The organism is Caulobacter sp. GW821-FHT09B08 (assembly GCF_059418225.1).
Map to the genome: position 1 here is coordinate 1 of NZ_JBWKPL010000010.1, position 109,775 is coordinate 109,775.

Genomic DNA, 109,775 nt, shown 5'->3' on the forward strand with positions numbered 1-109,775 from the left:
CGCCACCGGTCCCGGCGCCCAGGCCTCGTCCCGGGCCGAGGGGCCGCGCGGCGACCTGCGCGCGGCCCTGCGCGGCAGCGCGGCGGGCTGCGCCAACGCCCAGGCCGTCGGCCTCAACCGGCGTGAGCAGGAGCATTGCGACGAGAAGTTCGGGGCCGTGGCCCGCAACGCGCCCGACTATTCGGCGCCCATGGACGCGGCCAAGCGGCGGGACTTCGACGCCCAGGCGCTACGCCAGCAGGCCGACCGGGCCTATCGCGAGGCCAATGTCGGTCCGGGCGTCAATCACCGCGATCGGGACGACCCGGGCAAGGGCAAGGACATTCCCTGGGTGCTGGGCGCCGAGCAGGACGGGCTGGGCCGCCAGATGTCGGCGACCCAGCAGGCCCTCAAGCGGCTCGATGATGCGAAGAAGGCCGAGGCGCGGCGGAAGAAGGCCGAGCGCCAGGACGGCCAGCGCTGACGCCGCCCACCTTGAAGTGACCGACCAGTTCGGCCAGGCCCTCGACCTCGCGCACCAGGGTCATGCTGTCGGCGGCCGAGCGGTTGACCATGGCGGCGTTCTTCTGGGTGGCCTGGTCCATCTGGTTGACGGCGGAATTGACCTCCGAGAGGCCGGCGGCCTGTTCGGCGGCCGAGGCGGCGATCTGGCCGATCACCCCGTCGATGGCGCCCACCTGGCCGGCGATCTTCTGCAGGGCCTCGCCCGTGCGGCCCACCAGCACCACCCCGGACTCGACCTGGCGGGCGGAGTCGGCGATGTGAATCTTGATCTCCTTGGCCGCCTCGGCCGAGCGCTGGGCCAGAGCCCGCACTTCCTGGGCGACGACCGCGAAGCCGCGACCGGCGTCCCCGGCGCGAGCCGCTTCGACGCCCGCGTTCAGGGCCAGCAGGTTGGTCTGGAAGGCGATCTCGTCGATGACGCCGATGATCTGGGCCACCTGGCGCGAGGAGGTCTCGATGCCGCCGATGGCGTCGATGGTCTCCTGGACCACGGTGCGCGAGCGGCCGGCCTCGGCCTGGGCCTCGCTGACCGCCTCGCGGGCGCCGCGCGCCCCATCGGCGGCGACGCGGACGGCGCCGGTGATCTCGGTCAGGGCGGCGGCGGCCTCTTCCAGGCTGGCGGCCTGCTGCTCGCTGCGCGCCGACAGGTCGCCCGCGGCGCCGGCGATGCCGTTGGCCCCGGCGGTCAGGCCGCCCACGGCCGAGACCACGGCGCCCATGGCCTGCTCAAGACGTTCGACGGCCTGGTTGAAGTCCGAACGCAGGCGCTCGTATTCCGGCGCGAAGGCTTCGTTCAGGCGCACGGTCAGGTCGCCGGCGTGCAGCCGGTCCAGACCCTGGGCCAGGCGCGAGACGACCTGGGCCTGGGCCTCGGCCTGCTGCTGGTCGCGGTCGGCCGACAGGCGGCGCTCGGCCTCGGCGGACTGGCGGTGGCGCTCGGCCTCGCCCTCGATGCGGCTCTTCTCGCGGGCCTCGTCGCGGAAGGCGTGGACCGCGTCGGCCATCAGGCCGATGTCGTCGCGGCGGCCGGCGAACGGCAGGGCCACGGAAAGATCGCCGCCCATCACCCGCTTCATGGCGTCGCGCAGGTCGCGCAGCGGCGACAGCTGGCGACGCACCATCGACACCGAGACGGCCACGCCCAGGCCGGCCAGCACCACGCCGGCCACGGCCAGCCAGATCAGCTGGCGATAGACCGGCTGGAAGTAGTCGGCCTTGGCCACGCCCACGAACATGATGCCGATCACCTCCCCCGAGGCGTTCTTGATCGGGTCGTAGGCGGCGAAATAGGGCTTGCCCAGGATCTTGGTCTCGCCGCGATAGGCCTCGCCGCGACCCAGCACGGCGTCATAGACCGGCCCCTTGGCCAGGGGCGTGCCGACCGCGCGGCTGCCGTCCGGCTTGGCCACGTTGGTGGCCACCCGAGTGTCACCCATGAAGATGGTGGCCACGCCGCCGACCAGATCCTTGACGTGGTCGACCGTGGCGACGTCGCCGTTCAGCGGCTTGCCGCCGACCGTCAGCTTGTCGCCTTCCCGCGCGAAGCTGGCGCCCTGGCCGCCGACCGCGTCCCAGGCCACGCGCATGCTGGCTTCCTGCTGGCTCACCGCCTGGGCCTTGGCGAAATCGAGCGAGTTCTTGCCCACGATGGCCAGAAGGGCCAGCAGCAGGGTCATGAACGCGGCGACGACGGTCAGGCTGACCTTCGTGGAGATGTCGGAACGCATTGGGCGCCATGTTTTTGTGGGATTTGATCCACATCAATGCGGCGCAAAGTTTGAAACAAGGCTTAACCGTATAAGTCACTACGGTGAAAGAGGAACTCCGCGACATTGCGCCGCAGCATGGCGCACGGCGTTCGCCGAACGCCACACATGGTACCGATACCTTCATCACGACGCCGCGCATCGCGCCACCTCCCCGCCTCGCGGGCCAGGCGCCAAAACAAAACGGCCCGGGATCGCTCCCGGGCCGTCTCGTTTTTCAGTCCTCGAAGGAAGCCTAGGCTTCTTCGGCGATGATGGCCGGCAGCGGCTCCATCGCTTCTTCGCGCTGCTGGGCCAGCTGCTCGTCGCGCTTGGCGGCGACGCGCTGCAGGCTGCGCAGGTAGGAACCCGTGCCGGCGGGGATCAGGCGACCCACGATCACGTTTTCCTTCAGGCCTTCCAGGGTGTCGGTCTTGCCGTGCACCGAGGCTTCGGTCAGGACGCGGGTCGTTTCTTGGAACGACGCGGCCGAGATGAAGCTCTTGGTCTGCAGCGAGGCCTTGGTGATGCCGAGCAGCACCGGCTGGGTGGTCGCCGGACGGCCGCCGCGAGCGATGGCCTTGTCCTGCTCGTGGTAGAACTCGGGCTTGTCCAGGTGATCGCCCTTGATCAGACCCGTATCGCCCGGCTCCAGGATCTCGACCTTCTGCAGCATCTGACGAACGATCGTCTCGATGTGCTTGTCGTTGATCGGCACGCCCTGCAGTCGGTAGACCTCCTGGATTTCGTCCACGAGGAAGTTGGCCAGGGCCTCGACGCCCAGGATGCGCAGGATGTCGTGCGGATCCGGGTTGCCGTCGATGATGTACTCGCCGCGCGCGATGAAGTCGCCATCGTGCACCGCGATGTGCTTGCCCTTCGGGATCAGGAACTCGACCGCTTCGGGCTGGTTGCCGTCGGCGTCGATGTCCGGAGTGATCTTGATCCGGCGCTTGTTCTTGTAGTCCTTGCCGAATTCGACACGGCCGTCCATTTCCGCGATGACCGCGCAGTCCTTCGGACGGCGGGCTTCGAAGAGTTCGGCGACGCGCGGCAGACCACCGGTGATGTCCCGGGTCTTGGCGCCTTCGGTCGGGATACGCGCGATGACCTCGCCCGGCTTGACCATGTCCCCGTCGGCGACGGAGAGAATGGCGCCGACCGACATCAGGTAGCGAGCCTCGCCGCCGTTGGCCAGACGGACGTACGAGCCGTCCTCGCCCAGCACGCCCATGGCCGGACGCAGGTCCGAGGCGCGGGCCGAGGTCCGCCAGTCGGCGATCACGCGCTGCGCGATGCCGGTGGCTTCGTCGGTTTCCTCGCGGACGGAGAAGCCGTCCACCAGGTCTTCGGCGCGGATGCGGCCGGCGACTTCGGTGATGATCGGGGTGGTGTAGGGGTCCCAATCGGCCAGGCGCTGGCCGCGCTTGACCTTCTCGCCGTCCTTGACCTTCAGGCGCGAGCCGTAAGGCGGCTTGTAGTTTTCGCGTTCCTTGCCGTCGACCAGCACGCTCACCGAGGTGTTGCGGCTCATCACGACCAGGGCGCCGTCCGAAGCGGTGACGGTGGCGCCGGTCACGCGGACCACGCCGTCGTTGCTGCTTTCGAAGAACGACTGCTCGGCCACCTGGGCGGTGCCGCCGATGTGGAAGGTCCGCATCGTCAGCTGGGTGCCGGGCTCGCCGATCGACTGGGCGGCGATGACGCCGACGGCTTCACCGATGTTCACCGGCGTGCCGCGAGCCAGGTCGCGACCGTAGCAGGCGCCGCAGACGCCGATCTTGGCTTCGCAGGTCAGGACCGAACGGACCTTCACCGACTGAACGGCGGCGGCCTCGATGAGGTCGGCCATGTTTTCGTTCAGATAGGTGTCGGCCGGCACGATGATCTCGCCGGTCGCCGGGTCCTTGATGTCCTCGGCCGAGAAGCGGCCCAGGACGCGGGCGCCCAGCGAGACCAGCACGTCGCCGCCTTCGACCACGGCGCGCAGGGTGATGCCCCGCGTGGTGCCGCAGTCTTCCTCGACGATGATGCAGTCCTGCGCGACGTCGACCAGGCGACGGGTCAGGTAGCCCGAGTTGGCGGTCTTCAGCGCGGTGTCCGCCAGGCCCTTACGAGCGCCGTGGGTCGAGTTGAAGTACTCCTGAACGGTCAGGCCTTCCTTGAAGTTCGAGACGATCGGGGTCTCGATGATCTCGCCGGAGGGCTTGGCCATCAGGCCGCGCATGCCGCCCAGCTGCTTCATCTGGGCCTGCGAACCACGGGCGCCGGAGTGGGCCATCATGTAGATGGCGTTGATCTCGCGCTCGCGGCCGTTCTCGTCCTTATGCTTCATCTGAAGCTCGGCCATCATCTCGTCGGCGACGCGGTCCGTCGCCTTGGCCCAGGCGTCGACGACCTTGTTGTACTTCTCGCCCTTGGTGATCAGGCCGTCGGCGTACTGTTGCTCGTACTCTTCGGCCAGGGTGCGGGTCTCGGCGACGATCGCCTCCTTCCGCTTGGGGATGATGATGTCGTCCTTGCCGAAGGAGATGCCGGCCTTGGCCGCTTCCTTGAAGCCCAGACCCATGATCTGGTCGGCGAAGATGACCGTCGCCTTCTGACCGCAGTGGCGGTAGACGACGTCGATCAGATTGCCGATTTCCTTCTTGGTCAGCGCCTTCTCGATCAGTCGGTGACCGATCGCGGGGTGGCGCGGCAGCAGGGCGGCGATCTTCATGCGGCCCGGGGTGGTGTCGATCACGCGGCGACGGGCCACGCCATCGGCTTCCACTTCGGTGAAGCGCGACTTGATCTTGGCGTGCAGCGACACGACGCCGGCGTCCATGGCGGCTTCGATCTCGCCCAGGTCGGCGAAGATCTTGCCTTCACCCGGCTCGCCGTCGCGAGCGACCGACAGGTAGTACAGACCCAGGACGATGTCCTGCGACGGCACGATGATCGGGCGACCGTTGGCGGGCGACAGGATGTTGTTGGTCGACATCATCAGGACGCGCGCTTCCAGCTGGGCCTCGAGGCTCAGCGGGACGTGCACGGCCATCTGGTCGCCGTCGAAGTCGGCGTTGAACGCGGCGCAGACCAGCGGGTGCAGCTGGATGGCCTTGCCCTCGATCAGCTTGGGCTCGAACGCCTGGATGCCCAGACGGTGAAGCGTCGGCGCGCGGTTCAGCATCACCGGGTGCTCGCGGATCACCTCTTCGAGGATGTCCCACACCTGGGGCTGTTCGCGCTCGACCATGCGCTTGGACTGCTTGACGGTGCCCGACAGGCCCTTGGCGTCCAGGCGCGCGTAGATGAACGGCTTGAACAGCTCCAGGGCCATCTTCTTGGGCAGGCCGCACTCGTGCAGCTTCAGGTCCGGACCCACGACGATGACCGAACGGCCCGAATAGTCGACGCGCTTGCCCAGCAGGTTCTGACGGAAGCGGCCTTGCTTGCCCTTCAGCATGTCGGCCAGCGACTTCAGCGGACGCTTGTTGGCGCCGGTGATGACGCGACCGCGGCGGCCGTTGTCGAACAGGGCGTCGACCGACTCCTGCAGCATCCGCTTTTCGTTGCGGATGATGATGTCGGGGGCGCGCAGCTCGATCAGGCGCTTGAGGCGGTTGTTACGGTTGATGACCCGGCGATACAGGTCGTTCAGGTCCGAGGTCGCGAAGCGGCCGCCGTCCAGCGGCACCAGCGGGCGCAGTTCCGGCGGGATCACCGGCACGACCGTCAGCACCATCCATTCCGGACGGTTGCCCGACTCCTGGAAGGCTTCCAGGATCTTCAGGCGCTTCGAAAACTTCTTCTGCTTCATGTCCGACGGGTTGCCCGCCAGCTCTTCGCGCAGCTTCTCGGCTTCCTTCTCGAGGTCGATCGCCTTGAGCAGGTTCTGGACGGCCTCGGCGCCGATCTCGGCGGTGAAGCTGTCGTCGCCGTATTCGTCCTGGGCGCGCATGAAGTCGTCCTCGCTGAGCAGTTGGTGCTGCTTCAGCGGGGTCAGGCCCGGCTCGGTGACGATGTAGTATTCGAAGTACAGGACGCGCTCGATGTCCTTCAGCGGCATGTCCAGCATCATGGCGATGCGCGAGGGCAGCGACTTCAGGAACCAGATGTGGGCGACCGGCGAGGCCAGCTCGATGTGGCCCATGCGCTCGCGACGGACGCGGGCGAGGGTGACTTCGACGCCGCACTTCTCGCAGATGATGCCCTTGTACTTCATGCGCTTGTACTTGCCGCACAGGCATTCGTAGTCCTTGGTCGGGCCAAAGATACGGGCGCAGAACAGGCCGTCACGCTCGGGCTTGAACGTGCGGTAGTTGATGGTTTCCGGCTTCTTGATCTCGCCGAACGACCACGAGCGGATCTTTTCCGGCGAGGCCAGCGAGATGCGGATCTGGTCGAAGGTCGGAGCGGCCTGGACCGGATTGAAGATGTTCAGGACTTCCTGGTTCATCTTGGTTCCTTCTGCGGGACTACCCGCGAAAATTCAAAGTTGGAGAGCGGGCTGAGAGGAGGCCCCTCCCCTGCCGAGGCAGAGGAGGGAGATCCGGATCAGCTGTTCTCCAGCTCGACGTTCAGGCCGAGCGAGCGCATTTCCTTGACCAGCACGTTGAAGCTTTCCGGGATACCGGCTTCGAACGTGTCGTCGCCGCGGACGATCGACTCGTAGACCTTGGTCCGGCCGGCCACGTCGTCGGACTTCACCGTCAGCATTTCCTGCAGGGTGTAGGCCGCGCCGTAGGCTTCCAGAGCCCACACTTCCATTTCCCCGAAGCGCTGACCGCCGAACTGGGCCTTACCACCCAGCGGCTGTTGCGTGACGAGCGAGTACGGACCGATCGAACGGGCGTGGATCTTGTCGTCGACCAGGTGGTGCAGCTTCAGCATGTAGATGTAGCCGACCGTGACCGGACGCTTGAACTGGTCGCCCGTCTGGCCGTCGTACAGGATCGACTGGCCCGACTTGTTGACGCCGGCCATTTCGAGGTGGTCCTCGATGTCGTCCATGCGCGCGCCGTCGAACACCGGGGTGGCGATCGGAACGCCCTTGCCGAGGTTGCGGGCCAGTTCGACCAGCTCTTCCTCGGTTTCCGGCAGTTCCTCGTCGGGGCCGTAGATGTCGCGCAGGCGCGTCACCAGGGCGTCCTTCTGGCCACCGTGCTGCCAGTCTTCCAGCAGCGTGGTGATCTGCTTGCCGAGGTTGGCGCAGGCCCAGCCCAGGTGGGTTTCGAAGATCTGGCCGACGTTCATGCGCGAAGGCACGCCCAGCGGGTTCAGAACGACGTCCACGTGCGTCCCGTCGGCGAGGAACGGCATGTCCTCGATCGGCAGGATGCGCGAGATGACGCCCTTGTTGCCGTGACGGCCGGCCATCTTGTCGCCCGGCTGAAGCTTGCGCTTCACGGCCACGAAGACCTTGACCATCTTCATCACGCCCGGGGGCAGTTCGTCGCCGCGCTGCAGCTTGTCGACCTTGTCCTCGAAGCGACGGTCCAGACGCTTGCGGTTCTCGTCGAACAGACGACGCAGGCTTTCCAGTTCGCCCATCGCCTTCTCGTCCTCGAGCGCGATCTGCCACCACAGACCCGGCTGGACTTCAGCCAGGCCTTCGGCGGTGATCTCGCCGCGCGACAGGCCCTTGGGACCCGACAGGGCGACGTTGCCGATCAGCAGCTCGCGCAGACGGCCCGAGATGTTGCGGTTCAGGATCGCGAACTCGTCGTCGCGGTCCTTGCCCAGGCGGTCGATCTCGGCGCGCTCGATGGCCAGGGCGCGTTCGTCCTTGTCGACGCCGTGACGGTTGAACACGCGCACGTCGACGATGGTGCCGGCGACGCCCGGGGGCAGGCGCAGGCTGGTGTCGCGGACGTCCGAGGCCTTTTCGCCGAAGATGGCGCGCAGCAGCTTTTCTTCCGGCGTCATCGGGCTTTCGCCCTTCGGCGTGACCTTGCCGACCAGGATGTCGCCCGGCTGGACTTCGGCGCCGATCGCCACGATGCCCGCTTCGTCGAGGTTGCGCAGGGCTTCCTCGCCGACGTTGGGGATGTCGCGGGTGATTTCTTCCGGACCCAGCTTCGTGTCGCGGGCCATGACTTCGAATTCCTCGATGTGGATCGAGGTGAAGACGTCGTCACGGACGATGCGTTCGGAGATCAGGATCGAGTCTTCGAAGTTGTAGCCGTTCCAGGGCATGAACGCGACGAGCGCGTTGCGGCCCAGGGCCAGTTCGCCCAGCTCGGTCGACGGACCGTCGGCGATGATGTCGCCAGCGCTGATCTTGTCGCCCACCTTCACCAGCGGGCGCTGGTTGATGCAGGTCGACTGGTTCGAACGCTGGAACTTCGACAGGCGGTAGATGTCGACGCCCGAACGGGCGCTGTCGGTCTCTTCCGTGGCGCGCACGACGATACGGGTGCCGTCGATCTGCTCGACCACGCCGGTGCGCTTGGCGATGACCACGGCGCCCGAGTCACGGGCGACCACGGCTTCCATGCCCGTTCCCACGAGAGGGGCATCGGATTGCACGAGGGGCACGGCCTGACGTTGCATGTTCGAGCCCATGAGGGCGCGGTTGGCGTCGTCGTTTTCCAGGAACGGGATCAGGGCCGCGGCCACCGACACGACTTGGCGCGGCGACACGTCCATCAGGTCCACCTGTTCCTTTTGGAGCAGGGTGGGTTCGCCGTTGATCCGGCCGGGGACCAGGTCGTCGACGATCTCGCCGTTCGACACAGCGATGTTCGACTGCGCGATGACGTGCTTCGACTCTTCCATGGCCGACATGTAGACGACCTCTTCGAGCGGCTTGCCGTCGGCGACGCGACGGTAGGGGCTCTCGATGAAGCCGTACTTGTTCACGCGGGCGTGGGTGGCCAGCGAGTTGATCAGACCGATGTTCGGGCCTTCCGGCGTTTCGATCGGGCAGATGCGGCCGTAGTGGGTCGGGTGAACGTCGCGGACTTCGAAGCCGGCGCGCTCGCGGGTCAGACCGCCCGGGCCAAGCGCCGAGAGACGACGCTTGTGGGTGATCTCCGACAGCGGGTTGGTCTGGTCCATGAACTGCGACAGCTGCGAGGAGCCGAAGAATTCACGCACCGAGGCCGCGGCCGGCTTGGCGTTGATCAGGTCGTGCGGCATCACGGTGTCGATGTCGACCGACGACATGCGTTCCTTGATGGCGCGCTCCATGCGCAGCAGGCCGACGCGGTACTGGTTTTCCAGCAGCTCGCCCACCGAACGCACCCGGCGGTTGCCCAGGTTGTCGATGTCGTCGATTTCGCCGCGGCCGTCGCGCAGGCCGACCAGCAGCTGCAGGACCGCCAGCACGTCTTCCTTGCGCAGGACGCGCATCTCGTCCGAAGCGTCCAGCTCCAGGCGCATGTTCATCTTCACGCGGCCCACGGCCGACAGGTCGTAGCGCTCGGCGTCGAAGAACAGCGACTTGAACATCGCTTCGGCGGCTTCGACGGTCGGCGGCTCGCCCGGACGCATCACGCGGTAGATGTCGAACAGGGCGTCCTCGCGGACGGCGTTCTTGTCCACGCGCAGGGTGTTGCGCATGTAGGCGCCGACCGTGACGTGGTCGATGTCCAGCACGTCGATGGTGCTGAAGCCTTGGTCGGCCAGGGCCTGGATCGAGGTGACGTCCAGCTCGTCGCCGGCCTCGGCGTAGATTTCGCCGTTCTCGAAGTTGACGGCGTCGCGGGCCAGGTAGCGGCCGGTCAGGGCTTCCGGACCCAGCAGCAGGGTCTTCAGGCCGTTGTCGGCCAGCTTCTTGGCCTGGCGGGCGGTGATCTTGGTGCCGGCCGGGGCGACTTCCTCGCCGGTGTCGGCGTCGACCAGAGCGAACTCCGGCTTCACGCCGCGCCAACGCTCGGGCTTGTAGGGCGTGGCCCAGCCTTCAGCGCCGGCGGCGGTGCGCTTCTCGAACGGGACGACGTCATAGAACGTCGTCAGGATCTCTTCGCCGTCCATGCCCAGGGCATAGAGGAAGGTGGTGGCGGGCAGCTTGCGGCGACGGTCGATGCGGACATAGACCACGTCCTTGGCGTCGAACTCGAAGTCCAGCCACGAGCCGCGGTACGGGATCACGCGGGCGGCGAACAGCAGCTTGCCCGAGGCGTGGGTCTTGCCCTTGTCGTGGTCGAAGAACACGCCAGGCGAACGGTGCATCTGCGAGACGATGACGCGCTCGGTGCCGTTGACGATGAAGGTGCCCTTGTCGGTCATGAGCGGGATGTCGCCCATGTAGACGTCCTGCTCCTTGATGTCCTTGACGGACCGGGCGCCGGTTTCTTCTTCCGTTTCGAACACGATCAGGCGCAGCTTGACCTTCAGCGGGGCCGCGAAGGTCATGTCGCGCTGGATGCACTCTTCAACGTCGTACTTGGGCTCTTCGAATTCGTACGAGACGTATTCGAGCACCGCGCGCTCGTTGAAGTCCTTGATCGGGAACACCGACTTGAAGACCGCCTCGATGCCTTCGTCGCGGCGTTGGCCCGGACGGACCTCGCGCTGAAGGAACTGCTCGTAGGAGGAGCGCTGAACCTCGATGAGGTTCGGCATCTGCACAGCTTCGGGGATGCGGCCGAAAGACTTCCGGATCCGCTTCTTGCCGGTGAAGGATTGCGCCATGTTTTTTCCCTGCGGCGCGGAACGGAGTCCGCGCGTGAATTCGAATGCCTCGGCGTCCACCCTCGCCGCCCTCCTTGTAAGGAGAGCTGCGGACGCTGGAATTCCCCTATCGAGCGACCGGGACCGGAAGCTCGAGGGCGCCCCTTCGCGCTGGTCGGAGGGCGGCTGACCGCGCCTCGGGGCGTAATACGGACGCGCCAAAGCGCTCCGCCGATATCATCGTGAACGCGGGGATATAGGGGATGCGACGACGGAAGAAAAGGGGAATTCGTAAAACGTCGTGAATGCGCGCGTCGCGACCGGCAGGCCGCTCTCGTCTGCGCCTCCGCTCCCGTCGATGGCGAAGCAGGACGCCACCGAGCTTCAGCATGCGGGAGACCAGATCCCCCATCCGCAGCTATTGTCGCGAATCCGACAATGGACTCGAGAAGGCATGCAGGCAGAAATGACGCCTTATACGCATATATACTTACGTTATGACTCGATATTCCCTTTGGCTAAACTCGTCGAATGCGTTCATCAAAGACCTGCGACCACCGGACGCACCTCCATGACTGCCCTTATACTCGCCATTTAACTGGCCGTTCACCACGGCCGCGAAAACTAGCAATGGTTGCTCTTCCCGACCGGCGCACGCAGTGCTGGTGGAGCTTCCCGGACCGCCGCCATGCAAGCCTTCGATCACTGGAAGATCTCGACCAAAATTCTGACGGCCCTGCTGGTGCTGGCCACGGCCTTCGTCATCTGCTCGGGCTATACGAGCTTTCAGCTGCGGTCGATCGCCGGCGAGTACAAGACGCTGACCGAGCGCAGCGCGCCCGCCGCCGTCGAGGTGGCCCGCGCCACCCGCCAGATCAATCAGATCGGCTACGCGGCCTACCGCACCATGGCCTATGACGGCGCCAGCGCCGAGGCGGCCGCGGCCGAGAAGGCTTTCGAAGACGCCGTCGCCAAGGCCTTCAAGAACCTCGACAACGCCATCCGCCTCGAGCCGCAGAACGCCCAGACCCTGGGCGTCTATCGCCAGCGGATCGAGACTCTGGTCCACCCTGCCCGCTCGGCGGTCCGCGCCGGCCGCGCCGATCAGGATGATCACGCTCGCGAAGTCCTTGCCGGCCTGGATCCCAAGATCGCCGACCTGACCGCCGACCTGCGCGCCTATAACGAGGCCAACACCGCCTCGGACGGCGCCAAGAGCAGCGCCCTGGCCGCCAACGCCGACCGCACCGTCATGATCAGCGTGGTCGGGGCCCTGGTCGCCGGCTGCGCCGCCCTGGGCTTTGGCCTGTGGGTCTCGCGCGCCAAGATCAGCCGCCCGCTGAACGCCCTGGCCCAGCGCATGCGCCGCCTGGCCGACGGCGACCTGGAGGTCATGATCGACGGCCAGGACCGCCGCGACGAGGTCGGCGACATGGCCAAGGCCGTGCAGGTCTTCAAGGACAACGGCCTGAAGGCCCGCTCCGTCGAACAGGAAGCCGAGGCCGTGCGCGCCCAGGCCGAGAGCGAGCGCGGCCGCGCCGAGGCCGAGCGCCTGCGGGCCGAGGCCGAACTGGCCCAGGTGGTCCAGAGCCTGGCCGCCAGCCTCTCGCGGATGGCCCAGGGCGACCTGACGGCCCGCATCGACGTGGCCTTCGCCGGCCAGTACGCCCAGATCAAGACCGACTTCAACGCCGCCATCGACAGCCTGCGCGACACCATGACCACGATCAGCGGCGCGGTCGGCGGCATCCAGGGCGGCTCGCAGGAGATTTCCACGGCCTCCGACGACCTGTCGCGCCGCACCGAACAGCAGGCCGCCAGCCTGGAAGAAACCGCCGCCGCTCTCGACGAGATCACCGCCACGGTCAAGCGCAGCGCCGAGGGCGCCAAGCGCGCCTCCTCCAGCGCCAGCGGGGCCCGCGCCGACGCCGAGCGTTCGGGCCAGATCGTCGGCGAGGCCGTCACCGCCATGGGCGAGATCGAGGACGGCTCCGCCCAGATCGGCCAGATCATCGGGGTGATCGACGAGATCGCCTTCCAGACCAACCTGCTGGCCCTGAACGCGGGCGTGGAAGCCGCCCGCGCCGGCGACGCCGGCAAGGGCTTCGCGGTCGTGGCCCAGGAAGTCCGCGCCCTGGCTCAGCGCTCGGCCGAGGCCGCCAAGGAGATCAAGCAGCTGATCGCCGGCTCTTCGGCCCAGGTCGAGAAAGGCGTGCGCCTGGTCGGCGAGACCGGCCGCGCCCTCAGCGAGATCGTCGGCAAGGTCGCCGAGATCGACGCCCTGATCGGCGAGATCGCCATGTCGGCCCAGGAGCAGTCGGTGGGCCTGGCCCAGGTCAATACCGCCATCAACCAGATGGACCAGGTCACCCAGCAGAACGCCGCCATGGTCGAGCAGGCCACCGCCGCCGCGGCCGGCCTCAAGGGCGAGGCGGGCGAGCTGAACCGGCTGGTTTCGCGCTTCCGCGTCGCCGGCGCGGCGACCGTATCCCGGGCGGCGGCCTGAGGCTCACCCTCGCCAGAGGCCGACCGCGCCCTTGGGCCCGGCCAGCACGCCCGCCTTGGGACCGGCCAGCCGCGCGACGTTGAAGGGCTGGGTGGTCAGGCGCTCGAAATGGCCGCCGTCGCGGCTGACGATCGTACCCGCCAGGCCCGTGGCCAGCACCGTCGCCCCCGTGGTGGCGATCCCCGACAGATAGCCGCCCGGCGCCCCGACCGCCTGGAAGGCCGCCCCGTCGGACGCCAGCCAGGCCAGGTTCACGCCTTCGGTCTTGGGCTTCTCGAAGTCGCCGCCGCAGACCCACAGCTCGCCGTGGGGCCCGAACGCCAGGGCGAAGGCCCCGCGCGAGGAGGCGTCGGCCGGGATCGGCGTCTCCAGCACGTCGAACTTCTGGCCGCGACCGTCGCGCGACAGATAGACCCGCGCCTTGCCGGCCCCGCCGGTGCAGAAGGCGATGCGTCCGCGCGGCCCCAGGGCCAGGCAGCCGTTGCTGGCGGCGAAGGCCGCCTCGTCCTTGGCGGCCGGCGGCAGCACGCCTTCGGGCGTCCGCGTCCAGGTGGCGCCACCGTCCAGGGTGACCAGCAGGGTGAAGACCCCGCCGGTCGGATCGCCCAGGATGAAACCCGTCTTCTTGTCGGGCGCGAAGACCATGGCGTCCCAGAAGCCCTCGGGGTCCTGGTTGACGGCGACCGTCTCCCACTGGCGCCCGCCGTCCCGCGTGCGCCACAGCTGCGAGGCCTGGCCTGGACCGGCGCTCATGGCCAGCACATGGTCCTCGTCGAAGGCATGCAGGCCCCGGAAATCCAGGGCTTCGGCCCCGGTGGGCCGAACCACCGTCACCGCGTGTCCCTTGCCTTTATAGAGCACGCCCTTGGAGCCCGAGGCCCAGTAGCCGTCCTTGACCAGGGACAGGCCGCGCAGTTCGCTGACGGCGCCAGGCTCGGGCAGCTCGATATGGCCGGCGCCCAGCTTGTCGGCCGCCAAAACCGGGCTCGCCACCAGGGCGGCCGCGCCCAGCACCAGGTCGCGGCGGCGAAGGCGAAGCGGATGGTTCATCTGGAAAGGCCCCGGCGCTGACTCTCGTAAGGCCAGGGTTGCCACGCTTCCGGGGCGATGTCTCGCCCGCTAGCTCTTGCGGATCGCCTTGGACGCCAGGGACAGCCCCGCGCCCACCAGGCAGACGAAGAAGGCGATCTTGGTCAGGGCCACCGCGACGTCGAACACGAAGCCGAGCAGGCCGAACACGATCATCAGGACGAACAGGATTCCGGCGAGCTTGAGCATGACCGGATAACGCGGCGGGGCTCGCCGCCGTTCCACGTCAGGCGGTGATGTCGACGAAGTTGGGCACCGAGACCCCGTCCTTGCCCTGAGCCTTGGCGTTTTCCATGGTCTCGCGGATTTTCTGCTGGATCATCTCGTTGATCTTCTGCAGCGCCGCCGAGCGCTGCTCGGCCGGCATGGCGTCCAGCCGATCCTGGGTCAGCCCCATGCTCTTCATGGCCTCTTCGCGCCACTGCTTGAGCTTCTCTTCCCAGGCGCTCTTCTTGGCGTCTCGGGCGAAGGCGACCAGGCCCTTCTCCCGCACCGAGTCCAGGTCGCTCTGGGACTCGATCTTCAGTCCGCCGACGGCCGAGCCGCTGGCGACGTTCATGCCCCAGCCCGAATAGCCTCCCGAAACGCCCGAAATCGCCATGCCTGCCCCCTCTTGCGGTTCGCCTGAGGGTTGCAAGTCCTGTGCCAAAGCGGGACCGTGGCGGCCTTGCGCGCAAAGAAAACGGCCCCGGAGGTTTCCCTCCGGGGCCGTCAACTTCAGCGTCAGAGAACTGACGCCGGCAGGTCCCCCGCGCGCCCCCTCTTTTGTAAGGAGGGCGCGGGGACGTGAATTACTTCACGGTGACCTTGGCGCCGGCTTCGGTCAGCTTCTTGGCGACTTCTTCGGCGACTTGCTTCGAAACGTTTTCGACGACGTTCTGCGGAGCGCCTTCGACCAGGTCCTTGGCTTCCTTCAGGCCCAGGTCCGGACGGACGCCGCGGACTTCCTTGATCACGTTGATCTTCTTGTCGCCGCCGTCGGTCAGGACAACGGTGAACTCGGTTTGCTCTTCGGCGGCTTCGGCCGGAGCGGCGGCAGCGCCACCAACGGCGGCGACGGCGACCGGAGCGGCGGCCGAGACGCCCCACTTTTCTTCCAGCAGCTTGGACAGCTCAGCGGCTTCCAGGACCGACAGGGTGGACAGTTCTTCAACCAGCTTTTCGAGCTTGGACATGTGTGTATTCCTTGATGGGATTAGGGATAGATGCGGTGATGACCGTTACGCGGCGTCTTTGGTCGCGTAGGCGTTGAAAACGCGAGCGAGCTGGCCAGCCGGAGCCTGCAGGACGCCAGCGATCTTGGTCGCCGGAGCCTGGATGAGGCCGATAAGCTTGCCACGCAGTTCGTCCAGCGACGGCAGGGTCGCCAGAGCGCGCACGCCGGCTTCGTCCAGCACATTGGTCTGGTCCAGGACGCCACCGACAAGCTTGAGCTTCTCGTTTTCCTTGGCGAACTGAACGGCGACCTTGGCGGCCGAAACAGCGTCCGGGCCGAAGGCGATGGCGACCGGACCGGTGAAGAGCTTTTCGCCCTTGTCACCGAGCTTGCCGTCCAGAGCCTTGAGGGCCAGGGTGTTCTTCACAACCTTGATCGCGGCGCCTTCCTTGCGGAGGCGGAGACGAAGGTCGGTCATTTCCGCAACGGTCAGACCCATGTAGTGGGTCACGACGACAGCGCCGGCATCGGCGAAGACGCTTTTCAGCGACTCGATCGATTCCTGCTTTTGAGCGCGGTCCATTGCGGTCTCCTACTCAATAACAGCGGCCGGACCATTCCGGCAGCCAAATGCTCGTCCCACGCGGGATCGCTCCCGCACGCGAGTCGCATCAGCCTGTTCCAAGGAAAGTCGGCCGCGTGCCCGTCTCGGACAGAAGTCACGAGTCAGGAGAGCGTCGGCGTCTCTATCCCTGTCTCCCGACGGCGAGGAAGGGCTCTTCCTCGATTACGGCGTTGGTGACCCCACGCCCCGTAGTTCTCAAACAGGATCTCCATCGGGCGAGCCCGTCGGAGAAGGGGCGGCGTATAGACGGTTTGGGGAAGGAATTCAACACCCGCCGGCGCGGGCGGCGCTTCGGACCGAATTTCGGGCCTCGAAGACGTGCTTCCATGGTATTCTTGGCGGCGAGCATGGAGGCAAGACGATGCCTATGGGTTTGGGCCTGGCGTTCGGCGCCGTCCTCGGCGTTCTCACCGGCAATCTGTCCATCGGCGTCGCGCTGGGGACGGGCCTGGGCCTTGCGGCGGGAGCCGTCGTCATGGCCATGACGACGAAGAACAAGACGCCAGGCGCCTGAGAAAGCGCGCTTCCCTCTCGTGAGGGAAACCCTGGCGCCGCCTCGGATTTCGTCGATAAAGGGAAGATCGACAATCGGGGATCCGTTCATGCAGCGCATGCTCGCCGCCGGCCTGGCCGTCTTGCTCCTGGCCTCGGCCGCCACACCGGCCCTCGCCGGTCCGAAGGCCCAGCCGCTGCCCAAGGCGGTCTTCGTCGATCCGCCCCGCGACCCGGTCCATCCGGCCGACATGGCGGCCTTCACCGTCCCGACCGGCGGGGTGCGGGTCAACGCCGTGATGTACCTGGCCTCGGGCGACCAGCCGCATCCGACGATGCTGTTCCTGCACGGCTTCCCGGGCAATGAGACCAATATCGACCTGATGCAGGCGGTGCGCCGGGCCGGCTGGAACGTGCTGAAGATCAATTATCGCGGCTCGTGGGGCAGCCCCGGGAAGTTCAGCTTCGCCAACGCCCGCCTCGACGGCGAGGCGGCCGTGGCCTTCCTGTTCGACCCCGCCAACGTCGCCAAGTACCGCATCGACACCAGCCGGATCGTGGTGGCCGGCCACAGCATGGGCGGCTTCATGGCCGCCGACGCCATGGCCGCCGAACCCCGCGTGGCCGGCACGGTGCTGATCGACGCCTGGGACATCGGCAAGGAGAAGGCCGGGATCACGGACGCCGCCGCCCGCAAGGCCGCGATCGAGGGCATGCGGCCCGACACCGCGCCCCTGGCCGGGACCAGCGCCGAACTGCTGGTCAAGGAGATCGAGACCGACTCCGCCAAGCTGGACCTGGAAGCCCTGAGCGCCCGGATCGCCGCTCGCCCCCTGCTGCTGATCGGCGCCGAGCACGCCGGCGCGCCGACCACGCGCAAGCTGGCGGCGGCGGCGAACGCGACCCCGGGCGCGGTCCTGACCGAAACCTACATGGACACCGACCACAGCTTCTCCGACAGCCGCATCGCGCTGGAGGCCGAGGTGCTGCGGTGGCTGGCCCGCTTCGACCCGGCCTCGGCCAAGGTGGGCACGCCGCAGATCCCGCTGCAGGCGCCCTATGACGAGAACAACCCGTTCGCCAAGATCCTGCGCGGCGAGATCGTGGTGCCCAAGGTCTACGAGGACGACCAGGTGTTGGCCTTCATGGACCATGCCCCGGCCGAGCCCGGCCACGTGCTGGTGATCTCCAAGACCTCCAAGGCCCGCAACATCCTGGAGATCTCGCCCCAGGACCTGTCGCGGATCATGACCGTGGCCGCCAAGGTGGGCCAGGCCGAGGTCGACGGCCTGGGCGTCGGCGGCTTCACGATCGTCCAGAACAACGGCGTGGGCCAGAGCGTGCCGCACCTGCACATCCACGTGATCCCCCGCACGGCCGGCAAGCCGCTGCTGTTCGTCGAGAACGAGAAAGGCGATCCCAAGGACATCGAGGCCCAGGCGGCGAAGATCCGAGCGGCGATGAAGCCATAGATTCCGCTCATCCCGGCGAATGCCGGGACCCAGATCCCAAACGGCGGCGCTGATTGGAAGAGCTCCGAGCCTTTGGCGTCAGCCTCAAAGCCATTCCATCTGGGTCCCGGCATTCGCCGGGATGAGCGGATTTAAGTGAGTTTGGCGATCACCGCCCGCGCCGCCGCCACGCCGGTGGCGAAGCAGGCCTGCAGCAGGTAGCCGCCGGTCGGGGCCTCCCAGTCCAGCATCTCGCCGGCCACGAAGACGCCGGGCGCGGCCTTCAGCTCCAGGCCGTTCAGCGCCTCGAACGACAGCCCGCCGGCCGACGAGATCGCCCGCTCCAGACCTTGCGTCCCGGTCAGGGTCAGCGGCGCGGTCTTGATCGCCGCGGCCAGGGCGTCGGGGGCGACCGGCAGGGCCAGGCCGTGGGCCTCGCGCAGCAGGCCGATCTCGACCGGCGACAGGTGGGCGGCCTTGCGCAGCCAGCTCGACAGCGACTGCCCGCCGCGCGGCTTGGAGAGACGCGCGGTCAGCTGCTCCAGCGGCACGTCGGGCCGCAGGTCGATCTCCAGCGTCGCCGAGCCCCGCGCCTGCACCGCATCCCGCAGCGCCGCCGACAGCGCGTAGACCGCCCCGCCCTCCAGGCCGTAGCCCGCCGCCAGGGCGTCGCCCCGCGCCGTCCGCCCCTCGAAGCTCAGGGCGAGGTTCTTGAGCGGCGCACCGGCGAAACGCTCCTTGAACACCGGCGTCCAGTCGACCGTGAAGCCCACATTGGCCGGCCGGAACGGCGCGATCTCGGCGCCGCGCGCGGCCAGCCAGGACGCCCAGGCGCCGTCCGAACCCAGCCGCGCCCAGCTGGCGCCGCCCAGGGCCAGGATCGTCGCGCGCGGCCGCACGACGCTCTCCCCGTCGGGCGTGTCGAAGGTCAGGTCGCCGACCGCGTTCCAGCCGGTCCAGGCGGCGCGGAGGTTCAGGGCCACACCCTGCTCTTCCAGTCGCGCGATCCAAGCCCGCAGCAGGGGCGAGGCCTTCAGCGCCTTGGGGAACACCCGCCCGCTGGTGCCCACGAAGGTCGCCTGCCCCAGCCCTTCGGCCCAGGCCACGAGGTCGGCGGGCGAGAACGCCTCCAGCATCGGCCGCAGCACCGGCGCGGCCCCGCCATAGCGGGCGGCGAACCGCTCGAAGTCCTCCGAATGGGTCAGGTTCAGCCCGCCCCGCCCGGCCATCAGGAACTTCCGCCCCAGGGTCGGCATACGCTCGTACACGGCCACCGACAGCCCGGCGCCGCTCAGCGTCTCGGCCGCCATCAGCCCGGCGGGTCCGCCGCCGATCACGGCGACGTCTGGAGTCTGGAGTTCGGTCACGCGGGCTCGATGTCGGTCACCGAAAGCCCTGCTTTCTCATTCGCGTCACGCTCATCGGCTGCTCGCGCTTCCCGGACCGCGATTTTGATGGCCTCGCTCAGGCTTACGCCCCGCTCTTTGGCAAACGACTTCACCATCGCGCAGGCTTCGGGATTTGCGACATGAAGAGCCACGGGGATTTGCCTCTACGGAAGATCGAGATCGCTGCTTCCGAACCTATCATCAGCAAACACCTCAACAAGCACCCAAGCCCCCAAACGCAAAGCGGGCGCTGGATCGCTCCAGCGCCCGCTCGCTTAACTTAAGTCCGAAGTGCTTAGGCGTTGACCGAAGCGACGTCGACCTTGAAGCCCGGACCCATCGTCGAGGACAGGCCGATGCGCTTCACATAGACGCCCTTGGCGCCCGACGGCTTGGCGCGGTTCAGCGCTTCGACCAGGGCCTTGACGTTGACCAGCAGGGCTTCGTCGGTGAACGAGATCTTGCCGATGCCGGCGTGGACGATGCCCGCCTTCTCGACGCGGAACTCGACGGCGCCGCCCTTGGCGTCCTTCACGGCTTGGCCGACGTTCGGGGTCACGGTGCCGACCTTCGGGTTCGGCATCAGGCCGCGCGGGCCCAGCACCTTACCGAGGCGACCGACCAGGGCCATCATGTCCGGGGTCGCGATGACGCGATCGAAGTCCATGAAGCCGCCGGCGATCTTTTCGTACAGGTCTTCGGCGCCGACGTGCTCGGCGCCCGCCGCGGTGGCTTCGGCCGCCTTGGCGTCCTTGGCGAAGACGGCGACGCGGACGTCGCGGCCGGTGCCCGACGGCAGGTTCACGACGCCACGGACCTGTTGGTCGGCGTGACGCGGGTCGACGCCGAGGTTGACCGAGATTTCGACCGACTCGTCGAACTTGGCCTTGGCGTTGGCCTTCACCAGCTTGATGGCTTCGGCGACGGCGTGGGTGGCGTCACGATCGCCGGTCCAGGCCTGGATGCGCTTGGGTTGCTTGGCCATGATCTTAGGCCTCCACGATCTTCAGGCCCATGGCCTTGGCGGAGCCTTCGATGATCTTGGCCGCGGCCTCGATGTCGTTGGCGTTCAGGTCCTTCATCTTCTTTTCGGCGATCTCGCGCAGCTGGGTGCGCGTGACTTCGCCGACGGTCTCGCGACCGGTCAGCTTCGCGCCCGACTTCAGGCCGGTGGCCTGCTTCAGGTAGTGCGTCGCCGGGGGGGTCTTGGTGACGAAGGTGAACGACTTGTCCTGATAGACCGTGATGACGGTCGGCAGGGGAGTGCCCTTTTCGACGTTCTCGGTGCGCGCGTTGAACTCCTTACAGAAGCCCATGATGTTGACGCCGCGCTGACCCAGAGCCGGGCCGATGGGGGGCGAAGGCGTGGCGGAGCCGGCCTTCACCTGGAGCTTGATATAGCCCAGGATCTTCTTAGCCATATTATCCTCTCGTGAGGGCCGGAGCCCTCGCTGGTGAGCCGTGGTGCGGGCTTGGCGTCCCTCCCACGGATTTGATCCCGCCATATGGCGAGCACGCCCCGGAACGAGGTCCCGGCGCGAAGGCGCGGCATGTAGCAGGTGAGCGGCGGCGAGTCTAGGGCGGGGGCTGATCGATGAACATCGTGTTCGACGGCCCGCAGCCGGTGACATACAGCACCACCGGTCCATCCTTGGCCGTGCCGAAGTGGGCGTCCAGCTTGGGTTCGCTGTAGAGGCTGCCCGCCGGCAGGTCCTTGGTCTGGGCCGGGTCGAACTTGCGGCCATAGCCGATGGACCAGGTCCCGGAGACCACCGTGGTCGTGCGGGTGTCCTCGTGGGTATGGGCGGCCAGCACGAAGCCGGCCGGAATGGCTAGCCTTTCGGTATAGAGGCCCGTCTTTTTCGGATTGCCGTAGAGCACCGTGGCCTGGATTTCGCCCGGCTTGCCCATGCTGGGCAGGGCGGCGATCTCGGCTGGGGTCAGCCGGATCTGCGGCGGCGTGGCCGCGCCTCCGCATTGATCCGCATCGACCGCCGCGACCTTGGGGGCCTCGGCGGCGGGCGGCGGCGCGCAGGCCGAACCGGCCAGGCACAGGACCGCGAGGGTCCAGGGACGAAGGAGGCGCATGGCGAAATCCCGTTTGGAGAGCACGCTCGCACACTCTTCCTATTGTTGAGCTTGCGCCAGGACAAACCGTGAAGCTTGCCCGGCTATTTTCCGCGCTCGCGCCGCACCGCCGTCTCGGTCAGGTCGAAGACCAGCTTGGAGGCCCCGGCCGCGACCAGCCACAGGAAGGCCAGGATGCGCAGCAGCGGCGCGGCGTGCGGATGCTGGGCGGCCAGCGCCAGCAACAGGACGAAGCCCCCGACGGCGGCCAGGGCCAGGGCGAGGGAGGCGAGCTTGCAATGGAAGGCGGACATCGGACGGCTCCAGCAGAAGCGTCCTTGTCGCGCCGCCTGCCGTAAAGGCGCCATGCGGCCCTGGCCCGCCGGCGTAAGCGGGCCGTAAAGGCGGCTACATCGCCAGCATCCAGATCGCCATGGCCACCATCATCACGTTCTCCAACAGCGAGACGAAGCCCAGCGGCACATTGCTGTCGCCGCCCACGCAGGCGCATTTCAACTCGCGCTTGTCGATATAGACCGCCTTGAACACCGACACCGCCCCCACCCCGCCGATGAACAGGGCCACGGGCGCCGACAGCCAGGTCAGGGCGCCGGCGATCATCAGCACCCCCGCCCCGACCTCGGCGAACGGATAGATGCGGCCATAGGGCAGCCAGCGCTGGGCCAAGAGGTCGTAGCCCAGGAACATGGTCGAGAAGGTCTCGACGTCGCGCAGCTTCAGCATGCCCAGGGCGCACATCGAAAAAGCGACGAACCACTGCAGCGCATGGACCGTCAGGACCTGGCCGCTGGTGGCGTAGCTGACGGCAAGGGCCATCAGGGCGGTGACGGCGAACACCGCGATCACCGGCGTGTAGGTCAGGGCCTTGGGGTCGCGCACCTTCAGGCCGAAGTGACGTCGCAGATCGTCGTAGCCGCCGATCCGCTGGCCGTCGATGAAGGCCTGGGGCGTGGTCTTGACCCCGTGGGCGGCCTTGAAGACGTCGATCTCCTCGCGGGTGGTCAGCAGGTGATCCTCGACCGCATAGCCCTTGCGGCGCAGCAGGTCCCTGGCCCGCAGGCCCCAGGGGCAGACGTGCTGGGCGGTGACCATCCGGTAGAGGACGGCGGTGGGCGGGGCGGTCATGGCGGGTCTCCGACTTGTCCAAGAACAGGACCCGGCTCATATGGGTTCCGTACCATGGTACGGAGTCAAGACATGAAGATCGGAGACCTGGCCCAGGCGGGCGGCGTCGGGGTGGAGACCGTGCGCTACTACCAGCGGCGGGGCCTGTTGGACCAGCCGGCCCGGCCCGACGGCGGCGGCGCGGCCGGCGGCGTGCGCCGCTACGGCGAGGCCGACGCGCGCCGGCTGCGCTTCATCCGCGCGGCCCAGGCGGCCGGCTTCACCCTGGAGCAGATCGCCGAGCTGCTGGCCCTCGACGCCAGCGACGACCACGCCAAGGCCCGCGGCCTGGCCCTGGAGCGCATCGCCGCCCTGGACGAGAAGATCGCCGAACTCCAGGCCGCCCGCGACGCCCTCAAGCGCCTGGCCCGCACCTGCAGCGAGACCACCTCGGGCCCCTGCCCCATCCTGTCGGCGTTCGAGGGGGCGTGAGGCGTGGAGGGGATAATCGCGACGTCCGGGAAGGGTGGTTTGCTGACCCTCGATCATGGCGCGCTTAGGGTCCGAGATCTGCCGTAGCCCGAGGCCGTCTTCTTCTGCCGCCGGAAAACGATAAGAGCAGCGCCGCTTTCAAATCACCAGGGGATGCTCTGATTTTCCCAACGGGTGAAGGTCCCGGACGGGGCGTCGGGGCCGAGTCTGGCGACCCGCACGACTTCTCTCGCGCCATCCTCGAGCGTGGCGGTTCCCTGATGGTTGTTGAGCGCCGTGCTCGTGAACTCGGGCGACACGAGGTTCACCTTGATGCCGTCGTTCTCGTGCTCGATCATCATCGACAGCCCGATGATGTTGAGAGCGCTCTTGGAGCCCGCATAGGCGGGACTGAACATCTTTCGATAGGGAAACGCCGGATCCGCATTGAGCGTCAGCGATCCCGCGCCGCTGGTAACATTGACGATCCGCGCATCCGACGACAGGCGCAGCAGCGGCAACATCGCCTGATAGACGGCAAGGGCGCCGAAGACATTGGTTTCCCAGATCGCCCGCACCTCATCGAGCGACACGACGCTGGTGGCGTTGGAGGCCATGTAGTCCTCAAGCGCGACGTCGTTCCGTTCCGACCGCGAGATGGCGGCGTTGTTGACGAGCAGGTCGAGGCGGCCGAACTGGGACCGGATGTGTTCGGCGGCGGCGGCGATCGAGGCCGGGTCGGTGACATCGAGCTGCACCGCAGCGGCGTTGGCGCCGATGGCCTTGGCGGCGACCTGTCCGCGCTCCAGGTTGCGAGACCCGACCAGAACGGTCACGCCGTCCGACGCCAGCTCCTTGGCGACCTGAAAGCCAACGCCCTGATTGGCTCCGGTGATCAACGCGATGCGCTTGTGCGGCATGTCAGTCTCCTGGTAATGAATTAAACGGAACGTGTTCCACATGCATAAGCGGAACATGTTCCGAATAGCAATGAGATTGTTTTGAGCAAGCCCACTCCTGATCCCGAGCCAACGCCCGTGAAGCCCGAGGGGCGACGCGTGCGCGCCGATGCGGAGCGAAACCTGCGCAGCCTGTTGCAGGCCGCCAAGGCGGTGTTCGCCGAGGCCGGCGTCGAGGCGCCCGTGCGCGACATCGCCGACCGGGCCGGCGTGGGGATCGGCACGGTCTATCGACACTTCCCGCAGCGCGCGGATCTGATCGCGGCGGTGTTTTCGCAGGAGATCGAAGCCTGCGCCGACGCCGCCGACCGACTGGCCGCCGAGCGCCCGCCCTTCGCGGCCTTGGCGTCCTGGATGCAGGCGTTCGTTCAATTGGCGTCGACGAAGAGCGGCTTAGCCCAGGCCTTGCATTCCGGTGACCCGGCGTTCGATTTCCTGCCCACGCGCCGGGATCAGCGACTTCGTCCCGCTTTCCGAAAGTTGTTCACCGCCGCCTTGGACGCGGGCGAAATCCGGAAGGGCGTCGAGGCGGACGACTTCCTCGACGCCGCTGCGACCCTTTGCATGTCGATCAACAAGTCCAGACCTGATCAAGCCGAGCGGCTGGTTATGCTGCTTGTCGATGGGCTACGATTTAACCCAGAAATTCAGGACACAAGGTGAAGGTCCGACGAGGGTCGACAGCGGACCCCATGGGTCGGTGCAAACCTTATATCTCCTGGAGGCTGCAGCGTGCCGGGCTGGACAGGTCAGTCAAGGACCGCCCTCCGGGCGGCCGCGGCGCGGCGACGCGGCGCGTCGTCCTTGAGTGACCTGCCCAACCCGGCGATCGTCTCGCCGTGAGATGTAAGGATGGCTCCCCTTCGTGGGCGAAGGCGGGCTCGGCTCTCCTCACGCCGGAAACGGGGCGATGGGGACGACGGCCGGGGACACACGCATGCGTGTGTCCCCATCAGCGGGCTCTATCCCTAGCGGATAGCAAACAGACTTCAGCAATTTCAATCGCTTGAACTTTCTCGAGCTAACTTATCCCCATCGCCTGGACCTCCCGTATCCTGATCTCACCTGAAAGCACGGGAAGGGCGTCCGGCCGGCGACCGAACGGCTTTCAGGGGTGGTCGAGCGGGAAGCGCTCGCCGGTGGTCCTTCAGTGGACGCCAGGGACGGCTTGAGGCAGGCGCTCCGATGCAAGGGGCCGAAGCCTCGGCGCCTCGGTGGTCGGCGGGTTCAACAGGCAGGGGCTGAAATCGCCTCTGCGGTCCGGGACATGCCAATGTCCCGCCCGTCGGGGGCCTCCATCGGAGCGGGTTAAAAATCCGCGATCCGAAGGCTTCCGGATAACGGTCCACGCGAAGCGCTCGAACTTCGTCGAAACGGTATTCAAACCTGCAAATCATCCGGGCGAGGCCCGGGCGCTTCGCACCCTTCCCACCCGCTCATGACCTTTGGCGTGAGAGCGCACCCACTTGCCCCCACCTGACCGCTTCGCGGTCTGTCCGCCCCCGTAGGGGGCGGAGGACGCCTGAAACAGCAAAAACCCCGCGCTTTGCGAGCGCGGGGTTTTCGAAAGCTTCGGCGATCAGGCCGCCCTTAGGCGATCTTTTCGACCTGGCTGTATTCCAGTTCCACCGGGGTGGCGCGGCCGAAGATCGAGACGGTGACGCGCAGGCGGGCCCGCTCCTCGTCGACCTGCTCGACCGAGCCGTTGAAGCTGGCGAACGGACCGTCGGTGACGCGGACGTTCTCGCCGACCTCGAACAGCACCACGGTCTTGGGACGCTCGACGCCCTCTTCGATCGTGCCGATGATGCGCTGGACTTCCTTTTCGGAGACCGGCTGCGGCTTGGAAGCGCTGCCCAGGAAGCCCGTGACCTTCGGGGTGTTCTTGATCAGGTGGTAGGCTTCGTCCGAGAGGTTCATCTTCACCAGGACGTAGCCCGGGAAGAACTTGCGCTCGGCGTTGACCTTGCGGCCGCGACGGATCTCGACGACGTCCTCGGTCGGAACCAGGATCTCGGAGAAGCTGTCTTCCAGACCGTGGCTCTTGGCCTGCTCGCGGATGCTCTCGGCCACCTTCTTCTCGAAGTTCGAGTAGGCGTGGACGATGTACCACTTGTGGTTCGGATTGGACGCGGTTTCGTTGCTCATGAGGTTTCTTATCCCGCCGCGATCTTGAGGAGCAATTGCGAGCCCATGCCCAGGATCCAGTCGGCCAAGGTGAAGAACAGCGAGGCCATGACCACCATGATGAAGACCATCACCGAGGTGATCCAAGTCTCCTTGCGGGTGGTCCAGGTGATCTTGCGGGCCTCGGCGCGGACTTCCTGCGCGAACCGCATCGGATTGAACGGCTTCTTCGGCGCGGCCGGAGCCTTGGCCGCAGCGGCGGTCGCTTGACCGGCGGGCGCGAGCGCCGCGGCCGTCTTCGCGGCGCGGTTCTTGATCGCTGACGGGCTGGAACCCGGTTTCCTGGCCATGACTTAAGAGGCTCGCGACTTTCGATGGTCGACCCGAAAACCGGGCGACCGATGACATATAGTGGCAGGAGTGGAGGGACTCGAACCCACGACCCTCGGTTTTGGAGACCGATGCTCTACCAGCTGAGCTACACTCCTGCGGAACCGCGATCCCCTTAGCGGAGATTCCGGCTTTCCGGCAATGAACATCGCGCCGGTAGGCTCTTTGAAGCCCGCCGGCGCGTTGGTCTCATCGCCAGAGCCGCGTCGTGTAGCAGGGTCGTTCGAGCCCGGCAAGCGGCCCGGGGCGGTTCTCGTATTGAAAGACGGGGATCGGGCCCGCGTCCGGCGCGTTAGGTCTGGTCCAGCGCCGAACGGCCAGAAGGAGGACGCGCCATGCCGACCGCCCACAGCCTGACCCCGGACCGCCCGTCCAACCACGAGGTCGAGAACGAGAACCAGCGCCCGTCCAAGGGGCTGGACGCCAGCCATCACGACGGCAAGGCGCCGCGTCCCGCCACCGAACCCGTCGGGGCGGAGAAGAGCTCGGACTCGCCGAAGACCCGGACCGATCCGGGCTCCGGCGAGGCCTGAAGGCCGATCAGCCGGCCTTTTCCGGCGCGGGCGCCGGGGTGAGCGCGGCGCACTGGATGTTCAGATACGACCACTTCACGTCGGTCAGCTTGCGACCGCACTGGGTGTTCTCACCCTGGTCGCGTCCTTGCAGCGAGATCGCCACGCCCTTGGCGGGATCGGGCGCCGGCGTGGCCCCCGAAAGGTCGTAGTACCCGCCGCCGGGACCGCGAACCACCATGCACGAAGTGTTCTCGACCGGCCGCACGCAGCCCGAGGCGGAGACCGCCTTGCCTTCGAGAGAGACTTGCTGCGCCTGGGACTGGCCGGTGTTCCCGGTCTCGTTTCCACAGGCCGTCAAGCCGAACGCCAACACACTGACCGCCGCGGCGGCCATCACAAACCTTACCCGCATCCGTTCCTCCGTATCGTTGGCTCCAACACCCGGTCAGGTGGTGGGGCAAGAGGAAGAGTGCGCCCGGTTTCAGGGGGCGGCAATCACAATTTTGACACGGTTCAAAAATCGCTCTTCGCCGGTTTTGACGGTTTTGCGGAAGATTTTCTCAAAGCCCTTTCAGACCGCGAAAGTTGACATCCAGCCGGGTCTGCTCACATGACACCTTGCCGCCTCAGGGCCGTGGCGGCGTTCCATCTAGAATCCCGCGGTGCGCCGCGCGTCCAGGACTTGAAACGCACATTATGACGGCCACCGAAACCGCCGCCCCGCCCGCCGCTCCCGCCAAGGAAGCCGCCTGGAACACCGAGACGGTGCTGTGGGTGAAGCACTGGACCGACCGCCTGTTCAGCTTCGCCATCACCCGCCCGGCCAGCTTCCGCTTCCGCTCGGGCGAGTTCGTGATGATCGGCCTGCCGCCCCGCGAGGAGCTGGGCGAGAAGAAGCCGATCCTGCGCGCCTATTCGATCGGCTCGCCGCACTTCGCCGAGGAACTGGAATTCTTCTCGATCAAGGTGCCCGACGGCCCCCTGACCTCGCGCCTGCAGCAGATCAAGGAAGGCGACCAGGTCCTGCTGGGCAAGAAGCCGACCGGCACCCTGGTGCTGGACGCCGTGCGTCCCGGCAAGCGCCTGTTCCTGTTCGGCACCGGCACGGGCCTGGCGCCCTGGCTGTCGGTGGCCCGCGACCCCGACGCCTATGCCCGCTTCGAGCAGGTGATCGTCGCCCACGGCGTGCGCGAAGTGCAGGAACTGGCCTATCGCGACCTGTTCACGTCCGAGATTCACGACGACCCGCTGGTCGGCGACGAGGCCAAGGCCCAGCTCGTTTACTACCCCACCGTCACCCGCGAACCGTTCGAGCGCCAGGGCCGGTTCACCGACCTGATCGAGAGCGGCAAGCTGTTCGCCGACCTTGGCCTGGAGCAGGTGAAGTTCGATCCCGAGCACGACCGCGCCATGCTGTGCGGCTCGATGGCCATGATCAAGGACACCGCCCACCTGCTGGAAGCCCACGGGCTGACGGAAGGCTCCAACGCCGAGCCGGGCGACTTCGTGATCGAGCGGGCGTTCGTCGGCTAGCAGGGTTTCCGCTCGTCCGACCTGGCAAGGAGTGTTCGGCGCGTGAGCGAAGACCGGCCGCAACTGAAGAACCTCTCCGTCGAGGAAGCGCGCGGCCGCATGCTGGCCGACGCCGTTCGGCTGGGCGTGGAATCGGTCGCCCTGCCCCAGGCCCTGGGCCGGGTGCTGGCCGCTCCGGTCACCGCCGACCGCGACCAGCCGCCCTTCGACGCCTCGGCCATGGACGGCTGGGCGATCCGCCGCGCCGACCTCGCGCCCGGCGCCCTGTTCCAGATCGCCGGCGAGAGCGCGGCCGGCCGCGCCCATGACCGCCCGGTCGAGCCGGGCCAGGCGGTGCGGATCTTCACCGGCGCCCCCGTGCCGCCCGGCGCCGACCTGGTGGTGATCCAGGAGAACGCCACCCGCGACGGAGACACGGTCGGCTTTTCGATCGACCGCGAGCCGCCGCCCAGCAACATCCGGCCGGCCGGCGGCGACTTCCGTTCCGGCGACGGCCTGCTGGCCGAGGGGGTTCGGATCGACGCCTGGCGGCTGTCCCTGGCCGCCGCCGCGGGACGGGCCGAGCTCGCCGTGGCCCGACGGCCGCGCGTCGCCATCCTGGCCACCGGCGACGAGCTGGTCCCGCCCGGCGCCACACCGGCCCCCGACCAGATCTTCGAATCCGGCTCGTTCAGCCTGGCGGCCCTGGTCCAGGCCTGGGGCGGCGAGGCGATCAAGCTGCAAGCCCAGGCCGACGACCTCAACGCCATCGCCCACGCCGTGGAGGGCGCCCAGGCCGACCTGATCGTCACCGTGGGCGGGGCCTCGGTCGGCGATCACGACCTGGTCAAGCCGGCCCTGGTGGTCCTGGGCCTGACGCTGCGGGTCGAGACCATCGCCGTGCGCCCCGGCAAGCCGACCTGGTTCGGAACGCTTGGAGACGGCCGCCGCGTGCTGGGCCTGCCGGGCAATCCGGCGTCGGCCCTGGTCTGCGCCGAGCTGTTCCTGCGTCCGCTGCTGGCCGCCCTGACCGGCGCCGATCCCGCCCTGGCCATGAGCGCCGGCGTGCTGGAGACGCCCCTGTCGGCCGGCGGCCCCCGCGAGCACTGGATGCGCGCGGCCCGGACCATCGACGCCGAAGGCCGGGTGCGGGTCACCCCCTTCCCCGACCAGGACTCCTCGCTGATCGGGGTGTTCTCGCGCGCCGACTGCCTGGTGGTCCGCCCGGCCGGCGCCCCGCCGGCGGCGGTCGGCGAGGCGGTGAGCCTGCTGCCCCTGGCGCGAGGCTGAGCTTTGACGCGTGGGCGAAGTTTTTCGTCCGGTTGACGAAAGCGCGCCAGCTTCACCGATGTTAGGGTTCAGGCTTCCTCAGGAGGCCTGACATGCCCGCCCAGCTTCGCCACTTCGCCATCAACGCCGACGACGTCCAGCGCGCCAAGACGTTCTACGAAACCGTGTTCGACTGGCGCTTCGATCCGTGGGGCCCGCCGAACTTCTACCAGGTCAAGAACGCCGGCCAGGGCGTGCAGGGCGCCCTGCACGAACGCCGCGACCTGGTTCCGGGCGTGCGGATGACCGGCTACGAGAACACCCTGGGCGTGGCCGACCTGAAGGCCACCATCGCCGCCATCGAGGCCGGCGGCGGCAAGATCGTCATGCCGCCCTACCGCATCGAGGGCGTGGGCGAGCTGATCTATTTCGAGGACACCGAGGGCAATCTGGCCGGGGCCATGCAGTACGAGCCGGGCGTCTTCGATTGAGCCCCAAGGGCGCGCAGCAGGTCGGCGACGGGTTCGACGTCCGCTCCCTGGCCCTGACCTTCCGGCCCGGCGCCGTCCTGGGCCGGCACGCCCACGCCTGGGGCCAGCTGGTGTTCGCCAGCACCGGCGTCATGCGGGTGGCCACCGACACGGCGACCTGGCTGGTTCCGCCCACCAAGGCCATCTGGATCCCCGCGGGCCTCTCCCACCAGATCCTGTTCGGGAGCGAGGTGGCCATGCGCACCCTCTACATCGCCCCCGAACGCGCCGCCGCCTTGCCGCCCGACCTCCGGGCCCTGGAGGTGGCGCCGCTGCTGCGCGAGCTGATCCTGCACATCCTGAAGATCGGCATGCTGTCGCCCGACCGGCCCGAGCACGACCGGCTGGCCGGACTGCTGATCGACCTGCTGGCCGACGCTCGGCCGCAGGACCTGTCCCTGCCCCTGCCCAGCGACCGGCGCGCCCTCGCCCTGGCGGCGCTGCTGCGGGACCGCCCCGAGGACGACCGCGACCTGGCCGACCTGGCGCGCGAGGCCGGCGCCGGCTTGCGCACCCTGCAGCGGGTCTTCGTCCGCGAGACCGGCCTGACCCCGGAGGCCTGGCGCCAGAAGGCGCGGCTGATCCACTCGGTGGCCTGCCTGACCGCCGGCGCCAGCGTCACCGAGGCGGCCCTGCGCAGCGGCTATCGCAGCGTCGGCGCCTTCATCGGGGCCTTCTCGCGCCAGTTCGAGGTCACGCCTGGCCGCTACCTGTCGCGCTGACCCGACTGGCGACAGAGGCGACGACGCACGCGCAGCGTGCTAAGCCCGCTTCGAAGCGGCTTCGCGACGGCCGCGGCGGGAGTTTCGTCGATGGGTCGAGCGGGCAAGATCGGAGCGCACGTGGCGCTGGCCTTCGTGGCCATGCTCCTGGCCCAGCTGCTGACCGCCGGTCTCGAAACCTTCTCCGCCCAGGCCCTGTCGTTCGCGGCCCACGCGGCCCTGTTCGCCGGCTCGGCCCTGCTGGTCGAGATCCTGTTCCAGGTCGAGCGCTCGCCCTGGCGGTTCTTCGCGGCCAGCGACGGCCTGCGCCTGGCCCGCTCGGCCCTGCTGTCGGTCCTGACCTTCGCCCTGGTCGCCCGCCTGCTGGACGTGCGACAGCCGGGCGGCCTGCGCACCCTGGCCGCCGCCTTCCTGCTGCAGCTGATCCTGCTGGCGGGTCTGCGGATCGTGCGGCGCACCCTGCACGACGACATTCTGGTGGAGTCCCTGACCCGCCTGCGCCCGGCGCCCGCCTCGCCGGCCCTGCCGCGCCTGCTGATCGTCGGCTCGGCCGTCGAGGCCGAGGCCTTCCTGCGCGCGCCCGCCGCCCTGGGCGAGCGCTACGCCCCGGTCGGCGTGCTGACCCCCGACGCCCGCGAGACCGGCGACGAGCTGGGCGGCGTGTGCGTGCTCGGCGTGGTCGACGACTTCGACACGGTGATGGCCCAGCTGCGCGACGGCGGCCTGCAGCCGGCCGCCCTGCTGTTCCTGGCCGACGGCCCGCCCAGCGCCTTCGGCGCCGAGCGCCTGGGCCGGCTGAAGACCGAAGGCGTGCGCCTGCTGCGCCGCCAGGGCGGCCTGGTCGACATGGCTGGCGGCGCCGCCCTGCGCGAGATCAGCCTGGAAGAGCTGCTCAGCCGCGCCCCGGTCCGCCTGGACCCTGCCCCGGTCCACGCCCTGATCGCCGGCAAGCGGGTGCTGGTCACCGGCGCGGGCGGCAGCATCGGCTCGGAGCTGGCCCGCCAGATCGCCGCCGCCGGCCCCGCCCAGCTGACCCTGCTGGACGCGGCCGAGGCCAACCTCTTCCACATCGACCGCGAGCTGGGCGAGGCCTGGCCCACGCTGCCCCGACGCGAGGTGCTGTGCGACGTGCGCGACGCCGCCCGCCTGAACCTGGTGTTCGCCGCCGAGAAGCCCGACCTGGTCTTCCACGCCGCCGCCCTCAAGCACGTGACCCTCGTCGAGAACCACCCCTGCGAGGGCGTGCGCACCAATGTGCTGGGCAGCCGCAACGTGGCCGCCGCCGCCCAGGCCTGCGGCGCGGCCCACCTGGCCCTGATCTCCACCGACAAGGCCGTGGCCCCCGCCAGCGTCATGGGCGCCACCAAGCGGGTGGCCGAGGCCGTGGTCCGGCAGTTCGGCGGCGATACCCGGGTCAGCGTCGTGCGGTTCGGCAACGTGCTGGGCTCGGCCGGCTCGGTGGTGCCGATTTTCCAGCACCAGATCGCCCGCGGCGGCCCGGTCACCCTGACCGACGCCGAGGTCGAACGCTATTTCATGACCATCCCCGAGGCCGTGCAGCTGGTGCTGCGCGCGGTGGCCCTGTCGGCCGGCGATATCGAGCCCCCCACCGGCGTCTTGACGCTAGAAATGGGCGAGCCGGTCAAGATCATCGACCTGGCCCGGCGGATGATCGAGCTGCAGGGCCTGGTCCCCGACAAGGACATCGAGATCCGGATCACCGGCCTGCGCCCCGGCGAGAAGCTGACCGAGGCCCTGGTCGATATCAACGAGACCGCCCGGCCCAAGGCCCAGGGCGTCACCGAGGCCGCGCCCGTCTCGCCCCTGGCCCCGATCGCCCCCGCCGCCCTGGCCGCCCTAGAGGCCGCCGCCCTGGCCGGCGACGAGTTCGGCGTGCGCACCCAGTTGTTCGCCATGGTCGAAGGCCTGCGCGGCGTCTCTCCCGCTCCGCTTTCTGCCCCACCGACCTCCGGCAAGCCCGCCCGGGCCCGAACAGCCAAGGCCGCGACCAAGGCCTGAGCTGTCGCGCGACAGGCGAGCGGAAAAGCCAGAATCAGAGTCCCATGCTTTGGCTCGCCGCGCTTTCAAAGGGCGGGCAAGGCCGAGCGTCTCGATGTCGGGACGGTCGGCGGGCCGATGGGAACCTGAATGTTCGATCAGACGGTGGACGTCACCCGCCTGGACGGGTTCGTACGCTACACCCGAGGCATCGTCCGGGCGCGCCTGATCCTGGTCGGCGGCCTGTCGATCCTGCTGGCCCTGCACGGCACGCCCGACATGATTCTGTTCGGCGTCGTGGAAGCGGCGCTCTACGCATTGCTGTTCCTGGCCACCGAGCTGGCCCTGCGCCATCCCGAGCCCCTGGTGGCCCTGCCCCGCCTGCACCGGCGCTCGATCGTCCTGGTCTGCCTGCTGTCGGTCAATGTCTGCGCCCTGGCGGTGAAGATCCGCCTGCTGGACGGGGCGATCATGCGGGTGGAGTCGGCCCTGCTGGCCACGTGCGTGCTGCTGTTCGCCGCCCTGCGCGTGCACACCGGCAAGGTCAGCTATGTCACCGCCGTGGCCCCGCCGGTCGCCACCCTGATCTGGATCACCCTGGACCCGGCCCTCCCCTTGGCGGCCAATCACTACTTCATGGCCATGACGCTGTTCGTGGTCGCGGTCCTCGCCGCCACCGGCCGCCAGCAGGCCACCGACCGCGCCCTGGCCCAGGCGATGCGGGACCTGGCCCGCAAGAACGCCGACCTGACCCAGGCCATCGCCGAGGCCAAGGCCGCCGCCCGCGCCAAGTCCGACCTCCTGGCCGTGGCCAGTCATGAAATCCGCACCCCGCTGAACGCCGTGCTGGGCTTTGCCCACGCCCTGCGGCGCGACACCTTCCTGACCCCCACCCAGGCCGAGCTGTCCCAGGGGGTGATCGACGGCGGCGCCCAGCTGACCCGGCTGCTGGACACCGTGCTGGACCTGACCAAGGTCGAGGCCGGCAAGGCCAGCCTGGCCCTGGCGCCCGTAGACCTGCGCCGCCTGGCGCGCGGCGTGGTGCGGGTCTGGAGCGCCCACGCCCAGGCGGTGGGCGTATCGCTGGCCTTCGAGGACGCCGACCCGACCCTGGCCTACGGCGTACTGGCCGACGAGGCCAAGCTGGAGCAGACCCTGGCCAACCTGGTCTCCAACGCCCTGAAAGCCACGCCCTCGGGCGGCTGGGTGACCGTGCGCCTGGCCGGCGTCGCCAAGGGCCTGACCCTGGCCGCCCTGGTCGAGGTGCGCGACACCGGCCCCGCCGTGCCGGCCGAGGATCGGGCCCACATGTTCCACGCCTTCGACCAGACCGAGCGCGGCCGCACCCTGGGCGGCAGTGGCCTGGGCCTGTCGATCTGCGCGGCCAATCTGGCCCTGATGGGCGGCGAGATCGGCGTCGACGACGCCCCTGACCCCACGCCGCGCGGCAAGGGGATCCAGGCCAAGGGCGGCGCGGTCTTCTGGTTCGCCTTCGAGGTCGCCGTCCAGGTCGCCCCGCCCGCCATCGCCCCCGCCGAGCCCCGCGTCGCCGGGCCGGTCCGGGTGCTGGCCGCCGAGGACAACGCCGCCAACCGCCGGGTGCTGGCCGCCCTGCTGGCCGCCTCGCCGGTGGAACTGGTCTTCGCCGAGGACGGCGCCCAGGCCCTGGACGCCTGGCGGACCGAGGCCTTCGACCTGGTGCTGATGGACGTCAACATGCCGGTGCTGGACGGCCTGGCCGCCCTGGCCGAGATGCGCCGCATCGAGGCCGCCTCGCCCCGCCCGCGCGTGCCGGTCTGGATGCTGACCGCCAACGTCTTCGACGACGACGTCGCCCGCTACCGCGCCGACGGCGCCGACGGGGTGCTGCGCAAGCCGATCGACACCGTGGCCCTGTTCTCGCTGCTGGCGGCGGTGGCCGAAGCGAAGGCCAAGATCGAGGAAGAGCGACGGCTCATCGCCTGAGGCGATTTCCGGAACTCAATGTTTTGCGGCTCGTTCGCATCCCGGACAGACCGTCGCGGGCGCCTGGCCTGGGAGCCTCGGTCTGCCAGAGAAACGACGCGGAAATGACGGCCGTCCCAGTCCATGGTCTTGTGACCTGCGCGCTCGCCCTCGCGCTGATCGCTGCGGCCGCCCCTCGGGCGATCGGAACGATGTCGGCATTGGCGGAAAGGCCCCGACAGGTTCGGCGGAGGCCCGGGCCTATGTCGCCCAGTTCACGAAGAAGGATCCCGAGGCCTGCTTCAAGGATGTGGCGCTGAAACAGCCGGAGCTGAAGGGACCTGCCCATGACATCGGCCCACGGGTTCCGCCGACGCGCGTGATCGTGATGATCGACGGGTCCGGTTCAATGGCCGGACGCATGGGCGGCCGAACCAAGCTCGAACTGGCGCGCGAGGCGGCGCTCGGCTTTGTCGACGCACTGCCGGCATCGGTGCAGACGTCCCTGCTGGTCTTCGGCCAACAGGGAAACAACAGCCAGTCCGGCAAGGCGAAATCCTGTTCCGCCATCGACGTGCTCGCGCCGATGTCGACGGACCGGGGACAACTGCGAACGGCGCTGGGACAGGTCGGCGCGGTCGGCTGGACGCCGCTCGCCGCCGGGCTCGATCGCGCCGAGGCGCTGCTGGCCGCCTCCGCCACGCCTGGGGAACAGGTCATCTATGTCGTGTCGGACGGGGAAGAGACGTGCGGCGGCGATCCCGTGGCCGTCGCCCGCCGGATCAACGGCGGCCGCACGCGGGCGATCGTCAACGTCATCGGCTTCAACCTGCCGTTGGCCGAAGCGGCGAAACTGACCGCGGTCGCGCGGGCGGGCGGCGGCGGGTTCGTCAATCTGTCCAACCAGGCGGAGCTTGAGCGATACACGGCGCAGGTGCGGGAATCGATCCGGCGGACGGACAACGAAGTCGCGACCAGCATCGCCACGACCGACAATAACGTGGCGACCAGCATCGCCATCACCGACGCCGAGACCTGCATCTCTATTCTCGCCACCGACGAGGACACGGCCATGTCCATCGACCTCACGGACCGCGAAACGGCCGGCCGGCCGGTAGCCTTCCGGGAGGAAGCCAAGGCCCTGTTGAAGGCGCGCCACGATGCGCTGCGGGCGAGGGTCGAGGCCTATCGGGCCAGACTGACCGACGCGGAGGCCGGGGCGAGACGGCGCATCGATTCAGCGGCGAACGCGGCCCACTGAGCGTCCGCCATCCCTTGCCAAGCACCGCATGGGCGTTAAAGCCGAGTTCGATCGTCGGACTGGGGTGGTTAGGAGACGTTAGAGCAGAGCGCTCAACCAACCCCTAAAAGCCCGCCAAGCCCCGACCACCTTACGGGTGAACAATGCATCTTTGGGTTTCCCCAAAGAGACGGTTCTCTGGAACCAATACACATTCATCGCACCCAGGAAGTCCGCCGCCATCACCGGGAAGCCTGATGCGTCGCCGATGACAGAGTCGATGCCGCAGCGCGGACAGAGGGCCGTTCTGGGTTCATCATCGACCCAGTCCTCGATATCGGCGGGCGGGAAAACAGCCAAGCAATAGAAGCAGCCACAGGAGGTACTTCTCGCGATCTCTTCGTCGTGACGTGCGCAGTGTTTATGCGCGGCAACGAGAGTGCTTTCCGCCGGTCCAGCCGACCGCAGTTGAGCGAGCGCGGCGTCAATTTCCGCTTTGGTTGGCGCGCGGCTGTCGTCCTCAAGAAAGAAGATCGCCTCGCTGACTGCCTCATCCTCAAACTCGAAGTCGTCGCTCATAATGAGCGCGTCAGCGATATAGTTGGCCAACTCGAAATCGAGCGTCCCTTCCGAGACCGCTTGTAGGAGCCTTGAAGCATGCTCACGCGTCACGCGGGTTTCGGGCGCATCCGTCAGGATGATCGAGCCGACGCCGCCGGAAGCGAGAGCTTCATTACACGCCCGCACTTCGCCACGAATTTCTGCGCTGAACACGTCCGCGCTAAGCGACCCGGTGAGGAAGGCGATCAATGAGCGTTGGTCCATGCCGCCATCGTACACAGGGACCGAGAGACCGCTAAGGGTCGTAAGCGGACCTTCGCTCCGTCCGCCTGAAGCTCCTCAGTGGAAATCCCGGCTCCGCTGCAGTCGTCCGGACGTGCGCATGCGCACCGTCGGGGCCGGGGCCTCGGGGGCCTCCTTCATCCGGGCCAGCTCGGCGGAGAGGTCGGTAAAGCCCTCGGCCACCACGTGGATCACGCCCTCGGCGGCCTGGACCTTGCCGTGGACCACCAGGAACGAGGCGCTCATCACCGTGCGACGATGGGTGTCGAAGCAGTCCTTCCAGACCACCGCATTGGCCACGCCCGTCTCGTCCTCCAGGGTCAGGAACACCACGCCCTTGGCCGTGCCCGGCCGCTGGCGGATCAACACCAGCCCGCCGACGCTGACCTTGCGGCCATTGGGGATGTCCTTCAGCCGCTCGGCCGGGATCACGCCCTGGCGCTCCAGCCCCGGCCGGAAGAACCGCAGGGGGTGGGATTTCAGCGACAGGCTGGTGGTGCGGTAGTCCTCGGCCACCTGCTGGGGCATGGCCATGGCCGGCAGGGCGACGGCGGTCTCGAACAGCGGCAGGCCGGCCAGCAGCGGTGCCTGGACGCCCGTCCTGGCCTCGCCCTTCAGCCCCTTGACCGCCCACAGGGCGTCGCGCCGGGCCAGACCCGTCGAGGCGAAGGCGTCGGCCTCGGCCAGCAGCTCCAGCGCCCGCTGCGAGACCCCGGCCCGGGCGAAGTCGGCGGGCGTGCGAGCGCCAGCGTCGCGGGCCGCCATGATCAGGTCGGCGTCGAGATCGGCGTCCTTCTCGTGCTTCTTCTTCTGCAACCCTTTGATCTGCCGCAGCCCCAGGCGAACGGCCTTCCAGAACGGCCGTGTCTCGGAATTGAAGATCTTGTCCTCGGCGACCCGCCGCTCCCGCCCGGTCAAGGGCGCGGCTTCTTCCAGCGTGCAGTCCCAGTCGCTCATCAGGATATCCGGCGCCCGCACCTCCACCCCATGCTCGCGCGCGTCCCTCACCAGCTGCGCCGGCTGGTAGAAGCCCATCGGCTGGGAGTTGATCAGCGCCGCGCAGAACACGTCGGGCCAGGCCCATTTGATCCAGGCGGAGACATAGACCAGCTTGGCGAAGCTGGCCGCATGGCTTTCCGGAAAGCCGTAGGAACCGAAACCCTCGATCTGCTTGAAGCAGCGCGTGGCGAAGTCGCGCTCGTAGCCGCGCCGCACCATGCCCTCGACGAACTTGTCGCGGTACTGGGCCGGGTCGCCGAGGTTCTTGAAAGTGGCCATGGCCTTGCGCAGGCCGTCGGCCTCGTCGGGCGTGAACTTGGCCGCCTCGATGGCCAGGCTCATGGCCTGCTCCTGGAACAGCGGCACGCCATAGGTCTCGCCCAGGATTTCCCGCAGCTCGTTCTTGCAGTCGGGCTCGTTCAAAGGCTCGGGGAAGTCCACGGGCTCAAGGTTGTTCCGCCGTCTCAGGTACGGATGGACCATGTCACCTTGGATCGGGCCGGGACGGACAATCGCCACCTCGATCACCAGGTCGTAGAATTTCGCCGGCCTCAGCCTGGGCAGCATCGACATCTGCGCCCGGCTCTCGACCTGGAACACACCCACGCTGTCGGCCTTGGACAGCATGTCGTAGACGCCTTTCACTTCCTTGGGCACATCGGCCAGATCCTGAAGCCAGTCGAGCGCGTGGTCGTCGCGCAGCATCGTCATCGCCCGCTGGATCGCGGTCAGCATCCCTAGCGCCAGCACGTCGACCTTCATCAGCTGAAGGCTGTCGATGTCGTCCTTGTCCCACTCGATGAAGGTGCGGTCGGCCATGGCCGCGTTGCCGATCGGCACGGTCTCGTCCAGCCGCCGCTTGGTCAGGACGAAGCCGCCCACGTGCTGCGACAGGTGGCGAGGGAACTGCAGGAGCTCGGTGGCCAGGGCGATGGCGCGGGCGATCTGGGGGTTCTGCGGATCGATGCCGGTCTGCCGGACGTGCTCGTCCGGGAGGCCGTCGCCCCAGCTGCCCCAGACGGTGTTGGCCAGGATGGCGGTGACGTCCTCGGTCAGGCCCAGGGCCTTGCCCACGTCGCGGATGGCGCTGCGCGGCCGGTAATGGATCACCGTGCCGCAGATGGCCGCGTAGTCCCGACCGTAGCGCTCGTAGACGTACTGCATCACCTCCTCGCGCCGCTCGTGCTCGAAGTCGACGTCGATGTCGGGCGGCTCGCCCCGGTTTTCGGAGATGAAGCGCGTGAACAGCAGGCGATGCTCGGTAGGGTCGATCGCCGTCACGCCCAGGCAGAAACAGACCGAGGAATTGGCCGCCGAGCCGCGCCCCTGGCAAAGGATGCCCCGGCTTCGCGCCTCCTGGACGATGTCGTGCACGGTGATGAAGTAGTTGGGATAATCCATCTTGGCGATCAACCGCAGCTCCTCGCGCAGTTGGTCGGCGACCTTGTCCTCGACCCCGTTCGGATAGCGCCAGGCCGCGCCCTTCCAGGTCAGGTCGGTCAGGTGCTCCATCGCCGTCTTGCCCGGCGGCACCGGCTCGTCGGGATAGACCTCCTTCAAGTGGCTCATGTCGAAGTCGATGCGCTCGGCGATCTCGACCGTGCGCTCCACCGCCCCTGGCCAGCGCTCGAACAGGCGCGCCATCTCGGCGGGCGTCTTGAGGTGTCGCTCGGCGTTGGCCTCCAGTCGGAAGCCCGCCTCGGTGATCGTGCAGCCTTCGCGGATGCAGGTCAGCACGTCCTGCAGCGGACGACGGCGGGGATCGTGATAGAGCACGTCGTTGGTGGCCACCATGGGCGCGCGGGCGTCACGGGCCAGGCTCGAAAGTCGCGACAGGCGCTTGAGATCCTGGGCGGCATAGGCCCGGCTGGCGGCCAGCCAGACGTGACCGCGCAGTTCGCCGGCCATGCGCGCCAGGTCGCCTTCGAAGGCTTCGTCCAGCTTGGCGGGCGGCACGATCAGGGCCAGCTGGCCGTCGGCGTGATCCAGGAAATCCTTCCAGGTGAGGTGGCACTCGCCCTTCTCCGCCCGGCGCTGGCCCACGGTCAGCAATCGGGTCAGACGGGCGAAGGCCTCGCGGTCGGAGGGATAGCAGAGCAGGCTCGGCGTCCCGTCCATGAAATCCAGCCGGCAACCGGTCAGGGCGCGGATCTTCGCCCCCTCGGTCTTAAGCGTCTTGGCCTCGGTCCAGGCCCGCACGACCCCGGCCAGGCTGTTGCGGTCGGTGACCCCCACGGCGGTGAGGCCCAGGGCCTCGCCGGTCAGCATCAGCTCCTGGGCGTGGGAGGCCCCGCGCAGGAAGGAGAAGTTGGTGGTGGCCTGGAGCTCGGCATAGGCATGGGTCTTCATGACGGGTCACCCGAACAGGCCATGCAACCACCACTTCGGGGCCTTCTCCCCGTCCATGTAGAGCCCCGCCCGGAAGATCCAGAACCGCTCGCCCGTCTCGTCCTCCACGCGGTAGTAGTCCCGCACCTTGCCTGGCCCGGCCTCGTCGAAGGCCTTGCGCCACCATTCCTGACCGATCCGCTCGGGCCCTTCGGCCAGGCGCACGCGGCGCGACTTGCCGCGCCAGCGGAACTGGATCGGCGGGTCGTCGGGCAGCATGGCGGTGGCTTCTATCGGCTCGGGTCGGCGCAGCAGGCGGGACGGCCGGGGACGCTCCGGATCCCACGTGGCCGCAGGCGCCGGGTCCAGCGGCGCGACCCGCTTCACCGCACGGGACGGCATGTGACTTTCGTAAGGATCGGCCCGCCACACCCGGTCCTCGCCCAGACGATTGACCAGCCGGTCGACCAGCGGCGCCAGCCCTTCCTCCAGGCTGATCCCGCCATTGGCGTCCAGACCCCGTTGCGCGATCGACAGCGGCTCGACGTCGGCCGCCCACAGGGTGACGATCTCGATGCCGAAACCGGGGTCCACCTTGTCCAGTTTCGGCTTGAGCAGCTTGGCGATGCGGACGGCGTCGCGCCCCGGACGCGACAGGCCCACGCGCACCGGCTGGTCCTTGCCGTCCAGGCGGTGGAAAACCAGTTCGAACCGTCGCGCCCCCTGCCCCTCGGCCTCCAGGCGCGCGCACAGCAGGGCGCAGACGTCCCCCGTCACCCGCTCCAGGTCCTCCAGGGCGCTGATGGGTTCGAAGAAGGCCAGGCGGTCGAACCAGGGGGTGGCGGGGCGGCGGAAGGCCAGGGCCTCGGCGGCCGCGCCCAGGGCCTGGTCGATGCGCAGCACGGCGGCGAGGCCGAAGCGCTTGGCCAGCTGGGCGCGCGGCAGGGCCAGCAGTTGACCGACATGGAACAGCCCCAGGCGCGGCAGCTGGGCCTGGGCGGCGTCGTCCAGGCGCAGGGCGGCCACCGGCAGCGGGGCCAGCAGCGGGCCCTGGGCACCGGGCGGGGCGATGGTGCGATCGGCGCCGTAGCGGGCCAGGGCCCAGGCCGCGCCGGGGGTGTCTGCGACCGCCCCCCGGGCCGGGGCGCCCCAGCGGGCGAGACGGGCCAGGAGATCGTCGAGCATGGCCGCTTCCCCGCCCCACAGGTGCGAGACGCCCTCGATGTCGAGGAACAGGCCGTCCAGGCCGTCGATGGCCACGGCCGGCGAGAAGCGCACGCACCAGTCGCAGAGGATCTCCAGCGCCGCGCGGTCGCCGATGGGGTCGTGGTCGGCGGTGTGGAGGTCGGGGACCAGGGCCGCGGCGTCAGCGGCCTTCTGGCCGACGTGGAGGCCCAGCGCGGCGGCCGCCTCGTCGACGGCGGCCAGGCGGCGGGTTCCGCCCTCGGTGGCGATCAGGGCGACGGGCGGGGGTGGAGCCCCCTCCGTCGGCTTCGCCGACACCTCCCCCATAAAGGGGGAGGATCTATCCGGCTCGCCGAAGCTCGGGTTCGCCCGCCGCCACGTCGTGATCGGCCAGTTGCGACACCAGACGGAAAGGATGCGGGCCATCGGCGGCCTCCGCTCGTTCGAGGATCCAGGCGCCGGGACGTCCGCCCCGGCAGCGTTCGAGTTCGACCCGCCAGCATGGCGGTCCCAGGCCCGGCTCGTCGGGCGGCGGCCGGCTGGGGGCGGCAGCGATCCGCCAGCGGGTCTGGGCGGCCGCGCCGGAGACTTCCCGCCTCGCGCCCGCCGGCCCGCCGTAAGGCCGTCTTCGCAGCAGCACCCCGGTGGCCCCGCGCCGCTCGCAGGCCAGTTGCAGGCGGCGGCCGGCCTTGAGGTCGGGGCTCTCGGCCTCGCCGATGGCGGCGACGACGCCCACGGTGGCCAGGGCGTCCTCCAGCACCGCCAGCACCTCGGCCTCGTCGCGGGCCTTCACCTGGATCAGGCGCCGAGCCGGAAAACCCAGATGGACCAGGCCGGGCACGTGCAGGTCATCGCGCCGCATCACCCAGACCACCGCGCCCTGCGACGCCAGGGGCCGCAGCATCAGGGCGGTGAAGGCGGCGGCGGGCGCAGCGCCGGTCTCTTCCTCCAGCCCCGATCCGCCCACCTCGTGCCAACCGCCGCGCGGCAGGCCGCCGGCCGGGAAGCAGCCGTCGATGCGCGGATCGCCGAACGGCAGGACAGGCGGCGGAGTCCGAGTCCCCGCTTCCAGGGCGGCGATCTGGGCTCTCAAAGCCGAAAGGGCGGGTTTCGCCCCGGGCATGCTGCGCACTCCATGTTCCACTTTTGTTCTGATCTTCCGGGGTTGGAGAGTCAAGCGCGGCCCTGCATGGTGCGGCAAACGGCCGTATGAAGCCGCCGGGAGTCCACATGCCCTTCGCCTTGCCTTTCAAGCGCGTCCTGATCGCCAATCGCGGCGAGATCGCGATCCGCATCGCCCGCGCGGCGGCCGAGCTGGGGATCGCCGGCGTGGCGGCCTTCGCCCAGGACGAGGCCGAGGCGCCGCACGTGGCGGCGGCGGATGACCGCGTCGCCCTGCCGGGCTCGGGTCCCCGCGCCTATCTCGACATCGCCGCCGTGATCGCCGCCGCGCGGGAGAGCGGCTGCGACGCCCTGCACCCCGGCTACGGCTTCCTGTCGGAGAACCCGGCCCTGGCCCGGGCGTGCGCGGCGGCGGGGATCGCCTTCGTCGGCCCGCGTCCGGAACACCTGGAGACCTTCGGCGACAAGGCCCTGGCGCGGTCCCTGGCCCTGGCCAAGGGCGTGCCGCTGCTGGAGGGCACCGGCGCCCTGGACCTGGCCGGCGCCCAGCGGTTCTTCGCCAGGAACGGCCCGATGATGCTGAAGGCCTCGGCCGGCGGCGGCGGGCGGGGGATGCGGCCGGTGCGCGAGGCGGAAGCCGTCGAGGCCGCCTTCGAGACCTGCCGGCGCGAAGCCGAGGCCGCGTTCGGCGACGGCGCGCTCTATGCCGAACAGCTGGTGGAGAACGCCCGCCACATCGAGGTGCAGATCGTCGGCGACGGGACCCAGGTCACGGCCGTCGGCGACCGCGACTGCTCGCTGCAGCGACGGCGCCAGAAGCTGGTCGAGATCGCCCCCGCGCCGAATCTTTCCGACGAGACCCGCGCGGCCCTGTTCGACGCCGCCGCCCGCCTGACCGCCGGCTATCGCACCCTGGCGACGGTGGAGTTCCTGGTCGAATCCGACGGGACCTTCGCCTTCATCGAGGTCAACGCCCGGCTCCAGGTGGAGCACACGGTCACCGAGGAAGTCACGGGCGTCGACCTGGTCCGCGCCCAGTTCGAGCTGGCCGGCGGGGCGACCCTGGCCGAGGTCGGGCTGGCCACGACGCCGCCCGCCCAGGGCCATGCGGTCCAGGCCCGGGTCAATCTGGAGACCCTGGCGGCCGACGGGACGCCCCAGGCCTCGACGGGCACGATCAGCCTCTACCAGCCGCCGGGCGGTCCCGGCGTGCGGGTCGACGGCGCGGGCGCAACGGGGCTGGTGGTCACCGGGGCCTATGACAGTCTGCTGGCCAAGGTCGTGGGCCGGGGCCGCACCGTGATCGAGGCGGCGGGTCGCGCCGACCGCGCCCTGGCCGAGTTCCGCATCGAGGGCGTCGACACCGCTATCCCCCTGCTGCGCGCCCTGCTGGCCGAGCCGGCGGTCACGGACGGGACGGCCACCACCGACTTCCTCGACCGGGAGGTGGGGCGGATTCTGGAGGCCATCGGCGCGCCGCCTCCGAGCGCCGCTCCTATCGAGGAGGGCGCGGTCACGGCGCCGCTCCAGGCCCTGGTCGGCTCCATCGAAGTGGCCGAAGGCGACCTGGTGCGGCCGGGCCAGGCGGTGGCGGTGCTGGAGGCCATGAAGATGGAGCACCTGGTCCATGCCAAAAGCGGCGGCCGGGTGACGCGGATCGCGGTGGCGTCGGGCGACCCGGTCCGTCCGGGCCAAGCCCTGCTCTATCTGGAGCCCGCCGAGGTCGAGGGCGGCGAGGTCCTGGCGGCCGAGGAGATCGACCCCGACGCCATCCGCCTCGACCACGCCGAGATCATCGCCCGCCACCGCTTCACCCTGGACGAGGCCCGGCCCGAGGCCGTGGCCAAGCGCCGCAAGACCGGCCATCGCACGGCGCGCGAGAACATCGACGACCTGGTCGATCCGGGCAGCTTCCTGGAATACGGCGCCCTGGCCATCGCCGCCCAGAAGCGCCGGCGCACGGTCGAGGACCTGATCGCCGCCACCCCGGCCGACGGGCTGATCACCGGGATCGGCAGCGTCAACGGCGCCCTGTTCCCGCCGGAGAAGGCGCGGGTGGCGGCCCTGGCCTACGACTTCACGGTGCTGGCGGGTACGCAAGGCGCGATGAACCACCGCAAGTCCGACCGCTTGCTGGCCGTGGTGGCCGAGCAGCGCCTGCCGGTGGTGTGGTTCGCCGAGGGCGGCGGCGGGCGGCCGGGCGACACCGACACCACGGCGGTGGCGGGGCTGGACGTGCCGACGTTCCGGAGCATGGCCGCCCTGTCGGGCCTGGTCCCCAAGATCGCCATCGTCGCCGGCCGCTGCTTCGCGGGCAACGCCGCCATCGCGGGATTGTCGGAGATCATCGTCGCCACCAAGGACAGCAATCTCGGCATGGGCGGACCGGCCATGATCGAGGGCGGCGGCTTGGGCGTCTTCAGGCCCGAGCAGATCGGCCCGGCGGCGCATCAGTGGGCCAATGGGGTGATCGACCTCCTGGCCGAGGACGAGGCCCACGCCACGCGGCTGGCCAAGCAGGCCCTGTCCTATTTCCAGGGCGCCGTGAAGGACTGGACCTGTCCGGATCAGAGGCTGTTGCGCCAGGCGGTGCCGGAGAACCGGCTGCGGGTCTATGACGTGCGCGCCTTGATCGAGGGGCTAGTCGACACCGGTTCGTTCCTCGAACTGCGCGGCGGCTTCGCGGCCGGGATGATCACCGGCCTGGTCCGCATCGAAGGCCGGCCGCTGGGGCTGATCGCCAACGACCCGCGCCACCTGGGCGGGGCCATCGACGGCGACGGGGCCGAGAAGGCCGCGCGGTTCCTGCAGCTCTGCGACGCCTTCGGCCTGCCGGTGCTGTCGCTATGCGACACCCCCGGCTTCATGGTGGGCCCCGCCAGCGAGGACGCCGGGGCCGTGCGCCGGGTCAGCCGGCAGTTCATCGCCGGGGCCAAGCTGCGCACGCCCCTGCTGACCGTGGTGACCCGCAAGGGCTACGGCCTGGGCGCCCAGGCCATGGCCGGCGGCAGCTTCCACTCGCCGCTGGTCATCGCTGCCTGGCCCACCGGCGAGTTCGGCGGCATGGGCCTGGAGGGCGCGGTGCGACTAGGCTACCGCAAGGAGCTGGAGGCCGAGACCGATCCCGTGGCCCAGAAGGCGCTCTACGACCAGCTGGTGGCCCGGCTCTACGCCGCCGGCAAGGCGACCAGCATGGCCGCCGCCCTGGAGATCGACGCGGTGATCGACCCGGCCGACACCCGCCGCTGGATCCTGGGCGGCCTCGACGCGGCGGCGGGAACGACGCGGCCCTGGGAAGTGCGGGTGGACAGTTGGTGACCACGCCCCTTGCCCGGGAGGAACTGCCGGTCGACACCGCCGCCCTGGCCCGCTTCCTGATCGGCAAGATCGTGGTGCGGCAGACGCCCGAGGGCGTGATCAGCGGCCGGATCGTCGAGACCGAGGCCTATGTGCTGGGCGACGCGGCCAGCCACGCCTTCCGGGGCATGACGCCCCGCACACGGCCGATGTTCCTGGAGCGCGGCCATGCCTATGTCTATCTGAACTACGGCACGTCCTGGATGCTGAACGTCTCCGGCGAGGCGGCCGGGATCGGCGCCGGCGTCCTGATCCGGGCGCTGGAGCCGCTGGAGGGGATCGCCCTGATGCAGACCCATCGCGGGACCGACAAGTTGCGCGACCTGACGCGCGGCCCGGGGCGGCTGTGCAAGGCGCTGCAGATCGGCCCCTGGGCCGACGGCCTGGACCTCTGCGCGGAAGGCCTGCTCTGGCTGGGGCGCGACGACCACCAGCCCGGCGAGGTCGGCGCGAGCGTGCGGATCGGCATCACCAAGGCCGCCGACCTGCCGCTGCGGTTCTATGTGCGCGGCAGTCCGTTCGTCAGCGGGACGAGGGCGCTGAATGTCTAAGCCGCTGCCCGACATCGTCGCGCCGGGCCTGTCGGTCGTGTTCTGCGGGCTGAACCCGGGGCTGTCGGCGGCCGTCGAGGGGCATCACTTCGTCGGGCGCAGCAACCGGTTCTGGCGGGTGCTGCACTTGGCCGGGTTCACGCCGACGCTGGTCGCGGCGGAAGACGACGCCAGCCTGCTCGCCTATGGCCTGGGGATCACCAGCGTGGTCGAGCGGCCGACGGCCGGGGTCGACGACTTGGCCCGGTCGGAGTTCGTGGACGCCGCCGCCGGGTTCGAGGCCTGGGTCCGGCGCTGGTCTCCGCGCTACGTCGCCTTCCTGGGCAAGGCGGCCTACGGCGCCATGCTGGGTCGCCGGGACGTGTCGTGGGGCCGGCAGAACGAACCGTTCGGCGGAGCCGTGGCCTGGGTCCTGCCCAATCCCAGCGGCCGCAACCTGGCTTTCGGCCTGGACGCCCTGGTCGAGGCCTATCGTGAGCTGCGGATGGCGGCTGAAGGAGCCTCAAGATGAGCGAAGTCGATGTCGAGATCGACGGCCCCGTCTGGACCGTCACGATCAATCGGCCGGAGAAGCGCAACGCGGTGAACCCCGAGACGGCCCTGCAGCTGCGCGCGGCCTTCGACGCCTTCGAGGCCGACGAGGTCGCCGCCGTGGCGGTGCTGACCGGCGCGGGCGGGACGTTCTGCGCCGGCTTCGAGCTGGCCGTGGCTGCTTCGGGCGAGGGCGAGCGCTACGATCCGGTCGGCGAGGGCCCGATGGGGCCGACGCGGCGGCTGCTCTCCAAGCCGGTGATCGCCGCCGTCGAGGGCCACGCGGTGGCCGGCGGGCTGGAACTGGCCCTGTGGTGCGACCTGCGGGTGGCCTCGGAAGCCGCGATCTTCGGGGTGTTCTGCCGGCGCTGGGGCGTGCCGCTGATCGACGGCGGCACGGTGCGCCTGCCCCGGATCGTCGGCCAGGGCCGGGCGCTGGACATGATCCTGACCGGCCGCCCCGTCGAGGCCCCCGAGGCCCTGGCCTGGGGCCTGGCCGACCGCGTGGTCCCGGCGGGGCAGGCCCGGGCGGCGGCCCAGGCCCTGGCCGCCCAGATCGCCGCCTTCCCCCAGATCTGCCTGCGCGCCGACCGCGCCTCGGCCTTCGCCCAATGGGACGTGTCGCTGGAGGAGGCTCTGAAGGTCGAGGGGATCGGCGGGCTGGAGCCGCTGCGCCGCGAGGCCCGGGCCGGGGCGGCGCGGTTCAAGGACGGCGAAGGGCGCGGGGGTTCCTTTTAATCCGCTCATCCCGGCGAATGCCGGGACCCAGATGGAATGGCTCTGGGTCTGACGCCATAAGCGCCGAACGCTTCCAATCATCCACCACGCTATGGGATCTGGGTCCCGGCATTCGCCGGGATGAGCGGGTTTTTGACTAGAACCGCGCCTCTTCGCGCCACCACTTCGAAACCAGCATCGGCCCGAAGGCCGCGCTGATGCCGCAGGCGTCGGCGAAGAGGTCGAACCACGAGGCGTCGCGGCCGACGAAGCCCTGCAACACCTCGATGGCCCCGCCGAACGCCAGGATCACCAGGCCGATGCGGTGCAGCCGGCTCTGCGGCAGGGCCAGGCTGGCCAGAACGCTCAGCACATAGAAGACGATGAAGTGCTTGGCCTTGTCCCACGGGATCAGGCCCGTGGTGTCGTCGCCCGGCAGCAGGGCCTTGGCCAGGGCGTAGGCCGAAGCGGCCAGGAAGGCGATGAAGACCAGGCGGTTGATCTTGCGGGCGCGGACGGACATCGGGTCTCCTGGCTGGACGATCCGCACCTAGCCGTTCCGGTGAGGCTTGAAAATGGCGGGACGGCGCCTCGGCCGGATCGCCTCGCAGACTGCATGGGTTCTGCACGCTGAAATCCCTCTCCCCTTGCGGGAGAGGGTGGCCTCCGAAGGAGGTCGGGTGAGGGGTCGCCCAAACGGAAACCGCCGCGAACGGCCCTTCGGCTGATCGCGGCGGTCAGGTCTGAGAGACCCCTCATCCGTCAGCTTCGCTGACACCTTCTCCCGCAAGGGGAGAAGGATCACGAAGGATCAGAACGTCAGCGCGCGGGCTTCCTTGACGTGCGGCAGGGCCTGGATCTTGGCCAGCAGGGCCTCGTCCGGGGCCTGGTCGACGCCGACCAGGGCGATGGCGTCCTCGTCGGCCGAGACGCGGCCCAGGTTGAAGGTGGCGATGTTGACGCCCGCCTCGCCCAGCAGCATGCCCAGGGCGCCGATGAAGCCCGGCTTGTCCAGGTTGTTGATGTAGAGCATGGCCGGCGAGAAGCCCGCGTCCAGCTCCATGCCCTTGACCTCGACGATGCGCGGGGCGCCGGCGATCACCGTGCCGGCGAAGGCGCGCTTGCCCTTCTCGGTGGTGATGGTGACGCGCATCAGGCTGTCATAGGTGGGGCTGACTTCCTGGCGGCTCTCCGAAACGGTGATGCCGCGCTCCTTGGCCACGGCCGGGGCCGAAACCATGTTGATCTCGGCCAGCATCGGCTTGAGCACGCCGGCCAGGGCGGCCGAGGTCATCGGCTTGACGTTCAGCTTGGAGACCTCGCCCTCGAAGGCGATGTCGATGGCGCTGATGCCGAAGTCGACCATCTGGCCGGCCAGGGCGCCGATCTTCTCGGCCAGGGCCACGAACGGCTTCAGCTTGGGGGCTTCTTCCGCGCTGACCGACGGGCTGTTCAGCGCGTTGGTGACCGCGCCGGTCAGCAGGTAGTCGCTGACCTGCTCGGCGACCTGCAGGGCGACGTTCTCCTGGGCTTCGTTGGTGCTGGCGCCCAGGTGCGGGGTGGCCACCACCTTGTCCGAACCGAACAGCGGGTTTTCCTTGGCCGGCTCGGTGACGAACACGTCGAAGGCCGCGCCGCCCACGTGGCCGTCGTCCAGCAGCTTGCGCAGGGCCACCTCGTCGACCAGGCCGCCGCGGGCGCAGTTGACGATCATCACGCCCTTCTTGGTCTTGGCCAGGTTCTCGGCCGACAGGATGTTGCGGGTCTTGTCGGTCAGCGGGGTGTGCAGGGTGATGACGTCGGCGCGGGCCAAGAGGTCTTCCAGCTCGACCTTCTCAACGCCCATTTCCACGGCGCGCTCGGGCGACAGGAAGGGGTCGTAGGCCACGACCTTCATCTTCAGGCCCAGGGCGCGGTCGGCGACGATGCCGCCGATGTTGCCGGCGCCGATCAGGCCCAGGGTCTTGGCGTAGAGCTCCACGCCCATGAAGCGGTTCTTCTCCCACTTGCCGGCCTGGGTGGAGGCGTCGGCGGCGGGCAGCTGGCGAGCCAGGGCGAACATCATGGCGATGGCGTGCTCGGCCGTGGTGATCGAGTTGCCGAACGGGGTGTTCATCACCACCACGCCCTTGGCGGTGGCGGCGGGGATGTCGACATTGTCGACGCCGATGCCGGCGCGGGCGATGACCTGCAGCTTGTGGGCGGCGGCGATCACGTCCTTGTCGAGCTTGGCGCCCGAGCGGATGGCGATGCCGTCATAGTCGCCGATCACGGCGATCAGCTCGTCCTTGGACAGGCCGGTCTTGATGTCGAAATCGACGCCGCGGTTCTTGAAGATGTCGACGGCGGCGGGGGAAAGCTTGTCGGCGATGAGGACGCGGGGAGCGGTCATGGAGGTCTTCTCCGAATTCGAGCCCTTCCCCCTTGATGGGGGAAGGGTTGGGATGGGGGTGCTTGCTGAGGTGGCGGGGTTCACCCCCACCCCTGCCCCTCCCCCATCAAGGGGGGAGGGAGGGCGCATTGCGGATTTAAGCGGCGGCCAGTTCGGCCGAGACGGTGGCGAAGGCCCAGTCCAGCCAGGGCGTCAGGGCTTCCAGATCGGAAGCCTCGACGGTGGCCCCGCACCAGATGCGCAGGCCGGCCGGGGCGTCGCGATAGCCGCCGATGTCGAGGGCCGCGCCCTCCTTCTCGAGCAGGCTGGCCAGCTTCTTGGCGAAGTCGGCCTGGGCGTCTTCCGGCAGGGCGGCGATCGTGGGATCGACGACCTTGAGGCACACCGAGGTGTTGGAGCGGATGTCCGGCGTCGCGGCCAGGAAATCGACCCACGGTGTCTTGGCCACCCAGTCGGCCAGCACCGCCAGGTTCTGGTCGGCGCGGGCCTGCATGGCTTCCAGACCACCGATCGAGGCGGCCCACTTCAGGGCGTCCAGGGCGTCTTCCACGCAGAGCATCGACGGCGTGTTGATGGTCGCGCCCTCGAAGATGTCGGCCGCGATCTTGCCGCCCTTGGTCATGCGGAACAGTTTCGGCATCGGCCAGGCCGGGGTGTAGCTTTCCAGGCGGGCCACGGCGCGGGGCGACAGGATCAGCACGCCGTGCGCGCCTTCGCCGCCCAGGGCCTTCTGCCAGGAGAAGGTCACGACATCCAGCTTGGTCCAGTCCAGGTCCTGGGCGAAGGCGGCGCTGGTGGCGTCGCAGATGGTGATGCCTTCACGGTCGGCGCTGATGAAGTCGGCGTTCGGAACGCGGACGCCCGAGGTGGTGCCGTTCCAGGTGAAGACCAGGTCCTTGGCCGGATCGACCTTGGAGGTGTCGGGCAGCTGGCCGTAGGGCGCGTCGAGCACCTGCACGTCGGGCAGCTTCAGTTGCTTGGTGACGTCCGTGACCCAGTCCTTGCCGAAGGATTCGAAGGCCAGCAGTTGCACGGGCTTGGCGCCCAGCATCGACCACATGGCCATCTCGACGGCGCCGGTGTCGGAACCGGCGACGATGCCGATCAGGAAGTCGGCGGGGACTTCCAGGACTTCGCGCGTCTGATCGATGGCGGCCTTCAGGCGGCCCTTGCCCAGCTTGGAGCGGTGCGACCGGCCCAGCACGGCATTTCTGAGATTTTCGGGGGTCCAGCCGGGCCGTTTGGCGCAGGGGCCGGAAGAGAACTCGGGGCGAGCCGGGCGGATCGCCGGCTTGGCGAGGGTCGTGGTCATAGCGATGTCTCCCATCCTTACAGATGGACTGCACCCCGTTGGGGGGGTGTGGCCCGCCGGCGAGAAACCCGGTTTCGTCGGCGAAAGCAAGGAGAGATTTTGCCGCGGATCAGGCGAATCATCCGCGCGCGGCAATTATTTTGCGGCGTTAGCCCGTCTGCGAACGGCCGCGAAGATGCCGAACAGGATGCACAGCAACACGCCGATCGAGTTGAGATTGTTGACCAGGCCGTAGGTCATGTCGTGCCGGCGCTCGGCCACGATGTAGAAGGCATGGAGCCCGAATTGCAGGGCTTGCAGCAGCATGGCCGCGCCCAGCCAGGGGCTGGTGTAGCGCAGGGCCAGCATCAGGAAGGCCAGGCTGTAGAGGCCCTCGGAAAGCAGCAGCGCGATGGCCTCTGGTTTCGCCGGCAGCAGGATCTGAATCAACGCGGCGGCGATGGATCCCGCCAGGACGATCCCGGCCCCCCAGCGCTCGGCGGCGGAGCCCTTGGCCCATGCCAAAGCGCACACCAGCAAGGTGGCGCTCCATCCCAGGAAAGGTGCGAACTGAAGGTGCATCCCTAGAGTCTCTAACGCGAATTAGCGACCCTAGGGATTAAACTCTTGCAATATTGCTTAGCTCGCGACGGCGATCCGCTCTTCTTCAACCTGGACCTGAGCGGAACCTTCCATCTTGTCCCAGCCGATCATCTTCGTGCGGACGCCGAGACGCAGGCGGACCTCGTCCAGACCGGCGTGAGCGCCGACCAGGGCGGTGCGCGCTTCCGACATGGCGGCCATGGCGGCCATGACCTTGGCGGTCGCGTCGGCGCCGACGGTGGCGGCCAGACCCAGTTCCTTACGGGCTTGGACCAGGTCCGCCATCAGCTCGGCGGCTTGGACCATGGCCGCGTCGATAGCGGCTTCGCTTCCATGCAGCTTCGAGGCCACACGCTTGACGACAAAAACCTTTTCCACGCCCCATCTCCTTAATGAAAGACTAAGAATAGAGGTAAACGAAAAGTTAAGAGAAGTGCAATGAGAAATGCGCGTTAACGTTGTTTTGTCGCGGCTTCGTCGTATCTTGGAAGCGAAGCGTTAGGGAGATTGCGAGAAGCTGGACCTCTAGGATTCTCCTGGGACGGGAAATGACCGACGACAGCCGCAGCTCTGGAGCCGCGACGCACGCCCCCTTGCAGGCGCGAATCGCGGCGGTCGCGCTGACCACCACGGTGGCGGCGCTCCTGGCCGCGTGCCTGTGCTTCATGCTCCAGCAGTGGAGCGTCGCCCGCCAAGAATCCCAATCAAATCATGAGATTCTGGCCCAGATGGTCGCCGCCGGCGCCGCCGCGCCGATGGCCGATCACAACACCGTCGGCGCCTATCGCGCCCTGGAGGCGGTGACCAAGGCCCCCAATGTCGTCTCCGTCCGCCTGACAGATATGAACGGCCAGGTCGTCGCCCAGGTCGGCGGCGGTCGCGAGGACGAGGTCGACACCCTGATCCGGCCGATCAAGCTGGGCGCCCAAACCGTGGGCACCTTGGCCCTGACGGCCCGCCGTCCCAGCCTGACCGACATCATGGCCCGCGACCTGGCCCTGACCGGCACCCTGTTCTTCGGCTCGGCGGGTCTTGCGATCCTGCTGGCCAACGGCCTGGCGCGCCGCATGACCAAGCCGATGGAGCGGCTGTCCCAGGCCATGCGCGAGGTGGCCGCCGACGGCCGCTTCAAGACCGTGGAGCAGGCCGCCGACGACGACGTCTTCCACAGCCTGACCGCCAGCTTCAACCACCTGGTCTCGCGGCTGGAGATCAACGACCACGACCTGCGCGGCGCCATGGCCGAACTAGTCAAGGCGCGCGACGACGCCAACGCCGCCAACGTGCTGAAGTCGCACTTCCTGGCCAATATGAGCCACGAGATCCGCACCCCGCTGAACGGCGTGCTGGCCATGACCGAGGTGATGGCCATGGGCGAGCTTTCCGCCGCCCAGCGCGAGCGCCTGTCGGTGATCCGCGAATCGGGAACCCTGCTGCTGTCGGTGCTGAACGACGTGCTGGATCTGTCGAAGATCGAGGCCGGGCGCCTGGACCTGGTCGAGCGCGACTTCGACCTGGCCAGCCTGGCCCTGTCGATCCGCGAATCCTACGCCACCCAGGCCCGCGCCAAGAACCTGGAGTTCGGCGTCTTCGTGGCCCCCGAGGCCCTGGGCTCGTGGCGCGGCGACGCCGATCGCCTGCGCCAGATCCTGGGCAACCTGGTGTCCAACGCCCTGAAGTTCACCATGGAGGGCAGCGTCTCGGTGCGCTTCGCCTCGGCCGACGACGGCTCGGGCCTGCGGGTCGACGTGGTCGACACGGGCATCGGCATCGATGCGGAGACCCTGCCGCGCCTGTTCGACAAGTTCGTCCAGGCCGACACCTCCACCACCCGCCGCTTCGGCGGCTCGGGCCTGGGCCTGTCGATCTGCAACGAGCTGGCGGCCCTGATGGGCGGCGGCGTGCACGTGCAGAGCCGCGAGGGCCAGGGCTCGACCTTCACCGTCGTGGTGGCCATGCCGCGCGGCGAGGCCGCCCTGCAGGCCCCCGCCCCTGTCGCCCCGCCGCCGATCGAGTCCGAGCGCCGCCTGCGCGTGCTGGCCGCCGACGACAATCCCACCAACCAGAAGGTCATCGCCGCCGTCCTGGCCCCGCTGGGCGCCGAGGTCGAGATGGTCTCGGACGGCGCGGCCTGCGTCGAGGCCTGGAAGCGCGGCGGGCACGACATCGTGCTGATGGACATCCACATGCCGATCATGGACGGCGTCGAGGCCGCCCGCACGATCCGCTCGCTGGAGGTCAGCGAGGGCCGCAAGCGCATCCCCATCGTGGCGGTCACCGCCAACGCCCTGGTCCACCAGGTCGAGGGCTACATGGCCGCCGGCATGGACGGCCACGTGGCCAAGCCGATCGAGGTCACCAAGCTCTACGACGCCATCGAAACCGCCGTGGCGGCCGCCCGGCGCGACGGGTCGAAGGTGGCGGCCGCTTAGGCCCACTCCGGCCCCCCACGGCTCAGTTCATCTACCTGAACCCAACATAACGAGCGGCTCAGAACCGTTTCAGGTTGGCTGTGGTCTCTTGAGGTCAACGTCGTCCCCGTCGGGCGTCGGAAACATTCAAGAGGAACCGTACCGATGAAAAAGATTCTGCTTTCGATCGCCGCGGTCTCGGCCGTCGCCGCCGCTACCGTCCCCGCCGTCGCTTCGGCCCAGTCGTATGATCGTGGCTATGGCTACGGCCAAGGCGACCGCGTCGCCCGCCTCGACCAGCGGATCGACATGGGCATCCGCAACGGCAGCCTGACCCGCAACGAAGCCTGGCGCCTGAAGGGCGACCTGCGCGAGACCGCCCGCCTGCAGGCCCGCTACAGCCGCAACGGCCTGAGCGGCTGGGAGCGCCAGGACCTGGACCGCCGCTTCGACCGCATCAGCGCCCAGATCCGCTACGAGCGTCACGACGGCGACCGTCGCGGCTACGATTACGACTACGGTCGCCGCTACTAAGCGCCTGACGGCCTAGACATGGACTAGTCGAGGGCCGGCCCCACCCTCAGCCGGCTCTCGATCATCGTGAAGCCGCGGCCACGCAACAGAACGCGTGCGCCGCGGCTTTCGCATTCCAGGTCCCCGCCCCGGCCGGGATAGGCTTGGTAGAAGCGCAGCACGCTGGCCCCCAGCTTGTCGCCGTAGAGCGGCGCCAGGATGCAGTGGGCTGAGCCGGTGGTCGGGTCCTCGGGGATGCCGGCCGTCGGGGCGAAGAAACGGCTGACCACGGCGTAGGGCCTGCCGGCGTCGGCCTGGGCCACCGCGATCACCTGGCCTGGCCCGCCGGTGGCCTCGCCGCCCACCTTCCGCAGGGCCGCCAGGTCGGGCGAGAGGCCCCGGACCGCGGCCTCGTCCTTTAGCACCGCCACCAGGTACATGCCCGCCCAGACCTCGACGGGCTCGGCGCCCAGGGCCTCGGCGAGGCCCTCGCTGCCGGCCAGGCGGCGCGGCGGATCGGACGGGAAGTTCATCTCCAGCCCCTCCCCGGCGCGACGCACGGTCAGTTCGCCCGACAGGGTCTCGAAGGTCAGCAGCGGCACGTCCACCCCCATCTCGGCGAACAGGGCGTGGGCGGCGGCCAGGGTGGCATGGCCGCAGAGCGGGGCCTCGATGGCCGGGGTGAACCAGCGCAGGCCGAACCGCGCCGGGTCGGCGGTGCGCAGCAGGAAGGCCGTCTCGGCCTGGTTGTTCTCGGCCGCCAGGGCCTGCATCCAGGTCGCGTCGGGCCACGCATCGAACGGCTCGACCACGCAGGCCGGATTGCCCTTGAACGGGCCCGAGGCGAAGGCGTCGACAGACCACTGGCGCATGGCGGATCTCCTGTTTCGCAACGCCTAGCCAGCGCCCCGTCACGGATCAATTCGAACATTGTCACGCGGGACAATGTTCTCCCGCCGCCCTACTCGCCTTCGACCGTGATCTCCGGCCAGCGCGCCTTGGCCGAGCCTGTCGTGCGGGCCCAGCCGCCCGCCCCCTTCACCCGCAGGGGATTGGGCCGCAAGTGCAGGGAAAACAGGTCCTCCAGACCGAACGGCGCGAAGACCGACAGGCTGTCGTCGGCCTCCAGCCGCACCCCCACGCAGAAGGCCGTGGCCACGAAGCGCTTGAGGGCGTCGGCGCTGGAGACCAGCGGCGGATAGGGCTCGTCGGCCCCGAACTTCTGCTCGAACCACAGGTGGACGCGGGCCTGGTTGCGCACCTCGACCAGCTCGCGCAGCGGCGGCGCGAACGCGGCGGCCACGCGCTGGATCACCACGTCCTCGGCCTCGTACGAGGTGTCCGAGGCGTCGTGATAGGCCACGTCGTAGTCCTTGATCCCATAGTCGGGCGCTCGGCCGGTCAGGTGGTTCCAGACCGGCTGATAGACCGCGCCGGAGAAGATCATGCCGTCGGGCAGGTCAAGCTCGCGGACCACGCGCAGCACCTGCATCGTGGTGGGCGTGGCGCGGACGATGTCGACCAGGCGGGCTTCCAGGTCGCTCATTTCCGAACCACCCAGGCATGGTCCAGCGGCCCGTGCCCCTTGCCGAAGCCCGGCGCGCGCAGCATGGCCTCGTGGACGTAGTTCCAGGCCCGGGCGACGGCGTCGGTCAGGGTAAGCCCCTGGGCCAGGCCCGTGGCGCAGGCGCTGGCCAGGGTGCAGCCGGTGCCGTGGGTGTGGCGGGTCTGGATTCGCTCGCCCTCGAAGGCCGTCTCGCCCTGGCGGGTGATCAGCAGGTCCACGACCCGCTCTCCGGCAACGTGGCCGCCCTTCATCAACACCGCATGGGCGCCCAGCTCCAGGAACGCATCACCGGCCCGGCGCAGGTCGTCCGTGGTCTCCACGCTCAGGCCCGTCAGGGCGGCGGCCTCGGGGGCGTTGGGGGTCAGCAGGGCCGCGCGGGGGATCAGCAGGGTCTTCAGCGCCCCGATGGCCTGCTGCGCCAGCAGCGAGGCCCCGCCCTTGGCGATCATCACGGGATCGATAACGGCCGGCGTCCCCTTGGCGCTGTCCAGCACCCGGGCCACGACCTCGACCGTGGCCGCGTCGCCCAGCATGCCGGTCTTGATGGCGTCGGCCCCGATGTCGTCGAGCACGGCGCGGGCCTGGGCCTCGACGATGTCCAGCGGGATCGGATGGACGCCGGTGACGCCCAGGGTGTTCTGCACGGTGATCGCCGTGATCGCCGTGGCCGCGTAGCCGCCCAGGGCGGTGATGGTCTTGATGTCGGCCTGGATCCCCGCCCCGCCGCCGGAATCCGATCCGGCCAGGACGAGCACGCGACCTTGGTGCGTCTGTGTCATGGGGCCTTTCTAGCGGGGAGTCGGGGGTGGACGGTAGGCGTCTTGCTCGGCGCGACGCACTTGCCCCCTACGGACCGCTTCGCGGTCGTCTTCCCCCGTAGGGGGAAGAGGTGCGATAGCGCGGCGTCCTCCGCCCCCTACGGGGGCGGACAGACCGCGAAGCGGTCAGGTGGGGGCAAGTGGGTGCGCTCCCACGCCAGCGGCTGTGAGAAGTGGGAAGGGTGCGAAGCGCCCGGGCCTCGCCCGGATGATTTGCAGTATGTGTACCGTTTCGACGAAGTCCGTGCGCTTCGCGCGGCCGTTATCCGGAAGCCTTCGGATCGCGGATTTTTAACCCGCTCCGATGGAGGCCCCCGACGGGCGGGATGCTGGCACATCCCGGACCGCAGAGGCGATTTCAGCCCCTGCCTGTTGCGCATCGTCTTTCGGCCCCGTGGGGATGCTCCCCTCGTCCGGCCCGACCCGCCGCGAGCCCAATCCAAGGCTCCGACACGCCGACCGACCCGAAAGGCCCCACCAGACCGGCCGACGGACGCTCCCCGCTCGACCACCCCCGAAAGCCGCAACGGTCGCCGTACGTGCGCCCTTCCCGTGCTTTCAGGTGAGACAAGGATACGGCGGGTTTGGAGGGTGGGGATAAGTTTGGGTCGAGAAAGTTCAAGCGATTGAAATCACTGGAATTCATCGGCTATCCGCTAGGGATAGATCTTCCTTCCTCCTCACCCGCGCAGCGGGGGAGGTGGCGCGATGCGAATACGCATCGTGACGGAGGGGGCGTCCAGCCGACACGGTGCGGTGGCCCGACGCCCCCTCCGTCTCGTCGCTGCGCGCCGAGCCACCTCCCCCGTTTCACGGGTGAGGAGGATGCCCAGCCTTGACCGATCCGCCTTGCTACTCCCCCTCGCCCTTCAACCGCGCGCTCTCTTCCTTCAGCGGCTTGGAGACCGGGCAGACCTCCTGGACGAAGTCGTTGAGGGTGTTGACCAGGCTGTCGCGCACCAGGCTGTAGTGCACGAACTGGCCGCGCTTCTCGCTGCGCACCAGGCCCGCCGCCTCCAGGATCGACAGGTGTTGCGACACCGCCGGCTTGGAGATCTCGAACCGCGAGGCGATGTCCCCCGCCGTCAGTTCGGCATGGGCCAGATAGGCCAGGATCTTCCGGCGGACCGTCGAGGAGAGGGCTTCGAACACGCGCTGCATGCGTCGACATTTAAGCGCTTCGCTAAACGCTTGCAAATTAGCAGTGAGGTATTTAAGGAATAGCTTATCCTTTGGGGGGAAGCCATGTCCCAGATAACGCCCCGCCGCCCCCTCACGTTTGAGCATGCCTTCGCCAGCCTGGGCGCCGGCGCCGCTTGCGGTGGGGTCATGACCGACCTTGCCCTGACCGCGTATCTCATCGTCGAAGCCGCCACTAATCGTAGCCCTTGGGCAGCCGCCTTGCCGATCGAGATTGCCAGGGCTCTTGGTTTTTCACTGCTCGTGGCTGTGCCCGTCATCCTAGTGGCCTTCATCGTCTGGCTTCTCGGCTTGCTGGTCCTGGGCGCGCCGGTCTGGTGGGTGACACACCATGTGGGCTTGCGCTCGGCTCGGCTCGCGGCGCTGTTCGGGGCCATCATCCCCTCTGCCCTCTACCTCGCTTGCAGCCTCCACAGCCGCCCCGGCTCGGTCATTCAGGCCCTCAGGGATGAATGGAGGCTCTATCTGACATTGGCGGCCATCGGCGCCGTCGTGGGTTGGATGGTGACCAGGGTCGCGTACGGCCCTCGTTCAACCTCCACGGCTGCCTTCCGAAAGCTCGTGCAATGACCTCCCATCCCCTCCACCACGACCCCTACGCCGTCCATTCCATCGCCAAGGACGCCGGCGGTGACGCCGTGGACGGCCGCGTGGTCTGGGCGCCGGCGACCTCGCTCTGGCAGGCGGTCATGCTGGCCGGAGCCCTGGCCGCGCCGTTCGTCTTCAGTTGGAGCAGTCTGGCCGTCTTCGTGGTCCTGACCGGCGCGACCCTGCTGGTCGGCCATTCGGTCGGTTTCCACCGGCGGCTGATCCACGGCAGCTTCCAGAGCCCGCTGTGGCTGGACCACCTGATGATGTGGCTGGGCACGCTGGTGGGCATGAGCGGGCCGCTGGCGATGATCGCCGCCCACGACCTGCGCGACTGGGGCCAGAGGCAGCCGGCCTGCCATCCCTACCTCGCCAATCGCGCGGGCTTCTGGACCGACTATGCCTGGAACCTGCACGGCCGACTGGTGCTGGCCCGGCCGCCGCGCCAGGCGATCCCGGCGCGGATCGCGGGCGACCGGTTCTACCGTTTCCTGGAGCGCACCTGGATGCTGCAACAGCTGCCGGTGGCGCTCGTGCTGTTCGCCCTAGGCGGCTGGTCGTGGCTGCTGTGGGGCGTGTGCGCGCGGGTCTGCGTGTCGGTGAGCGGCCACTGGTACGTCGGACGGCTGGCCCATACGACCGGACCGCAGAGCTGGCTGGTGACCGCCTCGGGCGTCCAGGCCCACGACGTGCCCTGGGCGGCGATCCCGACCATGGGCGAGGCCTGGCACAACAACCACCACGCCTGGCCGGGCTCGGCGAAGCTGGGCCTCTATCCGGGCCAGGCCGACTGGGGCTTCGCCTTCATCCGCCTGCTGGAACGGCTGGGGCTGGCGTGGGATGTGCGGACGCCGGACACCTTGCCGGAGCGGGCGGGGTTGGCGCGGGTCTAGGACGTCTCCCTCTCCCAGAGGGAGAGGGCCGGGGTGAGGGGTTTGGGCGTTCGACGGCGCGCCGGCAGAGCGCGTAACCCCTCACCCTCCCAAGCTCCGCTTGGGCCCCTCCCTCTCCCTCTGGGAGAGGGTTCAAAGTCCGCCGATCGCCCCCCACACCGCCAGCGCTTGGCTCATCTCCCGCACGTCGTGGACGCGCACCGCCGCCACGCCCGCCGCCGCGCCGCGCAGATGGGCGGCCAGGGAGCCGCCGAGGCGGGCCGTGGGCTCGGCGCCCAGCGGGTCGAGCGCGGCGATGAAGCGCTTGCGGCTGGCGCCCAGCAGGATCGGATAGCCCAGGGCCACCAGGCGCGGCAGGGCGGCCAGCAGGGCGACATTGTGGGCCGGCGTCTTGCCGAAGCCGATGCCGGGGTCCAGCCAGATCTTCTCGCGCGCCACCCCGGCGGCCATGGCCGTGAGGGCGCGGGCCAGGAGGAAGGCCTCGACCTCGGCCACGACGTCGTCGTAGCGCGGGTCGTCCTGCATGGTCCCCGGCTCGCCCAGCATGTGCATCAGCACCACTTCGCAGCCCAATTCGGCGGCGACCTCCGGAGCGTCGGGAGCGAAGCGCAGGGCGGCCACGTCGTTCCAGATGCTGGCCCCGGCGGCGACGGCGGCGCGGGCCACGGCGGGCTTCATGGTGTCGATGGAGATGGCCACGTCGCTCGTCGCGCGGATCGCCTGGATCAGCGGCACGACGCGGGCGATCTCCTCGTCGGCGGGCACGGGCGCGGCGCCGGGGCGGGTGCTCTCGCCGCCGATGTCGAGGATGTCGGCCCCGTCCTCGATCAGCTTCAGGGCCTGGGCCAGGGCCGCCTCGGCCTCCAGGAACCGCCCGCCGTCCGAGAAGCTGTCGGGCGTGACATTGACGATCCCCATGACGCGGGGGCGGGAGTGGGGGGAAGTCATGGGGGCGTTTCTAGCGCCGCGACGCCCCCTCCGTCACGATGCGTATTCGCATCGCGCCACCTCCCCCGTTTCACGGGTGAGGAGGAAGCAACGTTGCTCTTCTCCTCCCCTGCGTAGCGGGGGAGGTGGCGGGCGAAGCCCGACGGAGGGGGCGTCCGACCGCCCTACCAGTCGATGAAGGTGGCGAAGTCGTCGAGCATGCCGGTCCAGACGGCGAAGTCGTCGTCCAGGCCCGAGAAGGTCCGGCCGGCGTTCACATTGACGTCGTACTGGACGTAGGGGTCCAGGTCGTCGTCCAGATAGACCTTCAGATAGCGGTTCTTGCGGTTCCACTCGTTGGCCTTGGCCAGGGTCAGGCCGTCCTTGAGGTCGAAGCCGGCCGAGAACTGCAGGGCCTTGCAGCGCTTGGTGGCGGCGCTGTCGCAATCGTAGAAATAGACGTTGAAGCTATGGCCGTCGGCGGCGCTCTTGATCAGCGGATCGCCGCCGTCGTCCTTGGAAAGCTCGGCCTTGTAGCCGGCCTTCTGCAGCCAGGCGACGCCTTCGGCGCCGGTCAGGCCGTCCGAATGGATCGCCTGGGCCTGGGCCGCGCCGGCGCCCAGGCTCGCGGACAGGGCCGTCGCGGCCGCCAGGGCGATGATCGCCGTCTTCATCGTGAGCACTCCCCCACGCCGCACGCTCGCGGCCCAACGGCGATCAAGCTAGTCCGTGGCGCGGCAAAGAAAAAGCCGGATCGGGCGGACCGATCCGGCTTCTTCGAAGTCTTGGAAGAGAAGGCCTAGGCGGTGACGTCCGCCGTGGGCGAGACCGGCACCGAGGCCACCGGCCCGGTCGGCTTCTTTTCTTCCTCTTCCTCGCGGACGGGCTGGACGCCCTTCATCACGTTGATGATCTCGTCGCCCGACAGGGTCTCGAACTCCAGCAGCGCCTTGGCCACCAGGTGCAGGCCTTCCAGCTTCTCGGTCAGGATCTGGCGGGCCTCGTCCTCGCCGCCCTTGACCAGGCGACGCACTTCGCTGTCGATCTTGACCATGGTCTCGGGCGAGACGTTCTGGGTGCGGGCCACCGAGTGGCCCAGGAACACCTCGTCCTGGTTGTCGCCATAGGCCACGGTGCCCAGTTCATCGGAGAAGCCCCAGCGGGTGACCATGTTGCGGGCCAGGCTGGTGGCGGCGCTGATGTCGCTGGACGCGCCCGAGGTGATCTTGTGCTTGCCGAAGATCAGTTCCTCGGCCACGCGGCCGGCCATCATGATGGCCAGGCGCGAGGTCATCATGTCGTAGCTCATCGAGTAGCGGTCGCCCTCGGGAAGCTGCATGACCATGCCCAGGGCCCGGCCGCGCGGCACGATGGTGGCCTTGTGCACGGGGTCGGCGACGGCGACGTTCTGGGCCACGATGGCGTGGCCGCCCTCGTGATAGGCCGTCAGCTTCTTTTCCTCTTCGCTCATGGCCATCGAGCGACGCTCGGCGCCCATCATGACCTTGTCCTTGGCGTGCTCGAAGTCGTGCATGGTGACCATGCGGCGGTTCTTGCGCGCGGCGGTCAGGGCCGCCTCGTTGACCAGGTTGGCCAGGTCGGCGCCCGAGAAGCCGGGGGTGCCGCGGGCCAGGGTCTTGACGTCGACGTCGGCGGCCAGCGGCACGTTCTTCATGTGCACGCGGATGATCTTCTCGCGGCCCGAGACGTCCGGATTGGGCACCACGACCTGGCGGTCGAAGCGGCCCGGACGCAGCAGGGCCGGGTCCAGCACGTCGGGACGGTTGGTGGCGGCGATCAGGATGATGCCTTCGTTGGCCTCGAAGCCGTCCATCTCGACCAGCAGCTGGTTCAGCGTCTGCTCGCGCTCGTCGTTGCCGCCGCCCAGGCCCGCGCCACGATGGCGGCCGACGGCGTCGATTTCGTCGATGAAGATGATGCAGGGGGCGTTCTTCTTGGCCTGCTCGAACATGTCGCGCACGCGGCTGGCGCCGACGCCGACGAACATTTCCACGAAGTCCGAACCGGAGATGGTGAAGAACGGCACGCCGGCCTCACCCGCCACGGCGCGGGCGATCAGGGTCTTGCCGGTGCCGGGAGGGCCGACCAGCAGGGCGCCCTTGGGGATCTTGCCGCCCAGGCGCTGGAACTTGGCCGGGTCCTTCAGGAACTCGACCACTTCCTGCAGCTCTTCCTTGGCCTCGTCCACGCCGGCGACGTCGTCGAACAGCACGCGGTTCTTGTTCTCGGTCAGTAGCCGGGCCTTGGACTTGCCGAAGCCCATGGCGCCCTTGGTGCCGCCCTGCATCTGACGCATGAAGAAGATCCACACGCCGATCAGCAGCAGGATCGGCAGCATGTTGATCATCACGCCCAGCAGCAGGTTGCCGCCCTTCTGGTAGACGATCTCGGCGCCCCGCGCCTCCAGGCGCTTGACCAGGTCGTCGGAGTTCGGCGGGATGTTGACCGTGTACGGCTTGCCGGAGCGCGGCTCGACCTTGACCACGTCGCCGTTGATGTCGGCCTTCTTGACGTCGCCGCTGTCGATGCTCTTGAGCAGCTGCGAATAGCTGTGCTCGCCGCCGCCACCGCCGGGGCGCGCGCCCGAGCTGAAGACTGCATAGGCCGTCATCAGCACCACTATGATCGCGGCCCAGATGCCCAGGGTCTTGAAATTCATACGCGTTGTCTTCCCAACGATAGTCTCTGACCTTCCAAGATAGGATGGTCCGGCCGGTTTCGCCACGCGCGGGATATCATGTCGCGGGTTCTTGATCGACACGGCCCGTCGCCGCCTCGAAACGATCCATGACAAGACAACGCGCCAGCGTCCCGTTCGGCTCTGCAAGGATCGGGCAACTGACGGTTCCGTCGGGGTCGACGACGGCTGGCAAGGCGGGGCGGGCGGCGGGGGGCAGGGCTTTCAAGGCCTGGCGCTGGGCGGGCGGCAGACGGGCGGCCAGGCCTTGGAGCGGGCGGACGTAGAGGCCGGGCTGGGCGGCGGCGATCTCGTAGCGGCCGTCCCAGACGAGGGGTTGGTTGGCGGGCAGCGCCACGCCCCCCTCCGTCGGCTTCGCCGACACCTCCCCCACAGGGGGAGGATTTGGGGCTCGACGCGCCTCGCCCGGTTCGCGGAAGAAGGAAACGGAGTCGCCCGCCGCCTCCACCCGCGCCCCGGCCAGGGTGGCGGTAAAGTCCTCGCCGGCCCGGATGCGGTCGACCAGCCGCTGCAGCCGCTCGCCGCGCGGCGGCTGCGAGGTGCCCGCCGCGCAAAGGCAGGCGGCGGCGACATGGGCGGCGGGGGCTTGGCGGTCGAGAGTCAGGAACCCCTCTCCTCCCCCGTGAAACGGGGGAGGTGGCGCGCCGCGAAGCGGCGTGGCGGAGGGGGCTCCCCCGGCGGGCTGGGAAGAGAGATGCGCTCTGGCCCGCGCCCGCGCGAACCTCGGGTCGTCGTTGGCCGGGTCGTCCAGCCAGGTCTCGCCGCGCGCCGTCAGCCAGTCGCGGATCTCACCGCGTCCGACGTCCAGCAGGGGCCGCAACACGAAGACGCCCCGCCCCTGCGGCCAGGCCGGCGACGGCGCCCAGTCGCGAGGATCGGAGACCGTCGAGCCCTGGGCCCGCATGGCGGCGGCCTCGGTCAGGTCGTCGGCCGTGTGGCCCAGCAGCAGGACCCGCGCCCCGGCCGCCCGGGCGGCGTCGGCCAGCAGGGCGTGGCGGGCGGCGCGGGCGGCGGCGGGTAGGCCGGCGGCGGGCTTGTCGCCGGCCCAGGCCAGGGCCCAGGCCTCGGCCCCGAGGCGGCCGGCCTTGGCGAGCGCGTCGGCGGTCCAGGCGGCGCTGGCGGGGTTCAGTCGATGGTCGACGGTCAGGGCGACCACGGCGCGGCCGTGGGCGCGGGCCCAGTCCAGGGTCAGGATCAGCAGGGCCAGGCTGTCGCCGCCGCCGGAGAAGCCGACGGCGAGAGGGGCGGCGGCGTCCGTGCGCAGACGGCGGTCGAGGATGGGGGTGAAGGTGGAGAAGGTCATGCCGCCCTCGCCTTCCCTCTCCCCTTGCGGGAGAGGGTGGCCCGCGAAGCGGGTCGGGTGAGGGGTCGATAGACGCCAAAAGCCGCGCCCCACGGACAGGCCTGTCGCGGCGGTCGCCGTTTGAGAGACCCCTCATCCGACCGCCTTCGGCGGCCACCTTCTCCCGCAAGGGGAGAAGGACGGGGGGAGATCGTCATCGGATCAGCGAGGCCCCTAGGCCGCGCACTTGGCCTGGACGCGCGTCGACGCCGCCTTGGAGGTCACCGCCGCCGGGGCCTTGGGGTAGCGCTTGGCCAGTTCGTCCAGGGTCTTGCAGGCGTCGGCGGGCTTCTTCAGGGCCACCAGCGAGCGGGACAGCTTCAGCACCGCGTCGGGCGCCCAGCTGGTCTGGGGCCAGCCGCGCACGGCGCCCAGATAGCTGCCGGCCGCGTCGCCATAGGCCTGGCGGATGAACTGGGTCTCGCCCAGCCAGTAGCGGGCCTCGGGCGTCTTGGCGCTGTCGGGATAGGTGTCGACATAGCTGCCGAACGCCTGCTCGGCGCCGCCGTAGTCGCCGTCCAGCAATAGCTGGCGGGCGGACTTGAAGGCCTGGGCCGGATCGGCCGGAGCGGCCTCCGCCGTCGGGGCGGGAGTGGCGGGCACGGCGGCAGCGGCAGCGGCCTCCTGGTCGGCGATGCGCTTTTCCAGGGCGGCCAGGCGCTGGTCCAGGGCGTCGGCGCGGGCCTTCTCGGCGTCGCTCGCGCGGCGGGCCTGGTCCAGGTCGTGGGTCAGGGTCTCGTTCTGGCCGTTCAGCTTGGTCAGGGTCTGTTCCAGGTCGCTCAGCTTGTCCGACAGGGCGGCGATCTGGGCGTCGGTCTCGGCCGGCTGCACCACCACGGGCTTACCCGTGTCGCGGCCCTGGAAGACGATGGCGCGCAGCTCGCGCACCACCTTGTCCATCTTGTCCAGCCGCTTGTTGGAGCGGTCGTCCAGCGGATCGGCCATGGGCGTCTGGGCCAGCGCCAACGCGCCGAAGGAGGGCATGGCGGTCAGGGCCAGGACGGAGGCGAGCAGAGCGGCTTTCAGCTTCATGTCGGCGATTATGACCCGGTTGCGGACAAAAGTGCGGCCAAAATAAAAGCCCTCCCCCTGGATGGGGGAGGGTTGGGTGGGGGTGTCGCGGCCGTACAGCTGAACCGCCGCATCACCCCCATCCCCGGCCCTTCCCCCATCGAGGGGGAAGGGAGCTTTCAATTACCGCGCGCCGTCGGTGATGGCGGTGCGGGCGTTGCGGTTCTTGGCCCAGGCGTCTTCGCCCGAACCGCCGTCGATCGGCTTTTCCTTGCCGTACGACAGGGTCTCGATGCGCGCGCCCGAGACGCCCTGGGCGACCAGGAACTCGCGCACGGCGTTGGCGCGGCGGGCGCCGAGGGCCAGGTTGTATTCGCGGGTGCCGCGTTCGTCGGCGTTGCCTTCGATGCGCACGCGCACGGCCGGATAGCGGTTCAGCCACTGGGCCTGGGCGGCCAGGGTGGGCTGGGCGTCGCTGCGGACGTCGTAGCTGTCGGTGTCGAAGTAGATGCGTTCGCCGATGTTGATGACGAAGTCCTGCACCGTGCCCGGCAGCGGACCCTGGTTCACCGGCGACGGCGGCTGGGCCTGCGGATAGGACGGCGTCGGCTGGGCCGCCGGCGGTTGGGTGGTGGCCACGGGACCCGCGGGCTTCGGGCGCGACGTACAGGCGGCCAGCGAAGCGGCGGCGAGGCCGATCAGCGCCAGTCTAGCGACGCGTTGGGTGTCGAAGCTCATCAAGTTTCTCCTCAAGTCCACGGCCAAGGTTCATAGTTCTAACGCGCGAAGCCTTCGCGACGCCGCGCAAAAACATCCCCTGCACCTCACAATGGCGTCAGAATGTCGCACAGCACCTCGTTTCACCCAGTGGGTGAACGCTGGATGAACGACTTAACGCCAACGCGCGGCTACGGCAGAGGTTGCGGGAAAGTGGTGTGGATAGACGCCGGAGCCCTTCGCCACTTGCCCCCACCTGGCCGCTGCGCGGCCTGTCCGCCCCCATAGGGGGCGGATCGATCAATCCAGCAGCGGCGACCACGCCGGGTCCGACGCCGCGCCCTGGTAGGCGGCGGGGCGCAGGATGCGGCCGGTGATGTCCACCGTCCACAGCCGCGAATTGCCGCTGGCGCCCTCGCGCGAGAACATCAGCACCCGGCCGTTGGGCGCCCAGGTGGGGCCCTCGTCCAGATAGCTGGTGGTCAGCAGGCGCTCGTCGCCGCCGTCGGCGCGCATGACGCCGATGTGGAACTCGCCGCCCGTCTGCTTGGTGAAGGCGATGAAGTCGCCGCGCGGGCTCCACACCGGGGTGGTGTAGCGGCCGCCGCCGTACGAGATGCGGCGCACGCCCGAACCGTCCGTGTTCATCACATAGAGCTGGGCCTGGCCGCCGCGGTCGGAGTTGAAGACGATCTTGGAGCCGTCCGGCGAGAACGACGGCGAGGTGTCGATGGCCGGGTCGGTGGTGATGCGGGTCGACTGACGCGACCGCAGGTCCATCACGTAGATGTCGCTGTTGCCGTTCTTCTCGACCGAGAAGGCCACCTTGGCGCCGTCGGGCGAGAAGCGCGGGGCGAAGACCATGCCGGGGAACTTGCCCACCGTCTCCTGGCGGGCGGTCTGCAGGTTCAGCAGATAGATGCTGGAGCCCGTGGGCCGCAGCGCCATGTAGGTGATCTCCTGGCTGGTCGAGGAGAAGCGCGGCGTCATGACGATGTAGGAGCCGTCGGTCAGGTACTGCGGGTTGGCGCCGTCCTGGTCCATGATGGCCAGCTTCTTGACGCGGCTCATCTTGCCGCCGCTCTCGGCCACGAACACCACGCGGGTGTCGAAATAGCCCTTCTCGCCGGTCAGCCGCTCATAGACCGCGTCGCTGATCTTGTGGGCCACGCGCCGCCAGTTCTCGGCGGTGGAGGTGAACTGCAGGCCCAGCAGCTGCTGCTGGCTGAAGGTGTCCCACAGGCGGAAGTCGACGCGCAGCACGCCGTCGGCGCCGACCGTCACCTGGCCGTTGATCAGGGCCTGGGCGCCGGTGGCCTGCCAGTCGGGGAAGCGCGGCTGGACGTTCACGTCGGTCAGCTTGTCGGCCACGCTGGAGACGTTCAACGGCTGGAACAGGCCCGAGCGCTCCAGATTGCCGCTGATGACCTGGCTGATGTCGGCGCCGCGCTGGCCGCCGCCCGAGAAGGCGGGAATGGCCACGGGCAGCGGCTTGACCGCGCCCTTGTCGATGTCGATCTCGATCTGGGCACGGGCCGGGGTCGGCGCGAAGGCGGCCATCGAGACGGCCAGGACGGCGGCCGTGGCCAGCCCCGTGAAGACGGACTTCAGGTTCATTCTTCGGGTCCTCCCTATCGCGCCGCGCAAGCGTCGCGCGCCTTGAAGTTCAAATTGAGTTGCGGGCCATAATAGTCCGGCGGCAAGCCCTCGAAGGGCGCCGACTGGTAGACCGCGCGGATGGCGCGTTCGGCCGCGGCCTTGACCGTGGCGTTGGGCGAGTTCTCCGCGCCGTTGGCCGTCACCTTGCCGACGATGCGGCCGCCGGTGGCCAGGGTGAAGTTGACCTTCACCTGCACGTCGCCGCCGCCCTCGACCTCGCAGTTGGGGTTCCAGCGGCGCTGGATCTCGTCCTTCATGCCGGCGATGGCGGCGGCCTGCGCGCCGGTCATGGCGCCCGCGCCCGGGCGGGCCTGGGTGGCGGTTTCCGGACGGGTCGGGCCCTTGGGGGCGTTGGCCACGGGCTTGCCGGTCGACTTGGGCGTCTTGGCCAGGGTCTTTTCCAGCGAGGCGAAGAAGTCCGGCTCGGGCTTGGCGGGCTTGGCCGGGGTCGGCTTGGCGGGCGTGGGCTTGGGCGTCGGGGCAGGCGCGACCGTCTTGGGCGGCGCCGGGGCGGGCGTAGGAACCGGCGCGGGCACGGGGGCCGGCGGCTGGGGATCGGCCTGCGGCGTCGGCTCCTCGGTCTGGGCCGTCTGTTCCTCGGGCGCCTCGATGGCGGGACGCACGTTGGTGGGGCCTTCGGTGACGATGGTCACCGGCACGCTCTCGCCGATGGTGATCGGCTTGGAGGTGTGCGGCATGAAGATGATCGCGACCACCACCAGGGCGTGGAGGCCGATCGCCCCGATGAAAGCCGGGGTGAAGTTGGTTCTGTCCTCGCGATAGCTCACCGCGCGATCACCTCACTGCGCCGGACGCAGGGCGTCCGGAGCGGCCGCCTCCGTCTTGCCCGAAGAGGGGCCGCCGGTGTCGGTCAGCAGGTTGATCTTGGTGAAGCCGGCGTTCGACAGGGCCGCCATCACCTGGGCGACGATGGCGTAGCTGGCCTTGCCGTCGGCGCGCACGAAGATCGGCTTGTCGTAGCCGTCGCCGGCGATCGACGACAGGCGCGGGGCCAGCTCGGCGAACGGGCTCTCGGCCTCGCCGATGAACACCGCCCCGTCGGCCTTGATCGACACGGTCAGCGGCTCCTGCTGGTTCTGCAGGGCGGCGGCCTCGGTCTTGGGCAGCTCCAGCGGCACGCCGGCGGTCAAGAGCGGGGCGCTGATCATGAAGATGATCAGCAGCACCAGCATCACGTCGACCAGCGGGGTGACGTTGATCTCGGACAGGGCGCCCTTGCCCCGGCGGCGGCCCCGGCGGCGGCCGCGACGGCCGCCCGTGGCGAAGGCGTCGTTGGCGGACATGGCCATGGGACTAGACCCGCTCGCTCAGGCGGCGCTGGATGGCCGTCGACAGGTCGTCGGCGAAGTTCTCCAGCCGGCCGGCGAACTTGCCCGCGTCGGTCGAGAACTTGTTGTAGGCGATATAGGCCGGGATGGCGGCGATCAGGCCGATGGCGGTGGCGAACAGGGCCTCGGCGATGGACGGGGCCACCACGGCCAGCGAGGTGTTCTTCGAGATCGCGATGTTCTGGAAGGCGTGCATGATGCCCCAGACCGTGCCGAACAGGCCGATGAACGGGCTGGCGGTGGCGACGATGGCCAGGCTGCCCAGGCCTTCCTCGGCCTTGCCGGTCTCGCGCGAGATCAGGGTGTCCATCATCCGGTCGATGCGCTGGATCAGGAAGGCGGCCTGGGCCTCGCCCAGCGCGCCCTTGGACTTGGCGTCGCGCCATTCCTTCAGGGCCGCCTGCAGCATGCGCGGCAGGGGCTGCTTGGGGTTGGGGCCGTGCTGGGCCGCGATCTCCTCCAGCCCCTGGCCCGAACCGACCTGATCCTCGAATCGGTTGGCGGCGCTGTTCAGCGACGAGAAGCGGAACAGCTTGTCGATGATCACCGCCCACGAGCCCAGCGAGGCCAGGATCAGGCCGACCATCACGCCCTTGACCACCCAGTCGGCCTGCATGAACAGCGAGATGAAGGAAAAGCTCTGGGGGCCTGCGGCGGCGTCCATGCGGGGTCAACTCCGTTGGGGCGTCAGTAGGGTGGAAGGTGGATAGCGCACCTCCCGGGGTTCCGTTGCGCCCTTACTGGCATGAAGCGGGGCCATGGTGAAACTATGACAATCGGTGGGGGTGCGGGTTTTTGTGTGTTGCTCCACCGTCCGTCATCCTCGGACTTGTTCCGAGGACCCCTGCTTCAACCGCGAAGAACGAAGACGGTGAGACGGAAAGCTCGCGGCTGATCTTCGAACGACAGCTCGGCGGACCGAGGGGTCCTCGGAACAAGTCCGAGGATGACGGGCGTGGGGGTTACCCCTCCAGCCACGGCGCCAGCTGGGCCAGCATCTCCGCCGTCGGCTTGCGCGGCCGTCCGTCCAGGGTGATGCAGACCGCCTCGCCGGCCGCCTGGCAGATCAACTCCTCGCCCCGGGTGATGCGCTGACTGACGAACAGGCGCGGCCCCTTCACCCGGTCGTAGGTGGTGCGCACCACCAGGGCGTCGTCGACCCTGGCCGAGCGCTTGAAGTCCAGCTCCATGCGGATGATCGCGAAGGCGGTGTCGGCCTTGTGCAGCTCGGTGTGCGAGATCCCCACCAGCCGGAAGAAGTCGCTCCGCCCCCGCTCGAAATAGCGCAGGTAGTTGGCATGGTAGACGATGCCGGAAAAGTCGGTGTCCTCGTAGTAGATGCGGACCGGAAGCTGGTGCTCGCGGCCTTCGAAGACACCGGCGGTGGGTTGGGGGTGAGTCATGCGCCCTACTGCAGCGGCGTGAAATTATTGGACTGGATAAGGCCAAGACAGCTCGGGCGGAAGCGCGTGAAAAAGCCAAAGCGTAACCACGGCCAACGGCCAGATTAGGCCGAAAGCAAAAGCAACCATCGCGGCTATGGCAAACTTTTCGGCTAATCGTTGAGATGAGTTCCCGCTGCTCCTGAGCCGCTCCATCCGATTTTCGATTTTAGCACGACGATCTTCCGCCGAGAGAACCCAAACTTTCCCAAATTCATTTTCAACCTTCAAGGCTAAATGATAACTACTTCGAATAAGAGGAGCGATACCAGCACAGCAAAGCCCACCTGCGAAAACCCACAATGCGGGCACGATTGCAAACCAAATACCTAACTTCCAACCATTTATCAAAGCAGCTCCGAGGGTAATTAACCCTCCACCATTCCCGACAGCCAACGATAACATCCAGGCTCTAAACCAGCCTTCGTAATTGTCGTTATGAAAATTTAGACGCGCGGCGTGTTCTGCAGTGAGCGCATCGACACTTGCTTGAAATTGCGCCTCAAGCACCTTCAGCTTTTCCGAACGGTCATCCATCGGCGCCATGGTCAGCCCTCTAAAGACTTGTCAGAATTATTCGTCTCCAAACAGCCCGCCCTGCACGATCTTCGGCACCGTGGTCGGCTCCGTCAGGCCCAGGTGCAGATACGCCTTCCCACAAGCCATCCGCCCGCGCGGGGTGCGCTGGATGAAGCCCTGCTGCATGAGATAGGGCTCGATCACGTCCTCGACCGCGTCGCGGGCCTCGGCGATGGCGTAGGCGATGGTCTCGACGCCCACCGGGCCGCCACCGTAGTTGTCGATCATGGCGCGCAGGTAGCGGCGGTCGAGGCTGTCGAGCCCGCTCTCGTCCACCTCAAGACGCGCCAGGGCCATGCCGGCGGCCTTGCGGTCGATGACGGTCGCCCCGTCGGCGGCGGCGAAGTCGCGGACGCGGCGCAGCAAGCGGCCGGCGACGCGCGGCGTGCCCCGGGCGCGCTTGGCGATCTCGTCGGCCCCGTCGTCGCTGAGCGGCGCGCCCATCTTGCGGGCGGCGTGCAGCAGCACGTGGCGCAGTTCGGCCGGGGTGTAGAACTCCAGGCGTATCGGGATGCCGAAGCGGTCGCGCAAGGGCGTGGCCAGCATGCCCGCCCGCGTGGTGGCCGCCACCAGGGTGAAGGGCGCCAGATCGATGCGGATCGAGCGCGCCGACGGCCCCTCGCCGATCACCAGGTCCAGTACGTGGTCCTCCATGGCCGGATAGAGGATCTCCTCCACGGTCGAGGGCAGGCGGTGGATCTCGTCGATGAACAGGACGTCGTTGGCTTCCAGGTTCGTCAGGATCGCCGCCAGGTCGCCGGCCTTGTTCAGCACTGGGCCGGAGGTGGCGCGGAAGTTCACGCCCAGCTCGCGGGCCACGATCTGGGCCAGGGTGGTCTTGCCCAGGCCGGGCGGGCCGAACAGCAGCACGTGGTCGAGGGCCTCGCCCCGGCCCTTGGCCGCCTCGATGAAGATGCGCAGATTGCCCTTGGCCTGCTCCTGGCCGACGAACTCGGCCAGGGTCTGCGGCCGCAGGGCGCGGTCGCTGGCGGTGGGGATGGCCTCGTGAGGTTGGGCTTCACCTGAAACGATGCGGGTCATTGCTGACTTGCCCCCACCTGACCGCTTCGCGGTCTGTCCGCCCCCGTAGGGGGCGGAGCCGAGGTCAGCGCGGCGCAACTCTTCCCCCTATGGGGGAAGACGACCGCGAAGCGGTCCGTAGGGGGCAAGTGGGTCGCGCTCACCGTCCCAACTCCTGCAAGCCCGCCTTGATCAACTGCTGCACCGTGGCCTCTTCGCCCAGCTTGTCGGCGGCGGCCTCGATGACGCGGCGGGCGTTGACCTCGGCCACGCCCAGGCCCATCAGCGCCGCCACCGCGTCGCCCGTCGGCGCGGCCTTGGCCGGCGCCGCCGCGACCGTCGTCGGCGCGCCCATGAACACCGGACCGTCGACGATGGGCTTGTCCTTCAGCTCGGTGACGATCCGCAGGGCCAGCTTCGGCCCCACGCCGTTGGCGCGGCCCACGGCGGCCTTGTCCTCGCGGGCCACCGCGCTGGCCAGCTCGGCCGGCGACAGCACGTCCAGCACCGCCATGGCCGCCTTGGGACCCACGCCCTGGATCGCCTGGAGCAGCACGAAGGCCCGGCGCTCGTCGCGGGCCAGGAAGCCGTAGAGCCGCAGGCCTGCGCTCTCGCTCCACTGGCTCTCGATGTGCAGCAGGGCCTCCTCGCCCAGGGCCGGCAGGCGCTGCAGGGTCCGCGCGCCGCAGCGCACGACATAGCCCACGCCCATCACGTCGATGAGCGCCTCTTCCTCGCCGATCTCGCCCACGGCCCCGCGCAGTCTGCCGATCATGCGACCCTCCGGTTGGCGACGCGCAGATTGGCGTGGGTGATGGCGACGGCCAGGGCGTCGGCGCAGTCGGAGGTGGTCTTGCCGGCCGTGGGCAGCAGGCGGGCGATCATGAAGCCGATCTGGGCCTTGTCGGCCGCCCCCGTGCCGACCACCGCCTTCTTGACCAGCCGGGTCGAATACTCGGCCACCACCAACCCTGCGCGGGCGGGCGCGATCAGGGATGCGGCGCGGGCGTGGCCCAGCTTCAGGGTCGACTGGGCGTTGGTGTTGAGGAACACCTCCTCCACCGCCGCCTCGTCCGGACGGTGCTCGGCGATCACCGCCCCGATGCCCTCGAACAGGGCCAGCAGGCGGTCGGCGAAGTCGCCCTTGTCGTCGGGCGCGATCACCCCGTGGGCGACGTGGCTCATGCGCGAGCCCTCGACGCTGACCACGCCCCAGCCGGTGCGGCGGAGGCCCGGGTCCAGCCCCAGGATTCGGATAGGCGTGCGATTCGCGTTCATCATGTGTTCTCGCACCATCGCCGGTTTCGCCTCCCAGGAAAAGCCGCGACTTCCCTAATGAAACCTTAAGCTTGGGCGGTTGGAGGCCCGGAACCGCGCGGGACTCGCCTTTGCCGGCCATATACTATAGAGGGGTATAGTATGGCACATCTGAAATCCGACACGGCCCTGATCGCCCGCGTCCGCCGCATCGCCGGCCAGCTGAACGGCGTCGAGCGCGCCCTGACCGACGACGCCGACTGCGCCTCGATCCTGCAGCAGGTGGCCGCCGTGCGCGGGGCGGTGAACGGGCTGATGGACGAGATCCTGGAGGCCCACCTGCGCGAACACGTCGCCGCCCCCGGCCTCGCCCCCGAAGACCGACAGCAAGGCGCCGACGAGCTGATCGCCGCCATCCGCCGCTACGCCAAATAGGCCCGACACATGACCCTCGACCGCGACATCCAGACCCTGACTCACGACCACGTCTTCCTGGGCGCCGCCCATGACGACAACACCCGCCGCACCCTGCTGGTGGTGGGCCTGACCACCATCATGATGGTGGGCGAGATCGTCGCCGGCACGGTGTTCAACTCCATGGCCCTGCTGGCCGACGGCTTCCACATGGCCACCCACGCCGGGGCACTGGCCGTGGCGGCCGCCGCATACGCCTATGCCCGCAAGCACGCCCGCAGCGGCCGCTACAGCTTCGGCACGGGCAAGGTCGGCGACCTGGCCGGCTTCGCCTCGGCCCTGGTGCTGGCCGTGGTGGCCATCGGCATCGCCTGGGAGTCGGTGGGCCGCCTGCTGGCGCCCCAGCCCGTGGCCTTCGGCCAGGCCACGCTGGTCGCGGTGATCGGCCTGGCCGTCAATCTGGTCAGCGCCCTGCTGCTGGGCGGCGGGCATCACCATCACGGCCATGGCCACGACCATCACCACGATCACGACCATGGCCACGCGCACGACGACCACGACCACCACAAGCACCAGGACAACAACCTGCGCGCCGCCTTCGTGCACGTGCTGGCCGACGCCCTGACCTCGGTCCTGGCCATCGCCGCCCTGCTGGCCGGCCGTTTCCTGGGCTGGACCTGGCTGGACCCGGTGATGGGCATCGTCGGCGCCGCCGTGATCGCGGTGTGGGCATGGGGCCTGATGCGCGACGCCGCCTCGGTGCTGTTGGACGCCTCCGACCCGGCCCTGGAGACCGAGATGCGCGAGGAGGTCGAAGGCCCCGGCGACGCCCGGATCACCGACCTGCACGTCTGGCGACTGGGGCCGGGGGCCTATGGCGCCATCGTCAGCTATCTGGGCGCGGCGCCGGCCGGCGAGGTGCGCCAGCGACTGAAGCGCGTGCACGAACTGACCCACGTGACCGTCGAGGCCCACGCGGCCTGAGGGGAGCGACGGGAGCGAGTTCCACCAACGCCCCCCCGGGCTGACCGAAGCCCCTCTCCCCCTGCGGGAGAGGGTGGCCCCACGCAGTGGGGTCGGGTGAGGGGTCTCTCAGACCTTTCCGGACAGGGCTTTCAACCCCTCATCCGACCTGCTTCGCAGGCCACCTTCTCCCGCAAGGGGAGAAGGAGCATCTAGTCGCTCCCTACGCACCAAGCCTAAGTCCCTCAAGCCGGATCCAGCACCGGCGCGCAGAACAGCCGGTCCAGCAGCAACTGCTCCACCGCCGCCACGTCCACCGCCACGCAGACCTCGGCGTTGGGCTCGCCCTCGATCCGCTCGATGCGGCCCAGGTGCTCGCCGTCGGTCAGCACCCGCAGGCGGGCCGGCTCGAAGGTGAAGAGCTCGGGCGCTACGACGCTGGCGGCCACCACCGCGTCGTGCGGGTGACAACCCTCGCCTTCCAGCCCCCAGACCTGCCTGTGGAAGGCCATGTAGGGGCCGATGGCCTTGTTCAGCCGGACCGACAGCGGCGTGCCGCAGGCGGTGGAGCCGGCGGCCATGGCCTCGGCGGTCAGGGTCACCTTCGAGGTGACGTCCAGCGGCGTCAGACGCGGCATGACCCCGCGCTCCAGCACCCGGGCCAGGGCCTCGGCGTCGCTCCAGGTGTTGAAGTCGGCGCCGCCGTGGGCCTTGCCCTGCACGGCGAAGGCGCCGGCCATGATGGTGGGGCGCCAGTCGCGGAAGGCGGCGGCGTCCTCCAGCAGGCCGTTGGCCAGGTTGGTCAGCGGCCCCAGGAACAGCCCCCTCACCCGCGCCCGGGCGCGGAAGGCCAGCAGGCTGCCCTGGCCGCGATCCAGCTCCGGCAGCTTCCAGCGCTGGGAGAAGCCGGCGCCGTTCAGCCCGTCCACCCCGTGGGCCGGTCGCATGCGCTCGACCCGCCGCTTGGCCACGCCCGAGCCGGCGCCGATATAGACCTCGGCGGGACAGCCGGCGAGGCGCAGCACCCCCCGGGCGTTGGCGGCGGCCTGGTCGACATAGGTGTTGCCGAACACCGCCGAGACCGAGACGATCTCCACGGCGTCGCGGGACCGCGCCAGCATGGCCAGGGCCAGGGCGTCGTCCACGCCGCAGTCGGTGTCGATGTGCAAGCGCAGCGCCATAAGGCGAGCATAGCGCGGCGGCCAGGGCGCCGGGAAGGCCGCTCCAGCAAGGATTTCAGGTGACGGGACGCAGCCCCAATAGGGTCAGCCCCAGGCAGGCGGCCAGGGCCAGGGCGATCAGCCGCAGGGCCTCGGCCAGGGCCTTCAGCGGCCCCACCGCCAGCCGCGCCCGCAGCCAGCGGACCTGGACGCACAGGTACCAGGCCGCCGCCGCCGCGATCAGCCCCGCCCCCGCCGCCTTCACCGCCGCCGTCGGCGATCCGCCCAGCACGGCGGCCACCGAGACCGAAATGGCGAACGGGGCGGCGTAGAGGCATTGCAGGTCGAACGGTCCGCGCAGCGTCTGGCGGTCGACGGGCCGGCCTTCCCGCTTCAGGACGCCCACGGCCATGACCACCGGGAACAGGCCGAAGGCCGTCGTCCGGAAGGCCAGCAGGCTCAGATCCAGCCCCGCCACGCGCTGGTCCAGCTCGGCCCGCATGGCCAGGTCCAGGGCGTGGGCGGTCAGGATCGAGATCAGCAGGAACAGCGGCGGACTGATCCGCTCCTCGCCCTCGCCCGCTCCGTCCAGTTCAGCCGGCCGCAGCAGCACCCGCCAAAGGGTGCGCGGATAGAACAGCGTCCAAAGCGTCATCTCGTACAGCAGGTCCCCGATCGGTCGGGCGCGCTGGATTTCCATCGTGTTTCCCTGGGGCAGGACGGCCTCTGCGGGACTAACACTCCAGCTTGCGAAATCCGCTCAAACGGCGCCGCTTCAATCCTTGCGGGGCAGGATGTCGAACTCCACCACGCGCGGATCGGCCCGCAGCGCCGCCGACAGGGCCTCCAGCTTCAGCACGCCCCGGCCCGAAAACGGCCCGGCCACCTCGAACACCGCCCCGCCATCGCGCAGGCATTGGTTGATGCGGGCGCCTTCCAGGTCGAAGGCCTTCAGGATGCGGCGCAGTTCGGGCTCGTCGATCACCCCGTCGCGGCGCGAGCGCACGGCGATCTCGGCGAAGTTCTTCTGGGGCATGTGGCGGTCCAGCCACCGTGCGCCGCTGAGCACGACCAGCGACAGCACCGTCGCGCCGATGGCCAGCTCGTACAGCGCCACGCCGAACAGGGTGCCGATGGCCGAGGTGATCCACAGCGACGCGGCCGTGGTCAGGCCGTGCACCGAGGCGCCCTGCTGGAAGATCACCCCGCCGCACAGGAAGCCGACGCCGGTCAGGATGCCGTGGGCCATGCGCACCGGATCGATCCGCACCACCGCCTCGGACGCGCCTTCCAGCCAGGTGATCTGGTGCACGGCGGCCAGCATCAGAACCGCCGAGGCCAGGGCCACCAGCATGTGGGTGCGCAACCCCGCCGGCCGGGCCCGATACTCCCGCTCGAACCCGATCGCGCCACCCGCGACCAGGGCGCCGAGGATGGGCGGGGCGATGTCGGCGAGGGGGTCCATAGGGGGTGAACGGACGAAGCGGGACCGCGATCCCTTTCCCCCTTCTCCTTCCCTCTCCCCTTGCGGGAGAGGGCGGCCCCGGCGAAAGCCGGGGTCGGGTGAGGGGTCGCACGAACGAAAACCGCCGCGACCGGCCTTTCGGCTGATCGCGGCGGATCTGTCTTTCGACCCCTCATCCGTCGGCTTGCGCCGACACCTTCTCCCGCAAGGGGAGAAGGATCAGGAGAACTAGCCCAACTTCGCGATGTCCTCGTCGCTGATCTCTTCGTTGGAATAGACGTCCTGGACGTCGTCGTCCTCGTTGAGGGCGTCGAGCAGCTTCATCAGGGTGGCCACCGAGTCGCCGGTGACCGGGATGGTGCTCTTGGGGCGCCAGGCGACCTTGGTGTTCGACGCCGGGCCGAACTTGGCTTCCAGGGCCGCGGCCACCTCGTTGAGGTCCTCGAAGGCGGTGTAGATCGTGTGGCCTTCGCCCTCTTCGTCCAGGTCGGAGATGACGTCGTCGGCGCCGGCCTCGATGCCGGCCTCCATCATGGCGTCCTCGCTGGCGACCTTGCCCGGATAGGTGATCTGGCCCACGCGGTCGTAGTTGAAGGTCACCGAACCGGTGGCGCCCAGGTTGCCGCCCATCTTGGTGAAGTAGGAGCGGACGTTGGCTGCGGCGCGGTTCCTGTTGTCGGTCAGCACCTCGACGATGATGCCGACGCCGCCGGCGGCCACGCCCTCGTAGCGGATTTCCGAATAGTCGGCCGCGTCGCCCATCTGCGAGCGCTTGATGGCGCGGTCGATGACGTCCTTGGGCAGGCTCTCGGCCTTGGCGTTGTTCACGGCCAGGCGCAGGCGCGGATTCATGTTCGGGTCGGGCAGGCCCGCCTTGGCCGCCACGGTGATTTCCCGCGACAGCTTGGAGAACAGCTTGGAGCGCGCGGCGTCGGCGCGGCCCTTGCGGTGCATGATATTCTTGAATTTCGAGTGGCCGGCCATTCGAAGGCTCTTCAGTCTGCAAAAGGAAAGTGTGGCGGGGCTTCTAGCGCTTGGCGGCCCACATTGTCATCCTCCAAGCGTTCAACCCCTCCGCCGAGGCTCTTCGATGGTCCCGCCCGACTACACCTCCGACCCGTTCGACCCGGCCCGCCTGGCCGCCCTGGAGGCGCAGGATCACGAGGCGATGTACGGGGCCGAGAAGCCTCCGGCCGTGGCCACGGGCGCGGCGGCGACCGGCGCCCTGTCGGCCGGCGCGGCCGCCCTGGGCGGACTGGCCATCGGAGCCGTGGCGGTGGGCGCCATCGCCATCGGCGCGGTGGCCATCGGCCGGCTCTCGGTGGGCCGGGCGCGGTTTCGGCGTCTGGAGATCGACGAGCTGATCGTCGGCCGGATCGTGGAGAAACGGCGCTAGCGCCACACGGCCGGGGACATGCCCTCGCGGCGTGTCCCCAAGCCTTGGCGCAGCGCTAGCTGATGGGGACACGCCGCGAGGGCGTGTCCCCGGCGGTTACGCCACCTTCAGCTCGACCTCGATATTGCCGCGCGTGGCCTTCGAATAGGGGCACACCTCGTGGGCGGCGTGCAGCAGCTTCTGGGCCGTCTCGGCGTCGACGTCCGGGGCGTTCAGGGTCAGGCGGGCGCCGACGTGGAAGCTGGTCTCGTCCTTGATCAGGTCGACCTCGACATCCAGGCTGTGCTCGCCCAGCTTGACGCCCTGGCTGCGGGCCACAAGGCCCAGGGCGCCCAGGAAGCAGGCCCCGTAGCCGGCGGCGAACAGCTGCTCGGGATTGGTGCCCTCGCCGTTGCCGCCCAGCGACTTGGGATAGCCCAGCTTGACGTCCAGGTGGCCGTCGTCGGTCTTGGCGGTCCCTTCGCGGCCGCCGACGGCGTGGGCGCGGGCGGTGTAGATGGCGTCGGTCATGAAAGGCTCCTTGGCGGGCGTTGAGTTCGCGGCCCTCACCTTGCGACCGTGGATGTGACAGACGCAAGCGCCGCCGGCTTGAAGGATTCCGCGCCCCGCTTCCGGTATTTCTGGCTCCGCCCCCGCGCGCCCGACGGGTTACCCCTGGCCCCTGCGTTTCCAACACCGCCCCGCGGAGCTCCCATGACCCTGCAACTGAACGCCATCGCGCCGGACTTCACCCAGGACTCCACCGAGGGGCCGCTGCACTTCCACGAGTGGGCCGGCGACAACTGGGTGCTATTCTTCTCGCACCCCAAGGACTTCACCCCGGTCTGCACCACCGAGCTGGGCGCGGTGGCCCGGCTGAAGCCCGAACTCGACAAGCGCGGCGTCAAAGCCCTGGGCCTGTCGGTCGACCCGGCCGACAACCACGCCCGCTGGGCCGAGGACATCAAGGAAACCCAAGGCTACGCCCCGAACTTCCCGATGATCGCCGACGTCGATCTGTCGGTCTCCAAGCTCTACGGCATGCTGCCGGCCGACACCGAAGGCACCTCGGAAGGCCGCACGGCCGCCACCAACGCCACGGTCCGCAACGTCTTCATCATCGCGCCCGACAAGACCATCAAGCTGATCCTGGTCTATCCGATGACCACCGGACGGAACTTCGACGAGATCCTGCGGGTGATCGACTCCATCCAGCTGACCGCCGGCTACAAGGTGGCCACCCCGGCCAACTGGAAGCAGGGCGAGGACGTGATCATCGTCCCGGCCGTCACCGACGAAGCGGCCAAGGACCTGTTCCCCAACGGCTGGACCACGCACAAGCCGTACCTGCGCACGACCAAGCAGCCGCGTTAAATTGAAACCCTCTCCCGGAGGGGAGAGGGAGGGGCCCGCCGCGAAGCGGTGGGAGGGTGAGGGGTGACGCCGCCAAAAGCGAAACCCCGATTACTTCGCTTGCCGCGTTCTTGTTTTGATCCAGACTTGCGTCATGGATCCGATCCCTAATGCGCGCCGCCTGCGTCGTGGCCAGACCTTCGCTGAGGAAAAGCTTTGGGCGATCGTCCGCGGCCGCCGGCTAGGTGGCTACAAGTTCCGCCGCCAAGTTCCGATCGACCGCTATTTCGCGGACTTCGTCTGTCGTGATGCGAACCTGATCGTCGAGCTCGACGGTACATCCCACGAAGGCCGCGAGGATCACGACGCTCGCCGTACCGAGGCTCTGGAACGTTGCGGCTTTCACGTCCTGCGGTTCGACAACGAACTGGTGCTGGCCGATCCCGGAGGCGTGGCCGAGGCCATCGGCGCGGCGCTCCGGTTGAGGGCGTAATCCCTCACCCTCCCACGCTTCGCGCGGGCCCCTCCCTCTCCCGCTGGGAGAGGGTTCTACAGCGTCGGCACGCTTTCCTTGAGCCGGCCGCCCACGCGGATCGGCTCCACCCGCTTGGCCAGGCCCGTGCGGTCGTCGGTTTCGACGAAGACGCCGCAGACCGTGGCCGGGCCGGACGCCGGCTGGTAGCGGCCGCCGCTGATCTTGGTGGTGAAGCGCCGCAGGGGCTCTTCCTTCTGGTTGCCGATCACGCTGTCGTAGTCGGCGCAGGCGCCCGCGTCGGTCTGGTAGGCCGTGCCGCCCGGCAGCACCTGGGCGTCGGCGGTGGGCACGTGGGTGTGGGTGCCGACGACCAGCGAGGCGCGGCCGTCGCAATAGTGGCCCATGGCCATCTTCTCGGAGGTGGCCTCGCAGTGCATGTCGACCACCACCGCGTCGGCCACCTGGCCCAGCGGAGCCTTGTCCAGCTCGCGGTCGGCGGCGGCGAACGGGTCGTCCATGGCGTCCATGTGCACTCGGCCCAGCAGGTTGACGACGAAGATCGTCTTGCCCGAGTCCGTCTGGAACAGGTGGCTGCCCCGGCCCGGCGCGTCCGACAGGATCGGATAGTTGGCGGGACGGATCAGGCGCGGCTCGCGCACGATGTAGGTCAGGGCCTCGCGCTGGTCCCAGCTGTGATTGCCGAGCGTCAGGCAGTCGGCCCCGGCCTCGAACAGCTCGCGGGCGGTGTTCTCGGTGATGCCGAAGCCGGCGGCGGCGTTCTCGGCGTTGATGATCACGAACTCCAGCTGGAGCTGGCGGCGCAGGGCGGGCAGGTGGTCGGCCAGGCCGTCGCGGCCCGACTTGCCCACGACGTCGCCGAAGAAAGCAAAACGCATGAAATCAGTCCTCTTGGACGGCGATATACTCGCTTTCCGTCAGGATGGCGTCCAATCGTTGGTCGTGGGGCTCGATCGGCAGGCCGTGTGTCTCCTGGCCCACATAGGCCAGACCCAGGACGAAGACGCTCTTGCGGGCCCGCAGGGCCTCCAGCGCCCGGTCGTAATAGCCCCCGCCCTGCCCCAGGCGCACGCCGCTGCGCTCGAAAGCCAAGAGCGGCGTGACCACCATGTCGGGCTCAAGTTCGGGCTTGGAGGGATGCGGCGCGGCCAGGCCGATCTGGTCGCGGACCAGGTTGTCGCCCGGCGTCCACTGCCGGAAGACCATCCGTCCCTCCTCGCCTTCGACGCTGGGCAGGGCCAGGGTCCAGCCCTGTTCGGCCAGCCAGGCCGCCAGGTGACGGCTCTCCAGCTCCGAGCCCAGGCCCATATAGACGGCCGCGACCTTGCCCTTGGGATCGGGGAAACGCTTGGTCAGCGGCTCGCGCGCCAGGTCCACGGCCATCCAACCGGCCTCGGGATGCTCCAGCGCCAGCTGCTTGCGACGATTGCGGACGAACACGCGCAGGGCGGTCTTGGCGGAAGCGGGATCGGCGATGGTCATGGCGTCTGGCTCGCTGTGCGGTCGCGCATCCAGTCCAGAACGGCGAACAGGAAATCACTGTGGGTCAGCGCCTCTGGATCCAGCCGGCGCGGCGCCAGCAAGGCGGCCAGCTGGGCGTTGAAGACCCGGTAGTCGCTCCGCATCGCGGCCGCGCCGGCCAGCGGGGGCGCGTTGTGGGGCCGGTGGTCGGACAGCCAGTCGCGGACGCAACGGATCGCCTGGTCCGGATCGCCGCCGTGAGACTCGATATCCTGGCCGCTGATGTCCGACAGGACCGCGTCATAGCGATGCCGGTCGGCGTCCAGGATCAGGGCGCGCTTGCGGCGATGGCGCCCCTCGCCCAGCAGGCGGGCGCCCAGGTGCAGGCCCAGTTCCATCGGCATGTTGAACCGCGGCAGGCCGCCGGGTCCGACCTCGACGCGCGAGAGGTCATGAATGCCCCAGTCGCATTCGCCGATCAGGCGGGCGATCTTGTCGACCCGCACCTCGGCGCCGTCGGTGGAATCCAGCGCGCAACGCGGATGGTGCCCGGCCATCACGATGGCGAAGACCATCGCCCGGAAGATCGGCTGGAAGTCTTCGTCGAACGGGCAGTTGATGAAAACCGAACGCGCCGCCGGGAACCTGGCCTTCGCCGACCTACCCTTCGGACGAGCGGGCACGCGTCGTATCGTTCAGGGTCCGAAAGCCTTCGCGAATGGTCTCGGCGAGGGCGGACCGCTTGCCCGGCATCGGGTGGATCTTGATCCCGCGATACAGGAACGGGCGCTCGCCCTGGCTCGAACCAGCCTTCGCCTTGCGCGCGGTCGATTTCTTCTGCGGGGTCGCCATGCCCATGAGTATGGCACGAACCAAAAGGTGAACAAGAGGAGATAGGGTGGCGGCGCCGCGAAGAACCGTGAAGACGTTTCAATCCACTCGAACCTGTTAGTTACAGGTGGGCCCCGTGTTCCCGCAGCCACGGCCACGGGAGGGAACAGGTCCCGATAGAGAGATTAAGGTCCCTGGGAATAGAAATCTTCGACGAGGGCCACAGCAAGACCCGCCGTCGAACAAGATAGGCGTTCGGGGCCCCGATTGCCAGGGGTGACCTTGCCGCACTTGCCCCCTTCGCGCCTTCGGCGCTCCTTCCCCCGAAAGGGGAAGAGGACCCGCGCTTTCGTCCTCCGCCCCCTACGGGGGCGGACAGGCGGCGCAGCCGCCAGGTGGGGGCAAGTCGGTGCGCCTCACCCCTCGACCAACGCCCCCATCACCGCCCGCCACCCCGCCGTCGCTTCCGGCCCGGCCCGGTCGAACGCCGCCCGCAGGTGCCGAGTCTGGGCTTCGGTGAGCTCGGCCTCCAGCCGACGCCCCGCCTCCGTCAGGCTCAGGCGCTTGACGCGGCGATCGTCGGGAGAAGCCTCGGCCCCGACCAGCCCCATCTCCATCAGCTGGCGCAGCGGGGCGTTGAGGGCCTGCTTGCTGACGGCCAGCAGGTCCAGCAGGCCGCGCACCGACACGTCGGGCCGGCGGCCGATGAAATAGAGGATGCGGTGATGCACCCGCCCCAGTCCCCGCCGCTCCAGAATGCGGTCGGGACGGTCGGTAAAGCCGCGATAGGCGAAATAGAATTGCTCGATCGCGTCGCGCAAATCGCCGCAGGGGGCATGATCATCCAGGTCAACCATATTGACACATTAGGTCGCGCCGCCCCATGGTGTCGATAGGTCAAGGTCATTGACACTGTTGAGAGCCATCCAGGGAGGCCAGCCATGGCGCGTTTGTCGGTGCGAAGCGGGGACATCCGCCCCTCCCCCGTGCGCGACATGCTCAACGTGTCCCAACGGCCCGGCATGATCTCGTTCGCCGGCGGCCTGCCCGCGCCCGAGACCTTCGCGGGGCTGGACCTGCCCCCGCCACCCCGCGACCTGCTGCAATACGGCCCCACCGAGGGCGAGGCGCCGCTACGCGAGCGGATCGCCGCCGATCTCTCCGCCCTGGGCCTGGACACCGACGCCGACCGCATCCTGCTGTTGTCGGGCTCGCAGCAGGGCATCGACCTGACGGCCAAGCTGGTGATCGACGCCGGCACGCGCCTGGCCGTGGAGTCGCCCGCCTATCTGGCCGCCCTGCAGGTGTTCCGCTTCTACGGCGCCGAGTTCCAGGTCATGGACCGCAAGGATCCCGCCGCCGGCTGGGACGCCGCGCCGCCCTCGATGGCCTACGTCATCCCCACCTTCCAGAACCCCACCGGCCAGTGCTGGAGCCACGCCGAGCGCCAGGCGACGGCGGAGGCGTGCCTCGCCCACGACGTGATCCTGTTCGAGGACGATCCCTATCGCGACCTGGTCTACGAGCCCTCGGAACGCACGCCCGCCTGCGCCTGGATGAAGGGCGGCTCGTGGATCTACCAGGGCTCGTTCTCCAAGACCGTCGCCCCCGGCCTGCGCCTGGGCTACCTGACCGCCTCGCCCGACCTCTTCCCGCTGCTGGTCCAGCTGAAGCAGGCCGCCGACCTGCACACCAATCGGCTCAGCCAGTGGATGGTGCTGCAGTATCTGAACGATCCGGGCCGCGCCGAGCGGATGGAGCAGGTCAGCGCCCTCTATCGCCGCAAGCGCGACGTCTTCGCCGACGCCCTGACGCGGCATCTGGGCAATCTGGCCTCTTGGAGCCTGCCGCCGGGGGGCCTGTTCTTCTGGCTGACCCTGGCCGACGGGACCGACATCGAAGCCCTGCTGAAGAAGGCCGTCGAACGCGGCGTGCTCTTCACCCCCGGCAGCCACTTCCTGGCCGAGGGCGGCGCCTCGCCGACCATGCGCCTGAACTTCAGCCTGGCCGAGCCCGAGGCGGCCGAGCGGGGGCTGGCGATCCTGGCGGAGCTGCTGCGGGGATCGTGAAGCCGGCGCCGGCGACGCCTAGCGCGTTCCCGGTCCGCCCATCGGGGTTTCGCCCGATTGAGGAGTCCCGGGCGACGCGATGATCTGGCGGCCGACCCAGGAGGCTCGCCATGCCCACTCAGCCGGACGACATTTCCGCCGCCTTCGAGGGCGGCTATCCCCAGACCGGCGCGAGCCAGGCCGCCTACGACCGGACCGATCTCCAGCGGGCCATCGAGGCCTACAGGTTCTTCTATCCGACGGTCTCGGGCGTGGCGATGATCAAGGGCAACGAGCCGGTCGGCCTGATCCCCAACAAGGTGTTCGGCATGCTGGAGCTGAAGCCCAGCCAGCTGATGTACACCGGCAATTCCGACACCCCCTACGGCCCGATGGACCTGGACCTCAGCGCCGGTCCCCTGGTGATCGAGCTGCAGCCGGGCCCGCTGATCGTCTGCTCCATCGACGTCAACCAGCGCTGGGTGGCCGACATGGGGCTGCCGGGACCGGACGGCGGCAAGGGCGGCAAGCACCTGCTGGTCGGGCCGGACTATACCGGGCCCCTGCCCGAGAGCGGCTATTACATCCATCGCACCAGCGCCAATCTCCAGGTCGTGGGCGCGCGTTCCATGCCGGTGAACGGCGACGTCGCCGGCGCCAAGGCCCGGCTGACCACGATCAAGGTCTATCCGCTGGACCCGGCCACGCCTTGGGAGGAGCCGGTCTGGAAGGACCTGACCGACGTCCCGCAGGACACCACGCCCCTGGCCTGGGAAACCAACTTCCGGTTCTGGGAAGAGCTGAAATACGCCATCGACACCCAGCCGCCCTATGCCGGCTATCGCAGCGAGTACGGCATGCTGGCCGCCCTGGGCATCGAGCGCGGCAAGCCGTTCGCCCCGGACGAGCGCATGCGCGGCGTCCTCGAGGAGGCCGCCAGGACGGGCAACGCCCAGATGCGCGTCCAGTCGTTCGACGACCGCCGTCCGGACCGGATCGTCTGGCCCGACCGCCGCTGGGAATGGGCCAGCCTGCGGTTCGAGGACGGCGACTTCAACACCGGCGCCCATCTGGACCTGGAGGCGCGGGAAAAGTGGTTCTTCCAGGCCATCGGGGCGTCGCCGGCCATGTTCCGGCGCGACACCCAGGCCGGCTCGCTCTACTGGCTGGGCCATCGCGACGAGACCGGCGCCTATCTCGAGGGCGGCCAGGCCTACCGGCTGACCGTGCCGCTGCCCGTGCCGGGCAAGCTGTTCTGGTCGGTGACGGTCTACGACGCCGAGACCCGCTCCCAGATCGCGACCGACCAGAACAAGGCGGCCCTGCGGTCGATGTTCGAACTGAAGGACCTGTCCGGCGCGTCGGTCGACCTGCACTTCGGCCCCGAGCCGCCCGCCGAGGGCGAAGGGCGCTGGATCAGGACGATCCCCGGCAAGGGCTGGTTCGTCTATTTCCGCATCTACGGCCCCGAGGCCGGAGCCTTCGACGGCTCCTGGAAGCCGGACGACTTCCGGCGCGCCTGAACCCTAGCCCTGGACCAGGGCCTCGATCTTCTCGGACGCCGCGTCCAGGGCCTTGATGGCGCGGATCTCGACGCGGGTCTGCTCGGTCTGCAGGCGGGCCAGCTCCGACTGGGCGTGGGCCAGGCGCAGCTTCAGGTCGGAGAGCTCGTCGGCCAGCAGCAGGGCGCCCATCAGGAACAGGCGCGTCTCGCCCAGCTGGCCGACGTCCTGGCTGACCTGGCGGACCTGGCGGTCGAACAGGCGGGCGATTTCCAGCAGGTGGGCCTCCTGCCCGTCCTCGCAGCCGACGGTGTAGGGGCGGCCGTTCACCTGGATGGTCAGTTGGGCCATGGGTCAGGCCTCCCTTTCCGGACGATCCTCGGGGAAGAGATCGCCCCCTTCGTCGTCGAGATCGTCCTCGTCGTCGTCATGGACGCCTTCGGTGATCAGGCTCTCGTCGCCCAGGGCGGCGCGGATCTCGGCGATGGCGCGGCCCAGGGCCTCGGACGCCTGCTCGCCGGCTTCCTCCAGGGCCTTCTCGCGGGCGCGGGCGGCCTCCAGGTCGACGGCCAGGCGGGCGGCGCGGGACTCGGCTTCCGCCTCGGCGTCGGCGTCGAACAGGCCAGGCGCGCCCGACGGCGCGGCGGCGGCGGCCGAAGCGACACGCGCCGCGCGCTCGGCGGCGATCTTCTGTTCCAGCTGGCCCACGGCGCGCTCCAGGCGGCGTGCGGCGAGTTCGAGGGCGTTCCCTTCGCCCGGGGTCATCGGCATCGTCCAATCATGCGGCGCAACATATAGATCGCTGTCCGCTTCGCCAGCCGCCATGGCGACAATTGGGCGATGAAACGGACTTGGTAACATTACCATGCACGACCTCAACGTTCCTGGGGTTGACTTCCGGCCCAGCGCCCGCAAAACGCCCTGCAAAATCAAGGTAACGTTGGTCGTGTCGACCAAACGCTCGTTAGGAGAAAGACCTCATGGCTGTTCGCGTCGCCATCAACGGTTTCGGCCGGATCGGACGTCTCGTCCTGCGCTCCATCGCCGAGCATGCGCGCCGCGACATCGAGGTCGTCGCCATCAACGACCTCGGGCCCGTCGAGACCAACGCCCACCTGCTGCGCTACGACAGCGTCCACGGCCGCTTCCCGGGCACGGTGACGTCGGGCGAGGACTGGATCGACGTGGGCCTGGGCAAGATCAAGGTCACGGCCATCCGTAACCCTGAAGAACTGCCGCACAAGGACCTGGGCGTCGACATCGCCTTCGAGTGCACCGGCATCTTCACCGCCCGCGACAAGGCCGCCCTGCACCTGGCCGCCGGCGCCAAGCGCGTGCTGGTCTCGGCCCCCGCCGACGGCGCCGATAAGACCATCGTCTACAAGGTCAACCACGAGACCCTGACCGCCGACGACATCGTCGTCTCCAACGGTTCGTGCACCACCAACGCCCTGGCCCCGGTGGCCAAGGTCCTGCACGACCTGGTCGGCATCGAGCGTGGCTACATGACCACGATCCACAGCTACACCGGCGACCAGCCCACGCTGGACACCATGCACAAGGACCTCTACCGCGCCCGCGCCGCGGCCCTGAGCATGATTCCCACCTCGACCGGCGCCGCCAAGGCCCTGGGCCTGGTGCTGCCGGCCCTGAAGGGCAAGCTGGACGGCTCGTCGATCCGCGTGCCGACCCCGAACGTCTCGGTCATCGACCTGAAGGTCGTGCCCTCGCGCGACACCACGGTCGACGAAGTCAACGCCGCCCTGAAGGCCGCCGCCGACGGCGCCATGAACGGCGTGCTGTTCACCACCACCGACCCGCTGGTCTCGTCGGACCTGAACCACATCGCCGCCAGCTCGACGGCCGCCCTGCCCCAGACCCAGGTCATCGAGGGCAAGCTGGTCCGCGTGCTCAGCTGGTACGACAACGAATGGGGCTTCGCGACCCGCATGAGCGACACCGCTCTGGAAATGGCGAAGTTCCTCTAAAGCCTGCCAAACCCCCGCCCTCTCCGAGGCGCGGGGGTTTTCCTTGCCCGTTTAGTCCCCGCCTAGTCCCAAGTCCGCCGACAGGATCACCCATGCCCTTCCGCACCCTCGACACCGCCGAACTCGCCGGCAAGCGCGCCCTGGTCCGGGTGGACTTCAACGTGCCCGTCGATGGCGGCAAGATCACCGACGACACCCGCCTGCGTGCGGCCCTGCCGACGATCCACTACCTGTCATCGAAAAGCGCCAAGGTGATCCTGCTGGCGCACTTCGACCGGCCCAAGGGCAAGGTGGTCCCCGAGATGAGCTTGGCCTTCGTCGCCGAACCGCTGGGCAAGCTGCTGGAGCAGGAGGTGGCCTTCGCCGCCGACTGCGTCGGTCCTGAAGCCGCCAAGGTGGTGGACGCCATGGAGAACGGCGGCGTGGCCCTGTTCGAGAACGTCCGCTTCCACGCCGGCGAAGAGAAGAACGACCCCGACTTTGCCGCCGCCCTGGCCGCCAACGGCGACCTCTATGTGGACGACGCCTTCAGCGCCGCCCACCGCGCCCACGCCTCGACCGAGGGCCTGGCCAAGATCCTGCCAGCCTATCCGGGCCTGGCCATGCAGCGCGAACTCGACGCGCTGGACGCGGCCCTGGGCAACCCCAAGAAGCCCGTGCTGGGCATCGTCGGCGGCTCCAAGGTCTCGACCAAGCTGGACCTGCTCAACAACCTGGTGACGAAGCTGGACCGCCTGGCCATCGGCGGCGGCATGGCCAACACCTTCCTCTACGCCCAGGGCCACGACGTGGGCGGCTCGCTCTGCGAAAAGGACCTGGCCGACACCGCCCGCGAGATCATGGCCACGGCCGCCAAGAGCGGCTGCGAGCTGCTGCTGCCGGTCGACGTCGTGGTGGCCAAGAAGGTCGCCCCGGGCGTCGACGCCCAGACCCGCGACCTCGCCGAAGTGGCCGCCGACGACCTGATCCTGGACGCCGGTCCCAAGAGCGCCCAGCGCCTGCTGGAAGCCATGGACGCCTCCAACACCCTGATCTGGAACGGCCCGCTGGGCGTTTTTGAAGTCCCTCCGTTCGACGAAGCGACCGTTTCGGCGGCAAAACACGCCGCCAAACTCGCAAAATCGGGTAAGATCGTCGCCGTGGCCGGCGGCGGTGATACCGTGGCGGCTCTGAACCACGCGGGCGTCTCGGCGGATTTCACCTTCGTCTCGACCGCCGGCGGCGCGTTCCTGGAATGGATGGAAGGCAAGGCGCTCCCGGGCGTCCAGGCCTTGGAAGCTTAGGAGAGGAAACGTTCTCGGCGCGTCTCAGGAGGGCGCGCCGGACGACAATACGGACCACCCGAAAACCTTCGGGACGGGTCCGGAAAAACTTGGGCAGAGAGCGCATCAGCGCCGGGCCCCAACAACAAGAAACCACCCAACACACTCACGCTTGCAGGAGAACACCACGTGGCGAGGATCACGCTAAGACAGTTGCTGGATCATGCGGCGGAGCATGACTATGCGCTGCCCGCCTTCAACATCAACAACATGGAACAGGGCCTGGCGATCATGGAGGCGGCGGAAGCCGTGAACTCCCCGGTCATCATCCAGGCCTCGCGCGGGGCGCGGAACTACGCCAACGACATCATGCTGGCCCGGATGATCGACGCCCTAGCCGAGATCTATCCCAACATCCCGGTGTGCATGCACCAGGACCACGGCAACGGCCCGGCCACCTGCGCCACGGCGATCCAGTACGGCTTCACCTCGGTGATGATGGACGGCTCGCTGATGGAGGACGCCAAGACCCCCGCCACCTACGAATACAACGTCGAGGTCACCCGCAAGGTGGTCGAGATGGCCCACGCCTGTGGCGTGTCGGTGGAAGGCGAGCTGGGCGTTCTAGGCTCGCTGGAGACCGGTTCGGGCGAGGCCGAGGACGGCCACGGCTTCGAGGGCGTGCTCAGCCACGACGAACTGCTGACCGACCCGGACCAGGCGGTCGAGTTCGTCGAACGCACCGGCGTCGACGCCCTGGCCATCGCCATGGGCACCAGCCACGGCGCCTACAAGTTCACGCGCAAGCCCGATGGCGACATCCTGGCCATGCACGTGATCGAGGCCATCCACCAGCGCCTGCCCAACACCCACCTGGTGATGCACGGCTCCAGCTCGGTCCCCCAGGACCTGCAGGACATCATCAACCAGTACGGCGGCGCCATTCCCCAGACCTGGGGCGTGCCGGTGGAAGAGATCCAGCGCGGCATCAAGCACGGCGTGCGCAAGATCAATGTCGACACGGACAACCGCCTGGCCATCACCGGCGCGATCCGCAAGATCCTGGTCGAGCACCCGCACGAGTTCGACCCGCGCGCTTATCTCAAGCCCGCCAAGGAAGCCATGCGCAAGGTCTGCCAGGCCCGCTTCGTCGAGTTCGGCTCGGCCGGCTACGCCGACAAGATCAAGACCCTGTCGACCGCCACCATGGCCAAGCGCTACACGGCCGGCGAGCTGAACACCAAGTTCGGCGCCACGGCCAAGAAGGCGGCGGCGGAGTAAGGCTTTCCGACTTCGACGCGACGAAGAGGCCTTCCGGGGAGACCCGGAAGGCCTTTTTCGTGGGCTAGAACACGATGTCGCTGGTCGGGAACGACAGGTGCGCGCCCTCGAACAGGATGACTCCGTCGGCGACGGCGTCGGCGTCTACATAGAGGCTCATGGTCGTGCGGTTGGTCGCGCTGTCATAGGTCAGCACGATGTCGCCGGCGTGGCCCGCCGTCGCGCCCAAGTGGAAGGCCTGGTCGCCGGCCACCAGCACATTGGCGTCGATGGCCGACAGGTCCAGGGTGTCGTGCGGTTGACCCGGAGCGCCGGCGTGGGTGAAGTCGACGATCAGGTCAGCCGCCCCGGCCAGGCTGTCCTGCACGATCGAATAGGCAAAGACATCGGCCCCGCCGCCGCCGATCAGCACGTCGGCCCCGGCCCCGCCGATCAGGTAGTTGGCCAGGTCGTTGCCGGTCAGGACGTCGTCCCAGGTCGAGCCGATCAGGTTCTCGATCGAGACCAGGGTGTCGGTCCCCGCGCCGTAGGTGTTCTGGTCCTCGAGGATGGCCAGGCTGACGGTCACGCCGCTCTGGGCGGTCAGATAGACGGCCGTGTCGCTGCCCAGCCCGCCGTCGATGGTGTCATCGCCGTCGCCGCCTTCGAGGAAGTCGTTGCCGCCTCCGCCCCAGACGCTGTCGTTCCCGTCCTCGCCGATCAGCACGTCGGCGCCGTTCAGGCCCTGCAGCCAGTCCTGGCCGGAGCCGCCGGTCAGGCCGTTGCCGCCGTCGTCGCCCGTCAGGACGTCGTCCCAGGCCGAGCCGCCCAGGCTCTCGATCGCCACCAGGGTGTCCAGACCCTGGCCGGTGTCCTGTTGCCCCGCCAGGCGCAGATCCACCGTGACGCCGGTTTCCGACGACGCGAAGGAGGCGGTGTCGACCCCCGCCCCGCCGTTCAGCACATCGTTGCCGCCGGCCCCGTCCAGGATATCGGCGCCGTCTCCGCCGCTCAGGGCGTTGGCCACGCCGTCGCCCACCAGCAAGTCGTCGCCATGGCCGCCGATCACGTTCTCGACGTTGCGGACAGTGTCCTCGGCGACTCCCGCCACATAGGCCGTGGAGTTGACCGCGCCGGTCAGGGTGATCGACACCGCATCGACCTTGTCGTCGAACGAGACGGTGTCGACGCCCTCCTCGCCGTTGATCGTGTCGGCGCCGCCGCGTCCGGCCAGCACGTCATCGCCCTCGGCCCCGCTCAGGGTGTTGACCAAGGCGTCGCCAGTCAGGGTGTCGTTGCCTGACCCGCCGAACACGTTCTCGATGTTGCGCAGCGTATCCTCGGCCACGCCGCCCACCGTCACGACGGCATTGGCGGCGCCGTTCAGGGTCACCACCACCGATAGGGTCTTGTCGTCGTAGATCGCGCCGTCGACGCCCGCCCCGCCATCCAGGATATCGGCGCCGCCCAGGCCCCACAGGAAGTCGTTGCCGGCGCCGGTCGTGATGGTGTCCGCGCCCTGGCCGCCGTGGAAGGTGATGCGCTCGACATTGGTCACCGAGCCGCTGGCCACCCCGCCCACCCAGATGGTGTTCAGCGCCGCGCTGTTGCTGTTGTCGAAGACGATGGAGGCGGTTCGGTCGTTGTAAAACAGGATGGCCTGGTCCGAGCCGGCCCCGCCGTCGATGGCGTCCGCGCCGCCGTCGACATTGAGGTGTACGCCCGTCGAGGCCACGCCCGAGGGGGTCAGCGCGCCCGGCGCCACGCCATTCATCAGCACGTCGTTGCCGTCGCCGCCGACCAGGACGTCGTCGCCCTTGCCGCCGATCAGCACGTCGTTGCCGTCCTCGCCGTACAGCGCGTCGTTGCCGTCTGGGGTGGTCGCGTCGCCGTCGTCGCCCAGCAGCAGATCGTTGCCCAGGCCCCCGTGCAGCTCGTCGTCGCCGCTCAGCCCCTCGATCCGGTCATGGCCGTCGCCGCCGGTGATTAGGTCCAGACCGCTGGTCAGGTCCTTCAGATAGATGGTGTCGACGAAGCTGGGCGAGGTCGACATGAAGGCCAGATGGGTGTCGTCGGACGCGAGGATGGCCCAGAAGGCCCCGCCGCCGCCGACGCCGTTCACCGCCTGGCCCGTGACCCGCGTGATCGCGCCGGTGGCCAGGTCCTTGATGAAATAGCCGCCCGCGCCGCCGGCCAGGTTGGTGGAATTGCTGGCGAAGATCACCTGGGTTCCGTCCGACGAGAACGTCGCGTCCGAGGTGGAATAGCCGTTGCCCTGGACGCCCGTGGCGCTGGTCGAAACCCGCGTCACCGCCCCCGTGGTCAGGTCCTTCAGGAAGATGTCCGAGCGCCCGTTGGTGTCGCCCGCCACCAGATTGGCGGCGTCGCTTTCGAACAACAGCTTCGTGCCGTCCGGCGAGAACACCGGGTTGCGAGCCTCCCCGTCGCCTGTGACCCCCGCGCCGCTGGTGGAGACCAGGGTGATGACGCCCGTGCCGATGTCGTAGGTGTAGATCTGGGCGTAGCCGTTGTAGCCGGCCCCGAAGTTGCTCCAGCTGGAGAAGACGACCTTCGCGCCGTCCGGCGAGAACGACGGCGCCAGGCCGTCCGCCGCCACCAGCGTGATCACACCGCTGGTCAGGTCCTTGATCTGGATGCTCGACTCGCGCGGGGTGACCGAGTTGGCGAAGACGATCCGGGTTCCGTCCGGAGAAAAGTGCGCCTCCTCGACCTCGAGCCGACCGCCCAGGTCGACCGGCGTCACGACCCCCGTCCCGAGGTTGCGGATGTAGAGCGGCCCGTCCGACGCGCCGCTGGTGTCCGTCGCGAGGAACAGAAGCTGGGTCCCGTCCCAGGAAATCGAGGGACTGGAGCTGCTCTGGTCGGCGTTGAAGCCCGCGCCGGCTGTGGCCAGGCTGAGGGTCTTGGTGGCGACGTCGAGGATATAGACGTCGGTGTTGAAGTTCGGATCCTCGGGGATCAGGCCGATGGCGCCGGTCTGGAAATAGATCTTCGTCCCGTCCGGCGACCACTGGGCGTTCATCTCGTTGAAGCCGATACCCGGCAGCGCCAGCAGCGCGACGGGCGTGGCCACGTCGGTTCCGATCAGCACGTCATTGCCCGTGCCGCCCACGATCGTCGTCATGTTCCCCCCGGCGTTTGGCGACGGTCTGGATCGCGCGTCGAGCGTCGCCAGAACCAGCCGCTATAGGCAGGACCGGACGCTAGAGAGCGCGGGGAAAAAAGCAATGTGAAATACAACCTCCGCGCAAGGAGACTGCACTCAAGGTTACCCCGCCGGGTCCCTCGGCGGATAGGCGTGCGCCCCGCCGTTCGGGTCTTCGACCTCGCCGTCGACCGCCAGGTAGTTCGGGCCGATGGGGACCTTGCCGTGGCCGTCGGGGATGTCGAGCACGTAGGTCGGCTGGGCCAGGCCCGAGAAGCGGCCGCGGATGGCGCGCATCAGGGCGCGGCCTTCCTCCACCGTGGTGCGCAGGTGGGCGGTGCCGGGGGCGTGGTCGCCGTGGTGCAGGTAGTAGGGCCGGATGCGGGTCTCGACGAAGGCGCGCATCAGGGCGCCCAGGGTCTCCGGATCGTCGTTGACGCCCTTCAGCAGCACCGTCTGGCTCAGCATCGGAATGCCGGCGTCGACGATCCTCGCGCAGGCGGCGCGGGCGGCCGGGGTCAGCTCGCGGGCGTGGTTGGCGTGCAGGGCCAGATACGTGGTCTTGCCGCTGGCCTTCAGGGCCTGGACCATCTCGTCGGTGACCGCCGCCGGGTCGACGGCCGGCACGCGGGTGTGGAAGCGCACGACCTTGACGTGATCGATCCGGGCCAGGCGCTCGCTCAGATCGCGCAGGCGGCGCGGCGACAGCACCAGCGGATCGCCGCCGGTGACGATCACCTCCCAGATCTCCGGATGGGCCGCGACATAGGCGAAGGCGGCGTCCAGCTTTTCGGGCGAGAGGTTGGCCGCGCCTTGCGGCCCCACCACCTCGCGCCGGAAGCAGAACCGGCAATAGACCGCGCAGGTGTGGGTGGGCTTCAGCAGCACCCGGTCGCGATAGCGGTGGACGATCCCCTCGACCGGGCTGTGGGTCTCGTCGCCGATCGGGTCGGCGACCTCGCCGGGGCTCTCCAGCAGCTCGGCCTCGTTCGGCGTGAACTGGCGGGCGATGGGGTCGCTCTCGTTGGCCGGGTCGATCAGGGCGGCCATGTCCGGGGTGATGGCCACCGCGTAGCGCGCCGCCACCGCCTCGAGCGCGGGCAGGCGCTCGGGGGCGATCAGGCCGGCCTCGGCCAGGGCCTGGGCGCTACGAAGGGGACGGGGGGCGGACATGAGGCGCGGGATATGGCTCATTGGGGGCGGCGAAGCAATGCGACCGCCCGCGCGCGCCTCTGCATCCGTGGCAGAATCGCCGGATAAGAACCCGAAAGCCGGAGCCCCCGCCGATGAAACCGATCCTCACCCTGATGCTGACGGCGACCCTGGCCCTGGGGGCGGGAGAGACCATGGCGCGCACCCAGTTCCTGGCCGGCACCTACAGCGCCGACGGCCACAAGGGCATGTCGCTGCTGAAGTTCGATCCGGCGACCGACGGCTTCACCACGGTGCGCACCTTCGAGGCGGTCGAGAACGCCTCGTTCGCCCTCTACGACGCCAAGACCGGCCGCCTCTACGTCACCGACGAGATCGAGAGCGCCGGCTTCGTGGGCGGTTATGCCGTTTCCAAGGACCTGAAGGCGCTGAAGCCGCTGGGCGTCCAGCCGTCCGGGGCCGGCGCGCCCTGCTACCTGGCCCTCAGCACCGACAAGACCCGCCTGGCCGTGGCCAACTATTTCGGCGACCTGGTGGCGGTGTTCCGCCTGGATCCCAAGACCGGCGCGATCCTGCCCGGGCCGCAAGCCCTGCACGCGGCCGGCGAGACCCCCGAAGCCGCCGAGGCCGCCTTCAAGGCCGGTCACGCCCACTGGGTGCAGTGGTCGCCGGAGGGCGACCGCATCTATGTCAGCGATCTCGGCCACGACGAGATCCGCGTCTATCCCTACGACGCCAAGACGGGCCTGGCCGGCGCGCCGGTCACGGCCGCCAAGCTGATCAAGACCTCGGGCCCGCGCCACCTGGCCTTCCACCCCAAGGGTGGGTTCGCCTATGTCGTCAACGAGTACGCCAACACCGTCGTCGCCTACGCCCGCGAACCGGACGGAACGCTGAAGGCCCTGCAGATCATCACCACCCTGCCCGGCGACTTCACCGGCAAGAACCAGGCGGCCCACCTGACGATCAACGCGGCCGGCGACGTACTCTACATGTCCAACCGGGGGCACAATTCCATCGCCAGCTTCCGCATCGGCGCGGACGGCAAGCTGACCCAGCTCCAGACCATCCCCACGGGCGGCGACTGGCCGCGCTTCTTCCTGCTGGACGAGGCCGACAAGCGCCTGTTCGTGGCCCACCAGCGCAGCGACGACATCGCGGTGTTCCACGTCGAGGCGGACGGCAAGCTGACGGCGACGGGGAAGACGTTCCAGATGTCGCGGCCGGTGATGCTGGTTCCGGTGGGGGAGTAGGGGAGACCCTCTCCCATAGGGAGAGGGAGGGGCCCACGCCGGGAGGCGTGGGAGGAGGGGTTACACCCTCACAGATTTCTCGCGACGCCCTGCCGGCACGCCGTCCGACGCTTAAACCCCTCACCCTCCCACGCTTCGCGCGGGTCCCTCCCTCTCCCTATGGGAGAGGGTTCACCTCGGCCACCGGCGTCCACAGCACCTGGTCCACGCGGCTCGCCCCCGCCGCCAGCATGACCAACCGATCGAAGCCCAGGGCCGAGCCGGACGCCTCGGGCATGATCGCCAGGGCCGCCAGGAAGTCCTCGTCCAGCGGATAGCGCTCGCCGTAGACGCGGGCCTTCTCGTCCATCTCGGCCTCGAAGCGGCGGCGCTGCTCGCCCGCGTCGGTGAGCTCCCCGAAGGCGTTGGCCAGTTCCACGCCGCAGGCATAGAGCTCGAACCGCTCGGCCACGCGCGGGTCGCCGGGCTTGGGACGGGCCAGGGCGGCCTCGGCGGTGGGGTATTCGCAGAGGATCGTGGCGCGACCGATCCCGAGGTTGGGCTCGACCTTCTCGACGATCACCCGGCTGAACACGTCTGCCCAGGTGTCGTCGTCGGCGACCCGGATTCCCGTCGCCCGAGCCGAGGAGGCAAGGACGTCGCGGTCGGTCTCGCCGCCCGGTCCGATGGAGGCCAGCAGGTCCACGCCCGCGTGACGCGTGAAGGCGTCGGCCACGGTCAGGCGCTCGGGCGCGGCGAACGGATCGCAGACGTGGCCCCTGAAGCGGAATTCCAGCGTCCCGGCGGTTTCCGCCGCCAGGGCCAGCAAGGCGGCGCAGTCGTCCATCAGGGTCTGGTAGGGCTCGCCCGTCCGGTACCATTCCAGCATGGTGAACTCCGGATGGTGCAGCGCCCCGCGCTCGCGGTTGCGCCAGACCTTGCCGAAATCGAAGATCCGCCGCTCGCCCGCCGCCAGCAGCTTCTTGCACGAGAACTCCGGCGAGGTGTGGAGGTAGAGCGGCGCGCGCTCCCCCGACAGCGTCAGGGCGGCGGTCTCGAAGGCGTGCAGGTGGGCCTCGTTGCCGGGCGAGACCTGCAGGGCCGCGGTCTCCACCTCCAGGAAGTCGCGCTCGTCGAACCAGGCGCGGAAGGCGGCCTTGATCCGGTTGCGGACGAGCAGGAACGGCCGGCGGTCGGCGTGGCTTTCGGGCCGCCACCAGGGCGAGGGATCGGCTTGCGACACGGGAAAGTCCCTGGGCGGGGGTGGCGTACTTGGCGTGGATCGCTATAGGAGGGCGATATCTAACGCAATTCGCGCGGCCCCGGCCGCCGCGGGATCAAGGACGTACTTCGTGACTAAAGTCGCCGCCAACACGCTGAGGAAGGGCGCCGTCGTCGATATGGACGGCAAGCTCTACGTGGTCCTCACCGCCGAAAACATCCACCCCGGCAAGGGGACGCCGGTCACCCAGCTGAACATGCGCCGCATCTCGGACGGCGTGAAGGTGTCGGAACGCTACCGCACGACCGAGCAGGTCGAACGCGCCTTCGTCGACCAGCGCGACCACACCTTCCTGTACCAGGACGGCGAGGGCTATCACTTCATGAACCCGGAAAGCTACGACCAGCTCGTGGCTTCGGAAGACGTGGTCGGCGACCTGGGCGCCTATCTGCAAGAGGGCATGACCGTGGTGCTGTCGACGCACAACGACGCGCCGATCGCCCTGGAACTGCCGCGCACCGTCGTGCTCGAGATCGTCGAGACCGAACCGTCGGTGAAGGGCCAGACCGCCAGCTCGTCCTACAAACCCGCCGTGCTCAGCAACGGCGTGAAGACCTCGGTGCCGCCCTATATCGCCGCCGGCACCCGCGTGATCATCCTCACCGAGGATGGCTCGTACGTGGAACGCGCCAAGGACTAAGGTCTTCGGTCGGGGGCGGTGCGTCAACACTTGCCCCCTTCGGGCCTTCGGCCCTCCTTCCCCGTAGGGGGAAGAGGACACGCGTTTGCGCCCTCCGCCCCCTACGGGGGCGGACAGACCGCGAAGCGGTCAGGTGGGGGCAAGTGGGTGAGCCACTACCATCTCAGCGCCCACCGCCCGACCACCGCGCCCAGGGCGCCGGTCCCCAGCACCCCCAGGGTGTACCAGACCCCCACGAACACCATCGTGCTCTCCCCGCACGACAGGCCGTAGACCGTGGCCGCCACGCCGCCGGCGAAGGCGCCCGCCGCGAAGCCGGCCAGGGCCGGGCGGGTCGGGGCCATGCCCCGCAGCACCACCAGGGTCGCCGCCAGGCCCGGCAGGGCCAACATGAGAATATTGCGGGCACAGACGGTCCAGGAATGGCCGCGCATCATCGTCATGCGGTCGTCCGGCGCGGCGGCCAGCCACTGGCCGAAACCCACCCCGACGAACGCCGCCAGCACCACTGTCCCGAACAGCAGGGCCCTCTTCGGAACGCCCTCGGGCCGGGCCAGGCGCTCCAGCGCCCAAAAGCCGGCCAGGCCCAAGAGGGCGGTGTAGGTCGCCTTCATCCAGAACATCCGGCCGGTCATGGCGTGCGCCAGATCGTGGCGCGTGCCCAGCCACACCAGCACCCCCACCAGGGCCGCCAGGGCCCCGGCCACGGCCACGCCCGCGAACCGGCGCTGCACCGCCCCGGCGGGGATGGCGCGCGGCTCGGCCGCCAGCCGGTCGATCAGCTCATCCGTCCGCACGGCCGCGCATCCTTTCTCCCAGGCTCTTGAGCGCCCGGTGCAGGGCCACCTTGGCCGCGCCCTCCGAGACCCCGGCCCGCTCGCCCGCCTCGGCCAGGCTCAGCCCCTCGATCTTGACGTCGCGCACCAGCCGCTGCTGCCGCTCGGGCAAGGTTCCCAGCGCCCGGTCCAGATCCATGGCCGAGCCCGGCTCGGGGGCGTAGGCGGCCAGCACCTCGACATAGTCGTCCAGCGGCACGGCCATCCGCACCTTCCTTCGCCGCCAGTGGTCGATCAGCTTGTAGCGCGCCAGGGCGAAGGCCCAGGGGGTGAACGGCTGGGCGCGATCGTAGGTCGCGCGCCGCGTATGCACCGCCATCAGGGTCTCCTGCACCAGGTCCTCCACATCGCCGGGGGCGTCGCGCATGCGGCGCTCGAAATAGACGCGGAGCCGGCCGCCCAGCTGCGATAGCAGAAGCCGATAGGCCGGGGCGTCGCCGTCCAGGCCCAGCAGCATCAACGTCTTCAGGGCGGCTTCGGTATCCGTCACGCCTCCCCCTGTTCGCACGAGACCGGCGGATGGTTACACCCGCGCGCGGAAGGCGGAAACCTGCCCGATGGACGGCTTCGGATATTTTTGTTCGCCCAGGGTGTAACCTTGTCCGGCGACCATCCGTACCTGCTTTCGACCCCGCAGGACGGGTTCGACACTGACGAAGGAAACGTCCCCCATGCAACGTGCCCCCACCCTCGCCCTCGCCGCCGTGTTCGCCCTGAGCGCCGGCGCCGCCATGGCCCGCGACGACATGAAGCCGGCCAAGCCGGAAATGGAAAAGTGCTACGGCGTGGCCAAGGCCGGCCAGAACGACTGCAAGGCCGGCGCCGGCACCAGCTGCGCGGGCACCTCCAAGACCGACTACCAGGCCGACGCCTGGAAGAAGGTGCCCAAGGGCACCTGCGTCAGCATCAAGACCCCCACCGGCATGGGCTCGCTGACCCCGCCGAAGGCCTGACGGCTCTCTCCCCTCCCCCTTGATGGGGGAGGGGCAGGGGTGGGGGTGACAGCATCGGCCGATTTCACGCCGGTCGCGCTCCTCCCCCACCGCCGCATCACCCCCATCCCCGACCCTTCCCCCATCGAGGGGGAAGGGAGAGTTCGAAACCATGCCCCCCACCGCCGGCCTCGGCCTGAAACCGCAGCACTACGCGCAGGCGCTCGCCAGCGACGCCGAGGGGCTGTGGTTCGAGGTCCATCCCGAGAACTACATGGCCGCCGGCGGGCCGCGCCTGCGTCGGCTGGAGGCGATCCGGGCCCAGCGTCCGCTGTCGCTCCACGGGGTGGGCCTGTCGCTGGCCGCCGACACCGATCCTGACCCGGCGCACCTTGCCGCCCTCAAGGCCCTGGCCGACCGGTTCGAGCCGTTCGTGGTCTCCGAGCACCTGGCCTGGAGCGCCTGGCGCGGCGCCCACCAGCCCGACCTCCTGCCCTTTCCCCGCACCCACCAGGCCCTGGACCGCATCGCCGCCAATATCGGCCGCACCCAGGACGCCCTCGGCCGGACGATCCTGGTCGAGAACCCCTCGCTGTACCTGCCCCTGACAGGCCACGAGCTCGACGAGAGCGAGTTCCTGATCGAGCTGACCCGCCGCACGGGCTGCGGCCTGCTGGTCGACGTCAACAACGTCTTCGTCAGCGCCGCCAACCTGGGCTACGCGGCGCAGGCCTATCTGGACGCCCTGCCCGCCGACGCCATCGGCGAGATCCACCTGGCCGGCCATGGCGCGGACGAAGGCGGTTCAAGCCTGCTGATCGACACCCACGGCGCGCCGGTGGCCGAGCCCGTCTGGGCCCTCTACCGCCGCCTGATCGACCGCATCGGCCCCCGCCCCACCCTGATCGAACGCGACGACGACATCCCGGCCTTTGACGTGCTGATGGCCGAGCGGGATCGTGCGCATGGGATTCTGGCCCGGGAGCTCGCCGATGCCTGAGCTGGCCCGCTTCCAGGACGCCTTCGTCGCCGCCTTGGCCGGGCAAGCCGCGCCCCTGGCGCCCTGGCTGGCCGACGCCGACGCGCCGGGCCTTTCCGTCTATCGCAACACCATCGCCAAGGGCTGCGTCGACGCCCTGGCGGCCAATTTCCCGACCGTGGCCAGGCTGGTGGGCGACGAATGGTTCGGGGCCGTCGCCGCCCTGTTCGCCACCGAGCATCCGCCGGCGAGCGCGGCCCTGCTGGCCTATGGCGAGGCCTTCCCCGACTGGCTGGCCGCCTTCCCGCCCGCCGCCGACCTGCCCTATCTGCCGGCCATGGCGTGGCTGGACTGGCGCTGGACCACCGCCCTGTTCGCCGCTGAGGCCCAGCCTCTGACCGCCGAGGCCTTCGCCCTGGCGCCCGACGCCCTGGCCGCCGCCCGGCCGGTCCTGCACCCCAGCCTGGCCTTCGCCTGGTTCGACAGCGGCCTGCCCGGCCTGTGGCTGGCGGCGCGCGCGCCCGATCCCGGCGAGATGGAACTGTCGCCCGAGCCGCAGGGCGTGCTGATCGTCCGTCCCGACGACACGGTCCACGCCCGCCTGCTCGACCGCGCCGGCCATGCCTTCCTGCAGGCCGCCGCCGACGGGGCGAGCCTCGCCGAGGCCATGGTCGCCGCCGGCGAGGCCGATCCGGACGCCGACCTGGCCACCCTCTTCGCCGCCCTGATCGCCGACGGCGTGTTCAGCGGCCTGATCCCCGGAGACCCGTCGTGACCGCCACCACCGCCCTGAAGCGCCCGTTCGACTGGCTGGCCGCCACGGCCCACCGCGCCCTGCCCGACGGCCTGCTGGCCCTCGTCGCGCGCCTGGGCGTGGCCTCGGTGTTCTTCCTGTCGGGCCGCACCAAGGTGGACGGCGTGCTGCACATCACCGACGCCACCTATTCGCTGTTCGCCGACGAGTACGCCCTGCCGCTGATCCCGCCGGACCTGGCCGCGCACCTGGCGACCTGGAGCGAGCACCTGTTCTCGATCCTCTTGGTGCTGGGCCTCTTCACCCGGGTCTCGGCCCTGGCGTTCCTGGCCATGACCCTGGTGATCGAGGTGTTCGTCTATCCCGACGCCTGGAGCACCCACCTGTCGTGGGCGGCGATCCTGCTGTTCCTGGCGGCCAAGGGCGGCGGGAAGTGGAGCCTGGATCGGGTGTTTGGCGTGCCGTAGCGGCCCGACGCCCCCTCCGTCGGGCTACGCCCGCCACCTCCCCCGTTGCACAGGGGAGGAGAAGGTCAGCGCGGCGGCCTCCTCACCCGCGAAGCGGGGGAGGTGGCGCGATGCGAATACGCATCGTGACGGAGGGGGCGTCCAGCGCGCCCTCACATCAGACCGCTTAGTGGTACGTCACCCGCCGAGGCCGCTTCCACAGCTCCTCGGTCAGGGCGTTGGCGAAGCCCAGCCAGCCCAGGTACGGGCTGTTGAAGCCCGAGGCCGGGGCCACCAGCTTGCGGGCCTGCAGGGCGTAGGCGCCCGAGGCCGCCAGAGAGGCGGTGGCCGCCCCCAACTGTCCGCCCACGCGCTTGGCGCCCAGGGCCAGCCACAGGGCGTTGAAGCCCTGGACCATGCTCCACAGAGTCAGCGCCCGGGTGCGGGTGGGGCTGGACGGGGCGTTCCAGATGCGCAGGCCCGACAGGGTCATGGCGATGAACAGCGGCGGCAGGATCAGGCTGGTCAGGGCCTTGGGCTGGTGGGCCACCGGCTCGTGCATCTCGGCGTAGCCGACCGCGTATTCCTCGTCGTCGATCATCTTCTCGTGACGGCGGCCCAGCAGGGTCGAGACCAGTATGGCCCCGCCGGCGATGGTCAGGCCCAGGACCAGCTGCCCGCCCGTCGACAGCGGCGTCTCGGCCTTGGGGTCGATTTCGAATGCTTCGCGTCCGGCGTGAGTCCGCCTCCCTAGGGACTTACCGTTCGGGATGTGCATGTCGGGACTCCTCGCTAAACATGCGTGTAACCCGCCTAGCTGGACCTTGGTTCCCAAACGGCGCAACGGTTTGTAGGAGAAAACCCTGGTTCTTCGCGACGCCCTGCTTGGCGAGATCGACGCGATCCGCGCCCTGGAGCGCGCCTCGGCCCAGCGGTTCGTGGGGTTGATGGACGCCCTGGCCGACGACGCGCCGACGCCCGCGCCGGTGCTGGCCGCGCGGATCGCGAGCGGTGGGCTGATCGTGGCGACCGAGGGCGAGATGATCGCCGGCTTTGTGATGTTCCGGCCGGTCGAGGACCATCTCTATGTCGAGCAGATCGACGTCCTGCCGGCCTTCGCGGGCCGCCGGATCGGCGCGGCCTTGCTGGACGAGGTCGCGCGGCGGGCGCGGGCGGCGGGGCTTTGCGGGTTGTCGCTGTCGACGTTCCGGGACGTGCCGTGGAACGCGCCGTATTACCGGCGACTGGGGTTCGTCGAGGTGGCGACGTTGACGCCCGGGATGCTGACCATCCGGGCCGAGCATCTGGCGCGCGGGCTGGACGAGAACGCGCGGGTTTTCATGGTGCGGGACATCTAGGCCCCAACCTCACAATCGTCATCCCGGGCCTTGTGCCCGGGACCCCTGGTTCAGCTTCCACGTGAGATGCCATGGCGCGCCGGCGCGCCACACTTCCGCACCTACGGCGGACAGAGGGGTCCCGGGCACAAGGCCCGGGATGACGGGTGAAAAAGGAACTTAAGCCGGCAGTTCGCCCACGGCGCTCTGCAGGTAGTTCTGCTCGCCCAGCGCCTTGACCAGGCCCAGCTGCATTTCGAGGAAGTCGATGTGCTCCTCGGTGTCGGTCAGGATCTCGCGCAGCAGTTCGCGGCTGACATAGTCGCGGGCCTGTTCGCACTGGATGATGCCGGGGATCAGGGTCTCGCGGCCGCCGATCTCGACCTGCAGGTCGCTGCCCAGGCACTCGGGCACGGTCTCGCCGATCTTGAGCTTGTGCAGGTCCTGCAGGTTGGGCAGGCCTTCCAGGAACAGGATGCGGTTGATCAGCTTGTCGGCGTGCTTCATCTCGCCGATCGACTCGTCGTAGGTGATCTTGCCCAGGCGCTTGAAGCCCCAGTTGTCGTACATCCGCGCATGCAGGAAGTACTGGTTCACCGCCGTCAGCTCGTTGGTGAGCACCGCGTTCAAGAGCCGGATGATGCCGGGATCGCCTTGCATGGCGGCCTCCTCAAAAGATCAGATTCGACGGGACCGTGATCTATCGGGCAGGCGGCTTCAACCGCTATGTGTGCAAGTGTTTCTCAGCCTCAGAGAAAAGCGCGCAAAAGCGTGCGAGTGCTTCGCGATCTCTGATTTGACGAGGTTTTCCGCCTATTCGGCGGCGAAGGCCAGGGCCTCGCGGCTGTCCTGGATCATCTGGCGCATCTCGCAGACGCACTTGGCGCACTGGGCCTGGCAGCCCTTGTGACGGAAGACCTCGGCCGGACGGCTGGCCCCAGCTTCGATGGCGGCGCGCACTTCGCGCTCGCGGATACCGTTACAATTGCACACGTACACGAAAGCACGTCCCGCCGATGATTGTCATTCGCATCTAACCACACTGGACGGCCTTTGCAACTGACTCGCATTGCGACAAATGCTCACGCCGCCGGGGCGATGGGCCAGACGCGTCCCCGACCGTAGCTCCGCCGGCCAAATCGGCGTATCGGAGCGCCATGACCGACTGCCGCCTCTATCTGATCACGCCCCCGGCCCTGGACGACCTGGCCGGCTTCGGCCGCGACCTGGCCGCCGCTCTCGAGGGCGGCGATGTGGCGGCGCTGCAGATCCGCCTCAAGGACGTACCCGACGACGTCGTCGCGGCGGCGGTGAACGCCCTGTCGCCCATCGCCCGGGCTCGCGACGTGGCGGTGATCCTCAACGACCGTCCCGACCTGGCCGCGCGCCTGGGCTGCGACGGCGTGCACGTCGGCCAGGGCGACATGTCCTACAAGGACGCCCGCAAGCTGATGGGCCAGGGCGCCATGATTGGCGTCACCTGCCACGACAGCCGCCACCTGGCCATGGAGGCCGCCGAGGCCGGGGCCGACTACGTGGCCTTCGGGGCCTTCTTCCCGACCACCACCAAGGACGTCCCCACCACCGCCGATCCGGAAATCCTGTCGATCTGGCAGGAGACCATGGAGGTCCCCTCGGTGGCCATCGGCGGGATCACGGCCGACAACGCCGCGGGCCTCGCGACCGCCGGGGCCGACTTCCTGGCCGTCTCGGCCGGGGTGTGGAAGCACGCCGGCGGTCCGGCGGCGGGCGTGGCGGCGCTCAACGCGGCCATCGCCCAGGGGCTCGAAGCGCGCTTGGCGGCGCGGTGAAGACCATCCGGCGGAAGGTTCTCGTCTACTGCGTGGACGGCGACCGGCTGCTGGTGTTTCGCCACCTGGACTTCCCCGCCGAGGCCGTCGGCCTGCAGGTTCCCGCCGGCTCGATCCGCGACGGCGAGGACCCGCGCGAGGCCGCCCTGCGGGAGCTGCGCGAAGAGACCGGCTTCGACGGTTTCGAGATCGAAGCCTTCCTGGGCGAGACGACCTACGACATCACGCCCTATCGCGCCGAGATCCAGCATCGACATGTCTTCCGCGCCCGCCCGACCGGGCCCCTGCCTGAACGCTGGCTGTCGCGCGAGACCCACGACGGCGCGGCCTCGCCGACCCGCCTGGAATGCTTCTGGATTCCCCTGACGGCGGCCCATGTCCTGCAGGCGGGCCAAGGCGCCCTGATCGGCCGGCTGTTCGACGAGATCGAATAACGCCGTTTCGCGAAACTTGCCGCTGAAGTTTGCCGGGCGTAACGTCCCCCCAACGATAAGACACGGGGAGGGCGGCGATGAAGCGGCTCGGTCTGTATGTGCTTGGCGTAACGATCCTGGGCCTGACCATGGCGACCGCCACGGCGATCCGGGCCGAAGACTGGAAGCCCTCGCCCGGCGAGGCCAAGACCTTCTACGACGCGGACTTCATGCGGGTGGACCAGGCCTCGGGCCTGGTGCTGGTGCGCATCGCCGAGGGCCGCCCCAACGGCCCCTACAAGGCCTGGCCGGCGGCCGGCAAGGGTCCGATCATGCTGTTCGCCATCGACTGCGCGACCGACAAGTGGATCGACCTGGGCATCGACTATTCGGGCGACATGGCCCTGCCCAAGGGCTGGCGCAACGGCGAGAAGATCGACGACGCCAAGGCCGCCGCCGGCGGCGCGGCCCGCGTGGCCTGCGAGGGCAAGGACGGGCTGCAGAAGGCGTCGCTGCCCTAGCTGTTCAACCGCGCCAGTTTCTCGGGATTGCGCATCGTGTAGACCGCCGCGATGCGGCCGCCCGCGATCTCCAGCCCCATGGTCTGGAACACCACCCCGTCGTGGCTGAGTACGATGCCGGGCGCGCCGTTGATGCGGGCCAGGCGCGCGGTCGTGCCCTCGGGCGTCGGCCACTTCTTCTTGATGCCCAGCACCAGGCGCACGGCCTTCTCCAGGCCGAACACTGGGTTCATCGTCGCCTTGGCGATGCCGCCGCCGTCGGAATGCATGACCACGTCCTGGGCCAGGATCCCTCGCAGCAGGGTCTCGTCGCCGCTCAGGGCCGCCTGCAGGAAGGCGCCCGTCAGGCGCTGCTCCTCCTCGGCGCTGGGCCGGTAGCGAGGCTTGGCGCTCTTGACGTGCTCGCGAGCCCGGGCGGCCAGCTGGCGGCAGGCGGCCTCGCCCCGGCCAAGGGTGCGGGCCACTTCGACGAAGGGCAGGTCGAACACGTCGTGCAGCAGGAAGGCCGCCCGCTCCAGCGGCGTGAGGCGTTCCAGGGCCAGCAGGAAGGCGACGGACAGGTCCTCGCCCAGGCTCTCGACGTCGTCGTCGACCACCGGCTCGGGCAGCCATTCGCCGACATAGACCTCGCGCCGGGCGCGGGCCGATTTCAGCCGGTCCAGGCACAGGCGGGTGACCACCTTGTTGAGGAACCCGGCCGGATTGGCCACCTCGTCCTCGTCGACGCCGCGCCAGCGGATCCAGGCGTCCTGCACCACGTCCTCGGCGTCGGCCCGCGAGCCCAGCATGCGGTAGGCCAGGCCCGTCATCGCCCCGCGCCGGGTCTCGAAGAGCGCATCCTTGTCGATCATGCCGCCCTCCCATCGTCCTGGCGTCGCAGGCAAGACCTTACCACCAGGAGCGCGATGATGGCGGGCAGGAACACGCCCGGGAAATCCCGCGCCAGCAGCGGCCAGGGCAGGGCCGAGCCGCAGAACGGGGTGATCAGGTGGATGGCCGCATGCAGGGTCAGGAAGGTCGCCGCCGCCAGGGCCGCGCCCAGCCCGCGCGCCGGGTTCCTCAGCGCCCAGCCCATGGCCAGGGCGCAGGCCAGATAGGCGGCCCCGATGTCGCGCACGAAGTGGTCGTTCAGCGGCCCCGTCTGGATCACCCCCGGCACGCGCGGGTACCACCAGCCCGGCGCCAGCATCATCACTGCGCCATTGGCCGCCAGGATCGCCGGGAGGATCCACTTCACCCATCGCATCGCCATTCCCTCCGTGTTTGGGGACAGGACGAGGCGGGCGCGGCGGATGTGACATGGCGGCGCGAAAAATCGCCCCAACTTGCTTTCGGCGGCCCGGGCGACTAGGTATCGCGCCCACTTTCCCGATCTTTCTATCCGCCCGCATGCATATCCCCCGCCGTCGCCTCACGACGCTGCGCAGGGGGAACTATGAGGAACACCGCCTTGGCCACCGCTTCCGCCCTCCTGAACGTGATGATCGACGCCGCTCGCAAGGCGGCCCGGGGCCTCGCCCGCGACTTCGGCGAAGTCACCGAGCTGCAGGTGTCCAAGAAGGGCCCCGCCGACTTCGTCACCGCCGCCGACCAGAAGGCCGAGCAGGTGATCTTCGAGATCCTGGAAAAGGCCCGCCCCGGCTACGGCTTCCTCGGTGAAGAGCGCGGCCTGATCGAGGGCACCGACAAGACCCACACCTGGATCGTCGACCCGCTGGACGGCACCACCAACTTCCTGCACGGCATCCCGCACTTCGCGGTCAACATCGCCCTGCAGCGCGAGGGCGAAGTGGTGGCCGGCGTCACCTACAACCCCATCACCAACGACCTGTTCTGGGTCGAAAAGGGCAAGGGCGCCTTCCTGGGCGCCGAAAAGCGCCTGCGCGTGGCGGCCCGCCGTCACCTGGACGAGAGCCTGCTGGCCACCGGCGTGCCGTTCCTGGGCAAGCCCGGCCACGCCCAGTTCCTCAAGGAGCTGCACCAGATCAGCCAGAAGGTCTCGGGCGTGCGGCGTTTCGGCGCGGCCTCGCTGGACCTGGCCTGGGTGGCCGCCGGCCGCTTCGACGGCTTCTGGGAACGCAACCTCAAGCCCTGGGACGTGGCGGCCGGCGTGCTGATGGTCACCGAGAGCGGCGGCAAGGTCACCACCATCGAGGAACACGGCGACCCCGTTCAGGGCGTCTCGATCCTGGCGGCCAACCAGGAACTACACCCGCAGGTGCTGGAGCGCCTGCGAGCGGCGGCGGGCTGATCACCCGCTCCACGGCCGTCATCCTCGGACTTGTTCCGAGGACCCGTGCTTCAGCTCGCGCATAAAGACGAAAAAAGGGGCGCTGCACAGG

Annotated in this window: 112 protein-coding genes, 1 tRNA gene and 1 pseudogene; 44 read left to right on the plus strand and 70 right to left on the minus strand. The window is 69.0% G+C overall.

Annotation, left to right across the window (positions count from 1 at the left end):
* A pseudogene (locus AC07OA_RS22480) lies at positions 1–463 on the plus strand (hypothetical protein); the annotation flags it as partial.
* Here AC07OA_RS22480 and AC07OA_RS22485 read toward each other — a convergent pair.
* The 3 genes from AC07OA_RS22485 to rpoB all read right to left on the minus strand — a co-directional run bounded on the left by AC07OA_RS22485 (position 390) and on the right by rpoB (position 10,871).
* On the minus strand, positions 390–2,231 hold the full coding sequence (locus AC07OA_RS22485; RefSeq protein ID WP_494666056.1) for a methyl-accepting chemotaxis protein: 1,842 nt from the start codon (positions 2,229–2,231) through the stop codon (positions 390–392). The pseudogene AC07OA_RS22480 and the gene AC07OA_RS22485 sit on opposite strands and share 74 nt — an antisense overlap.
* Before the next feature lie 274 nt (positions 2,232–2,505).
* The gene (rpoC, locus tag AC07OA_RS22490; RefSeq protein WP_494666057.1) at positions 2,506–6,690 is read right to left on the minus strand and encodes a DNA-directed RNA polymerase subunit beta'; all 4,185 of its coding nucleotides are present in this window, start codon (positions 6,688–6,690) and stop codon (positions 2,506–2,508) included.
* A gap of 98 nt (positions 6,691–6,788) precedes the next feature.
* Complete coding sequence (gene rpoB, locus AC07OA_RS22495) at positions 6,789–10,871, minus strand: DNA-directed RNA polymerase subunit beta (protein ID WP_494666058.1); 4,083 nt, start codon at positions 10,869–10,871, stop codon at positions 6,789–6,791.
* A gap of 667 nt (positions 10,872–11,538) precedes the next feature.
* On the opposite strand from rpoB, the gene AC07OA_RS22500 reads away from it, so the two are divergent.
* Positions 11,539–13,356, plus strand: coding sequence for a methyl-accepting chemotaxis protein (locus tag AC07OA_RS22500; RefSeq protein WP_494666059.1), 1,818 nt, complete (start codon positions 11,539–11,541; stop codon positions 13,354–13,356).
* A 3-nt stretch (positions 13,357–13,359) separates the two neighbouring features.
* Here AC07OA_RS22500 and AC07OA_RS22505 read toward each other — a convergent pair whose 3' ends face one another.
* From AC07OA_RS22505 to rplJ, 5 genes are all read right to left on the minus strand, one after another.
* A complete protein-coding gene (locus tag AC07OA_RS22505) occupies positions 13,360–14,406 on the minus strand; it encodes a photosystem II stability/assembly factor-like protein (RefSeq protein ID WP_494666060.1) in 1,047 nt (348 codons plus the stop codon).
* A gap of 69 nt (positions 14,407–14,475) precedes the next feature.
* Entirely contained in the window at positions 14,476–14,634 is a 159-nt protein-coding gene (locus tag AC07OA_RS22510) for a hypothetical protein (RefSeq protein ID WP_494666061.1), read from the minus strand.
* A gap of 37 nt (positions 14,635–14,671) precedes the next feature.
* Complete coding sequence (locus tag AC07OA_RS22515) at positions 14,672–15,046, minus strand: hypothetical protein (RefSeq protein WP_494666062.1); 375 nt, start codon at positions 15,044–15,046, stop codon at positions 14,672–14,674.
* Between the two features lie 190 nt (positions 15,047–15,236).
* Positions 15,237–15,620, minus strand: a complete 384-nt coding sequence (rplL, locus tag AC07OA_RS22520; protein WP_019848608.1) for a 50S ribosomal protein L7/L12 — start codon at positions 15,618–15,620, stop codon at positions 15,237–15,239.
* A gap of 45 nt (positions 15,621–15,665) precedes the next feature.
* Positions 15,666–16,184 carry a 50S ribosomal protein L10 gene (gene rplJ / locus AC07OA_RS22525; protein WP_494666063.1) on the minus strand — a complete coding sequence of 173 codons (519 nt, stop codon included), beginning with the start codon at positions 16,182–16,184 and terminating at the stop codon, positions 15,666–15,668.
* 403 nt (positions 16,185–16,587) lie between these two features.
* Between rplJ and AC07OA_RS22530 the strand changes: the two genes are divergently transcribed.
* Together AC07OA_RS22530 and AC07OA_RS22535 are read left to right on the plus strand one after the other, a co-directional pair.
* Positions 16,588–16,740: a hypothetical protein gene (locus AC07OA_RS22530; protein ID WP_494666064.1), complete on the plus strand. Its 153-nt coding sequence runs from the start codon at positions 16,588–16,590 to the stop codon at positions 16,738–16,740.
* A gap of 88 nt (positions 16,741–16,828) precedes the next feature.
* Complete coding sequence (locus tag AC07OA_RS22535; RefSeq protein ID WP_494666065.1) at positions 16,829–18,190, plus strand: alpha/beta fold hydrolase; 1,362 nt, start codon at positions 16,829–16,831, stop codon at positions 18,188–18,190.
* Positions 18,191–18,321: 131 nt separating this feature from the next.
* Here AC07OA_RS22535 and AC07OA_RS22540 read toward each other — a convergent pair whose 3' ends face one another.
* The 7 genes from AC07OA_RS22540 to AC07OA_RS22570 all read right to left on the minus strand — a co-directional run bounded on the left by AC07OA_RS22540 (position 18,322) and on the right by AC07OA_RS22570 (position 22,770).
* Positions 18,322–19,536 (minus strand): BaiN/RdsA family NAD(P)/FAD-dependent oxidoreductase, encoded by a 1,215-nt coding sequence (locus AC07OA_RS22540; protein ID WP_494666066.1) that lies wholly within the window; start codon positions 19,534–19,536, stop codon positions 18,322–18,324.
* Positions 19,533–19,709: a type II toxin-antitoxin system VapB family antitoxin gene (locus AC07OA_RS22545; RefSeq protein WP_494666067.1), complete on the minus strand. Its 177-nt coding sequence runs from the start codon at positions 19,707–19,709 to the stop codon at positions 19,533–19,535. The genes AC07OA_RS22540 and AC07OA_RS22545 overlap by 4 nt, the downstream gene beginning before the upstream one ends.
* 143 nt (positions 19,710–19,852) lie before the next feature.
* Complete coding sequence (gene rplA / locus AC07OA_RS22550; protein WP_494666068.1) at positions 19,853–20,542, minus strand: 50S ribosomal protein L1; 690 nt, start codon at positions 20,540–20,542, stop codon at positions 19,853–19,855.
* Between the two features lie 4 nt (positions 20,543–20,546).
* A complete protein-coding gene (gene rplK, locus AC07OA_RS22555; protein ID WP_494666069.1) occupies positions 20,547–20,978 on the minus strand; it encodes a 50S ribosomal protein L11 in 432 nt (143 codons plus the stop codon).
* Between the two features lie 154 nt (positions 20,979–21,132).
* Positions 21,133–21,645 carry a cupin domain-containing protein gene (locus AC07OA_RS22560; RefSeq protein WP_494666070.1) on the minus strand — a complete coding sequence of 171 codons (513 nt, stop codon included), beginning with the start codon at positions 21,643–21,645 and terminating at the stop codon, positions 21,133–21,135.
* Between the two features lie 83 nt (positions 21,646–21,728).
* The gene (locus AC07OA_RS22565; RefSeq protein WP_494666071.1) at positions 21,729–21,938 is read right to left on the minus strand and encodes a hypothetical protein; all 210 of its coding nucleotides are present in this window, start codon (positions 21,936–21,938) and stop codon (positions 21,729–21,731) included.
* Between the two features lie 94 nt (positions 21,939–22,032).
* A complete protein-coding gene (locus AC07OA_RS22570; RefSeq protein ID WP_494666072.1) occupies positions 22,033–22,770 on the minus strand; it encodes a MauE/DoxX family redox-associated membrane protein in 738 nt (245 codons plus the stop codon).
* A gap of 72 nt (positions 22,771–22,842) precedes the next feature.
* Between AC07OA_RS22570 and AC07OA_RS22575 the strand changes: the two genes are divergently transcribed.
* Positions 22,843–23,241, plus strand: a complete 399-nt coding sequence (locus AC07OA_RS22575; RefSeq protein ID WP_494666073.1) for a MerR family transcriptional regulator — start codon at positions 22,843–22,845, stop codon at positions 23,239–23,241.
* Positions 23,242–23,384: 143 nt separating this feature from the next.
* On the opposite strand, the gene AC07OA_RS22580 is transcribed toward AC07OA_RS22575, so the two are convergent.
* Entirely contained in the window at positions 23,385–24,140 is a 756-nt protein-coding gene (locus AC07OA_RS22580; RefSeq protein WP_494666074.1) for an SDR family NAD(P)-dependent oxidoreductase, read from the minus strand.
* A gap of 81 nt (positions 24,141–24,221) precedes the next feature.
* On the opposite strand from AC07OA_RS22580, the gene AC07OA_RS22585 reads away from it, so the two are divergent.
* On the plus strand, positions 24,222–24,842 hold the full coding sequence (locus tag AC07OA_RS22585; protein ID WP_494666075.1) for a TetR/AcrR family transcriptional regulator: 621 nt from the start codon (positions 24,222–24,224) through the stop codon (positions 24,840–24,842).
* 927 nt (positions 24,843–25,769) lie between these two features.
* On the opposite strand, the gene nusG is transcribed toward AC07OA_RS22585, so the two are convergent.
* The 3 genes from nusG to AC07OA_RS22600 all read right to left on the minus strand — a co-directional run bounded on the left by nusG (position 25,770) and on the right by AC07OA_RS22600 (position 26,794).
* The gene (gene nusG / locus AC07OA_RS22590) at positions 25,770–26,327 is read right to left on the minus strand and encodes a transcription termination/antitermination protein NusG (RefSeq protein ID WP_029907256.1); all 558 of its coding nucleotides are present in this window, start codon (positions 26,325–26,327) and stop codon (positions 25,770–25,772) included.
* Positions 26,328–26,335: 8 nt separating this feature from the next.
* Entirely contained in the window at positions 26,336–26,656 is a 321-nt protein-coding gene (secE, locus tag AC07OA_RS22595) for a preprotein translocase subunit SecE (protein ID WP_494666076.1), read from the minus strand.
* Positions 26,657–26,718: 62 nt separating this feature from the next.
* Positions 26,719–26,794: transfer RNA gene (locus AC07OA_RS22600), tRNA-Trp, on the minus strand.
* A gap of 237 nt (positions 26,795–27,031) precedes the next feature.
* Here AC07OA_RS22600 and AC07OA_RS22605 point away from each other — a divergent pair.
* The gene (locus AC07OA_RS22605) at positions 27,032–27,229 is read left to right on the plus strand and encodes a hypothetical protein (RefSeq protein WP_494666077.1); all 198 of its coding nucleotides are present in this window, start codon (positions 27,032–27,034) and stop codon (positions 27,227–27,229) included.
* Between the two features lie 7 nt (positions 27,230–27,236).
* Here AC07OA_RS22605 and AC07OA_RS22610 read toward each other — a convergent pair whose 3' ends face one another.
* Positions 27,237–27,449, minus strand: coding sequence for a hypothetical protein (locus AC07OA_RS22610; RefSeq protein ID WP_494666078.1), 213 nt, complete (start codon positions 27,447–27,449; stop codon positions 27,237–27,239).
* Here AC07OA_RS22610 and AC07OA_RS22615 point away from each other — a divergent pair.
* The 8 genes from AC07OA_RS22615 (at position 27,448) to AC07OA_RS22650 (ending at position 36,447) form a co-directional block, all read left to right on the plus strand.
* The gene (locus AC07OA_RS22615) at positions 27,448–27,825 is read left to right on the plus strand and encodes a hypothetical protein (RefSeq protein WP_494666079.1); all 378 of its coding nucleotides are present in this window, start codon (positions 27,448–27,450) and stop codon (positions 27,823–27,825) included. The genes AC07OA_RS22610 and AC07OA_RS22615 overlap by 2 nt on opposite strands.
* 82 nt (positions 27,826–27,907) lie before the next feature.
* Positions 27,908–28,744 carry a ferredoxin--NADP reductase gene (locus tag AC07OA_RS22620; RefSeq protein ID WP_494666080.1) on the plus strand — a complete coding sequence of 279 codons (837 nt, stop codon included), beginning with the start codon at positions 27,908–27,910 and terminating at the stop codon, positions 28,742–28,744.
* Between the two features lie 42 nt (positions 28,745–28,786).
* A complete protein-coding gene (locus AC07OA_RS22625; RefSeq protein ID WP_494666081.1) occupies positions 28,787–30,013 on the plus strand; it encodes a molybdopterin molybdotransferase MoeA in 1,227 nt (408 codons plus the stop codon).
* Positions 30,014–30,105: 92 nt separating this feature from the next.
* Positions 30,106–30,483: a VOC family protein gene (locus tag AC07OA_RS22630; RefSeq protein WP_494666082.1), complete on the plus strand. Its 378-nt coding sequence runs from the start codon at positions 30,106–30,108 to the stop codon at positions 30,481–30,483.
* A complete protein-coding gene (locus AC07OA_RS22635) occupies positions 30,480–31,244 on the plus strand; it encodes an AraC family transcriptional regulator (protein WP_494666083.1) in 765 nt (254 codons plus the stop codon). The genes AC07OA_RS22630 and AC07OA_RS22635 overlap by 4 nt, the downstream gene beginning before the upstream one ends.
* Positions 31,245–31,334: 90 nt before the next feature.
* The gene (locus AC07OA_RS22640; protein WP_494666084.1) at positions 31,335–33,263 is read left to right on the plus strand and encodes a polysaccharide biosynthesis protein; all 1,929 of its coding nucleotides are present in this window, start codon (positions 31,335–31,337) and stop codon (positions 33,261–33,263) included.
* Between the two features lie 129 nt (positions 33,264–33,392).
* On the plus strand, positions 33,393–35,207 hold the full coding sequence (locus tag AC07OA_RS22645; RefSeq protein WP_494666085.1) for a response regulator: 1,815 nt from the start codon (positions 33,393–33,395) through the stop codon (positions 35,205–35,207).
* Positions 35,208–35,496: 289 nt separating this feature from the next.
* The gene (locus AC07OA_RS22650; protein WP_494666086.1) at positions 35,497–36,447 is read left to right on the plus strand and encodes a VWA domain-containing protein; all 951 of its coding nucleotides are present in this window, start codon (positions 35,497–35,499) and stop codon (positions 36,445–36,447) included.
* 78 nt (positions 36,448–36,525) lie between these two features.
* Here AC07OA_RS22650 and AC07OA_RS22655 read toward each other — a convergent pair whose 3' ends face one another.
* The 4 genes from AC07OA_RS22655 to AC07OA_RS22670 all read right to left on the minus strand — a co-directional run bounded on the left by AC07OA_RS22655 (position 36,526) and on the right by AC07OA_RS22670 (position 42,904).
* Positions 36,526–37,251 (minus strand): hypothetical protein, encoded by a 726-nt coding sequence (locus tag AC07OA_RS22655; RefSeq protein ID WP_494666087.1) that lies wholly within the window; start codon positions 37,249–37,251, stop codon positions 36,526–36,528.
* A gap of 75 nt (positions 37,252–37,326) precedes the next feature.
* Positions 37,327–40,617, minus strand: coding sequence for an error-prone DNA polymerase (locus AC07OA_RS22660; protein ID WP_494666088.1), 3,291 nt, complete (start codon positions 40,615–40,617; stop codon positions 37,327–37,329).
* A 6-nt stretch (positions 40,618–40,623) separates the two neighbouring features.
* Positions 40,624–42,108 carry a Y-family DNA polymerase gene (locus AC07OA_RS22665; RefSeq protein ID WP_494666089.1) on the minus strand — a complete coding sequence of 495 codons (1,485 nt, stop codon included), beginning with the start codon at positions 42,106–42,108 and terminating at the stop codon, positions 40,624–40,626.
* A 13-nt stretch (positions 42,109–42,121) separates the two neighbouring features.
* Positions 42,122–42,904, minus strand: a complete 783-nt coding sequence (locus tag AC07OA_RS22670) for an ImuA family protein (RefSeq protein WP_494666090.1) — start codon at positions 42,902–42,904, stop codon at positions 42,122–42,124.
* A 119-nt stretch (positions 42,905–43,023) separates the two neighbouring features.
* Between AC07OA_RS22670 and AC07OA_RS22675 the strand changes: the two genes are divergently transcribed.
* The 4 genes from AC07OA_RS22675 to AC07OA_RS22690 are packed head-to-tail and all read left to right on the plus strand — an operon-like array spanning position 43,024 to position 48,080.
* A complete protein-coding gene (locus AC07OA_RS22675; RefSeq protein WP_494666214.1) occupies positions 43,024–46,221 on the plus strand; it encodes an acetyl-CoA carboxylase family protein in 3,198 nt (1,065 codons plus the stop codon).
* On the plus strand, positions 46,218–46,811 hold the full coding sequence (locus AC07OA_RS22680) for a DNA-3-methyladenine glycosylase (RefSeq protein WP_494666091.1): 594 nt from the start codon (positions 46,218–46,220) through the stop codon (positions 46,809–46,811). The genes AC07OA_RS22675 and AC07OA_RS22680 overlap by 4 nt, the downstream gene beginning before the upstream one ends.
* Positions 46,804–47,322, plus strand: a complete 519-nt coding sequence (mug, locus tag AC07OA_RS22685; RefSeq protein ID WP_494666092.1) for a G/U mismatch-specific DNA glycosylase — start codon at positions 46,804–46,806, stop codon at positions 47,320–47,322. The genes AC07OA_RS22680 and mug overlap by 8 nt, the downstream gene beginning before the upstream one ends.
* Positions 47,319–48,080, plus strand: coding sequence for a crotonase/enoyl-CoA hydratase family protein (locus AC07OA_RS22690; RefSeq protein ID WP_494666093.1), 762 nt, complete (start codon positions 47,319–47,321; stop codon positions 48,078–48,080). The genes mug and AC07OA_RS22690 overlap by 4 nt, the downstream gene beginning before the upstream one ends.
* Positions 48,081–48,216: 136 nt before the next feature.
* On the opposite strand, the gene AC07OA_RS22695 is transcribed toward AC07OA_RS22690, so the two are convergent.
* From AC07OA_RS22695 to AC07OA_RS22715, 5 genes are all read right to left on the minus strand, one after another.
* Complete coding sequence (locus AC07OA_RS22695) at positions 48,217–48,582, minus strand: VanZ family protein (protein ID WP_494666094.1); 366 nt, start codon at positions 48,580–48,582, stop codon at positions 48,217–48,219.
* Between the two features lie 288 nt (positions 48,583–48,870).
* Complete coding sequence (gene serA / locus AC07OA_RS22700) at positions 48,871–50,451, minus strand: phosphoglycerate dehydrogenase (protein ID WP_494666095.1); 1,581 nt, start codon at positions 50,449–50,451, stop codon at positions 48,871–48,873.
* Positions 50,452–50,587: 136 nt separating this feature from the next.
* A complete protein-coding gene (locus AC07OA_RS22705; RefSeq protein WP_494666096.1) occupies positions 50,588–51,763 on the minus strand; it encodes a phosphoserine transaminase in 1,176 nt (391 codons plus the stop codon).
* A gap of 135 nt (positions 51,764–51,898) precedes the next feature.
* Complete coding sequence (locus AC07OA_RS22710) at positions 51,899–52,324, minus strand: hypothetical protein (RefSeq protein ID WP_494666097.1); 426 nt, start codon at positions 52,322–52,324, stop codon at positions 51,899–51,901.
* Between the two features lie 57 nt (positions 52,325–52,381).
* Complete coding sequence (locus AC07OA_RS22715; protein ID WP_494666098.1) at positions 52,382–52,723, minus strand: hypothetical protein; 342 nt, start codon at positions 52,721–52,723, stop codon at positions 52,382–52,384.
* A gap of 170 nt (positions 52,724–52,893) precedes the next feature.
* Here AC07OA_RS22715 and AC07OA_RS22720 point away from each other — a divergent pair, with 170 nt between their 5' ends.
* Together AC07OA_RS22720 and AC07OA_RS22725 are read left to right on the plus strand one after the other, a co-directional pair.
* Entirely contained in the window at positions 52,894–54,777 is a 1,884-nt protein-coding gene (locus AC07OA_RS22720; RefSeq protein ID WP_494666099.1) for an ATP-binding protein, read from the plus strand.
* A gap of 144 nt (positions 54,778–54,921) precedes the next feature.
* Complete coding sequence (locus tag AC07OA_RS22725) at positions 54,922–55,290, plus strand: hypothetical protein (RefSeq protein ID WP_494666100.1); 369 nt, start codon at positions 54,922–54,924, stop codon at positions 55,288–55,290.
* Positions 55,291–55,313: 23 nt separating this feature from the next.
* Here the strand turns inward: AC07OA_RS22725 and AC07OA_RS22730 are convergent, their stop codons facing one another.
* The 4 genes from AC07OA_RS22730 to AC07OA_RS22745 form a co-directional block, all read right to left on the minus strand.
* Positions 55,314–56,141, minus strand: a complete 828-nt coding sequence (locus AC07OA_RS22730) for a PhzF family phenazine biosynthesis protein (RefSeq protein ID WP_494666101.1) — start codon at positions 56,139–56,141, stop codon at positions 55,314–55,316.
* 89 nt (positions 56,142–56,230) lie between these two features.
* On the minus strand, positions 56,231–56,815 hold the full coding sequence (locus AC07OA_RS22735) for a nucleotidyltransferase family protein (protein ID WP_494666102.1): 585 nt from the start codon (positions 56,813–56,815) through the stop codon (positions 56,231–56,233).
* Positions 56,812–57,615, minus strand: coding sequence for a bifunctional hydroxymethylpyrimidine kinase/phosphomethylpyrimidine kinase (gene thiD / locus AC07OA_RS22740; protein ID WP_494666103.1), 804 nt, complete (start codon positions 57,613–57,615; stop codon positions 56,812–56,814). The genes AC07OA_RS22735 and thiD overlap by 4 nt, the downstream gene beginning before the upstream one ends.
* Positions 57,616–58,506: 891 nt before the next feature.
* Complete coding sequence (locus AC07OA_RS22745; RefSeq protein ID WP_494666104.1) at positions 58,507–58,815, minus strand: metalloregulator ArsR/SmtB family transcription factor; 309 nt, start codon at positions 58,813–58,815, stop codon at positions 58,507–58,509.
* 84 nt (positions 58,816–58,899) lie between these two features.
* Between AC07OA_RS22745 and AC07OA_RS22750 the strand changes: the two genes are divergently transcribed.
* Together AC07OA_RS22750 and AC07OA_RS22755 are read left to right on the plus strand one after the other, a co-directional pair.
* Positions 58,900–59,424 carry a hypothetical protein gene (locus AC07OA_RS22750; RefSeq protein WP_494666105.1) on the plus strand — a complete coding sequence of 175 codons (525 nt, stop codon included), beginning with the start codon at positions 58,900–58,902 and terminating at the stop codon, positions 59,422–59,424.
* Positions 59,421–60,335, plus strand: coding sequence for an acyl-CoA desaturase (locus AC07OA_RS22755; RefSeq protein WP_494666106.1), 915 nt, complete (start codon positions 59,421–59,423; stop codon positions 60,333–60,335). Before AC07OA_RS22750 ends, AC07OA_RS22755 begins: the two co-directional genes overlap by 4 nt.
* A 132-nt stretch (positions 60,336–60,467) precedes the next feature.
* Here AC07OA_RS22755 and folP read toward each other — a convergent pair whose 3' ends face one another.
* The 15 genes from folP to ruvC all read right to left on the minus strand — a co-directional run bounded on the left by folP (position 60,468) and on the right by ruvC (position 74,393).
* Entirely contained in the window at positions 60,468–61,283 is an 816-nt protein-coding gene (gene folP, locus AC07OA_RS22760; RefSeq protein ID WP_494666107.1) for a dihydropteroate synthase, read from the minus strand.
* A 164-nt stretch (positions 61,284–61,447) separates the two neighbouring features.
* Positions 61,448–61,936, minus strand: a complete 489-nt coding sequence (locus AC07OA_RS22765; protein WP_494666108.1) for a YbjN domain-containing protein — start codon at positions 61,934–61,936, stop codon at positions 61,448–61,450.
* A gap of 125 nt (positions 61,937–62,061) precedes the next feature.
* Positions 62,062–63,942, minus strand: a complete 1,881-nt coding sequence (ftsH, locus tag AC07OA_RS22770) for an ATP-dependent zinc metalloprotease FtsH (protein WP_494666109.1) — start codon at positions 63,940–63,942, stop codon at positions 62,062–62,064.
* Between the two features lie 76 nt (positions 63,943–64,018).
* Positions 64,019–65,284 (minus strand): tRNA lysidine(34) synthetase TilS, encoded by a 1,266-nt coding sequence (gene tilS, locus AC07OA_RS22775; protein WP_494666110.1) that lies wholly within the window; start codon positions 65,282–65,284, stop codon positions 64,019–64,021.
* Between the two features lie 213 nt (positions 65,285–65,497).
* On the minus strand, positions 65,498–66,355 hold the full coding sequence (ybgF, locus tag AC07OA_RS22780; RefSeq protein WP_494666111.1) for a tol-pal system protein YbgF: 858 nt from the start codon (positions 66,353–66,355) through the stop codon (positions 65,498–65,500).
* A 162-nt stretch (positions 66,356–66,517) separates the two neighbouring features.
* Complete coding sequence (gene pal, locus AC07OA_RS22785; protein ID WP_494666215.1) at positions 66,518–67,087, minus strand: peptidoglycan-associated lipoprotein Pal; 570 nt, start codon at positions 67,085–67,087, stop codon at positions 66,518–66,520.
* Between the two features lie 264 nt (positions 67,088–67,351).
* Positions 67,352–68,668, minus strand: coding sequence for a Tol-Pal system beta propeller repeat protein TolB (gene tolB / locus AC07OA_RS22790; protein ID WP_494666112.1), 1,317 nt, complete (start codon positions 68,666–68,668; stop codon positions 67,352–67,354).
* Positions 68,669–68,682: 14 nt separating this feature from the next.
* On the minus strand, positions 68,683–69,498 hold the full coding sequence (gene tolA / locus AC07OA_RS22795; RefSeq protein ID WP_494666113.1) for a cell envelope integrity protein TolA: 816 nt from the start codon (positions 69,496–69,498) through the stop codon (positions 68,683–68,685).
* A 12-nt stretch (positions 69,499–69,510) separates the two neighbouring features.
* Positions 69,511–70,020, minus strand: coding sequence for an ExbD/TolR family protein (locus AC07OA_RS22800; RefSeq protein ID WP_494666114.1), 510 nt, complete (start codon positions 70,018–70,020; stop codon positions 69,511–69,513).
* A 4-nt stretch (positions 70,021–70,024) separates the two neighbouring features.
* Complete coding sequence (gene tolQ, locus AC07OA_RS22805) at positions 70,025–70,723, minus strand: protein TolQ (RefSeq protein ID WP_494666115.1); 699 nt, start codon at positions 70,721–70,723, stop codon at positions 70,025–70,027.
* A 298-nt stretch (positions 70,724–71,021) separates the two neighbouring features.
* Positions 71,022–71,462: a YbgC/FadM family acyl-CoA thioesterase gene (locus AC07OA_RS22810; protein WP_494666116.1), complete on the minus strand. Its 441-nt coding sequence runs from the start codon at positions 71,460–71,462 to the stop codon at positions 71,022–71,024.
* A 24-nt stretch (positions 71,463–71,486) separates the two neighbouring features.
* Complete coding sequence (locus tag AC07OA_RS22815) at positions 71,487–72,047, minus strand: hypothetical protein (protein WP_494666117.1); 561 nt, start codon at positions 72,045–72,047, stop codon at positions 71,487–71,489.
* Between the two features lie 27 nt (positions 72,048–72,074).
* Positions 72,075–73,121, minus strand: coding sequence for a Holliday junction branch migration DNA helicase RuvB (gene ruvB / locus AC07OA_RS22820; RefSeq protein ID WP_494666118.1), 1,047 nt, complete (start codon positions 73,119–73,121; stop codon positions 72,075–72,077).
* A gap of 139 nt (positions 73,122–73,260) precedes the next feature.
* A complete protein-coding gene (ruvA, locus tag AC07OA_RS22825) occupies positions 73,261–73,875 on the minus strand; it encodes a Holliday junction branch migration protein RuvA (RefSeq protein ID WP_494666119.1) in 615 nt (204 codons plus the stop codon).
* The gene (ruvC, locus tag AC07OA_RS22830) at positions 73,872–74,393 is read right to left on the minus strand and encodes a crossover junction endodeoxyribonuclease RuvC (RefSeq protein WP_494666216.1); all 522 of its coding nucleotides are present in this window, start codon (positions 74,391–74,393) and stop codon (positions 73,872–73,874) included. Before ruvC ends, ruvA begins: the two co-directional genes overlap by 4 nt.
* 126 nt (positions 74,394–74,519) lie before the next feature.
* On the opposite strand from ruvC, the gene AC07OA_RS22835 reads away from it, so the two are divergent.
* Both AC07OA_RS22835 and dmeF read left to right on the plus strand, forming a co-directional pair.
* Positions 74,520–74,792, plus strand: coding sequence for a metal/formaldehyde-sensitive transcriptional repressor (locus tag AC07OA_RS22835; RefSeq protein ID WP_494666120.1), 273 nt, complete (start codon positions 74,520–74,522; stop codon positions 74,790–74,792).
* Positions 74,793–74,801: 9 nt separating this feature from the next.
* Positions 74,802–75,755 (plus strand): CDF family Co(II)/Ni(II) efflux transporter DmeF, encoded by a 954-nt coding sequence (dmeF, locus tag AC07OA_RS22840; protein ID WP_494666121.1) that lies wholly within the window; start codon positions 74,802–74,804, stop codon positions 75,753–75,755.
* Between the two features lie 224 nt (positions 75,756–75,979).
* On the opposite strand, the gene AC07OA_RS22845 is transcribed toward dmeF, so the two are convergent.
* The 4 genes from AC07OA_RS22845 to AC07OA_RS22860 all read right to left on the minus strand — a co-directional run bounded on the left by AC07OA_RS22845 (position 75,980) and on the right by AC07OA_RS22860 (position 79,343).
* The gene (locus tag AC07OA_RS22845) at positions 75,980–76,903 is read right to left on the minus strand and encodes a nucleoside hydrolase (protein ID WP_494666122.1); all 924 of its coding nucleotides are present in this window, start codon (positions 76,901–76,903) and stop codon (positions 75,980–75,982) included.
* A 67-nt stretch (positions 76,904–76,970) separates the two neighbouring features.
* Entirely contained in the window at positions 76,971–77,594 is a 624-nt protein-coding gene (locus AC07OA_RS22850) for a hypothetical protein (RefSeq protein ID WP_494666123.1), read from the minus strand.
* 75 nt (positions 77,595–77,669) lie between these two features.
* Positions 77,670–78,359, minus strand: a complete 690-nt coding sequence (locus AC07OA_RS22855; RefSeq protein ID WP_494666124.1) for an MgtC/SapB family protein — start codon at positions 78,357–78,359, stop codon at positions 77,670–77,672.
* A 228-nt stretch (positions 78,360–78,587) separates the two neighbouring features.
* Complete coding sequence (locus AC07OA_RS22860) at positions 78,588–79,343, minus strand: YebC/PmpR family DNA-binding transcriptional regulator (RefSeq protein ID WP_494666125.1); 756 nt, start codon at positions 79,341–79,343, stop codon at positions 78,588–78,590.
* 106 nt (positions 79,344–79,449) lie between these two features.
* Here AC07OA_RS22860 and AC07OA_RS22865 point away from each other — a divergent pair, with 106 nt between their 5' ends.
* On the plus strand, positions 79,450–79,755 hold the full coding sequence (locus tag AC07OA_RS22865) for a hypothetical protein (RefSeq protein WP_494666126.1): 306 nt from the start codon (positions 79,450–79,452) through the stop codon (positions 79,753–79,755).
* 96 nt (positions 79,756–79,851) lie between these two features.
* On the opposite strand, the gene AC07OA_RS22870 is transcribed toward AC07OA_RS22865, so the two are convergent.
* On the minus strand, positions 79,852–80,265 hold the full coding sequence (locus tag AC07OA_RS22870) for an organic hydroperoxide resistance protein (RefSeq protein ID WP_494666127.1): 414 nt from the start codon (positions 80,263–80,265) through the stop codon (positions 79,852–79,854).
* A gap of 183 nt (positions 80,266–80,448) precedes the next feature.
* Between AC07OA_RS22870 and AC07OA_RS22875 the strand changes: the two genes are divergently transcribed.
* The gene (locus tag AC07OA_RS22875) at positions 80,449–81,108 is read left to right on the plus strand and encodes a peroxiredoxin (RefSeq protein ID WP_494666128.1); all 660 of its coding nucleotides are present in this window, start codon (positions 80,449–80,451) and stop codon (positions 81,106–81,108) included.
* Between the two features lie 133 nt (positions 81,109–81,241).
* Positions 81,242–81,580: an endonuclease domain-containing protein gene (locus AC07OA_RS22880; protein WP_494666129.1), complete on the plus strand. Its 339-nt coding sequence runs from the start codon at positions 81,242–81,244 to the stop codon at positions 81,578–81,580.
* A 56-nt stretch (positions 81,581–81,636) separates the two neighbouring features.
* Here AC07OA_RS22880 and AC07OA_RS22885 read toward each other — a convergent pair whose 3' ends face one another.
* The 5 genes from AC07OA_RS22885 to AC07OA_RS22905 all read right to left on the minus strand — a co-directional run bounded on the left by AC07OA_RS22885 (position 81,637) and on the right by AC07OA_RS22905 (position 84,729).
* Positions 81,637–82,458, minus strand: coding sequence for a TIGR00282 family metallophosphoesterase (locus AC07OA_RS22885; RefSeq protein WP_494666130.1), 822 nt, complete (start codon positions 82,456–82,458; stop codon positions 81,637–81,639).
* Between the two features lie 4 nt (positions 82,459–82,462).
* Positions 82,463–83,062 carry a 5-formyltetrahydrofolate cyclo-ligase gene (locus AC07OA_RS22890; protein ID WP_494666131.1) on the minus strand — a complete coding sequence of 200 codons (600 nt, stop codon included), beginning with the start codon at positions 83,060–83,062 and terminating at the stop codon, positions 82,463–82,465.
* Positions 83,059–83,724 (minus strand): hypothetical protein, encoded by a 666-nt coding sequence (locus AC07OA_RS22895; protein WP_494666132.1) that lies wholly within the window; start codon positions 83,722–83,724, stop codon positions 83,059–83,061. Before AC07OA_RS22895 ends, AC07OA_RS22890 begins: the two co-directional genes overlap by 4 nt.
* Entirely contained in the window at positions 83,702–83,899 is a 198-nt protein-coding gene (locus tag AC07OA_RS22900) for a hypothetical protein (RefSeq protein WP_494666133.1), read from the minus strand. Before AC07OA_RS22900 ends, AC07OA_RS22895 begins: the two co-directional genes overlap by 23 nt.
* 389 nt (positions 83,900–84,288) lie before the next feature.
* Positions 84,289–84,729 carry a MarR family winged helix-turn-helix transcriptional regulator gene (locus tag AC07OA_RS22905; RefSeq protein WP_494666134.1) on the minus strand — a complete coding sequence of 147 codons (441 nt, stop codon included), beginning with the start codon at positions 84,727–84,729 and terminating at the stop codon, positions 84,289–84,291.
* Positions 84,730–84,813: 84 nt separating this feature from the next.
* Between AC07OA_RS22905 and AC07OA_RS22910 the strand changes: the two genes are divergently transcribed.
* Together AC07OA_RS22910 and AC07OA_RS22915 are read left to right on the plus strand one after the other, a co-directional pair.
* Complete coding sequence (locus AC07OA_RS22910; protein WP_494666135.1) at positions 84,814–85,941, plus strand: aminotransferase-like domain-containing protein; 1,128 nt, start codon at positions 84,814–84,816, stop codon at positions 85,939–85,941.
* 110 nt (positions 85,942–86,051) lie between these two features.
* Entirely contained in the window at positions 86,052–87,443 is a 1,392-nt protein-coding gene (locus tag AC07OA_RS22915; protein ID WP_494666136.1) for a DUF1254 domain-containing protein, read from the plus strand.
* A 3-nt stretch (positions 87,444–87,446) separates the two neighbouring features.
* On the opposite strand, the gene AC07OA_RS22920 is transcribed toward AC07OA_RS22915, so the two are convergent.
* Both AC07OA_RS22920 and AC07OA_RS22925 read right to left on the minus strand, forming a co-directional pair.
* A complete protein-coding gene (locus AC07OA_RS22920; RefSeq protein ID WP_012284839.1) occupies positions 87,447–87,773 on the minus strand; it encodes a cell division protein ZapA in 327 nt (108 codons plus the stop codon).
* 3 nt (positions 87,774–87,776) lie between these two features.
* Entirely contained in the window at positions 87,777–88,187 is a 411-nt protein-coding gene (locus AC07OA_RS22925) for a hypothetical protein (protein ID WP_494666137.1), read from the minus strand.
* A 215-nt stretch (positions 88,188–88,402) separates the two neighbouring features.
* Between AC07OA_RS22925 and gap the strand changes: the two genes are divergently transcribed.
* From gap to fba, 3 genes are all read left to right on the plus strand, one after another.
* Entirely contained in the window at positions 88,403–89,410 is a 1,008-nt protein-coding gene (gene gap / locus AC07OA_RS22930) for a type I glyceraldehyde-3-phosphate dehydrogenase (RefSeq protein WP_494666138.1), read from the plus strand.
* Between the two features lie 92 nt (positions 89,411–89,502).
* Positions 89,503–90,693 (plus strand): phosphoglycerate kinase, encoded by a 1,191-nt coding sequence (locus AC07OA_RS22935; RefSeq protein WP_494666139.1) that lies wholly within the window; start codon positions 89,503–89,505, stop codon positions 90,691–90,693.
* A 168-nt stretch (positions 90,694–90,861) separates the two neighbouring features.
* The gene (gene fba, locus AC07OA_RS22940; protein WP_494666140.1) at positions 90,862–91,953 is read left to right on the plus strand and encodes a class II fructose-bisphosphate aldolase; all 1,092 of its coding nucleotides are present in this window, start codon (positions 90,862–90,864) and stop codon (positions 91,951–91,953) included.
* A 64-nt stretch (positions 91,954–92,017) separates the two neighbouring features.
* Here fba and AC07OA_RS22945 read toward each other — a convergent pair whose 3' ends face one another.
* The gene (locus AC07OA_RS22945; protein ID WP_494666141.1) at positions 92,018–95,077 is read right to left on the minus strand and encodes a M10 family metallopeptidase C-terminal domain-containing protein; all 3,060 of its coding nucleotides are present in this window, start codon (positions 95,075–95,077) and stop codon (positions 92,018–92,020) included.
* A gap of 144 nt (positions 95,078–95,221) precedes the next feature.
* Complete coding sequence (locus AC07OA_RS22950) at positions 95,222–96,271, minus strand: lysine-2,3-aminomutase-like protein (protein WP_494666142.1); 1,050 nt, start codon at positions 96,269–96,271, stop codon at positions 95,222–95,224.
* A 113-nt stretch (positions 96,272–96,384) separates the two neighbouring features.
* Here AC07OA_RS22950 and AC07OA_RS22955 point away from each other — a divergent pair, with 113 nt between their 5' ends.
* Entirely contained in the window at positions 96,385–97,503 is a 1,119-nt protein-coding gene (locus tag AC07OA_RS22955) for a lactonase family protein (RefSeq protein ID WP_494666143.1), read from the plus strand.
* A 157-nt stretch (positions 97,504–97,660) separates the two neighbouring features.
* Here the strand turns inward: AC07OA_RS22955 and epmA are convergent, their stop codons facing one another.
* Positions 97,661–98,725, minus strand: a complete 1,065-nt coding sequence (gene epmA / locus AC07OA_RS22960) for an EF-P lysine aminoacylase EpmA (protein WP_494666144.1) — start codon at positions 98,723–98,725, stop codon at positions 97,661–97,663.
* A 109-nt stretch (positions 98,726–98,834) separates the two neighbouring features.
* On the opposite strand from epmA, the gene efp reads away from it, so the two are divergent.
* Positions 98,835–99,404 (plus strand): elongation factor P, encoded by a 570-nt coding sequence (gene efp / locus AC07OA_RS22965; RefSeq protein ID WP_494666145.1) that lies wholly within the window; start codon positions 98,835–98,837, stop codon positions 99,402–99,404.
* 155 nt (positions 99,405–99,559) lie between these two features.
* Here efp and AC07OA_RS22970 read toward each other — a convergent pair whose 3' ends face one another.
* Together AC07OA_RS22970 and AC07OA_RS22975 are read right to left on the minus strand one after the other, a co-directional pair.
* Positions 99,560–100,201 carry an NrsF family protein gene (locus AC07OA_RS22970; protein WP_494666146.1) on the minus strand — a complete coding sequence of 214 codons (642 nt, stop codon included), beginning with the start codon at positions 100,199–100,201 and terminating at the stop codon, positions 99,560–99,562.
* Positions 100,188–100,730, minus strand: coding sequence for a sigma-70 family RNA polymerase sigma factor (locus AC07OA_RS22975; protein WP_494666147.1), 543 nt, complete (start codon positions 100,728–100,730; stop codon positions 100,188–100,190). Before AC07OA_RS22975 ends, AC07OA_RS22970 begins: the two co-directional genes overlap by 14 nt.
* Before the next feature lie 181 nt (positions 100,731–100,911).
* Between AC07OA_RS22975 and AC07OA_RS22980 the strand changes: the two genes are divergently transcribed.
* The 4 genes from AC07OA_RS22980 (at position 100,912) to AC07OA_RS22995 (ending at position 103,372) form a co-directional block, all read left to right on the plus strand.
* Positions 100,912–101,193, plus strand: coding sequence for a BufA1 family periplasmic bufferin-type metallophore (locus tag AC07OA_RS22980; protein ID WP_494666148.1), 282 nt, complete (start codon positions 100,912–100,914; stop codon positions 101,191–101,193).
* Between the two features lie 151 nt (positions 101,194–101,344).
* Positions 101,345–102,172 (plus strand): MNIO family bufferin maturase, encoded by an 828-nt coding sequence (gene bufB / locus AC07OA_RS22985; RefSeq protein WP_494666149.1) that lies wholly within the window; start codon positions 101,345–101,347, stop codon positions 102,170–102,172.
* Complete coding sequence (locus AC07OA_RS22990) at positions 102,165–102,926, plus strand: HvfC/BufC family peptide modification chaperone (RefSeq protein ID WP_494666150.1); 762 nt, start codon at positions 102,165–102,167, stop codon at positions 102,924–102,926. The genes bufB and AC07OA_RS22990 overlap by 8 nt, the downstream gene beginning before the upstream one ends.
* Positions 102,923–103,372 (plus strand): DoxX family protein, encoded by a 450-nt coding sequence (locus AC07OA_RS22995; RefSeq protein WP_494666151.1) that lies wholly within the window; start codon positions 102,923–102,925, stop codon positions 103,370–103,372. The genes AC07OA_RS22990 and AC07OA_RS22995 overlap by 4 nt, the downstream gene beginning before the upstream one ends.
* Positions 103,373–103,538: 166 nt before the next feature.
* On the opposite strand, the gene AC07OA_RS23000 is transcribed toward AC07OA_RS22995, so the two are convergent.
* Complete coding sequence (locus AC07OA_RS23000) at positions 103,539–104,129, minus strand: TspO/MBR family protein (RefSeq protein WP_494666152.1); 591 nt, start codon at positions 104,127–104,129, stop codon at positions 103,539–103,541.
* A 169-nt stretch (positions 104,130–104,298) separates the two neighbouring features.
* Between AC07OA_RS23000 and AC07OA_RS23005 the strand changes: the two genes are divergently transcribed.
* On the plus strand, positions 104,299–104,709 hold the full coding sequence (locus AC07OA_RS23005; RefSeq protein ID WP_494666153.1) for a GNAT family N-acetyltransferase: 411 nt from the start codon (positions 104,299–104,301) through the stop codon (positions 104,707–104,709).
* Positions 104,710–104,868: 159 nt separating this feature from the next.
* On the opposite strand, the gene bfr is transcribed toward AC07OA_RS23005, so the two are convergent.
* Both bfr and AC07OA_RS23015 read right to left on the minus strand, forming a co-directional pair.
* Complete coding sequence (gene bfr, locus AC07OA_RS23010) at positions 104,869–105,348, minus strand: bacterioferritin (RefSeq protein ID WP_494666154.1); 480 nt, start codon at positions 105,346–105,348, stop codon at positions 104,869–104,871.
* 153 nt (positions 105,349–105,501) lie between these two features.
* The gene (locus AC07OA_RS23015; protein ID WP_494666155.1) at positions 105,502–105,687 is read right to left on the minus strand and encodes a (2Fe-2S)-binding protein; all 186 of its coding nucleotides are present in this window, start codon (positions 105,685–105,687) and stop codon (positions 105,502–105,504) included.
* 158 nt (positions 105,688–105,845) lie between these two features.
* On the opposite strand from AC07OA_RS23015, the gene thiE reads away from it, so the two are divergent.
* The 3 genes from thiE to AC07OA_RS23030 all read left to right on the plus strand — a co-directional run bounded on the left by thiE (position 105,846) and on the right by AC07OA_RS23030 (position 107,433).
* Positions 105,846–106,499, plus strand: a complete 654-nt coding sequence (thiE, locus tag AC07OA_RS23020) for a thiamine phosphate synthase (RefSeq protein ID WP_494666156.1) — start codon at positions 105,846–105,848, stop codon at positions 106,497–106,499.
* Positions 106,496–106,933, plus strand: coding sequence for an NUDIX hydrolase (locus tag AC07OA_RS23025; protein ID WP_494666157.1), 438 nt, complete (start codon positions 106,496–106,498; stop codon positions 106,931–106,933). The genes thiE and AC07OA_RS23025 overlap by 4 nt, the downstream gene beginning before the upstream one ends.
* 77 nt (positions 106,934–107,010) lie before the next feature.
* A complete protein-coding gene (locus tag AC07OA_RS23030) occupies positions 107,011–107,433 on the plus strand; it encodes a hypothetical protein (protein ID WP_494666158.1) in 423 nt (140 codons plus the stop codon).
* Here AC07OA_RS23030 and AC07OA_RS23035 read toward each other — a convergent pair.
* Positions 107,430–108,284, minus strand: coding sequence for a sigma-70 family RNA polymerase sigma factor (locus tag AC07OA_RS23035; protein ID WP_494666159.1), 855 nt, complete (start codon positions 108,282–108,284; stop codon positions 107,430–107,432). The genes AC07OA_RS23030 and AC07OA_RS23035 overlap by 4 nt on opposite strands.
* Complete coding sequence (locus tag AC07OA_RS23040) at positions 108,281–108,679, minus strand: hypothetical protein (RefSeq protein ID WP_494666160.1); 399 nt, start codon at positions 108,677–108,679, stop codon at positions 108,281–108,283. Before AC07OA_RS23040 ends, AC07OA_RS23035 begins: the two co-directional genes overlap by 4 nt.
* Before the next feature lie 204 nt (positions 108,680–108,883).
* On the opposite strand from AC07OA_RS23040, the gene AC07OA_RS23045 reads away from it, so the two are divergent.
* Positions 108,884–109,684, plus strand: a complete 801-nt coding sequence (locus AC07OA_RS23045; protein ID WP_494666161.1) for an inositol monophosphatase family protein — start codon at positions 108,884–108,886, stop codon at positions 109,682–109,684.
* Positions 109,685–109,775: the final 91 nt, after the last annotated feature.

Bases quoted from the DNA above. Each gene is read 5' to 3' on its own strand.
- AC07OA_RS22485 (WP_494666056.1), bottom strand. From the start codon at position 2,231: ATGCGTTCCGACATCTCCACGAAGGTCAGCCTGACCGTCGTCGCCGCG.
- rpoC (WP_494666057.1), bottom strand. From the start codon at position 6,690: ATGAACCAGGAAGTCCTGAACATCTTCAATCCGGTCCAGGCCGCTCCG.
- rpoB (WP_494666058.1), bottom strand. From the start codon at position 10,871: ATGGCGCAATCCTTCACCGGCAAGAAGCGGATCCGGAAGTCTTTCGGC.
- AC07OA_RS22500 (WP_494666059.1), top strand. From the start codon at position 11,539: ATGCAAGCCTTCGATCACTGGAAGATCTCGACCAAAATTCTGACGGCC.
- AC07OA_RS22505 (WP_494666060.1), bottom strand. From the start codon at position 14,406: ATGAACCATCCGCTTCGCCTTCGCCGCCGCGACCTGGTGCTGGGCGCG.
- AC07OA_RS22510 (WP_494666061.1), bottom strand. From the start codon at position 14,634: ATGCTCAAGCTCGCCGGAATCCTGTTCGTCCTGATGATCGTGTTCGGC.
- AC07OA_RS22515 (WP_494666062.1), bottom strand. From the start codon at position 15,046: ATGGCGATTTCGGGCGTTTCGGGAGGCTATTCGGGCTGGGGCATGAAC.
- rplL (WP_019848608.1), bottom strand. From the start codon at position 15,620: ATGTCCAAGCTCGAAAAGCTGGTTGAAGAACTGTCCACCCTGTCGGTC.
- rplJ (WP_494666063.1), bottom strand. From the start codon at position 16,184: ATGGACCGCGCTCAAAAGCAGGAATCGATCGAGTCGCTGAAAAGCGTC.
- AC07OA_RS22530 (WP_494666064.1), top strand. From the start codon at position 16,588: ATGCCTATGGGTTTGGGCCTGGCGTTCGGCGCCGTCCTCGGCGTTCTC.
- AC07OA_RS22535 (WP_494666065.1), top strand. From the start codon at position 16,829: ATGCAGCGCATGCTCGCCGCCGGCCTGGCCGTCTTGCTCCTGGCCTCG.
- rplA (WP_494666068.1), bottom strand. From the start codon at position 20,542: ATGGCCAAGCAACCCAAGCGCATCCAGGCCTGGACCGGCGATCGTGAC.
- rplK (WP_494666069.1), bottom strand. From the start codon at position 20,978: ATGGCTAAGAAGATCCTGGGCTATATCAAGCTCCAGGTGAAGGCCGGC.
- AC07OA_RS22560 (WP_494666070.1), bottom strand. From the start codon at position 21,645: ATGCGCCTCCTTCGTCCCTGGACCCTCGCGGTCCTGTGCCTGGCCGGT.
- AC07OA_RS22565 (WP_494666071.1), bottom strand. From the start codon at position 21,938: ATGTCCGCCTTCCATTGCAAGCTCGCCTCCCTCGCCCTGGCCCTGGCC.
- AC07OA_RS22570 (WP_494666072.1), bottom strand. From the start codon at position 22,770: ATGACCGCCCCGCCCACCGCCGTCCTCTACCGGATGGTCACCGCCCAG.
- AC07OA_RS22575 (WP_494666073.1), top strand. From the start codon at position 22,843: ATGAAGATCGGAGACCTGGCCCAGGCGGGCGGCGTCGGGGTGGAGACC.
- AC07OA_RS22580 (WP_494666074.1), bottom strand. From the start codon at position 24,140: ATGCCGCACAAGCGCATCGCGTTGATCACCGGAGCCAATCAGGGCGTT.
- nusG (WP_029907256.1), bottom strand. From the start codon at position 26,327: ATGAGCAACGAAACCGCGTCCAATCCGAACCACAAGTGGTACATCGTC.
- secE (WP_494666076.1), bottom strand. From the start codon at position 26,656: ATGGCCAGGAAACCGGGTTCCAGCCCGTCAGCGATCAAGAACCGCGCC.
- AC07OA_RS22605 (WP_494666077.1), top strand. From the start codon at position 27,032: ATGCCGACCGCCCACAGCCTGACCCCGGACCGCCCGTCCAACCACGAG.
- AC07OA_RS22615 (WP_494666079.1), top strand. From the start codon at position 27,448: ATGCACGAAGTGTTCTCGACCGGCCGCACGCAGCCCGAGGCGGAGACC.
- AC07OA_RS22610 (WP_494666078.1), bottom strand. From the start codon at position 27,449: ATGGTGGTTCGCGGTCCCGGCGGCGGGTACTACGACCTTTCGGGGGCC.
- AC07OA_RS22620 (WP_494666080.1), top strand. From the start codon at position 27,908: ATGACGGCCACCGAAACCGCCGCCCCGCCCGCCGCTCCCGCCAAGGAA.
- AC07OA_RS22630 (WP_494666082.1), top strand. From the start codon at position 30,106: ATGCCCGCCCAGCTTCGCCACTTCGCCATCAACGCCGACGACGTCCAG.
- AC07OA_RS22640 (WP_494666084.1), top strand. From the start codon at position 31,335: ATGGGTCGAGCGGGCAAGATCGGAGCGCACGTGGCGCTGGCCTTCGTG.
- AC07OA_RS22645 (WP_494666085.1), top strand. From the start codon at position 33,393: ATGTTCGATCAGACGGTGGACGTCACCCGCCTGGACGGGTTCGTACGC.
- AC07OA_RS22655 (WP_494666087.1), bottom strand. From the start codon at position 37,251: ATGGACCAACGCTCATTGATCGCCTTCCTCACCGGGTCGCTTAGCGCG.
- AC07OA_RS22660 (WP_494666088.1), bottom strand. From the start codon at position 40,617: ATGAAGACCCATGCCTATGCCGAGCTCCAGGCCACCACCAACTTCTCC.
- AC07OA_RS22665 (WP_494666089.1), bottom strand. From the start codon at position 42,108: ATGGGGGAGGTGTCGGCGAAGCCGACGGAGGGGGCTCCACCCCCGCCC.
- AC07OA_RS22670 (WP_494666090.1), bottom strand. From the start codon at position 42,904: ATGCCCGGGGCGAAACCCGCCCTTTCGGCTTTGAGAGCCCAGATCGCC.
- mug (WP_494666092.1), top strand. From the start codon at position 46,804: ATGTCTAAGCCGCTGCCCGACATCGTCGCGCCGGGCCTGTCGGTCGTG.
- AC07OA_RS22690 (WP_494666093.1), top strand. From the start codon at position 47,319: ATGAGCGAAGTCGATGTCGAGATCGACGGCCCCGTCTGGACCGTCACG.
- AC07OA_RS22695 (WP_494666094.1), bottom strand. From the start codon at position 48,582: ATGTCCGTCCGCGCCCGCAAGATCAACCGCCTGGTCTTCATCGCCTTC.
- serA (WP_494666095.1), bottom strand. From the start codon at position 50,451: ATGACCGCTCCCCGCGTCCTCATCGCCGACAAGCTTTCCCCCGCCGCC.
- AC07OA_RS22705 (WP_494666096.1), bottom strand. From the start codon at position 51,763: ATGACCACGACCCTCGCCAAGCCGGCGATCCGCCCGGCTCGCCCCGAG.
- AC07OA_RS22710 (WP_494666097.1), bottom strand. From the start codon at position 52,324: ATGCACCTTCAGTTCGCACCTTTCCTGGGATGGAGCGCCACCTTGCTG.
- AC07OA_RS22720 (WP_494666099.1), top strand. From the start codon at position 52,894: ATGACCGACGACAGCCGCAGCTCTGGAGCCGCGACGCACGCCCCCTTG.
- AC07OA_RS22725 (WP_494666100.1), top strand. From the start codon at position 54,922: ATGAAAAAGATTCTGCTTTCGATCGCCGCGGTCTCGGCCGTCGCCGCC.
- AC07OA_RS22730 (WP_494666101.1), bottom strand. From the start codon at position 56,141: ATGCGCCAGTGGTCTGTCGACGCCTTCGCCTCGGGCCCGTTCAAGGGC.
- AC07OA_RS22735 (WP_494666102.1), bottom strand. From the start codon at position 56,815: ATGAGCGACCTGGAAGCCCGCCTGGTCGACATCGTCCGCGCCACGCCC.
- thiD (WP_494666103.1), bottom strand. From the start codon at position 57,615: ATGACACAGACGCACCAAGGTCGCGTGCTCGTCCTGGCCGGATCGGAT.
- AC07OA_RS22745 (WP_494666104.1), bottom strand. From the start codon at position 58,815: ATGCAGCGCGTGTTCGAAGCCCTCTCCTCGACGGTCCGCCGGAAGATC.
- AC07OA_RS22750 (WP_494666105.1), top strand. From the start codon at position 58,900: ATGTCCCAGATAACGCCCCGCCGCCCCCTCACGTTTGAGCATGCCTTC.
- AC07OA_RS22755 (WP_494666106.1), top strand. From the start codon at position 59,421: ATGACCTCCCATCCCCTCCACCACGACCCCTACGCCGTCCATTCCATC.
- folP (WP_494666107.1), bottom strand. From the start codon at position 61,283: ATGACTTCCCCCCACTCCCGCCCCCGCGTCATGGGGATCGTCAATGTC.
- AC07OA_RS22765 (WP_494666108.1), bottom strand. From the start codon at position 61,936: ATGAAGACGGCGATCATCGCCCTGGCGGCCGCGACGGCCCTGTCCGCG.
- ftsH (WP_494666109.1), bottom strand. From the start codon at position 63,942: ATGAATTTCAAGACCCTGGGCATCTGGGCCGCGATCATAGTGGTGCTG.
- tilS (WP_494666110.1), bottom strand. From the start codon at position 65,284: ATGACCTTCTCCACCTTCACCCCCATCCTCGACCGCCGTCTGCGCACG.
- ybgF (WP_494666111.1), bottom strand. From the start codon at position 66,355: ATGAAGCTGAAAGCCGCTCTGCTCGCCTCCGTCCTGGCCCTGACCGCC.
- tolB (WP_494666112.1), bottom strand. From the start codon at position 68,668: ATGAACCTGAAGTCCGTCTTCACGGGGCTGGCCACGGCCGCCGTCCTG.
- AC07OA_RS22800 (WP_494666114.1), bottom strand. From the start codon at position 70,020: ATGGCCATGTCCGCCAACGACGCCTTCGCCACGGGCGGCCGTCGCGGC.
- tolQ (WP_494666115.1), bottom strand. From the start codon at position 70,723: ATGGACGCCGCCGCAGGCCCCCAGAGCTTTTCCTTCATCTCGCTGTTC.
- AC07OA_RS22810 (WP_494666116.1), bottom strand. From the start codon at position 71,462: ATGACTCACCCCCAACCCACCGCCGGTGTCTTCGAAGGCCGCGAGCAC.
- AC07OA_RS22815 (WP_494666117.1), bottom strand. From the start codon at position 72,047: ATGGCGCCGATGGATGACCGTTCGGAAAAGCTGAAGGTGCTTGAGGCG.
- ruvB (WP_494666118.1), bottom strand. From the start codon at position 73,121: ATGACCCGCATCGTTTCAGGTGAAGCCCAACCTCACGAGGCCATCCCC.
- ruvA (WP_494666119.1), bottom strand. From the start codon at position 73,875: ATGATCGGCAGACTGCGCGGGGCCGTGGGCGAGATCGGCGAGGAAGAG.
- AC07OA_RS22835 (WP_494666120.1), top strand. From the start codon at position 74,520: ATGGCACATCTGAAATCCGACACGGCCCTGATCGCCCGCGTCCGCCGC.
- dmeF (WP_494666121.1), top strand. From the start codon at position 74,802: ATGACCCTCGACCGCGACATCCAGACCCTGACTCACGACCACGTCTTC.
- AC07OA_RS22850 (WP_494666123.1), bottom strand. From the start codon at position 77,594: ATGGAAATCCAGCGCGCCCGACCGATCGGGGACCTGCTGTACGAGATG.
- AC07OA_RS22855 (WP_494666124.1), bottom strand. From the start codon at position 78,359: ATGGACCCCCTCGCCGACATCGCCCCGCCCATCCTCGGCGCCCTGGTC.
- AC07OA_RS22860 (WP_494666125.1), bottom strand. From the start codon at position 79,343: ATGGCCGGCCACTCGAAATTCAAGAATATCATGCACCGCAAGGGCCGC.
- AC07OA_RS22865 (WP_494666126.1), top strand. From the start codon at position 79,450: ATGGTCCCGCCCGACTACACCTCCGACCCGTTCGACCCGGCCCGCCTG.
- AC07OA_RS22870 (WP_494666127.1), bottom strand. From the start codon at position 80,265: ATGACCGACGCCATCTACACCGCCCGCGCCCACGCCGTCGGCGGCCGC.
- AC07OA_RS22875 (WP_494666128.1), top strand. From the start codon at position 80,449: ATGACCCTGCAACTGAACGCCATCGCGCCGGACTTCACCCAGGACTCC.
- AC07OA_RS22880 (WP_494666129.1), top strand. From the start codon at position 81,242: ATGGATCCGATCCCTAATGCGCGCCGCCTGCGTCGTGGCCAGACCTTC.
- AC07OA_RS22885 (WP_494666130.1), bottom strand. From the start codon at position 82,458: ATGCGTTTTGCTTTCTTCGGCGACGTCGTGGGCAAGTCGGGCCGCGAC.
- AC07OA_RS22890 (WP_494666131.1), bottom strand. From the start codon at position 83,062: ATGACCATCGCCGATCCCGCTTCCGCCAAGACCGCCCTGCGCGTGTTC.
- AC07OA_RS22900 (WP_494666133.1), bottom strand. From the start codon at position 83,899: ATGGGCATGGCGACCCCGCAGAAGAAATCGACCGCGCGCAAGGCGAAG.
- AC07OA_RS22905 (WP_494666134.1), bottom strand. From the start codon at position 84,729: ATGGTTGACCTGGATGATCATGCCCCCTGCGGCGATTTGCGCGACGCG.
- AC07OA_RS22910 (WP_494666135.1), top strand. From the start codon at position 84,814: ATGGCGCGTTTGTCGGTGCGAAGCGGGGACATCCGCCCCTCCCCCGTG.
- AC07OA_RS22915 (WP_494666136.1), top strand. From the start codon at position 86,052: ATGCCCACTCAGCCGGACGACATTTCCGCCGCCTTCGAGGGCGGCTAT.
- AC07OA_RS22920 (WP_012284839.1), bottom strand. From the start codon at position 87,773: ATGGCCCAACTGACCATCCAGGTGAACGGCCGCCCCTACACCGTCGGC.
- AC07OA_RS22925 (WP_494666137.1), bottom strand. From the start codon at position 88,187: ATGACCCCGGGCGAAGGGAACGCCCTCGAACTCGCCGCACGCCGCCTG.
- gap (WP_494666138.1), top strand. From the start codon at position 88,403: ATGGCTGTTCGCGTCGCCATCAACGGTTTCGGCCGGATCGGACGTCTC.
- AC07OA_RS22935 (WP_494666139.1), top strand. From the start codon at position 89,503: ATGCCCTTCCGCACCCTCGACACCGCCGAACTCGCCGGCAAGCGCGCC.
- AC07OA_RS22945 (WP_494666141.1), bottom strand. From the start codon at position 95,077: ATGACGACGATCGTGGGCGGCACGGGCAATGACGTGCTGATCGGAACC.
- AC07OA_RS22950 (WP_494666142.1), bottom strand. From the start codon at position 96,271: ATGTCCGCCCCCCGTCCCCTTCGTAGCGCCCAGGCCCTGGCCGAGGCC.
- AC07OA_RS22955 (WP_494666143.1), top strand. From the start codon at position 96,385: ATGAAACCGATCCTCACCCTGATGCTGACGGCGACCCTGGCCCTGGGG.
- AC07OA_RS22980 (WP_494666148.1), top strand. From the start codon at position 100,912: ATGCAACGTGCCCCCACCCTCGCCCTCGCCGCCGTGTTCGCCCTGAGC.
- bufB (WP_494666149.1), top strand. From the start codon at position 101,345: ATGCCCCCCACCGCCGGCCTCGGCCTGAAACCGCAGCACTACGCGCAG.
- AC07OA_RS22990 (WP_494666150.1), top strand. From the start codon at position 102,165: ATGCCTGAGCTGGCCCGCTTCCAGGACGCCTTCGTCGCCGCCTTGGCC.
- AC07OA_RS23000 (WP_494666152.1), bottom strand. From the start codon at position 104,129: ATGCACATCCCGAACGGTAAGTCCCTAGGGAGGCGGACTCACGCCGGA.
- AC07OA_RS23005 (WP_494666153.1), top strand. From the start codon at position 104,299: ATGGACGCCCTGGCCGACGACGCGCCGACGCCCGCGCCGGTGCTGGCC.
- bfr (WP_494666154.1), bottom strand. From the start codon at position 105,348: ATGCAAGGCGATCCCGGCATCATCCGGCTCTTGAACGCGGTGCTCACC.
- thiE (WP_494666156.1), top strand. From the start codon at position 105,846: ATGACCGACTGCCGCCTCTATCTGATCACGCCCCCGGCCCTGGACGAC.
- AC07OA_RS23030 (WP_494666158.1), top strand. From the start codon at position 107,011: ATGAAGCGGCTCGGTCTGTATGTGCTTGGCGTAACGATCCTGGGCCTG.
- AC07OA_RS23035 (WP_494666159.1), bottom strand. From the start codon at position 108,284: ATGATCGACAAGGATGCGCTCTTCGAGACCCGGCGCGGGGCGATGACG.
- AC07OA_RS23040 (WP_494666160.1), bottom strand. From the start codon at position 108,679: ATGCGATGGGTGAAGTGGATCCTCCCGGCGATCCTGGCGGCCAATGGC.